This is a genomic window from Mycoplasmopsis glycophila, assembly GCF_900660605.1.
Taxonomy (GTDB): domain Bacteria; phylum Bacillota_I; class Bacilli_A; order Mycoplasmatales; family Metamycoplasmataceae; genus Mycoplasmopsis; species Mycoplasmopsis glycophila.
This window is the reverse complement of record NZ_LR215024.1, coordinates 115,344-230,686: the sequence shown is the minus strand read 5'-3', so window position 1 is coordinate 230,686 and position 115,343 is coordinate 115,344. Positions and strand designations below refer to the sequence as shown.

The 115,343-nt window shown below is 30.1% G+C and carries 69 protein-coding genes, 15 tRNA genes and 4 rRNA genes (2 of these 88 cut by a window edge); 20 read left to right on the top strand and 68 right to left on the bottom strand.

Going from position 1 to position 115,343, the window contains the following annotated elements; genetic code table 4:
- The 9 genes from metG to EXC46_RS00785 form a co-directional block, all read right to left on the bottom strand.
- Window positions 1-473, bottom strand: partial view of a methionine--tRNA ligase gene (metG, locus tag EXC46_RS00825; RefSeq protein WP_027333572.1) — the 5' portion only. It extends 1,075 nt beyond the left edge of the window; 473 of the gene's 1,548 nt are visible here — the first part of the coding sequence; the start codon lies at window positions 471-473; the stop codon falls past the left edge of the window.
- Window positions 474-483: 10 nt separating this feature from the next.
- Window positions 484-1,284 (bottom strand): tRNA1(Val) (adenine(37)-N6)-methyltransferase, encoded by an 801-nt coding sequence (locus tag EXC46_RS00820; protein WP_027333573.1) that lies wholly within the window; start codon window positions 1,282-1,284, stop codon window positions 484-486.
- Window positions 1,259-3,478: a ribonuclease R gene (rnr, locus tag EXC46_RS00815; protein ID WP_027333574.1), complete on the bottom strand. Its 2,220-nt coding sequence runs from the start codon at window positions 3,476-3,478 to the stop codon at window positions 1,259-1,261. Before rnr ends, EXC46_RS00820 begins: the two co-directional genes overlap by 26 nt.
- Window positions 3,479-3,638: 160 nt before the next feature.
- Window positions 3,639-3,722 (bottom strand) — tRNA-Leu (locus tag EXC46_RS00810).
- 37 nt (window positions 3,723-3,759) lie between these two features.
- A tRNA-Thr gene (locus EXC46_RS00805) sits at window positions 3,760-3,835 on the bottom strand.
- Window positions 3,836-3,838: 3 nt separating this feature from the next.
- A tRNA-Val gene (locus EXC46_RS00800) sits at window positions 3,839-3,914 on the bottom strand.
- Between the two features lie 4 nt (window positions 3,915-3,918).
- Window positions 3,919-3,994: transfer RNA gene (locus tag EXC46_RS00795), tRNA-Glu, on the bottom strand.
- 5 nt (window positions 3,995-3,999) lie between these two features.
- A tRNA-Asn gene (locus EXC46_RS00790) sits at window positions 4,000-4,074 on the bottom strand.
- Window positions 4,075-4,257: 183 nt separating this feature from the next.
- Window positions 4,258-4,812 (bottom strand): inorganic diphosphatase, encoded by a 555-nt coding sequence (locus tag EXC46_RS00785; RefSeq protein WP_027333575.1) that lies wholly within the window; start codon window positions 4,810-4,812, stop codon window positions 4,258-4,260.
- Window positions 4,813-4,975: 163 nt separating this feature from the next.
- Here EXC46_RS00785 and EXC46_RS00780 point away from each other — a divergent pair.
- Window positions 4,976-5,061 (top strand) — tRNA-Leu (locus tag EXC46_RS00780).
- A gap of 6 nt (window positions 5,062-5,067) precedes the next feature.
- Window positions 5,068-5,143, top strand: a tRNA-Lys gene (locus EXC46_RS00775).
- 388 nt (window positions 5,144-5,531) lie between these two features.
- On the opposite strand, the gene EXC46_RS00770 is transcribed toward EXC46_RS00775, so the two are convergent.
- The 22 genes from EXC46_RS00770 to EXC46_RS00660 all read right to left on the bottom strand — a co-directional run bounded on the left by EXC46_RS00770 (window position 5,532) and on the right by EXC46_RS00660 (window position 35,840).
- A 23S ribosomal RNA gene (locus tag EXC46_RS00770) occupies window positions 5,532-8,419 on the bottom strand.
- Window positions 8,420-8,718: 299 nt separating this feature from the next.
- Window positions 8,719-10,225 (bottom strand): 16S ribosomal RNA (locus EXC46_RS00765).
- The 16S and 23S rRNA genes sit together here, the layout of an rRNA operon.
- Window positions 10,226-10,434: 209 nt before the next feature.
- Window positions 10,435-10,671 (bottom strand): hypothetical protein, encoded by a 237-nt coding sequence (locus tag EXC46_RS00760; RefSeq protein ID WP_027333643.1) that lies wholly within the window; start codon window positions 10,669-10,671, stop codon window positions 10,435-10,437.
- Between the two features lie 312 nt (window positions 10,672-10,983).
- A complete protein-coding gene (locus EXC46_RS00755; protein WP_223211550.1) occupies window positions 10,984-11,943 on the bottom strand; it encodes a carbohydrate ABC transporter permease in 960 nt (319 codons plus the stop codon).
- Entirely contained in the window at window positions 11,915-12,991 is a 1,077-nt protein-coding gene (locus tag EXC46_RS00750; RefSeq protein WP_044888899.1) for a carbohydrate ABC transporter permease, read from the bottom strand. Before EXC46_RS00750 ends, EXC46_RS00755 begins: the two co-directional genes overlap by 29 nt.
- Window positions 12,984-15,212, bottom strand: coding sequence for an ATP-binding cassette domain-containing protein (locus EXC46_RS03720; RefSeq protein WP_044888898.1), 2,229 nt, complete (start codon window positions 15,210-15,212; stop codon window positions 12,984-12,986). Before EXC46_RS03720 ends, EXC46_RS00750 begins: the two co-directional genes overlap by 8 nt.
- Before the next feature lie 31 nt (window positions 15,213-15,243).
- Window positions 15,244-16,440: a hypothetical protein gene (locus EXC46_RS00735; RefSeq protein WP_027333641.1), complete on the bottom strand. Its 1,197-nt coding sequence runs from the start codon at window positions 16,438-16,440 to the stop codon at window positions 15,244-15,246.
- 2 nt (window positions 16,441-16,442) lie between these two features.
- On the bottom strand, window positions 16,443-18,590 hold the full coding sequence (locus tag EXC46_RS00730) for a P68 family surface lipoprotein (RefSeq protein ID WP_129622109.1): 2,148 nt from the start codon (window positions 18,588-18,590) through the stop codon (window positions 16,443-16,445).
- Window positions 18,591-18,741: 151 nt separating this feature from the next.
- Complete coding sequence (locus tag EXC46_RS00725; RefSeq protein WP_027333639.1) at window positions 18,742-19,551, bottom strand: TIGR00282 family metallophosphoesterase; 810 nt, start codon at window positions 19,549-19,551, stop codon at window positions 18,742-18,744.
- 54 nt (window positions 19,552-19,605) lie between these two features.
- Entirely contained in the window at window positions 19,606-20,268 is a 663-nt protein-coding gene (gene deoC / locus EXC46_RS00720) for a deoxyribose-phosphate aldolase (protein ID WP_027333638.1), read from the bottom strand.
- 34 nt (window positions 20,269-20,302) lie between these two features.
- A complete protein-coding gene (locus EXC46_RS00715; RefSeq protein ID WP_027333637.1) occupies window positions 20,303-21,598 on the bottom strand; it encodes a pyrimidine-nucleoside phosphorylase in 1,296 nt (431 codons plus the stop codon).
- A gap of 1 nt (window position 21,599) precedes the next feature.
- Window positions 21,600-22,304, bottom strand: a complete 705-nt coding sequence (gene deoD / locus EXC46_RS00710; RefSeq protein WP_027333636.1) for a purine-nucleoside phosphorylase — start codon at window positions 22,302-22,304, stop codon at window positions 21,600-21,602.
- A 206-nt stretch (window positions 22,305-22,510) separates the two neighbouring features.
- Window positions 22,511-24,214, bottom strand: coding sequence for a phosphoenolpyruvate--protein phosphotransferase (gene ptsP, locus EXC46_RS00705; RefSeq protein ID WP_027333635.1), 1,704 nt, complete (start codon window positions 24,212-24,214; stop codon window positions 22,511-22,513).
- Window positions 24,215-24,358: 144 nt separating this feature from the next.
- Window positions 24,359-25,300: an ABC transporter permease gene (locus EXC46_RS00700; protein WP_129622108.1), complete on the bottom strand. Its 942-nt coding sequence runs from the start codon at window positions 25,298-25,300 to the stop codon at window positions 24,359-24,361.
- 2 nt (window positions 25,301-25,302) lie between these two features.
- On the bottom strand, window positions 25,303-26,916 hold the full coding sequence (locus EXC46_RS00695; RefSeq protein WP_044888897.1) for an ABC transporter permease: 1,614 nt from the start codon (window positions 26,914-26,916) through the stop codon (window positions 25,303-25,305).
- The gene (locus tag EXC46_RS00690; RefSeq protein ID WP_044888896.1) at window positions 26,909-28,774 is read right to left on the bottom strand and encodes an ABC transporter ATP-binding protein; all 1,866 of its coding nucleotides are present in this window, start codon (window positions 28,772-28,774) and stop codon (window positions 26,909-26,911) included. Before EXC46_RS00690 ends, EXC46_RS00695 begins: the two co-directional genes overlap by 8 nt.
- A 71-nt stretch (window positions 28,775-28,845) precedes the next feature.
- Window positions 28,846-30,138, bottom strand: a complete 1,293-nt coding sequence (locus tag EXC46_RS00685) for a BMP family ABC transporter substrate-binding protein (RefSeq protein ID WP_052353015.1) — start codon at window positions 30,136-30,138, stop codon at window positions 28,846-28,848.
- 211 nt (window positions 30,139-30,349) lie between these two features.
- The gene (gene secG / locus EXC46_RS00680) at window positions 30,350-30,589 is read right to left on the bottom strand and encodes a preprotein translocase subunit SecG (RefSeq protein ID WP_027333632.1); all 240 of its coding nucleotides are present in this window, start codon (window positions 30,587-30,589) and stop codon (window positions 30,350-30,352) included.
- Between the two features lie 46 nt (window positions 30,590-30,635).
- Window positions 30,636-31,463, bottom strand: a complete 828-nt coding sequence (locus EXC46_RS00675; RefSeq protein WP_044888895.1) for an HAD-IIB family hydrolase — start codon at window positions 31,461-31,463, stop codon at window positions 30,636-30,638.
- Window positions 31,464-31,524: 61 nt separating this feature from the next.
- The gene (pfkA, locus tag EXC46_RS00670; RefSeq protein ID WP_027333631.1) at window positions 31,525-32,502 is read right to left on the bottom strand and encodes a 6-phosphofructokinase; all 978 of its coding nucleotides are present in this window, start codon (window positions 32,500-32,502) and stop codon (window positions 31,525-31,527) included.
- Window positions 32,503-32,538: 36 nt separating this feature from the next.
- Window positions 32,539-33,369, bottom strand: coding sequence for a bifunctional 5,10-methylenetetrahydrofolate dehydrogenase/5,10-methenyltetrahydrofolate cyclohydrolase (locus tag EXC46_RS00665; protein ID WP_027333630.1), 831 nt, complete (start codon window positions 33,367-33,369; stop codon window positions 32,539-32,541).
- Entirely contained in the window at window positions 33,357-35,840 is a 2,484-nt protein-coding gene (locus EXC46_RS00660; RefSeq protein ID WP_027333629.1) for a valine--tRNA ligase, read from the bottom strand. The genes EXC46_RS00665 and EXC46_RS00660 overlap by 13 nt, the downstream gene beginning before the upstream one ends.
- A 177-nt stretch (window positions 35,841-36,017) precedes the next feature.
- Here EXC46_RS00660 and EXC46_RS00655 point away from each other — a divergent pair, with 177 nt between their 5' ends.
- Complete coding sequence (locus tag EXC46_RS00655; protein ID WP_027333628.1) at window positions 36,018-37,016, top strand: NAD(P)H-dependent glycerol-3-phosphate dehydrogenase; 999 nt, start codon at window positions 36,018-36,020, stop codon at window positions 37,014-37,016.
- Window positions 37,017-37,178: 162 nt separating this feature from the next.
- The gene (locus EXC46_RS00650; protein WP_027333627.1) at window positions 37,179-37,652 is read left to right on the top strand and encodes a hypothetical protein; all 474 of its coding nucleotides are present in this window, start codon (window positions 37,179-37,181) and stop codon (window positions 37,650-37,652) included.
- 144 nt (window positions 37,653-37,796) lie between these two features.
- On the opposite strand, the gene EXC46_RS00645 is transcribed toward EXC46_RS00650, so the two are convergent.
- The gene (locus tag EXC46_RS00645) at window positions 37,797-38,021 is read right to left on the bottom strand and encodes a hypothetical protein (RefSeq protein WP_027333626.1); all 225 of its coding nucleotides are present in this window, start codon (window positions 38,019-38,021) and stop codon (window positions 37,797-37,799) included.
- Between the two features lie 300 nt (window positions 38,022-38,321).
- Here EXC46_RS00645 and tig point away from each other — a divergent pair, with 300 nt between their 5' ends.
- A complete protein-coding gene (tig, locus tag EXC46_RS00640) occupies window positions 38,322-39,626 on the top strand; it encodes a trigger factor (protein WP_027333625.1) in 1,305 nt (434 codons plus the stop codon).
- A gap of 94 nt (window positions 39,627-39,720) precedes the next feature.
- On the opposite strand, the gene EXC46_RS00635 is transcribed toward tig, so the two are convergent.
- Window positions 39,721-42,450 carry a cation-translocating P-type ATPase gene (locus EXC46_RS00635; RefSeq protein ID WP_027333624.1) on the bottom strand — a complete coding sequence of 910 codons (2,730 nt, stop codon included), beginning with the start codon at window positions 42,448-42,450 and terminating at the stop codon, window positions 39,721-39,723.
- A gap of 134 nt (window positions 42,451-42,584) precedes the next feature.
- Between EXC46_RS00635 and EXC46_RS00630 the strand changes: the two genes are divergently transcribed.
- A complete protein-coding gene (locus EXC46_RS00630; RefSeq protein WP_027333623.1) occupies window positions 42,585-45,374 on the top strand; it encodes a hypothetical protein in 2,790 nt (929 codons plus the stop codon).
- Between the two features lie 45 nt (window positions 45,375-45,419).
- Here EXC46_RS00630 and EXC46_RS00625 read toward each other — a convergent pair whose 3' ends face one another.
- From EXC46_RS00625 to EXC46_RS00595, 7 genes are all read right to left on the bottom strand, one after another.
- Window positions 45,420-47,714 carry an alpha-amylase family glycosyl hydrolase gene (locus EXC46_RS00625; RefSeq protein WP_052353014.1) on the bottom strand — a complete coding sequence of 765 codons (2,295 nt, stop codon included), beginning with the start codon at window positions 47,712-47,714 and terminating at the stop codon, window positions 45,420-45,422.
- Between the two features lie 124 nt (window positions 47,715-47,838).
- Window positions 47,839-49,272 (bottom strand): pyruvate kinase, encoded by a 1,434-nt coding sequence (gene pyk, locus EXC46_RS00620; protein WP_027333622.1) that lies wholly within the window; start codon window positions 49,270-49,272, stop codon window positions 47,839-47,841.
- Between the two features lie 159 nt (window positions 49,273-49,431).
- Window positions 49,432-50,367 (bottom strand): MAG1430 family protein, encoded by a 936-nt coding sequence (locus EXC46_RS00615; protein WP_027333621.1) that lies wholly within the window; start codon window positions 50,365-50,367, stop codon window positions 49,432-49,434.
- Window positions 50,360-50,947 (bottom strand): ribosome biogenesis GTP-binding protein YihA/YsxC, encoded by a 588-nt coding sequence (gene yihA, locus EXC46_RS00610; protein WP_027333620.1) that lies wholly within the window; start codon window positions 50,945-50,947, stop codon window positions 50,360-50,362. Before yihA ends, EXC46_RS00615 begins: the two co-directional genes overlap by 8 nt.
- Window positions 50,948-51,016: 69 nt before the next feature.
- Window positions 51,017-52,216 (bottom strand): acetate/propionate family kinase, encoded by a 1,200-nt coding sequence (locus tag EXC46_RS00605; RefSeq protein ID WP_027333619.1) that lies wholly within the window; start codon window positions 52,214-52,216, stop codon window positions 51,017-51,019.
- A gap of 111 nt (window positions 52,217-52,327) precedes the next feature.
- Window positions 52,328-53,392, bottom strand: a complete 1,065-nt coding sequence (locus tag EXC46_RS00600) for an aquaporin (protein ID WP_027333618.1) — start codon at window positions 53,390-53,392, stop codon at window positions 52,328-52,330.
- Window positions 53,385-54,422: a 2-hydroxyacid dehydrogenase gene (locus tag EXC46_RS00595; RefSeq protein ID WP_027333617.1), complete on the bottom strand. Its 1,038-nt coding sequence runs from the start codon at window positions 54,420-54,422 to the stop codon at window positions 53,385-53,387. Before EXC46_RS00595 ends, EXC46_RS00600 begins: the two co-directional genes overlap by 8 nt.
- 188 nt (window positions 54,423-54,610) lie before the next feature.
- Between EXC46_RS00595 and EXC46_RS00590 the strand changes: the two genes are divergently transcribed.
- The gene (locus EXC46_RS00590; RefSeq protein WP_044888894.1) at window positions 54,611-55,348 is read left to right on the top strand and encodes a DNA-processing protein DprA; all 738 of its coding nucleotides are present in this window, start codon (window positions 54,611-54,613) and stop codon (window positions 55,346-55,348) included.
- Between the two features lie 18 nt (window positions 55,349-55,366).
- On the opposite strand, the gene rpmA is transcribed toward EXC46_RS00590, so the two are convergent.
- The 4 genes from rpmA to EXC46_RS03715 all read right to left on the bottom strand — a co-directional run bounded on the left by rpmA (window position 55,367) and on the right by EXC46_RS03715 (window position 57,845).
- The gene (gene rpmA / locus EXC46_RS00585) at window positions 55,367-55,627 is read right to left on the bottom strand and encodes a 50S ribosomal protein L27 (RefSeq protein ID WP_027333615.1); all 261 of its coding nucleotides are present in this window, start codon (window positions 55,625-55,627) and stop codon (window positions 55,367-55,369) included.
- Between the two features lie 6 nt (window positions 55,628-55,633).
- Entirely contained in the window at window positions 55,634-55,933 is a 300-nt protein-coding gene (gene rplU, locus EXC46_RS00580) for a 50S ribosomal protein L21 (RefSeq protein WP_027333614.1), read from the bottom strand.
- A 161-nt stretch (window positions 55,934-56,094) separates the two neighbouring features.
- Window positions 56,095-56,343 (bottom strand): hypothetical protein, encoded by a 249-nt coding sequence (locus EXC46_RS00575; protein WP_027333613.1) that lies wholly within the window; start codon window positions 56,341-56,343, stop codon window positions 56,095-56,097.
- A 68-nt stretch (window positions 56,344-56,411) separates the two neighbouring features.
- Window positions 56,412-57,845, bottom strand: a complete 1,434-nt coding sequence (locus EXC46_RS03715; protein ID WP_052353013.1) for a YitT family protein — start codon at window positions 57,843-57,845, stop codon at window positions 56,412-56,414.
- Window positions 57,846-58,048: 203 nt separating this feature from the next.
- Between EXC46_RS03715 and EXC46_RS00565 the strand changes: the two genes are divergently transcribed.
- Window positions 58,049-59,737 carry an IS1634 family transposase gene (locus EXC46_RS00565; RefSeq protein ID WP_129622107.1) on the top strand — a complete coding sequence of 563 codons (1,689 nt, stop codon included), beginning with the start codon at window positions 58,049-58,051 and terminating at the stop codon, window positions 59,735-59,737.
- 114 nt (window positions 59,738-59,851) lie between these two features.
- On the opposite strand, the gene EXC46_RS00560 is transcribed toward EXC46_RS00565, so the two are convergent.
- From EXC46_RS00560 to EXC46_RS00485, 16 genes are all read right to left on the bottom strand, one after another.
- Complete coding sequence (locus tag EXC46_RS00560) at window positions 59,852-60,541, bottom strand: signal peptidase II (RefSeq protein WP_044888968.1); 690 nt, start codon at window positions 60,539-60,541, stop codon at window positions 59,852-59,854.
- The gene (gene ileS / locus EXC46_RS00555; RefSeq protein WP_027333911.1) at window positions 60,534-63,197 is read right to left on the bottom strand and encodes an isoleucine--tRNA ligase; all 2,664 of its coding nucleotides are present in this window, start codon (window positions 63,195-63,197) and stop codon (window positions 60,534-60,536) included. The genes EXC46_RS00560 and ileS overlap by 8 nt, the downstream gene beginning before the upstream one ends.
- Window positions 63,198-63,213: 16 nt before the next feature.
- A complete protein-coding gene (locus tag EXC46_RS00550; protein WP_027333912.1) occupies window positions 63,214-63,720 on the bottom strand; it encodes a hypothetical protein in 507 nt (168 codons plus the stop codon).
- A 71-nt stretch (window positions 63,721-63,791) separates the two neighbouring features.
- Window positions 63,792-63,867: transfer RNA gene (locus tag EXC46_RS00545), tRNA-Phe, on the bottom strand.
- 5 nt (window positions 63,868-63,872) lie between these two features.
- Window positions 63,873-63,949: transfer RNA gene (locus tag EXC46_RS00540), tRNA-Asp, on the bottom strand.
- Window positions 63,950-63,952: 3 nt separating this feature from the next.
- A tRNA-Met gene (locus EXC46_RS00535) sits at window positions 63,953-64,028 on the bottom strand.
- A gap of 40 nt (window positions 64,029-64,068) precedes the next feature.
- Window positions 64,069-64,159: transfer RNA gene (locus tag EXC46_RS00530), tRNA-Ser, on the bottom strand.
- Between the two features lies 1 nt (window position 64,160).
- Window positions 64,161-64,236 (bottom strand) — tRNA-Ile (locus EXC46_RS00525).
- Window positions 64,237-64,279: 43 nt separating this feature from the next.
- A tRNA-Met gene (locus EXC46_RS00520) sits at window positions 64,280-64,356 on the bottom strand.
- Window positions 64,357-64,360: 4 nt separating this feature from the next.
- Window positions 64,361-64,437 (bottom strand) — tRNA-Ala (locus EXC46_RS00515).
- A 6-nt stretch (window positions 64,438-64,443) separates the two neighbouring features.
- A tRNA-Pro gene (locus tag EXC46_RS00510) sits at window positions 64,444-64,520 on the bottom strand.
- A gap of 1,435 nt (window positions 64,521-65,955) precedes the next feature.
- A 23S ribosomal RNA gene (locus EXC46_RS00505) occupies window positions 65,956-68,844 on the bottom strand.
- 299 nt (window positions 68,845-69,143) lie between these two features.
- A 16S ribosomal RNA gene (locus EXC46_RS00500) occupies window positions 69,144-70,650 on the bottom strand.
- A 256-nt stretch (window positions 70,651-70,906) separates the two neighbouring features.
- Window positions 70,907-72,136: an IS3 family transposase gene (locus EXC46_RS00495; RefSeq protein WP_165005584.1), complete on the bottom strand. Its 1,230-nt coding sequence runs from the start codon at window positions 72,134-72,136 to the stop codon at window positions 70,907-70,909.
- Window positions 72,137-72,242: 106 nt separating this feature from the next.
- Entirely contained in the window at window positions 72,243-72,434 is a 192-nt protein-coding gene (gene rpmB, locus EXC46_RS00490; RefSeq protein ID WP_027333774.1) for a 50S ribosomal protein L28, read from the bottom strand.
- 136 nt (window positions 72,435-72,570) lie between these two features.
- The gene (locus EXC46_RS00485) at window positions 72,571-73,764 is read right to left on the bottom strand and encodes a hypothetical protein (RefSeq protein ID WP_129622106.1); all 1,194 of its coding nucleotides are present in this window, start codon (window positions 73,762-73,764) and stop codon (window positions 72,571-72,573) included.
- Window positions 73,765-74,079: 315 nt separating this feature from the next.
- On the opposite strand from EXC46_RS00485, the gene ftsY reads away from it, so the two are divergent.
- The 4 genes from ftsY to EXC46_RS00465 all read left to right on the top strand — a co-directional run bounded on the left by ftsY (window position 74,080) and on the right by EXC46_RS00465 (window position 78,604).
- Window positions 74,080-75,126 (top strand): signal recognition particle-docking protein FtsY, encoded by a 1,047-nt coding sequence (gene ftsY / locus EXC46_RS00480; RefSeq protein ID WP_027333772.1) that lies wholly within the window; start codon window positions 74,080-74,082, stop codon window positions 75,124-75,126.
- Window positions 75,119-75,349 (top strand): sigma factor-like helix-turn-helix DNA-binding protein, encoded by a 231-nt coding sequence (locus EXC46_RS00475; protein ID WP_027333771.1) that lies wholly within the window; start codon window positions 75,119-75,121, stop codon window positions 75,347-75,349. The genes ftsY and EXC46_RS00475 overlap by 8 nt, the downstream gene beginning before the upstream one ends.
- Before the next feature lie 85 nt (window positions 75,350-75,434).
- Entirely contained in the window at window positions 75,435-76,547 is a 1,113-nt protein-coding gene (gene dnaJ / locus EXC46_RS00470) for a molecular chaperone DnaJ (protein WP_027333770.1), read from the top strand.
- Window positions 76,548-76,687: 140 nt separating this feature from the next.
- On the top strand, window positions 76,688-78,604 hold the full coding sequence (locus EXC46_RS00465; protein ID WP_027333769.1) for a DNA gyrase/topoisomerase IV subunit B: 1,917 nt from the start codon (window positions 76,688-76,690) through the stop codon (window positions 78,602-78,604).
- A gap of 1,147 nt (window positions 78,605-79,751) precedes the next feature.
- On the opposite strand, the gene EXC46_RS00460 is transcribed toward EXC46_RS00465, so the two are convergent.
- The 4 genes from EXC46_RS00460 to EXC46_RS00445 all read right to left on the bottom strand — a co-directional run bounded on the left by EXC46_RS00460 (window position 79,752) and on the right by EXC46_RS00445 (window position 101,790).
- Entirely contained in the window at window positions 79,752-81,581 is a 1,830-nt protein-coding gene (locus EXC46_RS00460; RefSeq protein WP_027333768.1) for a hypothetical protein, read from the bottom strand.
- A 49-nt stretch (window positions 81,582-81,630) separates the two neighbouring features.
- The gene (locus EXC46_RS00455) at window positions 81,631-81,951 is read right to left on the bottom strand and encodes a hypothetical protein (protein ID WP_027333767.1); all 321 of its coding nucleotides are present in this window, start codon (window positions 81,949-81,951) and stop codon (window positions 81,631-81,633) included.
- Window positions 81,929-82,243 (bottom strand): hypothetical protein, encoded by a 315-nt coding sequence (locus EXC46_RS00450; protein ID WP_027333766.1) that lies wholly within the window; start codon window positions 82,241-82,243, stop codon window positions 81,929-81,931. Before EXC46_RS00450 ends, EXC46_RS00455 begins: the two co-directional genes overlap by 23 nt.
- A 344-nt stretch (window positions 82,244-82,587) precedes the next feature.
- Window positions 82,588-101,790 carry a GA module-containing protein gene (locus EXC46_RS00445; RefSeq protein ID WP_027333765.1) on the bottom strand — a complete coding sequence of 6,401 codons (19,203 nt, stop codon included), beginning with the start codon at window positions 101,788-101,790 and terminating at the stop codon, window positions 82,588-82,590.
- A gap of 367 nt (window positions 101,791-102,157) precedes the next feature.
- Between EXC46_RS00445 and EXC46_RS00440 the strand changes: the two genes are divergently transcribed.
- The 6 genes from EXC46_RS00440 to EXC46_RS00415 all read left to right on the top strand — a co-directional run bounded on the left by EXC46_RS00440 (window position 102,158) and on the right by EXC46_RS00415 (window position 111,061).
- A complete protein-coding gene (locus tag EXC46_RS00440; protein ID WP_027333698.1) occupies window positions 102,158-103,132 on the top strand; it encodes a ribose-phosphate pyrophosphokinase in 975 nt (324 codons plus the stop codon).
- Window positions 103,133-103,204: 72 nt separating this feature from the next.
- Entirely contained in the window at window positions 103,205-103,912 is a 708-nt protein-coding gene (rsmG, locus tag EXC46_RS00435; RefSeq protein ID WP_027333697.1) for a 16S rRNA (guanine(527)-N(7))-methyltransferase RsmG, read from the top strand.
- Window positions 103,913-103,921: 9 nt separating this feature from the next.
- Window positions 103,922-105,751, top strand: a complete 1,830-nt coding sequence (gene pepF, locus EXC46_RS00430; RefSeq protein WP_044888907.1) for an oligoendopeptidase F — start codon at window positions 103,922-103,924, stop codon at window positions 105,749-105,751.
- Between the two features lie 8 nt (window positions 105,752-105,759).
- Window positions 105,760-106,584: a SprT family zinc-dependent metalloprotease gene (locus tag EXC46_RS00425; protein ID WP_027333695.1), complete on the top strand. Its 825-nt coding sequence runs from the start codon at window positions 105,760-105,762 to the stop codon at window positions 106,582-106,584.
- Between the two features lie 300 nt (window positions 106,585-106,884).
- On the top strand, window positions 106,885-108,135 hold the full coding sequence (gene dcm, locus EXC46_RS00420; RefSeq protein ID WP_027333694.1) for a DNA (cytosine-5-)-methyltransferase: 1,251 nt from the start codon (window positions 106,885-106,887) through the stop codon (window positions 108,133-108,135).
- Window positions 108,128-111,061 carry a DUF262 domain-containing protein gene (locus EXC46_RS00415; protein WP_027333693.1) on the top strand — a complete coding sequence of 978 codons (2,934 nt, stop codon included), beginning with the start codon at window positions 108,128-108,130 and terminating at the stop codon, window positions 111,059-111,061. Before dcm ends, EXC46_RS00415 begins: the two co-directional genes overlap by 8 nt.
- 247 nt (window positions 111,062-111,308) lie before the next feature.
- On the opposite strand, the gene tsaD is transcribed toward EXC46_RS00415, so the two are convergent.
- Genes tsaD through EXC46_RS00395 form a run of 4 tightly spaced genes read right to left on the bottom strand, consistent with a single transcriptional unit; the run spans window position 111,309 to window position 114,070 of the window.
- The gene (gene tsaD / locus EXC46_RS00410) at window positions 111,309-112,244 is read right to left on the bottom strand and encodes a tRNA (adenosine(37)-N6)-threonylcarbamoyltransferase complex transferase subunit TsaD (RefSeq protein WP_027333692.1); all 936 of its coding nucleotides are present in this window, start codon (window positions 112,242-112,244) and stop codon (window positions 111,309-111,311) included.
- Entirely contained in the window at window positions 112,244-112,792 is a 549-nt protein-coding gene (locus EXC46_RS00405) for a hypothetical protein (protein WP_027333691.1), read from the bottom strand. The genes tsaD and EXC46_RS00405 overlap by 1 nt, the downstream gene beginning before the upstream one ends.
- Window positions 112,792-113,187 (bottom strand): tRNA (adenosine(37)-N6)-threonylcarbamoyltransferase complex ATPase subunit type 1 TsaE, encoded by a 396-nt coding sequence (tsaE, locus tag EXC46_RS00400; protein WP_027333690.1) that lies wholly within the window; start codon window positions 113,185-113,187, stop codon window positions 112,792-112,794. The genes EXC46_RS00405 and tsaE overlap by 1 nt, the downstream gene beginning before the upstream one ends.
- Window positions 113,188-113,209: 22 nt before the next feature.
- A complete protein-coding gene (locus tag EXC46_RS00395) occupies window positions 113,210-114,070 on the bottom strand; it encodes a DegV family protein (protein ID WP_027333689.1) in 861 nt (286 codons plus the stop codon).
- Window positions 114,071-114,117: 47 nt separating this feature from the next.
- Between EXC46_RS00395 and tapR the strand changes: the two genes are divergently transcribed.
- Together tapR and tyrS are read left to right on the top strand one after the other, a co-directional pair.
- On the top strand, window positions 114,118-114,702 hold the full coding sequence (gene tapR / locus EXC46_RS00390; protein WP_027333688.1) for a TyrS-associated PheT N-terminal domain-related protein TapR: 585 nt from the start codon (window positions 114,118-114,120) through the stop codon (window positions 114,700-114,702).
- Window positions 114,699-115,343, top strand: partial view of a tyrosine--tRNA ligase gene (tyrS, locus tag EXC46_RS00385; protein ID WP_187468990.1) — the 5' portion only. Its footprint extends 591 nt past the window's final position; only the first 645 of its 1,236 coding nucleotides appear in the window; its start codon is at window positions 114,699-114,701; its stop codon lies beyond the right edge, outside the window. The genes tapR and tyrS overlap by 4 nt, the downstream gene beginning before the upstream one ends.

The following is a 115,343-nucleotide window of genomic DNA, read 5'->3' as shown; positions in this document are numbered from 1 at the left end:
GAAACTAAAACTAATTCATGGTCACTTGTTGGATGATAAAATTTTCCATCCCTTTTAACTGCTTGTGATTCAGTTAAAAATTCTTCATCACTAACTGAATAAAGACCTTGATATTTGTCCTTATAAATAAAATCGTTTTTTAAGAAGTAAGAAAAAATATGTTTTACAGATTCTTTGTGGTGTTCATTGGTTGTACGCGAATAAATATCATATTCAATTCCAAAATCTACTCACATTTTTTTATATTTAAGGCAAAGAGCGTCTACAAATTCTTGTGGTGTCTGATTGCTTGCTTCTGCTTTTTGTTGAATTTTTTGACCATGCTCATCGCTTCCTGTTAGAAAAAGAACTTTATAACCAGACATTTTTTTGTAATTAGCAAGTGTTCATGCTAATGTTGTTGTGTATAAATGCCCTATGTGTAAGTTTCCGCTTGCATAATAAATCGGCGTTGTGATATAAAATTTTTTCATTTTTGCTCCTTTATTTTTTAGATTCAATTTTTAAAGGTTTATAGAGTTGTTTAATTTCTGGTAAGTAATCATGATTTTCAATATCATTATTGTCATGAAGATATAAGTTAGGTAAAAAATGAGTCCCTCACCCTGAACGGTAACGAGCTTCAATTAAAACAAATTTAGGCTTTTCTTTGGCTCGAGTTAAAATTTGTTGAATTCTTTTTGGCTCAAAATGGTATTTACGTAAAAGTTCAAAAGCATCAACCATTCTTTCAACCGGAAGAACAAGTGATAAAAATCCTTTTTGTTCGATAATTTTTGATGCCCCGAAAATTAATTGTTCCAAATTAAGATGTATTTCATGAGTAGCAATTAACTTTTCTTTGGAAATATCTTTTTTGACTTTAGTTTTATCAAAAGGATAAAATGGAGGATTAGCAAAAATTATTTCGTATTTGGGTAAAGCTTTTTTGGTATGTGCTTTTCAAAAATTATTAAAATCATCGCAAATCACATTAATTTGAGAGTCTAAATTATTCATTTTAATATTTTCAATTGCTAATTTAGCGGCTTTTTCTTGAATTTCCAATGCATCAATTGAAAGCGTTTGCAATCTAGATGCCACAAAGATACTTAAAGCACCATTATTTGCACCTATTTCTAATGCTCGTTTCATTTTAGAATTTAAATAGATAAAATTACCAAGTAAAATTGTATCAACAGAATAATTAAACATTGTTTTATCTTGATAAACATATAAATCTGAATCAAAACCAAGAGAATTTTTAACTAAAAATGAATTATTTTTTGAATTGTTTTCTGTCATTTGATTTTTCAAAAGTTTTCTTTTGGTTATTGATTTTTTCTAAATTAGCTAAATAGCTTTCGTATTGATCAAGTAAAACACAATCAACTTTTCCTTCAACTAAATCCACACCAATAACAACAACTTCAACAAAGTCTCCTAAAGTAAAAGTTCTTTTTTCAGAAATAAATTTAGTTAAATTCTCATTTGGCTGATATTCACCATCAAAAAGATTAGCACGATGAACTAAACCGCTTGCTTTAAAGTCAAACTCGATAAAGAAACCAAAGTTTAAAATACTAAGAATTTGTGCTTTAAAGGTTTTTCCTACTTGATTTTTAAGATATTCGGCAAATTTGAGATCATTCACATTTCGTTCAATTTGAACTGCTTTTTGTTCGCTTTTAGTGTTTAAATCACCAAAAATTGGTAATTTATTACTGAATTCTTCTAATTTGTCTAAATTTTTATTAAGAATAAAGTTTCTAATAATACGGTGAATGATAAGATCCGGGTATCTACGGATAGGACTAGTAAAATGGCAATAAAAATCACTTGCTAACCCAAAATGCTTAATATTATCTGGAGAATAAATTGCTTTTTGCATTGTTCTTAAAAAAAGTAATTTCACAAAGTCATCATTACGGTTTGCTTTGACATATTCAACTAATTCACTAAATTTTTGTGGGGTAATATTTTTATAATTTAAATCACCCATTGATAATCCAATTACACTTAATGAGTTTTTTAAATTTTCTAATTTATCGGCATCAGGTTTCTCATGAACTCTATAAAGAACTGGTAGTTTATTATCATATAAATATTTAGCTACAGTTTCATTAGCACGAACCATAAAATCTTCAATTAAAACTTCTGAAAAACCACGTTTATTAATAATAATTTCTTTAACTGAACCATCATCATTAAGTTTAATTTTAGGTTCATCGATTTCAAAATCTACATAACCCTCTTTAATTTTGTAATTATGTAAAATTAAACTTAATTCTCTTGCCTCATTAAGCATATTTTTAAGTTTCGAAAGTTCTTGTTTGTCACTATGTGTTTCGTTGATTTGTCCTGTTTCAAAATATTTATCAACTTGTTTATATGTGAGTCTGAATTTTGAATTAATAATACCTTCAAAAACTTCAGTTTTAACTGTATTACCATTTAAATCGATTTCCATTTCACAACCTAAAACAAAACGATCTTCATTTGGATTCAATGAACAAATACCATTTGAAAGTTCCACTGGAAGCATCGGAATTACACGATCAACTAAATAAATACTAGTTCCTCTATTTAAAGCTTCCTGATCAATTTCTGTACCTTCTTGAACATAATATGAAACATCTGCAATATAGACACCTAAAAAATAGTTTCCGTTTGGTAATTTTGATACTGTGATAGCATCATCAAAATCTTTAGTATCATCCCCGTCGATTGTTACAATCATCTCGTTACGAAGATCTTTTCTGTTTTGAATATTTTCATTTTGAATCGTTGAAGGAATTACATTAATTTCATTATTTAAAATCTCTGGAAAATCTGTTGGAGCTTTAATTTGCTCTAAATAAGACTTAACAAAAACCATTGGGTCTGCTTCGTTTGTAATTACACGATCGATACTAATTAAAATAATTTTATCTTCATATTTTAGTATTTTAGCGACAACTAAATCATTTAATTTGGTTGGAACTACTGATTGAAAAATTTTATATTGAATAGTTTTATAACGTTCATCAACAGGAACAAAATATGTATTTTGATTTTTTTGTTTGATAAAACCAACTATTTCGTCATTTCCTCTTTCAATAATTTGAGTTACAACTCCATGTGTTAAATCTTGTTGTTTGCTTTTTGGATTCACATAAACATTAACATAAACAGTATCTCCATTAATTGCTCCATTAAAATTAAAGTTCTTAACAAAGACGCTTTTCTTTGTTTTGTTTTCTTCATCAATGTCATAATCAACAAAACCAAAAGCTCCTTTTGCTGACACGTTTAAAACACCTGTAATGCTTTCTTTGAGAATTGGAGCATAGTATTGATCCTTGTTGTTTTTGAAAATCTTGTATTCTTTTAAAAGTTGAGATAACACATTAGTTAAATCTTTATTATTACGTACAGAAATTCTAAAATGTTTTGCTATATCTAAGAATGAGCACGATTCAAATTTTTGAATATACTCATAAATTTTTTCTTTATTCATTGATATTTTCTTCCTTTCAGTGTGGACATTTATATAAAGTGATAAATATTTTTGTATATAAATTTTAATGTATTTTAAAATAAATTTGTAGATTATACTTATTTCTTAATTTTACAAAATAAAAACTACCTTCGCGGTAGTTTCGGTCTTAAAAAAGATATGGTGCGCGAGAAGGGACTCGAACCCTTATGCCGAAGGCACTAGAGCCTAAATCTAGCGTGTCTGCCAATTTCACCACCCGCGCAAACATTTCAAAAATAAAAAAAAAGCTTAATGCTTAATGGTGCCGTCTATAGGACTCGAACCTACGACCTACTGATTACAAGTCAGTTGCTCTACCAACTGAGCTAAGACGGCTAATGGTGGAAGATGAGGGGCTCGAACCCACGACCTCCGCCTTGTAAGGGCGATGCTCTCCCAACTGAGCTAATCTTCCAAAATGGCAGTCTGTACGGGGATCGAACCCGTGCATGCATGGATGAAAACCATGTGTGTTAACCGCTTCACCAACAGACCATAAATGGCGCCGATTATTGGGATTGAACCAACGACCAACTGGTTAACAGCCAGCTGCTCTACCGCTGAGCTAAATCGGCAAATTTACTTGTGATATTATTATATACTTTTTTAAAAAAAGTCAATAATAATTTTTTATTTTTTTATCTCAGCTTTAATTGCTTCAACTTGCTTAATTATTATAACAAAGAAAAAATAAAACAAAGCAAAAAAATATTTTTTTATTAAAAAAGCCGCTTTGAATTAAAGCGACTATAAAGAAATTAAGCAACGTACTTTTCTGGGTGTAATTCTTGCATTTTTTTGATAAAGTCTTTTTTATCCATTTCACCATATTTATTCATAAGTTCAACACACTCTTCATATTCAGCTAATGCTCATTCAGTGTTTTCAAACCCACCAACTGATGTAATGCCTGGTCTTTTTCAATTTTTATATGTACTAAAGAATGTTTCAACTGTTCTTAAGAATGGTTCAGGTAAATCATTGATGCTATTAATGTGATCAAGTCTATAATCATCTGCATGGACAGCAATAAGTTTTGTGTCTGTTTCACCATCATCAATCATTTTCATTGCACCAATTATTCTAGCATTTAAAACAACGCCAGGAATAAAAGTTTCTTCAGAATAAAGTAAAACATCAAGTTCATCTCCATCTCAATCTAATGCATTTGGAATAAACCCGTAATTACATGGATATTTAAAGTCTCCTCTTAAAATTCTATCAACTTCAATTTCTTTAGTTTTTCTATTATATTCATATTTAATTTTTGAATCTTTTTGAATTTCAATTTTTACTGTAACAATATTTTTCATAAATTAATGATATCAAAAAACAAAGAAAATAAGATGCATATTTAATAATATGTGTTAAAATAATTAAGCACTAAAAAAATAGTGTAATTAATGCATATAAAAAAATAAAAAATATTTTTGTTTTTTTGATAAATTGTATTATAATTATTAAGCAAACAAAAAAGCCCAGGTGGCGGAATGGTAGACGCAAGGGACTTAAAATCCCTCGGTAGCAATACCGTGCTGGTTCAAGTCCAGTCCTGGGCACCATAATGTGCGTCCTTAGCTCAGCAGGTAGAGCAAATGGCTTTTAACCATTGGGTCAGAGGTTCGAATCCTCTAGGACGTACCATTTCAGAAATGGCCAGAATAACTCGCAAGAGTTATTTTTTTTATACTTTTACTATTTAATTTGTTTGATGTAATCTAATTTGAAAAACAACTAGGAAATTGTATCTTTGTTTCATCTATTTCAATTGATTTAATAAGTTGTTTAAATGAATATTATAGTATTGTAGTGAGTTAAGTAATAATATTTTAAAGTATCATTTTTTAGTTATTTAATTCAATAATAAGAGCGAAATTTATTAGCTATTTTAATTTTAATGCTGCATTGATGTAGTTATAACTAAAATAATTCTTATTAAAAAAGAAAATAAAAAAAAGCCCGTTTGGGCATTGCTTTTTCAAAACTGAATAGTAAATAATAATTCATTAAAATGTCTTGAATAAACATCTTAACTTTTAAACCTATCAATTTATTAGTAATGGTCAGCTGAATGTATTACTACACTTACACTTCCATCCTATCAACCTTGTCGTCTACAAGGAATTTCAAGGGAATACTTATCTCTGAGGAGGCTTCCCACTTAGATGCTTTCAGCGGTTATCCTTTCCGTACTTAGCTACCCAGCTATGCTCCTGGCGGAACAACTGGAACACCAGCGGTACGTCCACTCCGGTCCTCTCGTACTAAGAGCAGCTCTCATCAATATTCCAACGCCCACATCAGATAGGGACCGAACTGTCTCACGACGTTCTGAACCCAGCTCGCGTACCGCTTTAATTGGCGAACAGCCAAACCCTTGGAACCGACTCCAGCTCCAGGATGCGATGAGCCGACATCGAGGTGCCAAACCTTGCCGTCGATGTGATCTCTTGGGCAAGATAAGCCTGTTATCCCCAGGGTAACTTTTATCCGTTGAGCGACTGCCGTTCCATGACGTACAGCCGGATCACTAAGTCCTGCTTTCGCACCTGCTCGACTTGTAGGTCTCGCAGTCAAGCACACTTCTACCTTTGCGCTCTACATACGGTTTCTGACCGTATTGAGTGTACCTTTGAACGCCTCCGTTACCTTTTAGGAGGCGACCGCCCCAGTCAAACTACCCACCACGCACTGTCCCCCCACCGGATAACGGCGGCAGGTTAGAAACTCAACATACCAAGGGTGGTATTTCAAGGACGACTCCATTAAGGCTAGCGCCTTAACTTCAAAGTCTCCCACCTATCCTACACATGTTAGGCCAAGTTCCAATACGAAGTTGTAGTAAAGCTCCATGGGGTCTTTTCGTCTTGATGCGGGTACCCAGCGTTTTCACTGGGACCATAATTTCACCGAGTCCATCGTTGAGACAGTTGAGAGATCATTGCGCCTTTCGTGCAGGTCAGTATTTAGCCGACAAGGAATTTCGCTACCTTAGGACCGTTATAGTTACGGCCGCCGTTCACCCGGGCTTCACTTCAACGCTTCGCATAAAGCTAACGCATCCGCTTAACCTTCGGGCACTGGGCAGGCTTCACCCCCTATACATCACCTTGCGGTTTAGCAGAGAGCTGTGTTTTTGATAAACAGTTGCCCCTCACAATTTACTGTGGCCAACTAGAAGTTGGCTCCCCTTCTCGCGAACTTACGGGGTCATTTTGCAGAGTTCCTTAACGATGGTTTTCTCGCGCGCCTTAGAATACTCATCTTGGGGACGTGTGTCCGTTCTCGGTACAGGTACCAGTTACTTTAACGTTTAGAAGCTTTTCTTGGAAGCATGAAATCACATAATTCGGAACCGAAGTTCCTATGCATCGTAGATTCCGGTTATAGAGTACGCATTTAACTATACTCACCAGTCGCTACTTACCCCCAAATCCATTAATGGGTAATGCTATCCTTCTCCGTCACTCCATCACTAGTAATAGGTAGTACAGGAATATTAACCTGTTGTCCATCGGATACGCTTTTCAGCCTCTCCTTAGGTCCTGACTAACCCTGGGTGGACGAACCTTGCCCAGGAAACCTTCCCCAATAGGCGTTGTGGATTCTCACCACAAATCGTTACTCATACCGGCATTCTCACTTCTAAGCGCTCCACCAGTCCTCACGGTCTGGCTTCGCCGCACTTAGAACGCTCCTCTAACGTGTTTTCACACCCGTAGCTTCGGTATCATGTTTTACTCCCGTTACATTATTGGCGCATGATCTCTTGACTAGTGAGCTATTACGCACTCTTTAAAGGGTGGCTGCTTCTAAGCCAACCTCCTAGTTGTTTATGAAATCACACAACCTTTCTGACTTAACATGATTTTGGGACCTTAGCTGACGATCTGGGTTGTTGCCCTCGCGAGCCGGGACGTTAGCACCCCGGTTCCGACTGCCTGATAATACACAATGGTATTCGGAGTTTGATTATAGTCAGTACCGCTAGGCGCGGCCATTCCATATTCAGTGCTCTACCACCAAAGTTTAACATCAGACGCTAGCCCTAAAGCTATTTCGAGGAGAACCAGCTATCTCCAAGTTCGATTGGAATTTCTCCACTATCCACAAGTCATCCGGGCACTTTTCAGCGTACTACGGTTCGGCCCTCCACTTGGGGTTAACCAAGCTTCAGCCTGCTCATGGATAGATCACATGGTTTCGGGTATATATCAACATACTAAACGCCCTATTAAGACTCGATTTCTCTACGGCTCCGTTTTTCTCCACTTAACCTCGCATGTTAACATAACTCGCCGGTCCATACTGCAAGATGTACGCCATCACTCATTAACGAGCTCTGACTAATTGTAAGTAAGCGGTTTCAGATTCTATTTCACTCCCCTCCCGGGGTTCTTTTCACCTTTCCCTCACGGTACTAGTTCGCTATCGGTGTCTGGTTAGTATTTAGCCTTACCGGATGGTCCCGGCAGATTCAGACAGGGTTTCACGTGCCCCGCCCTACTCAGGATACTATCAGAAGTCTTTGCTATTTCGCGTACGGGAGTTTCACCCTCTATGCTTTAGTTTCCCAACTAATTCTGCTATAACAAAGATTTGTAACTTCGTGTAGATAGTCCTACAACCCCGACTTATGTCGGTTTGGGCTCTTCCACGTTCGCTCGCCGCTACTAATGGAATCATTATTTATTTTCTCTTCCTGTTGCTACTAAGATGTTTCAGTTCACAACGTGTCTCGCAAATGCAACTATTTTATTCATTACATAGCAACTAGAAATTACTCTAGTTAGGTTTCCCCATTCGGAAATCCCCGCTTCGTAGCTTATATCCAGCTCCACGAGGCTTATCGCAGGTAATCACGTCCTTCATCGACTTCCAGACCCAAGGCATCCACCACAAACTCTTACTTATTTAAAAGTTGTAACAATATATGACCTATTGTTGATGTATATTCAAAGACATTTCAATAAATTATTATATTTAATAATAATTACTCGGTATCAATCAAAACAAATTAACCAATTTAATTTATTTATTTTATTTGATGTCGTTGTAATATCTTTACTATTCAGTTTTCAAAGAACAATTAGAGAGAAAGTTCTCTCAAAACTAGATATATCTATGGACTATTAACATAGTACATGTGTCATTGTAACAAATAATTTTAATAAAAATAGTCTTAAGTATCCTATTAATATAGGTAATGTACTCCGTAGAAAGGAGGTAATCCATCCCCACGTTCTCGTAGGGATACCTTGTTACGACTTAACCCCAGTCACCAGTCCTGCCTTAGGCGGTTGTTTCCGTAGTTAACAAAACCGACTTCGGGCATTACCAGCTCCCATGGTTTGACGGGCGGTGTGTACAAGACCCGAGAACGTATTCACCGTAGCGTAGCTGATCTACGATTACTAGCGATTCCGACTTCATGTAGTCGAGTTGCAGACTACAATCCGAACTGAGAACGGTTTTTTGAGATTTGCTCCACGTCGCCGTCTTGCTTCTCTTTGTACCGTCCATTGTAGCACGTGTGTTGCCCCACTCGTAAGAGGCATGATGATTTGACGTCGTCCCCACCTTCCTCCCAATTACTCGGGCAGTCTCCTTAGATCATCTAACTAAGGACAAGGGTTGCGCTCGTTGCAGGACTTAACCGAACATCTCACGACACGAGCTGACGACAACCATGCACCATCTGTCATTCCGTTAACCTCGACTATATCTCTATAGCTTTGCGGAAGATGTCAAGAGTGGGTAAGGTTCTACGCGTATCTTCAAATTAAACCACATGCTCCACCGCTTGTGCGGATCCCCGTCAATTCCTTTAAGTTTCACACTTGCGTGCATACTACTCAGGCGGATGATTTAATGCGTTAGCTGCGCCGATGGTTCCCATCAGCTAATCATCATCGTTTACGGCGTGGACTACCAGGGTATCTAATCCTGTTTGCTCCCCACGCTTTCGTCTCTCAGTGTCAATATGTGCCCAGTTAGCTGCCTTCGCCATGTTGGTGTTCTTCCTAATATCTACGCATTTCACCGCTTCACTAGGAATTCCGCTAACCTCTACACAATTCTAGTATGCCAGTATCCAACGCGATTTGGGGTTGAGCCCCAAGTTTTGACGTCAGACTTAACACACAACCTACAGACGCTTTACGCCCAATAATTCCGGATAACGCTTGCAACCTATGTATTACCGCGGCTGCTGGCACATAGTTAGCCGTTGCTTTCTGACAAGGTACCGTCAAGATCATGGCATTTCCTCCACGATTTTTTCTTCCCTTATAACAGCAGTTTACAACCCGAAGGCCTTCATCCTGCACGCTGTGTCGCTCCATCAGGCTTTCGCCCATTGTGGAAAATTCCCTACTGCTGCCTCCCGTAGGAGTCTGGGCCGTATCTCAGTCCCAGTGTGGCGGATCAGTCTCTCAACCCCGCTAAACATCATCGCCTTGGTAAGCCATTACCTTACCAACTAGCTAATGTTACGCACCCCGATCTTCTAGTGAAGCTTTAAAGCTCCTTTTATATATAGTTCATGCGAACCATATAAGTATCCGGCATTAGCGCTAATTTCTCAGCGTTATTCCAATCTAGAAGGCACGTTAAGTACGTGTTACTCACCCATTCGCCGCTAAGTTCCGAAGAACTCCGCTCGACATGCATGTATTAGGCACACAGCCAGCGTTCATCCTGAGCCAGGATCAAACTCTCGAAAAAATTGACTGTCATGTATTGTATATATCTAGTTTTCAAAGAACTTTTGTTTTAAAATGTTTGCTTAATTATTATACGTCACTTTTTTGAAAAACCAAAATAATTTTTTTATTTTTTTAACTTAAAAATATATAAACAGCAACATTTAGTTTTCAGTAATAAAGAAGAAAAAAATATCCCCATCAAAAGAAGATATTTATCATATAAATTATTTATTTTATAAGTTCACCAAAAAGACCGTTTTGTCTTTGCGCAACCGTTCATAAAAGTCCATCTTGTCCTGAATCTTTAAATCTATAAAAGTCAGCGATGTAAGCAATTTCTACACATATTAAAACAAGTAAAACGATGATCAATACTACAAGTAAAGCGATTCAAATTTTTCTTTTTTTGTTTGAAGATTGTTCAATATCTTTTTCTTGTTCTAATTCTTGCACTTCTGCTGTCATAATTATTCTCTCCTTAAAATTTGTAATTTTATTAAATAATAATAACAAATTTTTTATTTTTTTATTTAATTTTTAAAGTTTTATTTTATTTATCTCTAATAAATATATTATATAAAAAAAGTCCACATTTCAAAATGTGAACTATTTTGTAATTTAAAAATTAAGATAGAACAAATGGAAGTTTTCCTAAACCCATTAATACCATTATGATAAACACAATAAAAACAAGTAAAGCAACAGTAATTAAAATAATTTTTGAAAATTTAATGAAATTAGTTAGAAAGTATTTTTTAAAATAAAATCAAAACATAACTATCCTTTTGTTGCAACACCTTGTCTTGAAATTGCGTTCATAATTCTTTTTCTAATTACTGCATACACAACAATAAGAGGAAGGAGAACTAATATTGCCCCGGCCATTCTGATGTTTGTGAAAACTCTAGATGCTTCACTTCCTGTTTCGTTATCTTTTCCTGTTGAGAAAAGTCAAATCGATAAAAGTGGCGCATCAGCTTTACCATCATAAACTGTTGAAGGTCATAAGTAACTGTTTCATGATGCAAAGGCAGTTAAGATGGCAACAGTTCAAATTGTGGGTTTAATCATTGGGATAGCAATTTTAACAAAGAATTTTAATTCACTTGCTCCATCAATTTTAGCCGATTCTTTAACACTATCATTAATTGCCTCAAAAGCATTACGGAACATAAATCCTGAAAAAACAGAAGCAACAAATGGAATAGTTAATGTAATTAACATTCTAAACATGTCAGCTTTATCTTTTCACTCTAATTTTGAAACGATAATATATTGTTGTCAAAGCAATGCTAATTCAGGTAAAACAAGTAACGATAAAAAGAAGAATCACATTGCATTTTTAAGTTTTCATTGTTTTAAACTGAAAGCATAACCAAAAGTCATTGAAAAGAAAATTTTACCTGCAATACTAATTGCTGTAATTAAAGAAGTATATAGTAAAGCTTTACCATATCCTTCTTGAAATGCTTTAGCATAGTTTTCTCAGTGGAAAGAAATTTTGTTTGTATCAATTTCTCTTGGTATTAAGTGAATTTCACTTTTATCTAATGAAAGATCATTACTAAAAAGTGAGTTTGTAATCATGAAATAGAAAGGGAAAAGAACGATTGCTCCAAAAAACAAAATAACAACTAATTTAAAGAATAAAAGTAAAAGTTTGCTAACAATTTTTGTTGTTTCAACTGGGTTTGATACTTTTTCTTGTTTAGATTTTAAATTTTGTTTCAGAAACATTTGCTTTATTAGCAATTTTGTTGTAAACATATCTTTCTCCTTTCTTGTTTGCGATTGTGAAAATTGAAGCAATAAGTTTACGTAATGTAAATGAGACTACAATACCGATAACAACTAAATAAACCGAAAGAGCTCCAGCCATATAGAAGTTACCTTGGTCTGTAATGTAGTAGTAAATAAGTAACATTAAGGAACCACCACCATTATTAATAGCGTCTTTTGCTTGGTTATTGAAAATAGCAAGTGGGAATACCTTAATACCACCAATAAGACCAACTGTGATTAAAAATGAAATAGTTTTTTGAATTGAAGGCAACGTTACAAAGAAGAATTGTTTTGATTTGTAAGCTCCATCAATCGCAGCAGATTTGTATAATTGTTTATTAACACCTAACATAGCAGATGTTAAGATTAAGATTTGGAAAGCTAAGTTTCCTCAAACTCCACGAACAAGAATAACAACAAATGGTAATCACGATCCCATTTCACCAGATTTTAATCAAGGAATTTTACTTCCAAAAATCATATTGATCAATCCTCTGTCTTGAGTTTCTGTTCCACCAAAAAGGTAGTAGAAAGTAAGACCAACAGCAATAGCATTAGTTACATAAGGAAGGAAGAAAATTGTTTGTGCAGCTCCTCTTAAATATTTATTTACAATATGGAAAATGGACGAAGCAATTAATATTGAAATACATAACGAAATAGGTAAAGCTGCAATTGAGTAAACAAATGAGTTTCTAACAGCTATATAAAATTGTTGACCAGCTCTTTCGCTTGGATCTAAAATTTTTCTAAAGTTGTCGCTTGTTCAAACTGTTTCGTTGTGGAATCCTACTTTAGATTCAAAAGCAGTAATAATAGTTAAAATGAAAGGGATAATTGTGAAAAGTAAAATAATTAAAATAGAAGGAGTTAAAAGTAAAAAAGGTTTTCAAAAAGGTGCTTTAGCATCAATAATTCTTAAACTTGATTGTTTTTTTGCTACAGAGAATTTAGATCTAAAATATTGTCTAAATTTAAAACAAAATGTAGATAAATTAAACATAAATTCTTTCTGTTGTTTCTTTATCGAATAAGTGAAGTCTTGATACTTTAGCAATACTCATGTAGATTTCATCTCCTACAGAGTATTCGTCTTTTTTATTTAAGAAAACGTTAGCAATGATGTTAGGTTCTTCAAAAACAATTTGTGCTTGAATTTCTTTTCCTAAATACTCAACGTTTTTAATTTTACCTTTGAAAAGCGCTTCTTTTGCACTTGTTTCAACAAGGTTTTCTCCACGGATACCAACTCTAATTGGTTTGTTTGTCATTTTTGGAAGTGGCATAACTTCTTTCCCGTTAATAACAAGTTGTTCATTTGCAACAACAGCATCAAAAACAGACATTTCTGGCATACCTAAGAATTTAGCCACGAATTCGTTAGCAGGTTCTCTATAAAGTTCCATTGGTGTTCCCATTTGTTGAACTTGTGCCATTGACATACAAATAACTTTGTCACTAATTGACATAGCTTCTTCTTGGTCGTGAGTAACGAACACTGTAGTGATTTTGCTTTCTTGTTGTAACTCTCTAATTCATTTTCTTGTTGAAATTCTAAGTTTTGCATCAAGGTTTGAAAGCGGTTCGTCTAATAATAAGATTTTTGGTTTTTTAACAAGAGCACGAGCAATAGCAACACGTTGTTGTTGTCCACCACTAAGTTGTGTAGGTTTTTTAGCTAAATTTTTAGTAATATCAACACGTTCTGCAACTTCTAAAACATCTCTTGCAATAGCTTCTTTCATTGAAATCATATCTTTTGATAAATCTTTAATTTCTTTTTGTAATTCAATTGGTAATGTAAGAATGATCTCGTTAAGTTTTTTGCTTACGTTCATTTTGTTGTAAGAAACTTGAGCGCTAGCAAAAATTAAATCAGCAAGTTCTTTTTGAGCTTTTCTAAAATTATTTTCATTTAACTTATTCTCTGACTTCATTTGTTTTTCTGAAGTAGAGATAATTTCATTGATTTTATGATTTTTAGCAAGTTTTTTCATAAAACTTAATTGAATATCTAAGTTTTTAAGAATTTTATTGTGTTTGCTTTTTACATAACTAAAGAAGTTTTTGTATAGAGCTTCGTTGATTTTGTTTAATAAGCTAATTTCGTAACCATAAACAATTTCTTTTGGAGAAAAACCAACGTTTTTTTCATAAACTTTAGATTTATATTCTTCAAGCTTAACAAAAAGGTCATCTCTAATTTTGTAAGCTTTTTTAATGTATTCATCTAAATTATTTAAATATTCTTTTTGAATAAAGTCTAAGTGAACAACAGTTTTGAAAAATTTTGCAACTGGTAATTTTGCAACATTTTCACAAAATTCAACTTCGTGTTTGTATTGTTGAACGATATCGTCATTTTCAATTTTTGGTAATGATTCTAATGTAAGAATTGGTGTCTCTTTAAGAGCAAATAAAAGATTTTTTTCTCTTTGTAAAATATCGTTAAGTGTGTAATTAAATTCAACTAAAAGAGATGAAATTTCTTCTTGTTTATTTTTATAAATATTTGTAATTTCTTCTTTAATTACTAAAGGTTCAATTTCAGATTTAATGTGTTTTTGTGCAAGAGTTTTTTCATTAAACATCTTTGCTTTTTTGTAAGACTCTAATGAATCTTTAACAATAAAGTTTTTATCTGCAGCAGCTTTTGATTCTGCAATTTCAACTAAATTAGCTTGGTTTTGATAAATATCTTCTCTTCTAGTTTTTAAATTTAAAAGAGCAACACGGTTTTGTTCTTTAAGTGTATTTCTAATTTCAAAACTTTTTTCTACATTGTTAATAATTTCTGGATCAATATTAAAATGTTTAGCAATTAAAACTAAAATAGTTTTGTTTGCTTTGTCATAATTTAATTTATAAGTGTCTTGTCAGTGTTGGTCATTATAAAGTGGGAATGCAATGTTATCAAAAACATTCATGTGTGGATATAATGCATAGTTTTGAAACACTAATCCAAGTTCTCTTTGTTGAGGAGAATATTTTGTAACATCAATTCCACTAAAGTAGATTTTACCGCTACTTGGTTTTAAAAGTCCTGAAATAGCATTAAGAGTAGTAGTTTTACCACTACCACTAGGTCCTAAAAGTGTAACAAGTTCACCTTGATTAATTTTAAATGAAACATTATCAACAGCAACAGATGTACCAAAATCAATTACTAGGTTTTTGATTTCAATAGCTGGGGTTGATAAATGTTTTTTATTTTTATTTTCCATATTTTCCTTTCATTAGGATAAAAATTCAAAATTAAGAGAATTTAATTTGACTAATTTTAAATATACCGTTTATCTTGTAAAAATTACTATTTGTTTTTAAAGATCTAAATTCAGATTCGTCAGGAAGCATTAAGAAATCTTTTGAATCTGAATAGATGTTACCATGTTCTCCGTAAAATTTCGATAATTCAAGAGGGGTAGAAATTCTAGAAGAAATAGAATTTGGATATTTAGATTTAATTGATTCAAAAACTTCTTGTGAATAAAATCCTTTTTGTTGTTTGATTCCATAATTAAATGCATTGACAATATAAGGCATTACAAGTGCACCAAAAGAGTCGCTATTTTCTTGTTCAGAATCAAGTTCTGTTTGTTTTTTATAGTTTGAAACTTCTGTATTTGTTAATCTTGGTAAGGTATAACCATTTTTAAGCATCTCTAATGAGAATAATTTTCATTGATTTGTTGTTTCATCTTGGAAAAGAATGTGGGCAACACTTCTTTCATATGATTTATCTGCTCAGTTATCTGAAATTAATTTAACTTTCTTTCCAACAGGTAAAAGTTTTCTAGCGTATTCTGTATCAAAATGCGATAAAGAACGTTCAACTCTATTAATTTCAAGTTTATTTCTTAAATCATTTAATTTTGCTGTTTTTTGTTGAGCCGTATTGTTATCTCCACTACTTTTTGCTTGTGCAATTTCGTTTTCTAAATTTTTGAAAATTTGATCAATTTCTGCTTGAGGTTTCTCTTCTTGTTTTCTATTTTCTGCTAAAACAAATTCTGTTATAACATATGCTTCCGGAGTGTCAATAAAAGGAATACGAATATTAAGTTCTTGAGTGCTAAAAGCATTAGATTTACCAGCTTGCTCGTTAGCTTTTTCAATACTTTCAAATGTAACTTTTACTGTATCACCATCAATAACATGCGAAATAGTTGCATCAACAGCTTTATAAAATTCTCAAAAAGTTTTTGTAACTTCTGTTTCTTTTGATGTTCAAGGATCGAAAACACTATATGTAATATTTTTGGAAAAAAATGCATCTATACTTTCAAAATATTGATCATTTAATAACATTGATTTTGATTCTTTATCTTGATTTTTATCACTATTATTTTCAGATGTACATTTTGTAGCAATAACTAAAGATGTTGCAGGTATAAGAAAAACACTTGCTGATAGAGCAAGGATTTTTCTGTATTTTTTAATTAATTTATTCATTATTAATCAACTTTAATAGCTTTAACAAAAGTTTTTAATTCATCTTCGAATTTTTGTCCACCTTTGTTATCGACTCTGTTTACAATAGCTTTAGCTGCAGCTGTTATGTTTTTTCTTACAATGTCAGCGTTTGGTGTTCCAGGATCTTCAACTAAAAAGTTGTGTGTAGGATCTGATGTAATCGATTTGAAAGCTTCAAACATTTCATGTTCAATTGTTCCTGCTTTAGCATAATTTCCATATGGTTGAGCAAAGAATGTCTTTGTAGTAGATAAGTAATTTCCGTGTTTATTGAAAATATCAAAAGGTGACATATTTTGATAAGTTTCATTTTTTGTATCTGAAACAGCAATTTGAATAGAAGGAATTGTGCCTGTTAAGAATCATTCAAGGAATCTTTTTGTTGATTTATCTTCTTCATCATTTGCGTGAATTCCAATAATAGATGGCCCTTGACCTACATAGTAGTTATTTGATTCTGTAGCTGAAGATTTTGGAGGCGCCATTAATGAATATGTATCTTCTGGGTTTACAAGTGTATTGTTACTTTGAAGTGATACACGAATGTCTTCTGAATCAATGATGTATAAATCTTTATCTTTTCCTCTGAAATCTACAGTTCCAACATATTTACTTTTATCACTTAATTGAATGTTTTTAAGAGTAACAGTTCCATTAGCATGTGTTATAACGTTATTGTCAGCGTCAGCAAAGAAAATTACAAAGTTAGTTTTATCTCCAACAGATTTAATAACTTCGTCTTGTGTGGCACCTTTAGATTTTGCATTGTGGTTTCCAGCATTTTTATTAATTCCTGATAAGTATACGTGATTTGTGTAAGTTCCATCAATGAAACCTAATGATTCAATGTCTTGTGAATTTTTAACTTTGAGAAGACCTTTAGAAACAAAGAATTGAACAACTTTTTTATCTTCGCCAGTTAAAAGTTTATCAAGCTGAGTTTGTTCTTGTGTTTTTAAAACAGTAATTTCAGATGGTGTTTCACCTTTACTACTAATTGTATTGTATGAAAGTCCAGCACTTGAACCTATTGTAAATAAGTATTCGTGTTTTTGGAATCTTGTAGATCCATAAGAACCATCACCACCAACTTGAAGTGCATGTAGATTAATTACTTGGAAGAATTTACTAAATACACTTTGGAGTTCATTGTATTCTTCTGTACCTGCAGTTACATATGATTTAAAGTCAAATCCACCATAGACTTCTGTACCAGCAGCATTTGTTTTAGGGAATAAATTTTTACCATCTTGAGCAACTCTTGTGTAAAAATCGTTTGGAAGAGCATCTGTTGATGCAATATAATCTACTCCTCCATTTCCATGTTTAAAGAAACTTCTAACAATTACAATAAATTTAAGATAATCATCTGTTGTTTTAAACACATTATCAGTAATTGTGTATCCATTTCTTAAAGTTGCACTTGAATTTCAAGTAGTTTCGTTAAAAGCTTCTACTGGTCATTTTTGAAGAATAACAGCTTTTTCGCCTTCAGAAGCAGCTTCTCAAGCTTTTAATGCCTTTTGAATAATTGGACTAGCTTCTGTATTATCAACAGTAGCACCTTTTTCAATCATTCTTGTTAAAACACTTCCTAATAATGGTAAGTTTATTGTTAAAACAGATGTTGATTTAGAAATTGGAAGAACAACAGTTTCTCCATTTTCAATACCTGCAATGTTTTTGTTAATTTCTAAAAATTGTGGAGCAATAGTATTTAAACCATTAATTCCTGTAAAGTCTAATTGCATTCTGAAAGATGCAATTTGTGAAGCAGCAGCTGGATAGTTAAAAATTAAGTTTCCAACAGCTCCTGTTTTATCTGCAGCTTTAAGTCCTTGAACCAATGCAGATGTTGAATAACCTGAAGTTTTTTCTCATTTAACAGGATATTCACCTTTATACCCTGAATTTTCGTCTTTAAGAACAGTGTTGTTATAGTAATCGATAAGAGCTTGTAAAGCACGACCTTGTCTGTTTGTACTTGAAAATCCTGCTGAAACGTTAATAGTCCCATCGTTTCTTTGCTCATAACGTTGAGCTCCGCCAGCACAAGCACCTGATAAAATTGGTGCAAATCCTAGTGCAGCAGAAGCTGTTGCTAGTAAAATTTTGAATTTTGCTTTCATATTTTCCTCTCGAATTTAATTACATTATTTAAATACATAGTATATTATATATTATCCGTAATGAATCGAACGTATTTTGTGCTCTCTAAATGAAAATATGAAAATTTTTAACAATTTGTGAAAATAAAAAGAAACTCATTTTCATGAGCTTCTATATGTAAATGTTTTCAAAGTTTAAAGGAGCGATTGAATTTTGACTTTTTTCATCGTTAAATTCAATGATAACCGAGTTGAATTGAGTGGAATTTTGGCTAACTGTGAATGGTTTTTTGCTATCAAAACGCATTTTTTCATAAACTTCTTCGAAATTCGCACCAATAGCTGAATTTTCTGGACCAGTCATACCAGCATCTGTTATAAAACAAGTTCCATTTGGTAAAATCTTGTAATCATTAGTTTGAACATGAGTGTGCGTTCCACACACGGCATCTATTTTTCCATCAACATAAAGTCCAAAAACGTATTTTTCGCTTGTTGTTTCTCCATGAAAATCAACAAAATGATAATCAGCTTCGTTTTTTTCAATTAATTCGTCGATTGCATCAAAGAAATTATTCGCTACTTCTTGTTCTCAAGGTTTCATTAATTGATTAAAGGTTAACCCTAAAAGAGAAGTTACTCTTAATTTTTTGTTATTTTTAAGTAAGAAAACTAAACTTCCTACGCCTGGATAATTATTTTGAATGTTATATGGCCTAATTACATTTGAACTATCAATGAAATTATAAATATCTTGATTTGCCCAAACATGATTTCCCATTGTTAAACAATTCACACCAGCTTGCATTAATCTTTGATAATCCTCAAAGTTAAGTCCTTTGCGTCCTGTGACATTTTCTCCTTGAGCAATTACAAAATCAATCTTATGTTTTTCAATTATTTCAGGTAATAGTTTCTCTACTGTTTTGACACCAGGGAGACCAAAGATATCTCCAATAAATAAAATTCTTGTTTTAGACATATTTTAATTATATAAAAATAAAAAACCCAAGCGGGTTTTTTATCTAAAAACTTCTTAATATCCTTCTTTTGAAGTTTTTCCTTCGATTATTGCGATTGAACGGCTTGTTCCAAATCTTGTTGCGCCAGCTTCGTGCATTTTAATTAAATCATCTAAAGTCGAAATACCACCTGCTGCTTTAATTAAAAGTGAATCCCCACAAACGCTTTTCATAATTTGAACATCTTCGAGTGTCGCACCACGGTAGCTAAATCCTGTTGAAGTTTTAATAAATTCAGCTCCTGATTTCATAACAATTTCAGTTGCTTTTTTAATTTCTTCATTTGTAAGTAAAGCTGTTTCGATAATAACTTTTAAAACATGTGAACCACAAGCTTCTTTAACTTTTTTGATGTCGTTTAAAACATATTCGTAGTCACCTTGTTTAAAACGACCAATGTTAATTACCATGTCAATTTCGTCTGCACCATGGTCAATAGCTAATTTAGCTTCGTGTGCTTTAGCTTGCGTAATCATTGATCCAAGCGGAAAGCCTACAACACTAGTAATTCCTACATCTGCTCCTTTTAATTTATCTGACACATATTTTACTCATGAAGAGTTAACACAAACAGTTTTGAAGTCATACTTAATTGCTTCATCAATTAATTTATCAATTTCTTTTTGTGTTCCTTCTGGTTTTAAATATGTATGATCAATCATTTTATTGTAATTCATAATTTATTTCCTTTGGTTGTAATAGTTTTAAGTTTTATTTTAATTTATCGAGAATAATTTTGTTTTCAATTTGATTTTCGTTAATTTGATAAGCTGTTGCTAGTTCATCAACTAAATTGGAATCAATAGGATTTGAAGAGCAAAGTGTAAAAATAACATCACCTTTTTTTACTGGATCATTAGTTTTTTTGTTAAGTGTAATTCCAGCCTCAAAATCAATTGAATCCTCTTTAGTTCTTCTTCCGGCACCTAGTTTCATTGAAACTAATCCAAAAGTAAGAGCATCAAAAATTTCTAAATAACCATCTTCTAAAGCAGTAATTTCCAATTTGTGTTTTGGATTTCAGAATAAAGGATCTTGAAGAGCTTTAACATCACCGCCTTGAATTTCAACAAACTCGTAAAATTTAGCAAGTGCGCTTCCATTTGTAATCACTTCTTGTACTTTTTTAATACCTTCTTCATGTGTCTTTACAATTTGCGCTTGTTCTAAAATAGTTGCACAAGAAGAATAAACAAGTTCATTAAAATCTTGTGGACCTTTTCCTTCAAGTGTTCTAATTGCTTCTAAAACTTCATTTTTATTACCAATTTCCTTACCAATTGGTCTAGACATATTTGTAATTTCAGCTCTGACATCAACTTTTAATTCTTTTCCAATATTAATCATTGTTTGTGCTAGAGCACGAGCACTTGCAAGATCTTTCATGAAAGCACCATTACCGCATTTAACATCTAGTAAGATAGCATTTGAACCTGTTGCTAATTTTTTCGACATGATACTTGAAGCAATTAAAGGGATAGATTCAACTGTAGATGTAACATCTCTTAAAGCATAAAGTTTTTTATCAGCTGGAACAAGTTGTGCACTTTGTCCGATTACAGCAATTTTGTGTTTTTTAACTTGTTCAATAAATTCCTGTTCTGTAAGTTCAACATTAAATCCAGGGATAGATTCTAACTTATCAATTGTTCCACCAGTTTGAGCTAAACCACGACCACTCATTTTAGCAACTGGAGCACCACAAGCAGCAACGATTGGTGCAACTGCTAAAGTAGTTTTGTCTCCAATTCCTCCAGTTGAGTGTTTGTCAACTTTAATGCCCGGAATTGCACTAAGATCCATCACATCCCCAGAATGCATCATGTATTTAGTCATTGTTGCAATTTCTTTCGAGCTCATTCCGTTAAACATAACAGCCATTAAAAATGCACTCATTTGGTAATCTGGCGTTTCATTTTGAACATAAGAATTAATTAAAAACTTAATTTCTTCTTGTGAAAGTTCATGATTCAAACGTTTTTTTTCAATTAAATCTACTACACGCATATTATTTTGCTAAATTTAAAGCAATCTCCATCATTTTTGTAAAAGCTAATTGACGTTCTTCAGCAGAAGTCTCTTCATGTGTGATTAAGTTATCGCTAACAGTTAAAAGACAAGCAGCTTTTTTACCTGTCACTTCAGCGTTTGTGAATAAAGCATAAGATTCCATCTCAACTCCAATACTTTCAGAAAGTCTAATTCTTTCTTCAAGTGGAACTACTGAGTAAAATACATCTGAAGAGTGAATTCTACCTTCATTGATTTTAATATCGAGTTTTTTAGCTATTTGTCTAATTTCATCATTTAATTCAGGATTTGGTTTAGCTACTTGCTCATCTTTACCAAGTGCTAATCTTCTAAATGCACTTGAGTCAGCATATGCATCTTTAACTAAAACAACTTCGTAAAGCCCAAGATCTTTTTGGTAAGAACCCATTGAACCAATTCTTACAATACGATCTACATCATAAAATTTAAAAAGTTCGTATGAATAAATTCCAATTGAAGGACATCCCATACCACTTCCTGCAATTGTAATAGGTTTTCCTTTGTAAGTACCTGTATACATAAACATATTTCTAACTGTATTTACTAATTTAAAACCAGGATCTAAATATGTTTCAGCAATAAATTTCGCTCTAAGCGGGTCTCCTGGCATAATAACTGTTTTGGCAATTTCGCCTTTTTTTGCATGTATGTGTGGTGTCATTTTTTCCTCCTCAAATTTTAAATAAAATGTAACACTAATAATTTTGGACTAATTGTATCTTACGTTTAATATAGTCAAATAAATTTTAACATTTTCGCCTTCTTTTTTGTCTATTTCTATCTTTTTCATATATATTTTCATAGTTTCAAATGGTGCAAAAAAACAAAAAAACATAGAAATTTCTCTCTATGTTTTAGTAAATAAAATTAAGCTAATTTTGAGTTTAATAAAGCTAAAACTTCTGATTCATTATCTAATTCGATTGCTTTATTTGCTAACTCTTTCATTTCTTTATATGAAAGTGAGTGAACAAGTTCTCTTGAAGATAAAATGCTGCTTGCAGACATTGAGAATTCATCAAGACCAAGTCCTAAAAGTAATGGAAGCGCTCTACTATCTCCAGCCATTTCTCCACACATTCCTGCTCATTTTCCGTGTTTGTGTGCTCCATCGATTACCATTTTAATCAATCTTAAAATCGAAGGGTTAAGTGGCTGATAAAGATATGAAATATTTTCATTCATACGGTCAGCTGCCATTGAGTATTGAATTAAGTCATTTGTTCCAATTGAAACGAAATCTGCATATTTACAGAATTGATCTGAAAGAACAGCTGCTGCAGGGGTTTCCATCATAAGTCCAACTTCAATTTCATTTGCAGGAGCTACATTTGGGTAATCACGCACAACTTCTTCGTGTGCTTCTAAATACATCTTTTTAGCTTCTAAAAATTCTGGGACATTAGTAATCATTGGGAACATGATAGCAACTTTACCAAATTCACTTGCACGAATTAAAGCTCTTAATTGAGTTTTGAAAATTTCTGGATTTTGTAAACAAAATCTAATAGCTCTATATCCTAAAAATGGGTTTAATTCTTCTGGGAATTTAAAGTATTTTAAAGTTTTGTCTCCACCAATGTCTAGTGTACGAATAACAACTCTTTTACCTTGCATTCCTTCAACAACTTTTTTGTAAGCTTCAAATTGTTCTTCTTCTGTTGGTCAGTGATCATTATCCATGTAAAGAAATTCTGATCTAAATAACCCAACTGCTTCACCGTCATTTTCAAGCACAGAGTCAAGATCTTTTGGTGTTCCAATATTTGCAGCAAGTTCAACATGGTGACCATCTGTTGTTTTAGATGCTGCACCTTTTAGTGTTTGAAGTTTTGTTAAGTAGTCTCTATATTCTTGTTCTGCTTTTTCGTATTTAGCAATTTCTTGTTCTGTAGGGTTTGTAATAACTTCACCTAAACTTCCGTTTAATGCAATTAATTCGTCATTTTTTACATGCTCAGTAATATTATTTGTACCAACTACTGATGGAATTCCTAGACTACGTGCCATAATAGCTGTATGAGATGTTGGTCCACCGATGTTTGTTACAAATCCTTTTACATATTTTTTATTAAGTTGGACAGTTTGACTAGGACTAAGATCTTCAGCAACAATAACAACTTCATGATCGATATTAGCTAAATCTGGTTCTTCAATTCCATTAATAGCAAAAAGTAACTTTTTAAGGACATCTTTAATATCGGCCGCTCTTTCTTTGAAGTATTCATCTTCCATTGCTAAAAACATATTAGCAAATTGTTCATAACAACTTTTAGCAGCATATTCTGCTGTGTGTTTATTATTTTGAATATCTGCTGTAATTTGTGAAATAGCTGCAGGGTCATTTACAATTAACATATGTGCATCAAAAATAGCTGCATGCTCTTCTGAATCAGCTAATTTTTTAGTATCTTCAAGTTTTTGTAAAACTTTAGCTCTTGCTGACTCATATGTTTTTAATTCTTGTTCTATATCTTGTGCATCTTTTGTGATTTCTACTGGTAGTTCTTCAATTTTGAAAACTTTAGCAATAGCTACACCCTTTGATGCTCCTATACCTTTTATAAGCATAATAATTCTCCTTAATATTCTGAGTATAATTAAATTAATTTTAATTCTTTATATAAGTTTTTTACAAATCAAAACTAACCCGAAAAATAAAATATGAAAATATTTCCCTTTTTATTTTAGAAAAATAAAATCGCAAACGCGATTTTATCTTTTAGATTTGTTATACGGAATTCCCGCTGCTGCTGGTCCTGATGAATTTTTACTTGTAAATAACATAATAATCAATGTAATCAAGTAAGGTAGAATTGAAAGTAAATCTTTGTATGGTCTAAATCCAGAACCAAAAAGACTAATACCACAGAACGAGAATGAAAGTAAAACAGAGAAGAATAAAGCAACAACAACCGATAAACTAACTCTTCATTTTGCAGTAATCATAATTGCTAAAGCAATATATCCTAAACCTTGAACATCCTTATTTACACTAAAGGCTCCAATATTAAATTGAGAATATAAAGCACCTGCAAAACCTGCAATAAATCCAGCTAATAAAACAGCTTCTCATTTAATTTTATTAACATTAATACCAGCTACATCAGCAGCTTGGGGGTTTTCGCCAATTGATCTAAAACGAAGTCCTCATCTGGTTTTTCGAAGTGCAAATCATGAAGCAAAGATGATAATAACTGTTGCAAAAAACTTAAATGAAATGATGTTTTTTCATGATGTTTCAGTTCCAAGAGCAAGTTCCTTAATATTAAATGAAAGAGCAATTCCTGATTCTTGAACTTTTAATAAGATAAGTACAAGAACAGAGACAATACCAATACTTAAAACATTAATCGCAAAACCTGAAATTGTTTGTTCAGATTTTAATTTAATGGTTGCAAAACCAAATAGAAGCGCAAATAAACTTGTTAACCCTCCTGCTAGAATGGTTAATCAAATTTGATGTCATGAACTTGAAAAATCAGGAAATAGTTTTTGGACAAAAACGTTAATAGCAGCATACATAATTGCCCCAAAAACCATGAAACCATTGATCGCGATGTTAACAATTCCTGCTCTTTCTGAAAAGATACCTGAAATGGTTCCTAAAATCAAAATGCAAAAGAAGAAAAATGAGAATGCTAAAATTGTTTCCATGATTAATTTTCTCCTTTCACTTTTAATTTGTCTTTTTTAAATAAACGAGATGTAAATTGTGTAAAAAGTTCTTCTTTAAAAGTCTTGAATTGAGTTTTTCTTAAATAAAGAGTGTTTGAAAATTTATTTTTCTCATCTGAATAATCATTAAGTCCAAAATCAGATTTTTTCTTGAGAAACTCAAATTTACGTTTTGACATTTCATCATAAAGATCAAGAAGCTCATTTTGTGATAAAAGTTCTGATCTTTTCTTTTGTGACTTAATTAAGGCTAATTTTTCTGCCACATAAGTTTCATATTTTTTAGCTTCATGTCTAAATTTCATTTTAAGTTTCAAATTATTAAAGAACATCTTTTTAATTTTAAATTTTTCTTTTAATAAAATGGTTCAGTATTCTTTAATCATTTTTGTTCTATATTTTCAATATTCTTTTCGTGTCAATAAGTAAAGATATTTACATGAACCACGAAGAGGTTTGAAATTATATAAAATGAGCGAAAGTGCAGACATGAACACAACAATACCAGTAATAATCGAGAAAAAGTCTGGCGAAATTTTTTGCGATCCTTGTAAAAGTTGGAACGAAGCTTGACCATTATAAATTACAGCATAAAGAAGTGAAGAAATTAATACACCAATCGGATTATTGAGTGCAATTAAAGCAATAGCAATTGCTTCAAAACCAATTAAAGTCGGTGTTGGTGTTGCAGGATAATTTTTTTGCGAAAGAATAAAGAAAAAGAATCCAGCAAGTCCTGCAAGTCCACCCGAAATAGCCATAACGATAATTGTTAAAAGTTTTTCATTAATTCCAACATATTTAGAGTTAGTTTTATTTAAACCAACCATTTTCATTTTATATCCAATTGTTGTATTTGAATATAAGAATCAAAATCCAATTGCTAAAATAGCTAAAACAACCATACCCATTGCAATGAATAATGTCTTTTGACCAGTTGTAAGTAAAATTCTAGATGTTCCTTGTACTGTACCTAAAAAAGCATCAAGGTCTGGAAAATCAGAAGGTAGAAGTGTAAAGTTTGAACGTGTAAATAATCAAACTCCAACATATGTAACTATTCAGTTTAAGAAAATAGTAGTAATAACTTCATGTACATTAAAATAAGCTTTTAAAAATCCTGCAAATCCCCCAAGTAACATTGATACTAGGAAAAAGACGAAGAACATTCCGAAAAGATAACTTGTCGAAACCTCATCGAAGTTCGTACGACCAATGATAAGAAATAGGAAGAATAAGATAGCAGGTAATTGCATTTGTCCTGAGATACCAATATTAAATAAACCAGATTTAAACGCAATTGCTACTGCCATACCAGCAAAACCAAAAACAAGGAAGTATGTGTATAAGCTTTCTCTTAAGTTTCCATCTGGTTGCAATGCAAATTTAAACAAATTGATAATGAACGAAAAAGGATTAGCCGGGTTGTCTCCTGTTAAGGTAATAATTCAGTAAATAATCGATGCAGTTAGAAAACCAATAGCAACCGCTCAAACTGAAGAATACACTTTTCTTCTTGTGTTAACGCGATCATCAAACATTAAGAATTTTTTAAGTCTTGTTAAAAAAGATGTTTGTGTTTCTTTTTTAGTCATTATTACCCTCCTCTTTTGTAATTTGAACAGATTCGGAATTTGTTTTATCACGAGCCATGTAAACACCTATTTCTGTTCTAGTTAAGTTTTTAGCTTCTTTCACCATTAAGATTTCACCTGAATTAATTACTGCGATTTTATCAGCTAAAGCTAAAACTTCATCCAGTTCATATGAAATTAGTAAAATTGCTTTCCCAGCTTCTTTTTCAGCCAAAATTCTTTGGTGAATATTATTAATTGCCCCAACATCTAAGCCACGTGTTGGTTGCACAATTAAAATAAAGTCGTGAGGCGAATTCATTTCTCTACCAACTATAAATTTTTGTTGGTTACCACCAGATAGTGATCTAGAAATTGAAAGTCCTCTTCTTGCGCCACGAACATCATATTTTTCAATAATTTCATTTGTTTCTTGCTGGATGTTATTGTTTTTAAGAAATGTAAATTTCTGATATTTTTTGTCTCAAAGACGTCTTAAAATTGAATTTAATTTAATGTTATAATCAAGTACTAATCCATGTTTATGTCTATCAGATGGAATGAATGAAAATCCTAATTTTGATACATCATAAACTCCATAATCTGAAAGACGAATGAAACTCGAATCAGTTTCCTCTTGATTTTTATTACCTTCTTTCGCTTTCTTTGCGTTAATTTTTTGTTTAATCTTTCTAATTAAATGAAATTTTCCATCTAAGCCTAAAAAGAGGAATAATAAAGCAAGAAAACAAGAAATTCCACCATAAATTTTTAAAATAGCTCCTGTGTCGCTCCGTTCTGATGGAATAGCAAAGAAGATAATTGTAAGCACTAAAAGTAAAGCAAATAAACCAAAGAATAAAATGATTTTATTTTGTTTTTCTTTGCTTAATTTTTTGTATCTTTCATCAATTAAAGTTGTTTTTTTGTATTCAATGCTTCCTGAAACAATTGGTTTCATTCCGCTAATTGCATACTCTAAATCTCTTTGACCATTACCTTCAATACCAGCAATTGCCATAATTTCGCCAGATTTAATTTCGAGCGAAATGTTTTTAATTGATTTCTCTCCTTTTGTAGAGACATTTGATAATTTTAAAATAACTTTATTTTGTGATGTATCAGTATATTTATTTCTGATATTTTCAACTTCACCACCAACCATACGAGATGCCATCTCTTCAATTGATACTTCAGATACTTTAAAATTACCTACAACTTTACCGTGTCTTAAGATTGTTGCGTTATCTGCAACTTCTTTAATTTCTCCAAGTTTATGCGAAATAAAAACAATTGTTTTACCTTGTTCTCTAAAAAGTTTAAAAGTATGAAGTAAACCTTGAATTTCTTCATCTGTTAAAACAGCTGTTGGTTCATCGAAAATTAAGATTTCCGAATCACGGTAAAGCATTTTCATAATTTCCACTTTTTGTTGCACACCAACAGTTTCTTTACCTGTAATTTGGTTTAAATCAAAATGTAAGTTGAAAGCGTTTTGAATTGTTTGGATTTTTTGAATAGCATGGCTATAGTCAATCATTCTGGTTGCTTTATTGTAATTTTCTTCACCTAAAACAATGTTTTCTAAATTAGTATAAACATCTACTAATTTAAAGTGTTGGTGAACCATTCCAATTCCTAAAGCATTAGCATCATTAGGTCCTTTAATAAGAACTTCTTTATTGTTAATTTTAATAATACCTTTATCTGGTTGATAAAGACCAAATAAAATTGACATTAAAGTACTTTTACCTGCACCATTTTCACCAATAAGCGCATGAATTTTACCTTTTTCAACTTCAAAACTAATATCTCGGTTAGCTTTTATTTCTCCAAAATACTTGGAAATATCTATAAATTCAATTGCGTTTTTTATCATAATATTTCCTTTCTTTTTGTCTTTATAAAAATAAAAATAATAGTTTTAACTATTATTTTTAGTAATGAATATTATTCATTAATTTTTGTTGCATATGCATTAAGTAAATCTTGTGGGGTTCCTGCTGTTCCATCAGGAAGTGTATCAGTATTTACCTTAGTTTTTTCTTCAGCTGATAATGCTTGGAATTTTGATAAAGCTTCAGCTAAGTGTGTATCATATTTTGTTCTAAGTTCATCATTAGCAATGTGAGATTTTGTGTAACCTGCTCATTTTTCGGCAAGTCCGTTTGTTCAACCTTTTGTAGTTTTTGTTGGCGTATCAGCGAATAAGTTTTTAGAATCGATGTTAAATTCAGAAGCTAAAATTACATCATAAACAGCTTGTGCAATATTTTTTGTAATACTTGTTAAAAATCTCTTGAATTGTTTTGAACCTTCTTGGTATGAGTAAGCTTGGTCGACATCTACTCCAATAACTGTTGCATCACTATATGTTTTATCTTTAATAAACATTTCAACTGTTGTATTGGTTGCAGGTCCAGCTACTGGTAAAACAACATTTGGTTTTTCACTTAAAACGTTAATAATTACGTTTTTCATTGCGTCGTTAGGTATAAATCCTGAATCTAAAGGAACTCCAGTTTTATTTGTTTTTACTTTTTTGTCAGGATTTGCTACATTTCAAGCTAAAAGTCCTTTTACAAATCCTCTGTTAAAGTCAGTAACACCATTGAATGGTCCTCCACCAAATGATGAAGCAATTCTTTTTTCTGGGTTGTTAGGGAAAAGATCGTTTAAATATGCACCTGTTGCATAACCAACAATTCATCCTGGTTCTGAAACTTTGAATTGAAGTGAGTAAGCATAGTTGTATACTGTCTTATCGATAGCAAAGTCAACACAAATGATTTTAACTTTAGCATCTTCTAATGCTTTTCTATTTGTTGCGTTTGCTAAATATTTTTTAATAGGGTTTTCGTGTTTAAATCCTGAAAGAATCCAAATATTTCATCCTTGAGTTCTAGCTGCATTGTATGCTCCATCATATCCTTCTTGTGATGGTTCAATGTAGTTAGTTTCACCTTTGTCACCTATTTGTTGTTTAATTACTTGTAAAGCTTCTCATGATGATTGGTTAAATGATTTATCTGTTACATGTCCTTCGTCTGTAATAAGAATCATTTTTGGTTTTCTAGTTACCTGAACATCAGATGTTAAACTATCATTTTTTTCTAATGAAGATAAAATTTTTAATTCTTTTTGTTGTTTTTTATCTTCACTACATTTCATAGCAATAGCTAACGGAGCAACACCTACAACAACAGTGCTAAGTCCTAAAATAATATTTCTTATTTTTTTCATACTAATTAATAAACTCCCAATTATTTAAAAAACTCATTTATTTGTAAATTACCTTCAATGAGCAATTTTATTATACTTTTTTTAGGATTGAGAAGTGATAAAAGAAAATAAAGTGCTTTATTTTGGAGCTTTTTCCATATTTTATTTCATTTTTATTTTTGTAAAAAATAAAAAAGAAAAGCACCTAGTTAGTGCTTTAAAAGATATTAAACTAAGTCAAGAGAAAAATTCTTAAAATAATAGCTAAAAACATAAGAGCCAGCCCTAATGTCATCATGCTATATTTTAAAAATTTCTTAAAACCTCTTTCTTTTGTTTGTTTAAAAAGTTCAAGGTCACTTGAACCAACTAATGCCCCTGAAAAACCATTTGAATCCGGAGACATAAAAAGAGAAATAATTATCGAAAGAAAGCCAATAATTATTAATAAAGAGAGAACAAATAGTTTCATATAACCTTCTTTCTTTTTTATTATTTTATAACATAAAACAAAAATCTTATTTATTTGGCAAAAATTGTTCAAGATATTTGGCAACTGCACTTTCGTCACAAGTTCAGTCTAAAATTAAATCAGCCTGTTTTTTAAGATCTTCTTGTGCATCTTTAACAGCAACTAATTTACCAATTTTACCTTTGGTAGAGGCATCATTTAATGAATCCCCAATGTGAATTGCATTTTTTGGATCAAGCCCTAAATAATTGCAAAGTCAAACTTCAGAAGTTCCTTTCGAAATACCTTTTGCCGTAATTTCCATTATATTATTGTTTTCGCCAGCTAAAGTAATTTCTAATTCATCACCAAAAAGTTTTTGTAATTCAAGATTTAATTTAGCTAACTTCTTATGCGAAAAAGGATTAATGTTTCAAACTAAAACTTTTTGCATTAAAACATCATTTTGGTACTCGCTATAGTGTTTTGCGTTTTCATTATATTTAGTCATTAATTTGCGTGTGAATCAATTATGAGTATATGAATGTTTTTGTGGCATTGAATTTAAAACTATATTCATTTTCGAATCAGCTAACTTTTTAAATAATCTAGCTCCAAGTTTAGGTTCAATAACGTATTTTTGGAGTAACTCACCATTTCTTGTAATTTCTGAACCATTTCAGGTAATGAATGTATCTAATCCTAATTTTTTTACAATTCTTTGAGTATTAGCGTTCGCACTTCTTCCAGTCGATACTACAACAGGAATAGTTTTATTGAGCTCACCAAGCACTTTACAAGTATATTCTGTTGGATCTTTGTGATATCACTTTTTAGCAGGTCCATCTAAAGTTGTTCCATCTAAGTCAATAAAAACAATTGAGGGTTTATTCATATTTTCTCCTTTAGTAGATTAGATAAAAAAATAGTAACTATTTAAGTTACTATAAATTTTACTATTTTGCTTGATTTAATTTATTAAATTTAATAGCTTTTTCAACGGCTTTTGCTTTTGCTTTGTTTTCCATATCTAAAGCTTCTAAAATTGGGACTCCAACAATATCATTATTAATAATTCCGATAGCAAGCCCACTTTTACCAGCAAGTAAATATTCAACAGCTTTCATTCCCATTAAAGTTGCTAAAATACGTTCTTGTGCAGATGGTGTTCCACCTCTTTGAATGTGGTTTAATGGATTGCAACGTGTATCTCATCCTGTGGCAGCTTGCACCATTTTTTCAAGTTCATTAATTTTGTAGCATTTTTCTGAAACAGCAATAATGATACTTCTACGTCCTTCTTGTTTTGTAAGTTCAACAGCTTTAGCAACAATTTCTTCTTCTGATAAACGATATTGACTTGTAGCAATAATTTCAGCACCTGTAGCAAGACCTGAATATAATGCAAGATCACCACACATATTACCCATAATTTCAACAATCATGATTCTTTGGTGACTCTTTGCTGTATCTCTAATTTTATCAATAGCATCTACAATTGTATTTAAGGCTGTGTCATATCCAATTGTATAATCACTTGAAGCAATGTCGTTATCAATTGTTCCAGGAAGTCCAATTGTTTTTACACCTAATTCATGTAACAATTGAGCTCCTTTATAACTTCCATCTCCTCCAATAACAACTAAAGCTTCAATTCCTCTGTTTCTAAGGTTAGCTGCAGCTACTTCTCTAATTTCTGGATTTTTGAATTCAGGAAATCTTGCAGAATAAATGAATGTTCCACCTTGGTTTAAATAACTATCCACGTCAATGTTTTTTGCACTAACAATATTGTCGTTGTATAAACCTTTATACCCTTCATAAACAAGAAAAGCTTCCAATCCATTTGCATGCGCTTGTTTTACAACAGCACGTACAGCATTATTCATTCCAGGTGCATCTCCACCTGAAGTTAAAATCGCGATTTTTCTCATATATTTTGCTCCTTTTTATAATTTTGTTTTGTTTTATTATCTAAAAATATCAATTAAATTCTTTAAAAGACAAACGACCGTCATAGGACCAACACCACCAGGAACAGGGGTCATTGCTGATGCTTTTTCTTTTGCGGTTTCGTAATCTACATCGCCGTAAAGCTCTTTTGTAAGTTCTCCATCTAAATTTGTTCCAACATCAATAACAACTGCACCGTCTTTGATATTTTCGCCTTTAATATATCTAGCAACCCCAATTGCAACAATTAAAATATCAGCATTTTCAATTCCTTTAATACCTGTATTTTCATCATATGTTGCAACATTTGCGCCCATTCTTTTGATGATGTGTGCAAGCGGCTTACCAACAAGGTGACTTCTACCTACAACACACACTTTTTTGTCTTGAACATCAATTTTGTAATGTTCCATTAATTCTAAAACAGCTCTTGCTGTTGCAGGCACAAAGTGTTTTTGTCCTGTGTCATTATATAATTTAAATTCATTTTTAGTACTAAGACCATCAACATCTTTGTCATATGGCACGGCATCTAAAATAACTTGTTTTGGAATATGAGTAGGTAGTGGAAGTTGAATAATAATTCCATCTGCATATTCATTGATTACATCCATCTTTTTTAAAAGACGATCTTGTGAAATATTTTCATTAAATTTGTGAATTAAAACTTCAATTCCGACTTCTTCACATTTTTTTCTTTTTTGTTCTACATATTTGTTTGATGCAGGATTATCTCCTACTTGCACAATAGCAAGTCTTGGTTTTCTTGGTAATTGAAGATCGATTAAGTCTTGTTTAAGTTTCTGAAGCTCTTCACGAGCTAGTTCTTTACCACTTAATATTTGCATTTTAATTCCTCCTGGTATTTCGCGAGGTCTTCTTTATATTTTTCTAACTTTGTTTTTTCTAAATTAATTTTTGCTTCTGGCGCTTTAGCTAAAAAGTTTTCGTTTGAGAGAATATTTTCTGCTCTTTTGATTTCAGCTTCAACAAAAGCAATTTTCTCAAGTAATAGTTTTTTATTTTGCTCTTTTAATTCAGCGTTTTGTAAAATGTATAAATTTTGTTCACCAAGCGAAATTAAATAATCTTTATTTTCTTTATACTCCGCAAAAGCTAAATTATTAATTGTATCAATTACATTTTGTTCTAAATTGTCATCTAAAAAGTAAAATACTTTATCTTTTTTCGATAATTTATTATCTTCACGATATTTTCGAATTTCAGTCACAATTTGAATAACTTGATCAATGAAATCTGTATCAACTTTATTTGTAAATTCTGGTCATTCATAATCTAAAAGCTCTTCATTAAAGATAGAACTAAAGATTTTATCTGTAATAAACGGCATAAAAGGATGTAAAACAATAAGAGTTTTTTTAAGAACTTCTAAAGCTCCCTTTTTAGATGGATTCGTTTTTAGAAGCTCAACATATCATCCACTAAGATCATTAAAAATGTAACGATAAATTTCTGTTCCCATAATTGCAAATTCATAATTTGACATTGTACTTTGAATTTTTTCTGAAAGATCTGATAGTTTATTTAAAATTCAATGATCAATAACAGTTATATTATTTTCATCTTCGTTCATATCTGAAATATATTTAGCAATATTTCAAAGTTTATTATTAACTCTTCAAGCACTTTCAACTTTTTCTGTTGAAAATTTAATATCAAGACCCGGTGATGTATTTGTAATTAAAAATCAACGAAGCGCATCAGATCCATACATTTCAATCATATCCATAGGATCTACACCATTATTTAATGATTTTGACATTTTCCGCCCTTGACTATCACGAATAAGTCCGTGTAGAAGTAAATCATTAAATGGTTTTTTCTTCATAAACTCTAGTCCAAAAAGGTACATTCGAGCAATTCAAAAGAAAATTAAATCATATCCAGTTACTAATAAACTATATGGATAATATCTTTCTAGATCAGGATTTTTTGTAGGTCAATTTAAGAATGTAAAAGGGGCGATCCCTGAACTAAATCAGGTATCTAAAACATCAGTGTCTTGCTCTCAACCTTCTCCTGGTGAATCGATTTGAACTTTCATTTCTCCATCTTTATATCAAGCAGGGATTCTGTGTCCTCATCATAATTGTCTCGAAATCGTTCAATCATAAACGTTTTCCATTCACTGTTCAAGTGTTGTTCTAAATCTTTTTGGATAAAATTCAACACCATGTCCAGAATTTAAATCCTCTAAAATTAAATTTTTAAAATGATCCATTTTCACAAATCATTGTGGTAAGACTAAAGTTTCAACAACGGTTTTACTACGCTCACTATAACCAACATTTGAAGTTGTGAGTTCTTCTTTTTCAAGAAGATCATTTTCTTTTAAATATTGAGCGATTTTCTCACGTGCTTTAAATCTTTCAAGCTTATCAAAAAGACTTCCAGGAGCATTGATGTATCCTTCTTTGTCAATTGTCTCTATAATTTCTAAATTTCTTTTTTGAATAATATCAATGTCAACTTCTGCGTGTGCACTTAACTTCATTACACCTGTTCCAAAAGCAGGATCTACATAATCATCTTCGATAATCGGTAAAACTTTTTTTGTTAAAGGGTGAATAATATTTTGTCCCACATATTTTTTATATCTATCATCTTGTGGAGAAACAACAACAGCAACATCACTTAATAAAGTTTCTGTTCTAACAGTAGCTACAACTAGATAATCATTTGAATTTTCTAAAAAATATTTAATGTAGTACATTTTTTGTTCAGTTGGCTCATTATTTACTTCAATGTTTGAAAGCGCTGTTTGCAATTTAACATCTCAATTAATTGCTCTTACACCTTTATAAATAAATCCTTTGTTGTATAAATCAACAAAAACTTTAAGCACAGCTTCATTAGCTGCTGAATCTAAAGTAAATCTTTCATATTGATAATCTAAAGCAAGTCCTAATGTAGCTCATTGTTTTCTAAAAAAACCAGCATAAATATCTTTTCATTCTCAAATTTTATCCAAGAATTTTTCTCTACCTAGATCATGACGTGTAAGGCCTTCTTTTTTATAAAGTTCATCTTCAACCTTGCTTTGTGTCGCTATACCAGCATGATCCATTCCTGGAAGTCAAAGCACATCATAACCATTTAGTTTTTTGAAACGAATGATTGTGTCTTGAATGTAAGCATCAAGAGCATGCCCTAGATGCAATTTACCTGTAACATTTGGAGGTGGGAGTAATATTGAAAAAGGTTTCTTTCTAACATCATGTGTCATAAAAAACTTTTTCGCAACCCATTTTTGTTCAATACCTTGTTCAACCTCTTTATGGTTGTAAGTTTTATTCATAAAAACTCCTTTAAAATTCGACCAGTTATAAGTTATATTTAAATTATATTATTTATTTTCGTTTTTAAAAATGACGCTTAATGCTTTCATATAGTGCTCATTACAAAAATTTACAAGAGAATCTTTTTTATATCTATTTGTTGGCACAAATAAATTTTTTATTTTATAATTTATTTTATGTGTAAAAAAACAAAATTTGGCTTCATCGGGACAGGAGCATGAAGTAGCGCTCTTGCAAATGTTTTAAGTCACAATGATTATCAATCGATGCTTTATGGAATTGACCAAAACGAGATCCAAGACATTGCTAAAGGTTTTAATACCAAATACTTTAGTTCACGAGAATTTTTTAACCATGAAAATATTTTTGTTACAAACAAACTTTCTGAACTTATTAAATTTTCAGATGTTATTGTTTTAGGTATACCATCACAATTTGTTCAAAGTGTTCTCAAAGAATTGCAAAATGAGCTAAAATACAAAAAAATTGACCTAATTAATCTTTCAAAAGGGTTTGAGCCAAATTCAGAAAAACCTTTTTCTGAATTTATCAAGAAAAAGTTCAAACGTAACCTAAAGAATTTAGCAACATTTATCGGACCTTCTTTTGCTGTTGAAGTGTTTAATGAGCAATTTACAACAATTAACGTTGTTGGCGAAAACGTTGAATACATAAATTCACTCACCAAAGCATTTAATAACAACTTCTTCAATTTAGTACCAGAACAAAATGAAGTTGGTGCAGAAATCTTTGCAGCAATTAAAAATGTTCTTGCAATTGGTATGGGTATCATTTCAATTATTTATGAATCAATTAATACAAATGCCGCTTTATTAACAATGGGAATTCAAGAAATTTCCAAAATTGTTAAAGAACTAAATCCTAATGTTAATAATTCCGAAGTTGCTATGTCGTTTGCAGGAATTGGAGATGTTTTTTTAACTTGCTCATCAACTAAAAGTCGTAATTATCGTTTTGGTCAGCAAATTGCTGAAATTGGTCTTGAAAAAACACTTGAAGAAAATTCAAGGACAGTCGAAGGGATCGAAACAGCGAAAACGCTTGCTAAAATTTTGAAAAAACATGATATCGATGTTCCTTTTCTAAAAAATATTTTAAGTATAATTTCTGGACAAAAAAATCCTTTAAAAATTTTAGATTTTATCAAAAATTAATTTTCAAAAAGTCGCAAAATTAACTAAAAATTTCGGTTAATTTCGTGACTTTTTTTTACAATTATTATGATCAAACTATAAGGAGAAAATACATATCAAAAAATTTAAAAAACTTTTACCAATTTATTTTAGGAGCTGCTACTATACAATTAATGATGCTTAGTGCATCTTGTTCTTCAAAGCAAGGACACACAAGAACCTAATAATGTAAGTGGAAGTGGTATTGTAAATATTAATAGTACTTCTCCATCTACACCAATAACAAGAGTATATGTAAGACATGGACTTTGAAGAGAGGGTGACTTTTATGTTGCAAATAATGGTGCACGGTTCTCTATTAAAACGCATCAAATTAATATTTTTGAACTTGATGAAAAACAATTAGAATGATACTTAGAAGATAGAAAAGATACATTTAAAAATTGACTAAAAGAAACATATACTGAATTATTACAAGTTATAGAACTAGCAAAAGAAGCGTACCTTGAACATTTAGAAGATAATAATTTAGAAATTGACGAAGAAAGCTACCATTTTAAAGCTATTTCTATGTTCCGCAGAGCACTTCTTACAAATGAAGAATGTCCATATAACCCTATGTTAAAATATAGAGACTACTTTTTAGATGATAAGTAGATGCTTATTTAACACTTGATATGATAAGAGAATATAATAGTTTTATTCAATTTCTCTAAAGACGTACAAAAGAAATTATCGATGGTGGACGTAACGTTTCTTATTATGACGAAATAAAAGTTCGTGAGTTAAGACATATTATATCTATTCAAGGTGAATTAAATTATCAAGCGTTGTATTGATAACTATGATAAAAACCAAATAACATTCGTTATAAGTAAAAATAGAAGTTATTTTAAGTCCTATTCTTGGGAAGATGATACTTTTAAATAAAAGTGTTACTCCAAGTAAAGGGGCGGTTAAAGAACCAAAAGGAATTGTTATAGAGCCAATTAGACTCATTTTGAAAAGAATGCTTTTAATTTTCATAACTTCTCCTTCAAATTCCTAATTTAATTACATTTATGTAATTATTTCCTTACACTTGCATTTTACTTTTTTTAGATTGTAAAAATGCATTTCTTGTAATTTTTGATATGTAAAAATAACTTTTTTAGATTTATTAAGCTTTTTTGGAGCTCAAAAACTGGAGTGATATTAAAAAAACCGTTAATTAATTCAATAAAGCTAAACGGCTTGATTACTTTTTTTAATTTGCTTTTAAAAATTAAAAATAAAGTAAAATATAAATATATTTATCAAATTACACATTAAAGGAGAATCGAAGTAATGATTAAACATGAATTAAATAATGATAAAAAAGAATTGTTAGTGTCAGTAGAAGTTCCATCAGCTGAAATTCAACCTCTTTTAGAAGCTAAAATCGAAGCTCAACTTAAAAAAGTTAAAGTTCCTGGATACCGTCCTGGTAAAGCTCCAAGAGACAAAGCGCTTGCTAGAGTTGATTATGACGCTGTAAATAGAGCACTTGTTGATGAATTATTTAACCTTCACAGACAAGAAGTTCTTAAATATTTAGAAGAAAATAAACTTACAGGAGCTCAATTAGTTTACGATTTTGAAACCAAAGAAAATGGCGATGTAGTTTTAAAATACATTTTATTACAAACACCTGACTTTTCAGGAGTTAAATTAGATCAATTAAAAGCTAAAATTGGTAACTTTGAATTAACAAAAGAAGGGTTCGATGAAAAATATAACGAATTTCTTGCTTCACTTTCATTACCAGTTGCTTTAAAAGAAGAACAAGAACTTCAAAATGGTGATACAGTTAACATTAACTTCAAAGGATTTATTAATGATCAACCATTTGACGGCGGAGAAGCTGAAGGATATGATTTAGTTTTAGGATCGAAAAGCTTTATTCCTGGATTCGAAGAACAACTTGAAGGTAAAAAAATTGGATGAGAAGGTTCAATTAAAGTTACATTCCCAGAAAACTACTTCTCTAAAGAATTTCAAGGAAAAGATGCTGTATTTGAAATTAAAATTAATTCAGCCACAAGAAAAGAGGCAGCTGATTTAGATGATGAAAAAGTTAAGTTATTCCAAATTCCAAACGTTGAAAATATCGCACAACTTAAAGAAATGTTTGAAAATAGATGAAAAGTTGAAAAACTTGTTGAAGCTTCAAACGCTTACATGGAAGATGTTGTTTCTGAAATTGCAAACGATGTTAAAGCTCAAGTACACAGTTCGTTTTTAGATCAAGCACTTGAACAACTTAGAAATAACTTTAATAGTCAATTAAAACAATACAAAATTAAAAAAACTGAATACTTATCATTAATTAAATCTTCTGAGGAAGAATTAGAAGCACAATTTAAAGAAGAAGCTTTAAACAATGTTGCTAGAGAATTTTCAAGAAATTGAGTTCTTTCAGAAGTTTTAGCTAAAAACGAAGAAGTGGATTCATTTGTACAAGATTTAAAAGAAGCAAACCAATACAAAGCTCTTTTTGGACTTCTTTTAACAACTAAAAACCTTTTAGAAAAAACAAAATCATATAAAGTTGCAGACTTTTCAAAAGCTGTAGATGCTTTAAAAGCAAACATTGCACAAGAACAAAAATAGTTCAAAGTAAAAAAACCTCTAAACAAAACTGTTTAGAGGTTTTTTGCATCCTTAAAGAAAAAATGTAAAGCTTATTGCTCTACATTTATGTTTATTAACTTGCTTTTTTAAATTTTAAAAGTCTTATTTTTGAAAGTAAATTGTAGTTAACAAAAGCCTTTCTAATTTCTTCGGCAATAAGTAATCCAAAACCAAAGACAATCGGTAAAATTCAGTAAGTAACACTATATTTTTCACCGATAAAAATATTCATTTTGAATAAGTTATTTAATCCTGGTACAAAAACAACAATTAAAATTAAAACAAGAGATGATAATGTTGCTAAATAAACTAATCTATATTTAATAGGGTTGCATCTGAATAAATTGTATTTACTCATTAAGTTTAAAGCATTTAAGCTTGCTCCAAGACCTAAAGTTAAGAAGCAAGCGGTTGAAGTGATTTGAACAAATTGTTGTCCAGAAACACCTTTTGCTTGTGCTATAAATCCTACAACTAAATAAGATAAAAGAGCAAAGAAAGAAAGAATAAGACTTTGAATAATTAATTTTTTACCCATACCACGAGCAAAAATGCTTTCTTTTTTGCTAAATGGTAAACGGTTCATTACATTATCATCAAGCGGAGTCATTCCAAGCGCTATAGCTGGAAGTCCATGTGTTAATAAGTTAATTCATAATAATTGTGAAGCTGAAAGAACGATAAATTCAGTTTCACCAATTGCATTTTTAAAAATAAATCTAAAGGCTAAAAGCCCACAAAGCATAACAATAATTTCAACTAACGAAGAAACTAATAAATTTAAAATAACAGATTTAATTCTGTCAAAAGTTTCTCTACCTTTTTTGATTCCTTTAACGATTGTGTTGAAGTTATCGTCAGTTAAAACAATATCAGCAGCTTGTTTAGAAACGTCTGTTCCTGTGATTCCCATTGCACAACCTAAATCAGCAGCTTTAAGTGCTGGTGCATCATTAACACCATCACCAGTCATGGCCACAACTTTATCATGCGATTGTCATGCTTTTACAATTCTTAATTTATCAGAAGGACTAACACGAGCATAAATTGAAATTCTTGATACATTATCTTTTAAGAATTCATCTGACATAGTGTTAAGCTCGGCACCTGTCACAGCAAGATCTCCTTCTTGATAAATTCCTAACTGAGTACCAATTGCTTTCGCTGTTACAAGGTGATCACCTGTAATCATAACTGTTTTAATACCTGCTTGTTTTGCAGCTAAAACACTTTCTTTAACTTCTTCTCTTGGCGGATCAATCATTCCAACAAGACCAATAAATGTTAAGTTATTTTCATCTTCAATTGATAATTCTTGTTTATTTTCAGGAAGATTTTTAAACGCAATCGCAATAACTCTTAATGCTTGTTTAGATCATTTCTCAACTCTCTCAAAATCTTCTTGAGTAGCGTTTTTTGAATGTTTTAAAATAACGTCTGGAGCACCTTTGGTAATCATGAATTTTTGATTTTTACCATTATCTACTAAAATAGACATCATTTTACGGTCGCTATCAAATGGTAGTGAGTAAATTTTCTTGTTAGTTTTGAAAAACTTTTCTGCACTATTATTATTTTTATATCCAAATCTTAAAATACCAGTTTCTGTTGGATCTCCAATTTCATCAAAATCATTTTGATTGTTAGGTGTAATAGTAGCATCACAACAAGCCACAAAAGCACTTAAAGCTTTTGAGTTCGATAATTCTTCATCTGTATTTAACGCGTCATAAAATTTGACAACAGTCATTTTATTTTGAGTTAAGGTTCCAGTTTTATCTGAACAAATAACATTTGTAGAACCTAATGTTTCAATTGCAGGAAACGCTTTAACAACAACATTTTCCTTGGTCATATGTGAAACACCAATTGCTAAAAGAACCGTTGTAAAAGTCACAAGTCCTTCAGGGATAGCTGCAACAGCTAAAGAAATACTAATAATTAATGTTTGAGAATAAACTTCAACATTCTCTCAATTTCCTGTGAAAAGGTTTGTAAAAATAATTTGTAAGATTAAAGAAATAAAAAGTAAAGCAATTCCACCTATACCAAAAATCTTGCTTAATTTATTAAGTTTATACTGTAAAGGTGTAACGTTTGCTGTTTGTTCTTGAATTGAAGAATTAATTTTCCCTAATTCAGTATTTTTTCCGGTCGCTACTACTTCAGCATATGCTTTACCATTGACAACATATGTACCTGAAAAAATACGATTCACTCTTTCTGCTAAAGGAATAATTTCTTCATTCACTAATTGTTTAACTTCCTTATCAACCGGAAGAGATTCACCTGTTAAAGCTGATTCCACAACTTTAAGTGAAAAACTTTCAACTAAAACAGCATCAGCTGAAATAGCATCACCGGCTTCAACTAAAATTAAATCACCCACAACAAGTTCGTGACTTGGCACAAGTATAATTCTACCATCACGTACAACTTTGGCATTAAGTTCATTTGTTTTAGCTAAAGCTCTAACAGCTTGATCACTCTTAATTTCTTGGTAAGTTCCTAAAGCACTATTTAAAGCTACTACCACAAAAATAATGAGCGGTTCCACAAATTTAATAACAATTTCTTGAGTTGTTAAAGTTGTTGTAGAAGTTTCATAAATTGCTACACCTAAACTAATTAATGCAGCAATCAAAAGAAGAATAATCATAAAATCTTTGAATTGAGCAAAATAAATTTGAAAGATATTACGTTTTTTTTCTTCATGTAATACATTTGGACCATATTGTTGCAGTCTTCTTGCGGCTTCTCCGCTTGTAAGTCCGACAACCATTGGTTTCGAATTATTTTCCATATTTTCTCCTTATATAATTCTTTTAAACAAGAATGATTTAATTATATATTAAAAACACTTCAAAAAAGGTAAATAAAAAGATTTTCAAGTATCTAAAACGTAAATAAATAACAAAGTTTTATATAATAGTATTTATGAAAAAACAATGAAAAAAAATATTTTTAACAACTGGTCCTATTTTGCCTTTAGTTCCTTTATTAGCTTCTAAATGTGCACCAGAAAAAACAGAAAATGCTTCTGTGAAATTATCAGAAGAAAAAAAATCAGAATTAATTTTTGATCTCTTTTTTAAAGATAACCAAAAGATGCTTAATGAAAAAATTGAAGAAGTAGCAAAATATGACTACTCACCATTATTTTCGTCACAAATTTGAAATGATTTTATTCAAAAAATCACAGAAATCAAAAATGATGCACCTAATTTAAAAGAAAAATTATTAAACAATCAAGATTGACAATTACAAGCTGCTATTGAGCAAAATTTAGTTCTTAAAATTAGCAGTTTTCTACAAATATCAGAGAGAATCAAAGATACACAAGTGACAGTTGAAATGCTTAAACAAAGTGTAAAAGAGCAATTTAAAAAAATTCAAAACCCAACATCAGAAATAGAAACTAGCTTTAATAGTTTGTATGAAACTTTTGAAAACATAGGAGAGAGTTCTTCTTCTACTAGTTTTTCAAAAGAACAAACTAATGAATTTAAAAATAAATATCTTCAAATTTGATTTTATGATACTTTCTTAATTGAAGCTTCAAGCGATAATAACATGAAAGAACTTCAATTTTTTGAAGGAAAAACATACTCTAGTTTAAATGAACTTTTAGGAAACTTTTTATCAAATACACAAAATAATAACTATTTATTTACTTCTGACTTAAAGAAAAAATGAAAAGAGATTCAAGACCAAAGAGAAAACGAAGCTAATTTAAATAATTTTGAATACTTAAAATCTAATATTACTAAAATGTACGAAATGCAGCTTGCTTTCATACAAATGAATAAATCTTTTGTTGAGATGCTTTCGTTCAATAGTCTTGTTAGTGCTTTTCCAGACGAACAAGTTTTTAAAGATTATAAAAACAAAAGTGATCAAATTGACGCCGAATTTAAGTCTATTGAAATTTTCAACTTAAATAACATGTATTCTTTTGAAAATAAAGTTGATAATCTCGCAATAGAACTTATGAATAAAATTCAAAATAATTTAGATATGAATAGCCAAATAAACCCAATAAGACTTGATTTAAGGTTTAAAGAGAAAGAAGATTTTCAGCCCGTTTATGTAGAGCTTGAAAAACTTCTTGAAAAAGGTCTAGATAGTTATCTAAATATTTGAACTCAAGATTTTGTCAAAATTATGAAAGAAATAATCCAAAATCAACTAGATAATGGTTTAAAAATTTCTTATGATCAAGTCTTTCTTTTCTTTAAAAATAACTTCATAAATACAATAAACTCAAAATTAGATGAAATGATTTTGCCAAATGAATATGACATTGACAATATGCAATTTTTCCAAGAAAAAGTTGGTAATTTTTTAGAAGAAATAGCAGGTAAATTTTTTGGTGTTTTACAACAAAACCAAGCTAAAACACAAGAATTCCAAGCTATCGCACAACAAAAACGTATCAAATTAATTCAAGCCATGGAAGCGATTGGTTTCTTTAAAGAAATTTTAAAAAGTTATGAGCAAAAAGTTACAGAAAACAATTTAGAGAACTATAGAACAAAAATAAACGAACAAGTTGCAAATAGTTCAAAAGAAGTTTTAACAAATGCAATTGATAAAGACACTTACGAAATTGATCTTTTCTACAAAAAAATTCAAGAAGTAATGTCAAATCTTATTGAAAACAATGTAATTACATTACCTGTATCAAATCTTTTTTCAAACACTTTTATTGAAACAGAAGATTTATCTACTTTTGATCCTAATGAAGAACCTTCAGAAAGTTTCACATACATTGATTTTAATAATTTAAGAGAAAGACTTAATGCGTTAGCACAAAACAATAGTGCGAGCCAGGAATTTGCTGCAAAACAAATCCAAGAGTTTTCAAAATATAATTATCAAAAGAGTGAATATAACCTTTTAGAAGATGATGTTAAATGAAATAATTCTTTAGTATTTAATTACAAAGTTGGAGATACAAAATACCAAGATAAAATTTATTTAAAAATTGCGGAAGTTGGAGCAGGACGTCTAATTAGTTCAAGCGATGTTTCAAAGCCAGGCACAATGTCTTACTTTTTAAATCAAAAATATCCTTCTGCAAGTGATAAAAAATATATCTTAAGTATTAAATTCGATCCATCTCTTGTTAAAAATTTAAAATATGAACCATTCATTGATTTATTTTCTAACCAAAGCTTATTAGGAGAAGTGCACGCTTTAGGCTTTAACCCGTTAATTGCAAAAAGCTTATCAAATAGTACAATTAATAATCAAAATATTTTTAAAATTGATTTAGCATATGGTTTTGGTCATGAAGGGAAATACCTAAATTTAAAACAACTAGGTTCAACGTTACCTGAAGAAACTGTCTTTTCAACAACAACAAACTATTCATCTATTAATTTTGTAGTAGAAATCTCTGAAATACAGTACAAGATACTTAAATCAATGTCAGTTGCTCCAATTAGTCCACGTATTAATAATTTAGTATTAAATCCAAACGTGACAGAATTAGAAAGCTGAAATAGTAGAGTAATTGAATTAATTGAGTTTATTCATGAAAATGACTATTCTGTTTCAACAGCAAAATTAGAAGAAATTTTAAATTCTTCGGAAGAAGGAACAGTTAAATTACCAAAACTTAAAGCTGCATTTGATGAGGTGTTCCAATTAACACAACAAGAATATATAACAAAAGAACAACAAGCTTTAGCTTTAAACGTAATTGAGTTTACCTTATCATAAAACAAAAACACACTAGCTTAAAATTAGCCAGTGTGTTTTTTCTTTCTACTTGGTAGATATTACAAAAACTCCTATAAAACCACTTGTTTTGTTATTGAAGACATTGCTGTTTGTGACAATATTTTTGTTGATTAGTTCCTTTTGGATTTGATAATTATTTTTTAAAGTTAAATTATCAAGATTTCCTGTTGGTTTATAACCATAAAAGTACACTAAATATGTACCGTCTTGATTATCTCTCACAGTTATCATTTTTTCTTTATCTGGAGTTAAATTATCAAAAAGAAGGCTAGGTTCTGTGATGTATTCGACTTTTTGTTCTCTAGCTGCAGGATAATTTTGTCTAATTTGAGCTAACTTGGATACTAAATTAAATCCACTGTTAGGGTCTGCAATCATTTTTTCGATGCTTGGATTTCCAAAACTTGCACGTTTACTGATTAAATCACCACTTTTCTTTTCAAAGAAGTAAACTACTTTTGATGGATCTTCTCAATTGAATGATTCACGAATATTGTAATCTCCGTTGCCTTCTCCACTTTTTGGTCCACCTTGCATATAAAGTTCGTTTCCGTCATATAAAATTGGTAGTCCACCTCTTGAAAGAAGACTTGTTAAAGCATAATTATAAGCGTCAATTTCATCTTGAGTTAAAACCGAAGGTTTGTTGGTTACATTACTGTGTGTAATTTTTCATTTCACTTCGTTAATTCAACGCTCAATGTCATGATTATCTAAAAACGGCATTCATTCAGCGTGATAAGAATTGAGATTATTAATTACACTTTTTTCTTCGTTTGGTGTTAAATAAACTGATTTGACAAGCTCTCCAGTTGATGTGTTATATTCTTTTGTTTTGTAATTGTGTCCATCAATAACGCTACCTAAACTTTTAATGTTTAAAAATTTAAAATATTTATTAGCATCATAAACGCTGCCTCATCATTCTCCAAACATAAAGAAATCATCGGTAGAACTGGTAATGTTGCTATTTGTGCGTGCTTCTAAACCTTTATTAGCAGCTTTTCTTCATGAGACAAAAGCGCTAGTTGTTTTGTTTGTTGAAGAACCATTTTCGCCATGTTTATTAGGGTTATAATTATCAAAAATATGATAAAAAGCATCGTAACGAAAGCCATCAATTCCTTTTTTAGCTCAAAATTCATGTACCGCATTGATTTCATCTTTAACAAGATCATTATTAAGATTTAAATCTGGCATTCCTGCTCAAAAATACCCAGTTCATGCTTTTGAAGCTAAAGGTACTTTTTGATCAATGTGTGTGTACATGCTTTTAAGTCATGGTTCATCACGTTGTTCTGCATTTAATTTAGTATCACTATAAACATTGTAAAAATTATAATAAGATTGGTATTTTTCATTTCCTTTTAGCGCTTCTTGGAATCATGGGTGCTCATATGAAGTATGATTAAAAGGAACGTCTAAAATCACACGAATTCCTTTTTGATGAGCCAAAATTAGAAACTGATCAAAAGCTTCCATTCCACCAAGTTCGGGCGCAATATCTGTATAATCAATAACATCATAACCATGATAGCTACTTGCAGGAAAAACGGGCGATAAATAAAGAGCATCTACTCCTAATTTTTCAAAATAATCAAGATTTTCTTTTAGCCCAATAAAATCACCAATTCCATCATTATTACCATCTGCAAAAGAATAAACTGTTAATTGATACATTAAACTTGTTTTAGGATGGTTATTATTAAAAGGAGCAATCATTTGAACTTTATTAGGCATATCTAAATATGATAATTTGTTCATATCAATAAATTTTGTAAACGAAGGATCTGCTCAAAATTTGAAATCTTTGTCACTAGGTTTAACTTCTAAATTATCAATATAAGTTCTTTTTTCTGGCATATTAGCGTATCTAACCTCTTTTGATTTATTTAAATATTCTGCTTTTGCAATTGCTTTATCAATAGCGCTGTAAGAGTAAGCTTCAACAATTTCTTTTTGAAACTCATCTATTTCGCTTTGATTTAAGTTATTTAAACTTTGAAGTTGTGCAATTTGTTCTTGTTTATAATTTTGCATTTCATGTCTTTTAATTTCTGATTTTAATTCTTTTTCAATTTGCACATACTTTTCTTCATTATCCACAGCTTGAATTTTAGGTATATAAACATTAAATTTTTCGCTTGGTAATTGGAACATAAGTTTCCCTAATTTAAATTGGTATGGATTTGAAGCGTCAAGTCCTCATTGTGAATATTTTTTATTAGTATTATCACAACTTGTTGAAATAACTGCAGTTAATGAGACCGCAGGAATAAGAAATCCATATCAAAAATGTTTTTTTAAATATCTTTTCATAGTTTAATTATAAAAAAATTAGTGCATAGAAAACGGAATTAGACTTTTCCTTGTTGGTTCGCTTTGATAGATCAAGAAAAAAACATCCCACTTATAAGATAGGATGTTTTTATTTGAAATTATATTATTTAACTTCGTGTTCTGTCATTTTTTCGTTTTCAACAACTAAGAATCTATCACCTTTTTGAATTCCGTAAGGTGCAAGTGATTCAATTGCTTTAGCGTGGTCAGCTTTAACAATTGGGAATAAAGCTTCAGAATCTAATGAAGTAAATACTGATGAATAAATTCCAAATCCTTTAACCATTTTTGGATCATTTACAACACCAATAATTGTTGTGTTTGGACGGAATTTAGCAACTTGTTTAAGAAGTTCACCTGTTCTTGAAAGAACAACAACATATTTGTATTCACCATCGATTGCTTTTCTTGCAATTTCGTAAGCGATTTTTGTTCTTTTATCTGATTGATTTGAGTTTTCTCAAACTTTTTCTAATTGGATTGGGTAGTAGTTTCTGCTGTAGAATTCTTTTTCTGCACGTTTTGAAATAGCTGTCATTGTTTTTACAGATTCTAATGGGAAGTTACCATTTGCACTTTCACCTGAAAGCATTGTTGAGTCAGCTCCAAGTTCTACTGCGTAGTAAACGTCTGTTACTTCAGCACGTGTTGGGTGTGGTGAGTTTTCCATTGAGTCAAGCATTTGTGTAGCAACAATAACTGGTTTTCCAGCTTCACGACATTTTCTAATCATTTTCTTTTGGTAGTATGGAACATCGTAGTAAGGAATTTCTAATCCTAAATCTCCACGAGCAACCATAATTCCATCTGATGCTTCAATAATTTCTTCAATGTTTAAGCATCCAAGGTGTGATTCGATTTTTGAAATAATTTGAACGTGTTTTCCACCGTTATCATCAAGAAGTTTTCTTAATTCTTTAACATTTCTTGCTGAGTTAACAAATGAAGCAGCAACATAGTTAATTCCTTCTTTAATACCGAATTTAACGTCTTCAATATCTTTTTCTGCTAAGAAAGGTAATGTAAAGTCAACACCTGGTAAATTAATACGTTTGTTTGTTTTTAATTTGTGTGTGTTTTCTGCTCTAACTTTAACATATCCTTTTCCAACTTCTGTAACTACTGTTGAAAGTTTACCATCATCAAGTAAAACTTGGTTTCCAACAACTAAATCTTGAGCCATATCATATGCTACTGAAATTTCTGTTGAAGTTCCTTCTAAATTTTGGAATGCTTCAGCTGTTGTGTGAATTAAAACTTCACTTCCTGCGTTAACAACTTGAGCACCATCTTTCATTTTTCCTACACGGATTTCTGGGCCTTTTGTATCTAAAAGTAATGAAACTGGAATTTTAAGTTCTTGTGAAACTCTTTTTCCAAGGTTAAATTTGTTTCCTTGTTCTTCGTGTGAACCGTGTGAAAAGTTTGCTCTAATACATGTAACTCCGTTTTCAACTAAAGCTTTTAACATATCATAATTGTCACTTGAAGGACCGATAGTAGCAACTAATTTAGTTCTTTTATCTGTAATTTTCATTTAAGACTCCTAATTTGTTTTTTTGAAATATTAGATTTATAAAAATATTAATTTTAATATCATTCAAATTGTAACACTAAGGGTAGAAAATAATAATTGATTTTCTCTTTTTTGGAGTGTAAAAAAGGAAATGATAACATATTATTATTGTTGTTTATTTTATTCAAATGTATAAATTGGGAAAGTCACTTCCAAAGTGTTCAGTTGCATTGTTTCTGTTGCATTTAAATTTTCTTCTGTTGCAGCATGTATTTGGGTTTTATAAGGCATAGAAACTTTAATTTCCAATTTATTTTCTTCAACTTTTTTATAAGAAAAATTAGCTTGATCATAATTAATGTAAGAAGACATATTGGTTGGATAAACATTAATAAGTTGTTTAATAAATTCAACTTTTTTTTCTAAATTACCTTCAACTTCTTTGTATTTAGCATCAAATGCATCAAAATTTGAATAAGATAACATTTGAGTTTTGTTTAAAGAAAGATTAATATTATTATTGCTTTGTTCTTCATAAATAGCTAAAGTACCAGGATCTTCTTGCGATACTTTTTGAAAACCATCGATTTTATAGACTTTTTTACCTAAAACAGTATCACCATCAAGGACAACTAATTCCAGGAACAATTCTCCTTTAAGATCATTTGCATATGATTTTGCTTTAATACTAAAATTAGATTTTTTAGTTAATGAATTATCTTTTTGTACAACAAATCCAAACTGAATTAAAGAATTAGCAATTTCACCGCTTGGCGAAGCTAAATAAAAACTTTTTTCCTTAAGCTGGCTTTCTGTTTTGAGATTATCAAGTAAAAGAAGTTCAATTCAATTAATTTTATCACTAAATCCTGGCGCACTAGTTTCATATAAACGATCTTGAGGAGCAACATATTTCGATGCGATTGTGTTTTGTTTTTTGGCTTCGATATCACTTCCTGCCATAAAAAATAAACTATCTAAAGTTTTCGCAAGTTTAGCGCTCTCGTTTTGAGTGTTTTGTTTTTGAATAGTAACTACACCTACAGCTACCATTGTTGCTGTGATTGCTGCTCCACCTAAAACGAGTGAAAGTTTTTTTAAGATGTTCTTATTCATGTTCTTCTCCATTCAATATGTCTTGTATGTCTAAAAGCAAGGAATTAATTCCTAGTTTTGTTTCACTTGAAACAATATGATACTTATTAAATTTGAAAATTTGGCGATCTTGTTTAATTTTTTTAAGTAGCTGCGACTTATCTTTTTGTTTTAATTTATCAGCTTTAGTAAAAACTAAAGTAAAAGGCATGCCCATTTCTTCAAGGTAAGTTAAAATTTCTTCATCTGTTTTAGTGATTCCATGTCTTGAATCAATTAAAACAATAAGGTGCTTTAAGTTTTGACGATGCACAAGGTAATCATGAATCATATCAAGCATTTTTTGTTTTTGAGTATTTGAAATTTTAGCATAACCATAACCTGGTAAATCCACAAAAACAACTCCATGTTCATTTTCGAAAAAGTTTAAAAGTTGGGTTCTTCCTGGTGTTTTTGACACTCTTGCTAGTTTTTCATTACCCATTAGTGCATTTAGTAAAGAACTTTTACCAACATTTGAACGACCTCAAAATGCAATTTCATAATTTGGATGTTCATAATAATTATTTTGATCTGTAGACGATTTGACAAATTTAAACATATAGCCTCTTTTTTATTATTTAATTATATAAAAAATACTTGAATAGAGATAAGAAAAATCTAGCCAAAGCTAGACTTCTTTAAATAATCTTAATGCGTTTTTCGCAATGACTAATTCTTCGTTTGTTCTAATTACATAAACTGACACTTCACTATTTGGAGTACTAATTAATTTGTATTCTCCAAATTTTTCAAAATTAATTTTTGGATCAATTTCAAATTTTTTAAAAAAGAGTTTATTGCAAATAATTTGACGTAAATCAGGGTCATTTTCACCAACACCAGCAGTGAAAACTAATGCATCAATTTCTCCTCCAATTTTGTTAGCGTATGCAGCAACATAATCCACTATTTTTTGAGCATAAAGTTCTAATGCAAAAGTCGCTCTTTCATGTCCTTCATCAATTGCGTCCCGAATATCTCTCATATCGCTAGATAATCCCGAAACACCTAGAACACCACTTTTTTTGTTTAATAAATCAGTAAATTCATCAATATTCATATTTAATTCTTTCATTAAGAATTGGTGGATAGAAGGATCGATATCACCACTTCTTGTTCCCATCATTACACCAGCAAGCGGTGTAAGTCCCATTGAAGTATCAAATGATTTTGAATCTTTTACAGCACATAAACTAGCACCATTTCCTAAATGAAGATTGATAAATGTAACTTTATCTTTTCCTAAAATTTGAGCAAGTTTTTGTGTAATGAATTGATGGCTAATACCATGAGCTCCATAACGTTTAATGTTATATTTTTCAGTAATTTCATATGGCAATCCATAAGTTGAATTAACTTTATTGATTGTAGCATGAAATGCAGTGTCAAAATCTACAGTTAATTTTGCTTGTGGAAAAACTTTTTGGAACCCTCTAATTGCCATTAATGCACCAGGATTGTGTAAAGGAGCATAAATTGCACATTCTTCAATTTTTGAGATTACATCTTCATTGATAATTGTACTATCACTAAAATAGTTTCCACCTTGCACAACTCTAAATCCAATATATTCAATTTCTTTTTTATCTTCAATTAAACTAATTTCTTGCATTAATTTATAAATTTCTTCCACAGCAACTTCATGGGTAGGAAGAGGCAATGTTTTAGAATGTTTTTCGCCATTATATTTAATTGATAAAGCTCCTTCAGGTAAAGTTATTCTTTCAGCAATACCGCTTGCAATTAATGATAAATCTGATTTATTAAATAAACTGATCTTAATTGAACTACTACCAGCATTAATAACTAAAACTTTGTTTTTAGACATAAAAACTCCTTCTCTTGAATTTAATAATTTAATTTTATTATTTTTACCTAAATAATTGCTTTTTTGGAAAGATTTTCACAAAAAAACCAGCTTTTGCTGGCCTTTTTTATCTTATTGCTTTTTGTTTTTTGCTGGAGATTCCATGTTTAATGCTTTGTAATTTTTGTATCCAATAATTTTAACGATCATAGGGTTAACTACCTTTTCTGTAACTCCTTGAACGAAAATATAGAAAACAGGAGCTAATAAATCACCTAAAATCATTGCAGCAGTTGCACAAACAACGCTTGTTCATGATGTTGAAGAAAGAGTAATTAAATCAGATTGTCCTGTATTAGCGTCACCAAATCCTTTAAGAACTGCATGAGCACCTAATGATTCAGAATTTTGATGGAAGAAAAGAGTAGGTAATTGTTGAGCAAAACCTCTAGCTGGGTTAATTGCTGCTGTTCCACCTAATAATCCCATTCAAACTGACATAGAAATAATAAACATGATAAATAAATCACGGTATTTTGAATTAATGTTAGGTGAGAAGATTGGGAATAAAAGAACAGCTGTCATAACTAATTCAACAAAGAAAACTCATAATGTTCCTGATGTTAAAGATACGTTTTTAACTGGTTCAAAAGCTTTTTTTGCTGCTGAAAGGGCATCAATTGGTGCATTAGATATAGTTTTAACAGTTTCTCCACTCTTAAGTATAATCGTTGGAGCTGTTAGAGAACCAACACCATAAATGATTAGTCCTGCACAAATTGCACCTAAAACTTGAATAGAGATTTTGTAAATTGTGTAATATCCATTGTTAGTTCCATTAAGATATCTAAAAAATGAAACTGAAGGGTTTAAATCACAACTTCAACGTAAGAAAATAAATAAACAAAGTCCTACGATGATAAAACCTGCAAAAAATCCAACAATAATTGGGTGAATTAAATATTCTTCAATCACAAGCGGAGTTTGTCCTGCTTTTGATACATAAATACTAAGCCCTGCAAGGCCTAATGAAATAAAAATTGTTCCGATAAATTCTGAAATTCCATGTACGATTCATGTTCTTAAATCTTTAGGTTTTTCAGCATTTTCTCTTCTTTCTTTAGTTAATTTAAAAAATGAGAAAAAACCTTTTGTGAAAGTTCAAAAATCTTTTGCTGTTGTTTTACTATTATCCATTTTTAATTTTTCCGTTCTCCATAAGTCTTAATGCATTGTCAAAGTTACCTTGCTCTGCTGCATCTGCATTATCTAATGTTGTTTTAGCAATTTGTGTAAGAGCTAAATCTGTTAAGTAAGCTTGGTGTGATGTTACTAAAACATTGTCCATTTCAATTAATTCTTTTCAGTCTGGATCCATTGCTTTAAGTTCTTCAATTCTTGATGAAACATCTTCGTAGAATCTTCCTTCTTCTCTTTCTAAAACGTCAGTTGCAAGTCCACGAATTTTACCTGATTTAAGTCCTCTTAAAACTGCTTTTAAGTCCATAATTTCACCACGTGCTGTATTAACTAAAATAACACCTGGTTTCATAACTTCAATCGCAGCATCATCAATTAAGTATCTTGTTGATGATAATAAAGGACAGTGAATTGAAATGAAATCACTTTGTTTAAGTAATTCTGTTAATGAAACTCATTCAAAACCAAATTTATCTGCTGTTTCTGGAAAGTTTTCTTGAGCGAAAGCGTCAAAAACAATAACTCTTGCCCCTGTTGCTTTTGCAATTTTAATAAATGTTTGTCCAATTTTTCCAGAACCAATAACCCCAATTGTTGAGTTACCAACACAAAGTCCATCAAGTCCATTTAATGAGAAATTGTATTTTGACACTCTGTCATGTGCTTTAATTAAATTTCTGTTTAAGCATAATAAACCTGCCATAGCAAATTCACCAATACTTTCTGCTGAATAGTTAAAAATTCTAAAAACTTCAATTCCTAATTCATTAGCTTTAGCTACATCAATTTTGTTGTATCCCATTGATCTTTGGAATCAGAATTTAACTCCTAGTTTTTTAAGTACTTCTAAAATCACTTTATCACCATATGTGTTAACAAAACCACAAACAGCATCGTAACCTTTTGCTAATTTAGCTGTATTTAAGTTTAAATTTTCTTTGAAGAATGTAATTTCGTGTCTTCCGTTATTGAATTTTTCAAAGTATTTTACATCATAGTCTTTTGAATCGAAAAAAGCTATTTTCATAATAAAAGTTCTCCTAATTTAGTTGCTTATTATATGTTTTTACATTATTATATTATTTTTATTTTTTTTATAAATAATGATTTTGTATATTGAGAAAAAAAATGGAATTAATTACATTTTTAAATAAATTTAGTTTTTTACCGGTTTCTTTTTCGTTCTTTTTTTATCTATTTTATGGGGGTAAAAAGATGAATTTATTATTACTTTATTTAACTCACATTTACAAAGGTAATTATTCAAGCGTAATTGAATCATTAAGAAAGCAAAATCAAATTGATCAAAACAAATTAATTGAAATAAAGCAAATCTATCAACAAAAAGAAATTAAATATCTAACACCTTTAGATCCTTATTATCCATTTGCAAAAGAAAAAGATAGAGAATATCCAGCACTCATTTTTTATATTGGTAACATTGAACTTTTAAACAAACAATATAAAGTGGCAATGATTAATGAAATTGATAGTCCACTTACCAAATTCTTTGTTTCACGTGTAAGTAAAATTTTTTCAGATGATTTTGCATGAATAACAAGTGACATTAAAAAAGGCCAAAATTTACTAAAAGAAAAAATAACAAGCAAACATTCAAATACTATTTACATCTTAAGTTCTGGTCTTGATAAAATTGATCAAAGCAAAATAAATCTTGAAAATGAGCTTTATATTTCGGTTTGACCAATAAATACTCATCCTAAAAAATTTCATTATTTGATGAACTGTGATTTAATTGCATATTTAGCAGATTTTATTATTATGATTTCTTCTAACAAAAATAGTAAGTCACACGGTCTTGTTAACTACTTTTTGAATTACGGGAAAGAAGTTTATTGCTTTCCAGGCGTTAATATTGATGATGGAAATACGCAATTAATAAAAGATGGAGCTAGCTTAATTACCGACATAAAAGAAATAAAAAGCACTTAAATAAGTGCTTTTTATCATTTATTTTACTCTTTCTGGGTATACAGAAACAAACTTTCTGTTTCTTTTGCATTCGTATTTTACGTAACCAGTAATTTTTGAATATAATGTATCGTCTCCACCACGTCCAACATTTTCACCTGGGAAGATTTTTGTTCCTCTTTGACGATAAATGATTGAACCTGCTGTACAGTATTGTCCGTCACCTAATTTAGCACCTAAACGTTTTGAATGTGAATCACGACCGTTACGGGTAGATCCACCAGCTTTGGTTTTTGCCATTTTCTATTAGCCTTGAATTCCTGTAATTTTTACACGTGTGTATGGTTGACGGTGTCCAAGTTTTCTCTTGTGAGTAGACTTAGCGTTGTGACGATAAACAACGATTTTTTTTGCTTTTCCTTGTTTTTCAATAATTCCTGTTACTAATGCATTTTCTAAGTAAGGTTGTCCAATTTTTTGGTCAACTAATAAAACTTTATCAAATTTTACTTCTTGACCTTCTTCGCCTTCGATTTTTTCAACGAAGATTGTTTGACCTTCTTTAACTAAAAGTTGTTTCCCACCTGTTTCGATAATTGCTAACATGCAATACCTCCATTAAGTGGCTCGTCCTTAAGGTGATCTTTATGATGCTTTTTGAACCTTTTTGGTACGGTTACTAAGAAAGTAACACATCTATTATAATTCTTTTTAATAAAAAAGAAAACGAAAAAATAGAATTCTAAAAAAGATGTTTGCAAGCTAAATTAATCAAAAGTAGTAAAAGTATCTGTTGGACTTTTTGATGCTCCATCTTTGCCTAGCTGTCATTTGTAATGGACAAATTTATCCTTAATTTCTCCATGCGAGGCAAGCGAAGTTTTAATAAGACCAACAAGTGGAGCAATAGCACTAATTAATGCTACTAAATTCGCTGTAAAAGTAGTGATTGCAAAGCCAACGCTAAGATCTTTGTAGTTTTCTTTTTTGACTTTTTCTAATTCTTGTAGTTTCATTTTTTCTTCCTCCATTAAATAAATAAAAAAAAGAGCTCCTGTGAACTAAAAAAGAACTCTTTTTTTGATTATTCAACATAGTCAATATTGAATTTTCCGTAAATTTTATCAATTTTGGTTTGTGAAATTCAAATATTAGGGTCAATTAATTTAAGATCATCAACAAGGTTTTTTGCTTCCATTAATAAAATAGAAGTTTCAATACCAAAGCCATATTTGCCTGTGTAACCTGATTTATAACGAATAATTCTATAACTATGTCAGTAGTTGATAAGTTTGAAGTAAGCAATAATTTTTTCAGGTTCAGATGAAATTATTGTTAAGTTAATTTTTTTGTATTTTGGATAAAGTTTATTAACAACTAAATTTGAAATTACGATGTAACTAAATGTTGATAACTCTCTTGTTCCTATAATTATTGATCTTGGATTAGGTTTTACAATAGCATAGATCACAAGGAAAATAATTGCTGTAAAAATAGCTACAACACTAAGTATATTCCCAATGCTTTTCTTGGTTTTATAAGAAAAGTAGTAAGCAATAATATCTGTTCCACCAGTTGAACCACCAGCTTTTCAAGAAAGAGCTACACCAATTCCGATGAAAATAGCACCTAAAGCACCATAAATTAAAATTGGTCAGGTTTTACCAGTATCATATCAATAAGATAATTTTTCTAAATGTGTTAAATGATAGATTACATTTCCATTTGCATCAACATAATTATTTAATAATTCATTTTTGATTCATTCAAAGCTTTGATCATTTCAATTATTAAGATCTTTTCATTCATTTAAAAGACTTTCCATCCCTGAAGTTGTAAGGTGGTTAATTGCTTCGTCACCATATAAATATTGTCTTACAACAGCAATGTTCATTGGAACAAATTCGATTTTGTTAGTGATAAATTCTCTAACAAAATCAATATTAACTAACAGAAGGTTAATTAAAATTTGGAAAATCATAAAAAGAAGTGTGATTAAGAAAAAAGATTTTTTTAATTTTCATCCAAAACAAAGAAAGAGTGGAATATTACATGCAAGATAAATAAGCGCAAAATAAGGTTTAAGTTTTGGAAAAATTTGTTGCAAAAGTGTTGGTACCCCTGTAATTCCAGATGGGATTGTGTCTGCTTTACTTAAAAAAGCTTGAACTCCAAAGTTAAAAATTACAGCAGATAAAAAAACAATTAGAATGTTTTTTCAATACTTGGTTAAAAACATTTTAAATGTTAGTGGTTTTTTCATGTTGTTAGCTAAATATTTCCCCATCTTATATTTAAGTCATTCTGTGTTGACTTCAATATCTTTTTGAGAAATTTCAGGAACTGTTTTATTTGAAGCATAATTTTGGGCTATTTCAATTTTATCAGTTGGAAAAATTTTTTTGTATTTGGCATACTGTCAAAATTTGTATTTATCGAGAACAGTTTTTGATGCAAAACATGTCTTATTGCATTTTTCGTGTTCATTTTTTTTATTTTCATTCGAAATATTTTTCATAAAAATAATTTTATATTATTTTTAAATGAGTAAAAAATACTTTTAAGAAATCTTTATTCTATTTTTGTTTGAATTTCATAAAAAAAGCGGCCTAGGCCACTTCACCTGAGTTTCCAAGTTGGAAGCTCTTTTTTATACCTTTTACCTTATTACTTATATACATTGTATATAAGTACCATTTTCAATTATTTTAACTTTTTACAATGATTACAATGATAATAATGTATAATATAAATATGAGCAACTACATTTTGTATAAAAGAAAAAACCCAAAAGGGATTTACATTGCATTAGGAATATCAAAAGGATACGGTAAAGGGATTGGGAATTTAGTTGGATTAGGTTATTGAGAAGAAATTAAAGAAAAATATTCTCTACAAAACATCGATGATTTAAAACCAATTGCTAGATTGGTTCCTGTTGGAGAAGATAAAATTGAAGTTAAAACCAAATTTTTCCAATTGCTTAACCCAACATCTGTCGAAACAAATGTGAAAAACGTTGGTATTGAACTTATTTATAAAGTAATTAAAGAACTAGATTTATTTAAAGGATTACCTAAAACTAAACACAAATCTTTAGAAGAAGTATTGGAATTTATTGTTGCAACAAGAATAATTCAACCAAGAAGTTATATTTGTCAATACAAAAACAAAAATGATTTTTTACATGAGATAGATGTAAAAAAATCTTCAATTTATAACTATTTTGATACTTTTTTAGAATATAAAAATACAATTTTAGTCAATATTTATAACAAAATGCAAGAATTGACAACTAGAAACACAAAATTAATGCATTTTGATAATACAACTGTTTATTTTCAAAGTTTTTCAAGAGATGGTTTGAGACAAAGAGGTTTTTCTAAAGACGGAAAGCATGATGAAGATCAAATTGTTGTGGCTATGGCAGTTGATAATAATGGTATTCCTTTTCACTATAAAGTCTTCGAAGGAAATACTGGAGATTCTAAAACTCTTGTGAAATTTTTAATTGAAATGCAAAGAATTTACAAAACAAAAGACACAGTAATAGTTGCTGATAAAGGTATTAGTCAAAATGCAAATTTAAGATATTTAGAACAAAAAGGATATAAATATATAGTTCAGAAACGTATTGATATTCTTGGAAAAGAAGATAAAGCATTTATAGTAAATGATCAAGGGTTTGTTCAGGAAAATGATTATTTTACTAAATCTAGACTCGTCCAATCTGTTTGAGCTAAAAATAAAAATAAAAAAAGATATAGCGATACCTTTAGAAAACAATTTGTCTATTTTAGCCCTTCAAAACAAACTTTAGACAAAATAAAAAGACAAAATCTTATTAATAAATTGGAGAAAAAATCTATTAACGGTGAATTTCCATTAAGTGCTTTGGTTCCTGAATATAAGAAAAAGTATATGGATGTAGATGGTAAAACAGTTGGAAGATTAAATATCGAAAAAATTAAAAAAGTCGCTAATGAAGATGGTTTTTATATGATTGAAACCAACATAACAAATATAGATTCAAAAGAAGCGAATGAAATATATAAGGGACAATGAAAAGTGGAAGAAGGTTTTAGAACTTTAAAATCAGCAATCGAAGTTAGACCGATGTACGTCTATAAAGATGAACATATTCAATCTCATGTGTTTTTATGCTTTTTGTCTCTAATTGTTTTGAAATATTGCATTTATAAATTAAAGAAATTTTATAAAGATAATGGAGAGATCCAAAAACTCACAATGAATATGTTTATAGATGCATTGAAACTTATAACAATCACAACAAAGACTGTGAATGGTAAAGTTGTAAGTGAAATCAAGAATAATTTAGACCCAGAACATAAGGAATTAAACAAAATATATAGTGATTTTCAATATGTAGTGGATGGTCTATCATTGTAATTTAAAAGTACAAAAAACGAATACGCCTTATTTGTAGGTGTATTCGTTTTTTTCTTCATTACAACTTGGAAACGCAGGATTCTATTTTTGTTTGAATTTCATAAAAAAAGCGGCCTAGGCCACTTCATTATTCATTTCTTGATCATTTTGGTCTTTTTTCTTATTTGCTTTGTATTTTTTATAAGCATTCACAATTAAAGAAACAATAGTTGCTATTAAGATCGATAAAATACCCACAAAAATACTAAAATCAGCAAAGTTAAATGTTCCAACAGTTTTACCTAATCAGTTTTCGTAAAAAGGTACATAGAACAGATCTTTCACAAAGTTATTAAACATAAAACGATCGAGAGCGTTTCCAAAATCACCTGCTGCTAACATTCCAAGCGCAATTGCTATTGCATATCAATTTTGATGCTCGTATGTGAAAAGCGGGAAAAGTAAAATTAAAACAAGTAAAGCAATGCTTAAAAATTGAATAAAAGCAAGGTTTGAATTTTCGAAAATTGTCACTCCATGGTGTCATACACTACGAATTCCTAAAAGTCCACTTCCATGGTCTTCGCCACCGTATTTTTTAGCTATTGGGTAAATACTTTCTGCTTGTGGTTCATTCGATTGATTTGGAGAGATAATTTCATGATTGAATAAGTAAGTTTTGGTAAGTTGATCAATCAGTAATAAAATTGCAAAAACCGAAAGTAAAATTAAATAGAAAAATAAAATTCTTTTGTAATTTGCTTTTAAACTTTTCAGTCACTTAAATAAAACTGTTTTCTTTGTGCTTCAAAATGAATTATTCATTATCTAACTCCGCAATAACTTGGTAACAAGTTGAGCAAAGATTATCTTTGATTTGTTCTTCTTTAAAATGATTTCAGCAACGTTCACATTTAATTGATTCAAATTTCGAAATACCATAATCATCACCAAGCTCAATTTGACCTACCATTAATAAAGTTCTTAAATCCAAGTTTTCAGGTAAGTCTAAAATTCTAGGTAAGATAATACTTGCTTCATTAGAACGTTTAATTGTTCCTTTTTTAATTTCATTTTCGATCAAAATGTTCACTTGGTCACGAGCTGCAAAAAATGAATTAAACTTGTCGATAAAATCTAGATCAACTTCTTTTTGAGATGCAAATTTATCAAGCATAACAGATTCTTTTTTATTGTCTTTATTAAAGAATTTGTAAGCTTCTTCAGCTGTAGTAGGAATAATAGGAGCTAAAGCAACAATTAAAAATTCTGCAATTTCATAAAAGTTTGCTAAAACCATTAATCTTTCTGGATCATTTTTTGGACGAATATATAAAATGTCTTTTGTTACTGATAAGTAAAAACTTGATAATTCAACAACAAAGTTATTAATTAACTTAACTACATTAATAAATTTATATTCATCATATGCTTTAATTACATTATTAATAAGTTGATATAAAACGTTTTGAATATATTTGTGAATTCCATTTCTTTGAACAGAATCAGCTTGATTATAACCATCTAAGTTACCTAAAATGAATCTTAATGTATTTCTAAGTTTACGGTAAAGTTCAGTGTTTTGGTCAAGAATTTCATCCGAAATACTTACGTCATTAGTATATTCGCTATTAGCTACTCATAAACGTAAAATGTCTGCTCCTCTTTTAGAAATTACTTCTTGTGGAAGAATTGTGTTTCCTTTTGATTTTGACATTTTTTCACCTTTTCCATCAAGAGTAAATCCATGTGAAATAAGGTTTTTATATGGTGTTACACCTTTGTAAGCAACCGAATTAATAATTGATGAGTTAAATCATCCACGATATTGATCAACACCTTCTAAATATAAATCATATGGAGACTCAACATCATTAGCTATATCAACAGCAATTGATGAAACACCAGAGTCAAATCAAACATCCATAATGTCCATTTCTCTTGTGTATCCTAAATTACGGTACTTCTCTGGTAACAATTCATCTGTTTCTTTTTCTCATCAAATATCTGCACCGTGTTCTTTAACTAAAGAAATTACGTGGTCAAAAATATCAGCTGCAATTACAGGTTCTTTTTGCTCGTTGTAGAAAATAATGATTGGAACACCTCATGTTCTTTGTCTAGAAATTGTTCAATCGTGTCTATTTTCAATCATTTGGAATAAACGGCTTTTTGCTCACTCTGGATAAGTAGAAACACTAGTTTCAATTTGATCAAGAATTTGTTTACGAATTTTATCAATTGAAACAAATCATTGTGGTGTACCTCTAAAAATAATTGGTTTATGTGTTCTTCAGTCATGAGGGTATGAGTGCTTAAATCTTTCAAAGTATAATAATTCGTTACCTAAAAACTCTGAAATTAATTTATTAGCATCATCATAGAAAATACCATCAAATTTTGTATTTGAATTTTCAATAATTCCTGTGTCGCTAACATGCATAATCATATTAAGTTTATGTTTAAGCCCGATTTGGAAATCGTCTTCACCAAATAATGGAGCAATATGAACTAAACCTGTTCCACTATCTGCTGTAACGTGGTGCCCAATCACAACAGGAGCTTCTTGTTTTAAAATTGGAGTTGTATAAGTAATTTTTGAAATATCTTTTCCAGTAAATTTGTCAACTATTTGAAAGTTTTCTCATTTCAATTTAGCAGCTACATTATCAACTAAAGCTTCAGCAACAATGTATCTTTGATTGTTGTGTTTCACAACTAAATAAACTAAATTTTCTCCTAAAGCTACCCCTGCATTAGCGATTAAAGTTCATGGTGTAGTAGTTCAAATAATTAATTTATCATCTTTTAGGATACTTGCAAAATCAGAATCAATAACATTGAAAGCAACATAAATTGAAGGGCTGACAACATCTTGATATTCGACTTCCGCTTCAGCTAGCGCACTTTGACTACTTGGCGATCAATAAACAGGTTTAAGACCTTTATAAACAAGACCATCAAGAACCATTTTTTTGAAAACTTCTAATTGTTTAGCTACATAGTTTTTGTCTAAAGTAATATAAATTTTTTCTAAATCACTAAGAAGTTGTAAAGTTGCAAACTCTTTTTTCTGATTTTCTACTTGTTTTAAAGCATATTTAGCAGCTTTTTTACGTAAAATCAAAGGAGTGAGTTCATCTTTATTGAGTTTTGATTCTAAAAGCATTTTGTGCTCGATTGGTAATCCGTGTGTATCTCACCCAGGTACAAAAGGTGAATAGAATCCTTGTAATGATTTATAACGAACAATAATATCTTTTAAAATCTTGTTCATAGCATGTCCAACATGTATACTTCCATTTGCGTATGGTGGCCCATCATGTAAGATAAAATGAGGATTATTTTTGTTTTGTTCTAAAACTTTTTTGTAGATTTGGTTGTCTAATCATTCTTTACGATATAAAGGTTCTTTTTGAGTTAAATTGGCTCTCATTTCAAAGCCTGTAACAGGCATATTTAGAGTTTTTTTATAGTCCATAAATTTCTCCATTAAATTAATTTGGTGTATTAATAATAATTACTTGTGCTCCTTCAGCACGTGGATGACAATGTCCAAAGTGGCAATATGGTTCACTTCGATATTCGACAGGTTTTAAACCATTTAAAATGGTATATTTACTTGCTCTTGCAATCTGACTATTTTTGAGCTTTCAAATATAAGTAAATTTAGCAGTAGTTGAACCACCAGGTGAATATTCAATTTGTGATAATTTTCCAATAACAGTTACTTTTGAATTGTTAAATTCAACAGTTTGTTCAAATTCTTCTCAATCTATTTTGCCTTGGTCATATAAATTTTCAATAGTATATGTGGCTAAATTTTCATTGCTATCTAACTTAATTCGAGGTTTAAAAGATGAAGCTGAAAATCGTTCTCTTAATAGTTTTAAAAACTCCTCATTCGTTAAATTTTGATTGCTTTGATAATTACAAGCACTTGATCAAAAAATCGTAGGTAAGGACAAAAAAGAAAGAAAAAATAATAATTTCTTTTTAAACATTTTTATATTATAGCAAAAAAATACTCTATTTTATTAACAAGGAAAAGCTAACAAAATAGAGTATTTTTTTATGGTGGCCCCGGCAGGAATCGAACCAGCGACACACAGAGCTTCAATCTGTTGCTCTACCAACTGAGCTACAGGGCCATAAATGGCGGTCCAGACGGGGATCGAACCCGCGATCTCCTCCGTGACAGGGAGGCGTATTAAACCACTTTACCACTGAACCGTTTGGTTGCGGAGGCAGGACTTGAACCTACGACCTTCGGGTTATGAGCCCGACGAGCTGCCGACTGCTCCACTCCGCGATGTGATCTATTATGTTCAAGTTCCTGTTAAATTTTGTAATGGCGGGTGATGAGGGATTTGAACCCCCGCGGGCCGTGAAGCCCCTGCTAGTTTTCAAGACTAGTCCCTTCAGCCTCTTGGGTAATCACCCATGGTGGACCCAACAGGATTCGAACCTGTAACCGACCGGTTATGAGCCGGTTGCTCTAACCGTTGAGCTATAGGTCCTCACTTCAAAATAATAGATATAATTCTTAAAATATTGTTATGTTGGTAGCACCGAAGAGAGTCGAACTCTTGACCTTCCGGGTATGAACCGGATGCTCTAACCAACTGAGCTACAGTGCCATAATGGTGGAGAGTATGGGATTCGAACCCACCACCTCCTGCGTGCAAGGCAGGCGCTCTAGCCAAATGAGCTAACCCCCCATTAAATGGTGAAGAAGACAGGATTTGAACCTGCGACCACTACAGCCCAAATGTAGTGCTCTACCAAGCTGAGCTACTTCTCCACAAGCCTATTTTCTAGGCTATACTATTATACACTATTTTAAAAATTCACGAACATAAATCTTAGTAATCTAAGATTACTTGCTTCGTGTTAATATTATAACACGAAAAAGAAATATTCAAGAATTTTTTCAATTTTTTAATATGTTTTTTTAGGATACAAAAACGACATTCCTTGTGGAATTTTTGTAAAGTATAAATTCTATTTTTTAATTATGTTTACTAAACTGCTTATTGATCAAAAAATAATTTCTAGAACTAAAAGAAAAGTACTAAAAAATGTGTCACTTAAATCTAGTAAGAAACCTAAAAGAGCAAATAGTATTGATAAAAATATTGAAAAAAAAGAAAATAATATGTAATATTTTACATTTTCTTTGTAAAAAGAGAATTAGACTCTAAAAAGAATTTTTCTTTTTCCCAAAAAAAGAAGTTAAAAATCGTTTTAATTGCTTTTTATTTTTCAAATAAAATAATTTTATAACAAACAAAATAGCTATGTTAGAAAACGAAATAAGACAAATTAATAAAAGAAAAATGTTGATTAAATTGACTGCTTTTTGTATGAAAACAAAATAAATTCCAGAAAAACAGCAAAGAAAAGTGAATAATAGAATAGATAAATCTATAAAAAATAATTTTCTAAAGAGTTTCATTATTGCTTCCTTTCACTTGTTTTTTTATGCTCTTTTTTAGATAAAATTCTAGAATTAATATAAAAAGAGAATTAAGAATTGAAGAAATACAAATAGAAAATGGGAAATGTAATAATATTTTTTCATTATATTTTTGAATTAAATTATTAGTAACATGATTAGATACATTGTTCTGCATATTATCATATGATTTCTTTATAACAAAAAAATAAAACTAAACCTATTAAGAAAAATAATAATAAACAGATAAGTCATGATACTATTCTGAAATAGTTACCTTGATGTTGTTATTTTGTCAATTTATCACTTTCCAAAAATAAAGATCTAAATGTAATCCTTTTGTTTTCTCTTATTAGAGAATAAATTTCTATATTTAGAAAATAAACAAAAAGAATAGAAAACGATAATAAACTTGTTAAGTAAATTGAGTTAATAATAAATTGTTTATTAATAAGGCTTCATATAAGATAAAGACAAAAAATTAATTGAAATCAAAAAAATAAAAATTACTTTATTAGGAATTTTTTTACACATTTTATGCGTCTCGTTTGTATGAGAAAAAACCAATTCTATAGGGTCATGGTTATTTTCCATGTATTGTTTTAGGACTCATTTATGTTTTCCTTATTTTTTGATAATTAGTTCCTTTCTAATATTATGGAAACAATAACTTACCTATACTATAATTATAGTCTTTATAAAAAAAGCCCATTTGGGCATTGCTTTTTCAAAACTGAATAGTAAATAATAATTCATTAAAATGTCTTGAATAAACATCTTAACTTTTAAACCTATCAATTTATTAGTAATGGTCAGCTGAATGTATTACTACACTTACACTTCCATCCTATCAACCTCGTCGTCTACAAGGAATTTCAAGGGAATACTTATCTCTGAGGAGGCTTCCCACTTAGATGCTTTCAGCGGTTATCCTTTCCGTACTTAGCTACCCAGCTATGCTCCTGGCGGAACAACTGGAACACCAGCGGTACGTCCACTCCGGTCCTCTCGTACTAAGAGCAGCTCTCATCAATATTCCAACGCCCACATCAGATAGGGACCGAACTGTCTCACGACGTTCTGAACCCAGCTCGCGTACCGCTTTAATTGGCGAACAGCCAAACCCTTGGAACCGACTCCAGCTCCAGGATGCGATGAGCCGACATCGAGGTGCCAAACCTTGCCGTCGATGTGATCTCTTGGGCAAGATAAGCCTGTTATCCCCAGGGTAACTTTTATCCGTTGAGCGACTGCCGTTCCATGACGTACAGCCGGATCACTAAGTCCTGCTTTCGCACCTGCTCGACTTGTAGGTCTCGCAGTCAAGCACACTTCTACCTTTGCGCTCTACATACGGTTTCTGACCGTATTGAGTGTACCTTATGAACGCCTCCGTTACCTTTTAGGAGGCGACCGCCCCAGTCAAACTACCCACCACGCACTGTCCCCCCACCGGATAACGGCGGCAGGTTAGAAACTCAACATACCAAGGGTGGTATTTCAAGGACGACTCCATTAAGGCTAGCGCCTTAACTTCAAAGTCTCCCACCTATCCTACACATGTTAGGCCAAGTTCCAATACGAAGTTGTAGTAAAGCTCCATGGGGTCTTTTCGTCTTGATGCGGGTACCCAGCGTTTTCACTGGGACCATAATTTCACCGAGTCCATCGTTGAGACAGTTGAGAGATCATTGCGCCTTTCGTGCAGGTCAGTATTTAGCCGACAAGGAATTTCGCTACCTTAGGACCGTTATAGTTACGGCCGCCGTTCACCCGGGCTTCACTTCAACGCTTCGCATAAAGCTAACGCATCCGCTTAACCTTCGGGCACTGGGCAGGCTTCACCCCCTATACATCACCTTGCGGTTTAGCAGAGAGCTGTGTTTTTGATAAACAGTTGCCCCTCACAATTTACTGTGGCCAACTAGAAGTTGGCTCCCCTTCTCGCGAACTTACGGGGTCATTTTGCAGAGTTCCTTAACGATGGTTTTCTCGCGCGCCTTAGAATACTCATCTTGGGGACGTGTGTCCGTTCTCGGTACAGGTACCAGTTACTTTAACGTTTAGAAGCTTTTCTTGGAAGCATGAAATCACATAATTCGGAACCGAAGTTCCTATGCATCGTAGATTCCGGTTATAGAGTACGCATTTAACTATACTCACCAGTCGCTACTTACCCCCAAATCCATTAATGGGTAATGCTATCCTTCTCCGTCACTCCATCACTAGTAATAGGTAGTACAGGAATATTAACCTGTTGTCCATCGGATACGCTTTTCAGCCTCTCCTTAGGTCCTGACTAACCCTGGGTGGACGAACCTTGCCCAGGAAACCTTCCCCAATAGGCGTTGTGGATTCTCACCACAAATCGTTACTCATACCGGCATTCTCACTTCTAAGCGCTCCACCAGTCCTCACGGTCTAGCTTCGCCGCACTTAGAACGCTCCTCTAACGTGTTTTCACACCCGTAGCTTCGGTATCATGTTTTACTCCCGTTACATTATTGGCGCATGATCTCTTGACTAGTGAGCTATTACGCACTCTTTAAAGGGTGGCTGCTTCTAAGCCAACCTCCTAGTTGTTTATGAAATCACACAACCTTTCTGACTTAACATGATTTTGGGACCTTAGCTGACGATCTGGGTTGTTGCCCTCGCGAGCCGGGACGTTAGCACCCCGGTTCCGACTGCCTGATAATACACAATGGTATTCGGAGTTTGATTATAGTCAGTACCGCTAGGCGCGGCCATTCCATATTCAGTGCTCTACCACCAAAGTTTAACATCAGACGCTAGCCCTAAAGCTATTTCGAGGAGAACCAGCTATCTCCAAGTTCGATTGGAATTTCTCCACTATCCACAAGTCATCCGGGCACTTTTCAGCGTACTACGGTTCGGCCCTCCACTTGGGGTTAACCAAGCTTCAGCCTGCTCATGGATAGATCACATGGTTTCGGGTATATATCAACATACTAAACGCCCTATTAAGACTCGATTTCTCTACGGCTCCGTTTTTCTCCACTTAACCTCGCATGTTAACATAACTCGCCGGTCCATACTGCAAGATGTACGCCATCACTCATTAACGAGCTCTGACTAATTGTAAGTAAGCGGTTTCAGATTCTATTTCACTCCCCTCCCGGGGTTCTTTTCACCTTTCCCTCACGGTACTAGTTCGCTATCGGTGTCTGGTTAGTATTTAGCCTTACCGGATGGTCCCGGCAGATTCAGACAGGGTTTCACGTGCCCCGCCCTACTCAGGATACTATCAGAAGTCTTTGCCATTTCGCGTACGGGAGTTTCACCCTCTATGCTTTAGTTTCCCAACTAATTCTGCTATAACAAAGATTTGTAACTTCGTGTAGATAGTCCTACAACCCCGACTTATGTCGGTTTGGGCTCTTCCACGTTCGCTCGCCGCTACTAATGGAATCATTATTTATTTTCTCTTCCTGTTGCTACTAAGATGTTTCAGTTCACAACGTGTCTCGCAAATGTAACTATTTTATTCATTACATAGCAACTAGAAATTACTCTAGTTAGGTTTCCCCATTCGGAAATCCCCGCTTCGTAGCTTATATCCAGCTCCACGAGGCTTATCGCAGGTAATCACGTCCTTCATCGACTTCCAGACCCAAGGCATCCACCACAAACTCTTACTTATTTAAAAGTTGTAACAATATATGACCTATTGTTGATGTATATTCAAAGACATTTCAATAAATTATTATATTTAATAATAATTACTCGGTATCAATCAAAACAAATTAACCAATTTAATTTATTTATTTTATTTGATGTCGTTGTAATATCTTTACTATTCAGTTTTCAAAGAACAATTAGAGAGAAAGTTCTCTCAAAACTAGATATATCTATGGACTATTAACATAGTACATGTGTCATTGTAACAAATAATTTTAATAAAAATAGTCTTAAGTATCCTATTAATATAGGTAATGTACTCCGTAGAAAGGAGGTAATCCATCCCCACGTTCTCGTAGGGATACCTTGTTACGACTTAACCCCAGTCACCAGTCCTGCCTTAGGCGGTTGTTTCCGTAGTTAACAAAACCGACTTCGGGCATTACCAGCTCCCATGGTTTGACGGGCGGTGTGTACAAGACCCGAGAACGTATTCACCGTAGCGTAGCTGATCTACGATTACTAGCGATTCCGACTTCATGTAGTCGAGTTGCAGACTACAATCCGAACTGAGAACGGTTTTTTGAGATTTGCTCCACGTCGCCGTCTTGCTTCTCTTTGTACCGTCCATTGTAGCACGTGTGTTGCCCCACTCGTAAGAGGCATGATGATTTGACGTCGTCCCCACCTTCCTCCCAATTACTCGGGCAGTCTCCTTAGATCATCTAACTAAGGACAAGGGTTGCGCTCGTTGCAGGACTTAACCGAACATCTCACGACACGAGCTGACGACAACCATGCACCATCTGTCATTCCGTTAACCTCCACTATATCTCTATAGCTTTGCGGAAGATGTCAAGAGTGGGTAAGGTTCTACGCGTATCTTCAAATTAAACCACATGCTCCACCGCTTGTGCGGATCCCCGTCAATTCCTTTAAGTTTCACACTTGCGTGCATACTACTCAGGCGGATGATTTAATGCGTTAGCTGCGCCGATGGTTCCCATCAGCTAATCATCATCGTTTACGGCGTGGACTACCAGGGTATCTAATCCTGTTTGCTCCCCACGCTTTCGTCTCTCAGTGTCAATATGTGCCCAGTTAGCTGCCTTCGCCATGTTGGTGTTCTTCCTAATATCTACGCATTTCACCGCTTCACTAGGAATTCCGCTAACCTCTACACAATTCTAGTATGCCAGTATCCAACGCGATTTGGGGTTGAGCCCCAAGTTTTGACGTCAGACTTAACACACAACCTACAGACGCTTTACGCCCAATAATTCCGGATAACGCTTGCAACCTATGTATTACCGCGGCTGCTGGCACATAGTTAGCCGTTGCTTTCTGACAAGGTACCGTCAAGATCATGGCATTTCCTCCACGATTTTTTCTTCCCTTATAACAGCAGTTTACAACCCGAAGGCCTTCATCCTGCACGCTGTGTCGCTCCATCAGGCTTTCGCCCATTGTGGAAAATTCCCTACTGCTGCCTCCCGTAGGAGTCTGGGCCGTATCTCAGTCCCAGTGTGGCGGATCAGTCTCTCAACCCCGCTAAACATCATCGCCTTGGTAAGCCATTACCTTACCAACTAGCTAATGTTACGCACCCCGATCTTCTAGTGAAGCTTGAAAGCTTCTTTTATATATAGTTCATGCGAACCATATAAGTATCCGGCATTAGCGCTAATTTCTCAGCGTTATTCCAATCTAGAAGGCACGTTAAGTACGTGTTACTCACCCATTCGCCGCTAAGTTCCGAAGAACTCCGCTCGACATGCATGTATTAGGCACACAGCCAGCGTTCATCCTGAGCCAGGATCAAACTCTCGAAAAAATTGACTGTCATGTATTGTATATATCTAGTTTTCAAAGAACTTTTGTTTTAAAATGTTTGCTTAAGTATTATACAAAGAATTTCAAAGTAGCAAAGAAAATTTTTCATTTTTTTAAAATTTATTTTGTAACTTTGATTTTGAACTTAAGAACAACATTTGCAATAACTATTATACATCACCTATTTTAAAAAAGAAATAAAAAAACAAAAACATTTGATCAGAACTAAACTGGGACACGAAAAGTGGACAAAAAGTTTAATTTGCTAAAACACCTCAACACTCTTGAGGTGTTTTTCAATTTAATACTGATTGAATTCTTTCGTTGTTGTATCAAAACACAAAATCATCAATCAATGATTTTAATTCATTAAAAGTTATTTTTGTAATGTCGATTAATTTTAAACATTCTGATTTTAAAATCGAAAAGAAATATTCTGCTTCTCTATTATCTAAAGAATTTCCAACTCTACCCATTGATACAACACCATTGTTTTTCTGAATTAAATCTACATAAGTTTTTGAAGAATATTGGAAACCATGATCAGAATGAGCTATTCATTTTTTGTCCATTTTGATTTTAGACATATGTTCCATTACTAGTTCTAAATCATTTCTTTTTGAAAGATTATAATTAACAACAAATTTGCTTTTGTGATCAATCGCAACAGATAAAAATACAAAATTGTTTAAGCAATCTTTTGGTGCAGAAATATAAGTAACATCAGTGGCAATTATTTGGTTTGTCTCTCCGTGATAATCACGATTAACAAGATCTATAAATTTTACGTTTGTGTTCTTTTGTTCTCTGTCTATTTTCTTTCTTCTGATTAAACAAAATAAGTTTAATCTTCTCATCGCTCTACCAATAGTCCTATAATTTAGATCTATTTGGAATTTTGTTCTAATATAACTTTCCAATCTTTTTCTACCAAACAAACCCTTATTTTTCTTAAATGACTTAATTATTAATTCATCATATTTAGTATTTACAGATTTTTTTCTTGTTTGCTGATCTTTAGTTTTTAGATTGTGAATTGTTGACTTAGATTTATTAAAGCATAGGCCCAATTTTCTTGTAGAAAGTGAAGATTTCTTAATTTTAGAAATATCAACTTCAATATTATTTCTATCAAAAGAGTCTTTATAAATTTCTAAAATTTCAATCAATTGTTCCTTAGGCATTTTTTCTCATTCCTTTTTTACAATTTCAATAGGAGTAATTTTTTGCCTTTTTGGTCTACCTGACCCTTTACCTTTTTTAGATGATTTACCTGTTTGCGATTCTATATTTATCATTCCTAAATTATATCTGTTATACTTGAAGACAAAATATTTTTTAGCCTCATTGAATTTTCTATCAAAAAAACTAAAACCTCTGATTGAATAATATTTAAGTTCAAAATCATTTTTTGATATCAAATTATTTTTGTAATCTTCGTAACTAGCGAATAGTTCTAATCATTGATGTGCCTTTAATTGTCTCATAATACCTCCTAAATATATAAAAACACGAAATATGGTTGTGTCCATATTTCGTGTCCTAGTTTAAACGCTTTTGTTTTTTTAATTATTTATAAATAAACTCTAAAGATTAAATTAATCCTTTTGTTTTAAGAGTTTTAAGAGTTTTAGCACTAACTCTAATTTTTTGTGAACGACCATTTAAATTCACTTTAACTTTTTGTAAGTTAACATTGAATTTTCTTTTTGAGGCATTCATAGCGTGTGAACGCTTGTTTCCTGTTAATGGCCCTTTTCCTGTTAAGACGTCTCTTCTTGCCATCTTTTTTACTTCCTTTCTATATATTAAATTAGCTAATTAAATACTTTATAAGTTTGTAAAAGCAAAATTATTATACTAAAAAAATAAATTTTCTAAAGTTTATTTATTAATAAAATAACATTTGCTTGCAACCTATTTATTTTCACTTTATTTTAAATTCAGTAAGTTTATTGAGATATTCGAAAATTTCTGCTACCTTAAGTTCTTTATTTGACTTAAGGAACTCAAAAACTTTCATAACATCCTTTTCATTTCAATTTTTATAAGGTAGGGTTTTTGCTCCAATCTTTCTAATAAAATAAGATAATTTTTGAATTATCTGTGCAAATTCTTTTTCTCCTTCATCTATCTTGGCTTTTGTATTTCAGTAATTTTGTAAGGTATCGTGTTTGTTCATAATATATAAAAAGACTAAAACTAAAATCTTATTATAAGATTCATTAAAAATTGATCACTCTGTTGTTCTTAAAGAAATTTCATAAAGCTTTTCTTTTTCGTAACTCGTAAAATCTGTATCAAAAAGTAAAAACTGAATGTTCTCTTTTCAAAATCAAAAATCAGGCAATCCATCTCTAAAATATTTGTTGTGTAAGAAGCACCATATAATAATAAAGAAATTCTCTTGTTTATCTTTATTCTTTAGTGTTTCAAAATAATCCAAGTTTTCTTCTTCTAATTGATCTTCAATTTGAATTTTCGTGTAAATTTGTAGAGCTAAATTTAAAAATTCTTTATCTTTTTTAACATCTTTAATAAACTTTTCTTTTGTGCTAGTTGGTTTTTCTAACTTTGGTTTGAGCTCCAATTCAGATTCTAAATAAGGCTGGTTAAAGATCGATTTTTGAAAAACTTCTTTTCAGTAAGAATTAAGTGGATTAGCACTATTAAGTAAAGTCTTGAAAAGCGGACTAATTTGAAGGTTGCTTGTTTTTGGCATTAGAAAGTTTGTTAAGATGCAAGATTCAATAAAACTATTTTCCATTTTTCTTGTTTTTAAAGCACTTAATTGTTTATTGAGATTAAAATTCTCTACCATATTGATTTTGATCATTTCAACAAATGTATTATTAGTGCTGGATACAATCATTTTTGAAATATTATCGATTTTAATTTCTCAAAAAATAAACTTGCGGCGATTGATTGCTTTAATGAATTTGCGACTTATTAAGTTTAATGAACTTAAAAAGATTAAAAACAGTCTTAAGTTTTGTGTTTTGCAAGGAAGATCGGCTTTAGGTAATTCAAACTCGAAAAGAAATTTTGCATTATCATATACTTTCACAACTGGCTCCGCTTCATCTGTTGGTGGACAAACTAAGTTCTTTGCCATTTTGAAATCATAAAAAAGCGATTCACATAAATCGCAATTTATTTTTTCGATCTTTTGGTATGGAAAGTTAATTAAAAGTCTAATGTTTCGTTTTCGATTATTGAAACTTTCTAGTTTTTGCTTTTCATATAAATGAAACAAAAGTGGCTTAAAAAATTGATAACCGAAATAGAAAAAATCAATTTTCTCAAAGCCTTTAAAGATAAATGAAGTCTGTTGTTTTGAGTAAGTCATCTATATAATGTTAAACGGAAACTGCTAAAAAGCTAAATAAGATTAAATAAATTATTAAATAAAAAAGTTAAAATATTAAATATGAAATTCTTTAAAAAATTAATTAATAAAGTTTTTAACAAAAACGAAGCCCCTAATGCCCAAAGCGTTGAACAAGAACTTCAAAAACAAAAAGAGAAAGAAATTATTAATAGTGAGAAGTTCCAAAAATATGAAACAGGTTTAAGTAATAGCTCTTTCTTTGGAAAAAAACTTCTAGAAATCCAAAATGCACACAAAGAAATCAACGAAGAATTTTTCGAAGATCTTGAAGAGTTATTAATTATGTCAGATATTAATATTTCACTTGTAGATTTAATTATTCAAAAAATCAAAACTGAAGTTAGAACAAATAATATTGATGATCCTAAATTAATTGGTGAAATAGTAGCAGATCAAATGTTTGTTGTTTACGCAAATAATTCGATCGTAAACACTAACTTAAACATTGAAAAAGATCGGCTTAATGTTCTTATTTTTGTTGGTGTAAACGGAAGCGGTAAAACAACTTCGATTGCCAAAATAGCTAATAAATACAAAAATGAAGGGTTAAAAATATTAATAGCTGCTGGTGATACTTTTAGAGCTGGAGCAGTTGATCAATTATCTATTTGAGCAGATCGTATTGGTGTTGATATTATCAAACCCGATAAAGAAGGCCAAGATCCTTCTTCAGTAGTTTATAAAGCTATGGAAAAAGCAAAAAAAGAAAATTATGATTTAGTAATTATTGACACAGCTGGTAGATTGCAAAATAAAGTTAACTTAATGAAAGAGCTTGAAAAAATGGTGGGAATTATTCAAAAATTTGAACCTTCAGCGCCACATGAATCACTTTTAGTTTTAGATGCAACAACAGGTCAAAATGGACTTAGTCAAGCTCGTGCTTTTAAAGAAATAGCAAATTTAACCGGAATTATTTTAACTAAAATGGATGGGACTTCAAAAGGTGGAATTGTCTTATCAATTAAAGATGAATATGATATTGATGTTAAATATATTGGCTTAGGTGAAAAATTAGATGATTTACAAGAATTCGATTTAGATTTATTTATTTACCAAATGACAAAGGATTTAATTAATGAATAAAGATTCAATTGAGAAAGTAGAAAAATATATTGAACTTTTTGAAAAATACAAAAATTTTCTCACTCAAAATCAATCACAAGTCTTTCAGCTTTATTTTTATGAAGATCTTTCTTATGCAGAAATAGCCGAAATTCTAGCAACAACTCGTTCCAATGCTTTTGATACATTAAAAAAAGCAATTACAAAATTAGAAAAAATTGAAAATAAGCTAAATAATTCTTAATTTTTTGACCGATTCAAAAGCGTAGTTTTAAAACTACGTTTTTTATTTAGCAATTAAAGTAAAAATGTGCTAAAATTAAATAACTATGAGTAATAAAAGAGATTATTATGATGTTTTAGGTATTTCAAAAACAGCAACCGCACAAGAAATTAAATCTGCATATCGTAAGTTAGCTAAAAAATACCACCCAGATGTTCTTAAAGATGGTACAAGCGATGAAAAAATGAAAGAAATCAACGAAGCATATGATGTTCTTTCAGATGAAAACAAAAGAAGAAGTTACGATCAATTTGGTCACGCCGGAGCAAATGGAGCAGGTGCTGGTGGATTCAACGCTGGTGGATTTGAAGGTTTTGGTGGATTCCAAGATATTTTCGAAAATATCTTTCATGGTTTTGGTTCAAGAAAAAACGCACAAAGAAATAGCGGACCAATTCCTGGTGATGATTATGAAACAGCTATTAAAATATCGTTTATGGAATCAATAACCGGAGTCACTTTAAATAAAGAATTCACAAAATACGAAACATGTCCACATTGTCATGGTTCTGGTGCAGAAACACCTAGCGATGTACAAGTTTGTGGTAAATGTCAAGGAAAAGGATTCGAACAAAAAGTAGTTAACAGTATTTTCGGACAAACTTACTCACAAGTTGAATGTAGCGAATGTCATGGATTAGGTAAAATTATTTCTAAAAAATGTCACGAATGTCATGGAAATACATATATTAAAGTTAAAAAAGAAACCAAAATTAATATTCCTGCAGGAGCTTCTAACTCAACTCGTTTAAGATTACAAGGTTTTGGAGGGCCTGGTAAAAATGGTGGGCCAAGCGGTGATTTATACATCTACATTAGAGTGGAAAAACACGATTATTATGAACGTGAAGGAAACGATTTATATATAGTTGTTCCGGTCTCTTTTGTTGATTTAATGCTTGAAAATGATATTGAAATACCAACTCCATATGGACCACAAAAAGTAAAACTTAAAAAGTCATATCAAAAAGGTCAATGAGTTTCACTTAAAAATAAAGGAGTTACAACTTCAAGAGGAACTGGAAACCTTTACTTTAGAATTCAAGTGATTGTTCCTGAATATAGTAGAAAAGAAAATAAAGAACTTAAAAATATTTTCGAGAAGATCGAAGATAACACAAACAAAGAATTCGTGGAAACAGTACAAAAAGCTAAATAATATGCTTAAAATTTTAGAAAGCACGCTCAATAGTTGTGCTTTTTTTATTGCTATTTTTTTAAACGTTAGACATTTTTAAATCTTAATTAAAGTAATATTGCTTTAAATTTTGAGTATTTTTAATTTATAATTAAAGAACTATGAGTCAAAAATATACAGCAGAAGATATTAAACAACTAAAAGGTTTAGAAGCAGTTAGAAAAAGGCCAGGGATGTACATCGGAGGGACTGATGTCAATGGTCTTCACCACCTTGTTTGAGAGATTGTAGATAATGCTATCGATGAAGCATTAGCTGGATTTGCTACACAAATTGAAGTTATTCTTAAAGAAGACGAATCTGTTGTAGTAACAGATAATGGACGTGGTATTCCTGTTGAAAAAGCCAAAGGAGAAAAAAGAACAGCAGTAGAGATTGTTTTTACTGAATTGCACGCTGGTGGTAAATTCAATGGAAGTGTCTATAAATCAGCTGGTGGTTTACATGGAGTTGGTTCAAGTGTTGTAAATGCCTTATCGACAAAGCTAGAAGTTGAAGTTGCTCGTGATGGTAAATTATACAAAACGGCTTTTCAACAAGATAAAATTATCGAAAATACTCATGAAATAGGAACTTCTAAAAAAACCGGAACTTCTGTTCGTTTTTGACCTGATTATGTAATTTTCAAAAAAGCTCGTTTAAGTCATCAAAAGATTGCAGAGAGACTGAAAGAAAGTTCATTTTTAGTTACAAATTTAAAAATTATTTTTCGTGATGAAAAACAGGATATAACTGAAATTTATCAACATAACGATGGTTTAGTTGCTTATTTAAACGATTTAAATCAAAACAAAACGCAAATTACCTTACCTGTTTCATTTTCTGATGTTAACCGTGATATGGAAGTTAACGTAGCATTCCAATGAACCGATTCATATAATGATTTAATAATTAGTTTTGTTAACAACGTTAAAACACGTGATGGTGGAACTCATGAAACTGGTTTAAAAACAGCTATAACTAAAACTTTCAATGAATTCGCAGTCAAAGAAGCAATTTTAAAAGGTAAAAATTTATTTGACGGAGCAGATATTCGTGAAGGATTAACATGTATTATTTCACTTAAAATACCTGAAAATCTGTTAGAGTTTGTTGGTCAAACTAAAGATAAACTCGGTACACCTGATGCAAAAATCGCAGTTGAAGAAGTAGCAAATAAATTTTTTGAAACTTGAATAGCTGAAAATAAACAAGTTGCTAAAAAAGTTTTAGAAAAAATCAAGCGTGCTTATGAAATTCGTTTAGAAGAAAGAAAAAGAAGAGAAGAAAGTCGCCAATCTAAAAAGGTTCTAAAAAACAAAATTATTTTAAGCGATAAATTAACGCCAGCAACATCAAAAAAACCTGAAGAAAAAGAGCTCTTCCTTGTTGAGGGTGATTCTGCTGGTGGTAGTGCTAAAAGTGGTAGAGATCGTAAAACACAAGCAATCTTGCCGCTTCGTGGTAAGGTTATTAACTCTGAAAAATCCAAACTTGCTGATGTTGTCAAAAACATGGAGATTATTACTATAATAAATTCAATTGGAGCCGGTTTTGGTAAAGACTTTGATATCAAAAAAAGTCAGTACAAAAAAATAATTATAATGACTGACGCCGACACTGATGGAGCTCATATTCAAATCTTATTACTTACATTTTTCTATCGCTTCATGCGTCCTTTAATTGAAAATGGAATGGTATTTATCGCTCTTCCGCCACTTTATAAAATCACAAATAAAACAACAAAAGAAATCAAATACGCTTGAGAAGATGATGAACTCAAAGAAATTTTAAGTGCAACAAAAAATCCTACAGAAATTCAAAGATACAAAGGATTAGGTGAAATGAATGCCGATCAACTTTGAGAAACAACGATGAACCCAAAAACTAGAACCTTGATCCAAGCAACAATCGAAGATGCTTATTTAGCTGAACGTCGCGTAAGTGTTCTAATGGGTGATGATGTTGCTTCAAGACGTGAATGGATTGATTCTAATGTTGATTTCACAAATGAAGATGATTTTGAAATAGCAAACTAAAAATGAGTTTTAAATCGCCGCGATAACTTGGCAAAACATTTTTAAAATTGCTTTTTATAAATAAAATCATTCAAAAAGTTATATAATAAATACGAATAATGTTAAATTATTCCAATTTCTTTCTAACCAAAAAACACCTTCTGTGAAAAGGTGTTTTTTTGTGTGAGAAAGAGGGAAATGGACTTTTTATTTAAATGTTCTTAAAATTACCAATAAAATTAGAAAAATTAAAAACAATGTTAAATTGTCCATTTTTCTTTCTCGCGTTTTTTTCATATTCCCCCTTTCTAGTTAGTAGTCTTTTTTGATTACTAACTATTAAATAGATAAAGAAAATAGCAAAAAATACTAAAAAAGAAGAAAAAAAGTATAAAAAACTGTTTTGCTCACAATATTAATCAATGGTTAGCCATAAAAAGAGTATTTTTTAAATTGTAGTAGAAACAGATAAACAAATCCTTGCACAATCAACAAGAATTTTTTTGTTTTAATGAAAATATAATTGCAAAGTTGTATAATATTAAAGAACAACTTAATGTTGTTTTCACTCTTTATCCCAAACACAAAAAAACACCTTCTCGGAAAAGGTGTTTTTTTGTGTTTGGGATAAAAAAGGGGGTGAAAAAATTTTATTTAATTATTTTTCAAATAACTAAAAGTATTAGAAAAAATAAAATTAAACGAATTATTTTCATCTCTCGGCCCAAACAATTTTTCCATTTTACTCCCCCTTTCTGATTAGTAGTCTTTTTTGATTACTAACCATTAAATAGATAAAGAAAATGACAAAAAGAGGACAAATAAGTATGAAAGTTTATCTTCTTATGTTTGTTCTCACTTTTTTTAGTATGTTGCATCTTAAGATTTTATGTATATTGTATTCAAGTTTTAACCAAAAAGAAAATGTGATATTTTATTATTTGTTTCACATTTAGATTTAAGAAATATTCTTTTTCTAAAAAAGACATTCTAAAGGTTATATAATCATTAAGAAAAATTAAGAACAATGTTAAATTATCCATTTTTCTTTCTCGCTATTTTTATCATTGTTCCCCTTTCTGGTTAGACTTTCTTTAGAGTAAACTGATAGCAAGATAACCAGAAATATTTCAAACAAAAAAAGACAGTTAAGCTGTCTTTTTTTCTTTTAATTTTGGCGCTTTAAGAACGTTCGCATATCAATTCATTCTTTAGGTCCTGGAAAATCTCCAGAAGTAATAAAGTACCGATAAACTTCTTTCATTTTAGCAACATTCTCTTGATATCCTTGATCAGGATTTTCATATTCTATATCTCTTTTGATAATGTTAAATTTATTTGAAAGCGGGAAGTTTGCTAGATTTACAAAACTTTTAATTTCCTTGTTATTTCATCCGAAACTTTCTTTTAAGAATGTCATTGTTGCTAATAAAGTTGTTGTTGTACCTTGAAGTCCATATAATTGTGTTTTTGATTTACCATCTGGTGTAAAGAGTACAGAACTACCGTTTGCAATATTTTCGTAGTCAACAACAAGCATGTTTTCTCATGCAATTCCTGAATCTAATAAGATTGCCTTGTTAGCTTGCTCTCCTAATAAATAATTAAGATAAATTTTCGATTCTTCTAGGTTGTAAACAGGGTGCAGTTTGAAGAAATAATTATACTCATCTTGTGGATAAAGTTCATTGATTTTAGCAAAGAACTCATGAATTTCATCAAGTGCATATTTTTGAGTCTGAAACCTTCATTCATCATCATTTGTTTTTCTAAATAATGATGATCCCATAAAAACTAAATTCTTTTTGTTTGGATTGTAATTATTTTTTCCATCTACAACTAGGTCTAAAAAACTTTTGTTTTTGAGTTTATTAACAGTTAAATAATCATTTCTAACGTTATTTTCGTCATTAAGTTCTAGATATTCATAGAAAGTTTCAGGATTTAATGGATAAGCGTAAACATTTAATTTTGCTCATCCAAAACCTCTCTTTTCTAAATCATCGTTAAGTGGTTGCATATAACCATTATTTAAGTTAAAAATTCTAATTTTGTCACTTAAAGTATAAAAGAAGTGGTAATCAATCGGCATTTCTAAACCTTCTGATTGTTTATATTCATTTCAGAATTTTAATAATTCTGCTTCTGAATAACTTTCTTTTTGATTTTTAACTCACTTAATATAATTATCTCTAATAAATGTGTATGGTTGTGCGTTCCCATCACTTAATAAAGTAATTTTATTAGCATGTTTAATGATTCAATGTCTTTGCTGACGGTTCATTTTAATAAATGAAATATCCGGGATAAAGAAATCAAAAAGTTCAATTCCCTTATCAAGGTAAGGTTTTAAGTAATCTAAAAGTTCCTCAAGTGATTGTGGAAAAATATTATATGGACGATCAATGCCTGAAATATATTTAGTATTTCCTAAAATTCAAAGTTTTCCACTATCGGTGTTAATTTCTTTATCACTGATAATATCTTGATATTTTTTAAGTAAGAAATTAAGGTCAAAACGATTTGTACTTGCATCTTTTTGATAATAATCTCAAACTAATTGATCTAACATATATAAAACGTCATTATATTTAGCTGGATCATTTTTTGAAAGCTCTAATTGAGCGATCATTGACATAAAACTCGAGATAAAAACTTGCGCTGCATTACGATTTAATAAAACGGAAGGTATATCATTTTTAGCAGATTCAACAATATCTTCGAAGAATCTGTAGTATAAACTATCACTGCTTTTCTTTCATCTAGTTATATAGTCTCTTAAATTAACAGTTAAATTCGAAATCGGAACATTAAAATCATATGATTTTCCAATTTCGCCATTTTGCTCTTTTGGATCTACTGTACCTGGATTTTCAGGTGTTGTAGGGTTTTCTGGTTTCTCATCTTCTTTAGGTTCAATCTTTTGAGTTTGAAAACAAGACGCAGAAACAGCAACAGGTAAAAAAGATAATGTTAAATAAAATCATTTTCTTTTCATTTTATTGCTCCTTTCAAATTAACAGTTTGGCTTTTAACTTTAATAAAATCTATTTCAATTTAGAAGCTTTGTAAAAACCAATTCCAAATGAAGTTGCTCCAAAAACAATTGTGCTAGCTCCACTTGTTAAAGTTGCTACCATTAATGCTCACATTCTTGAGCTCACTAGTTTAATTTGATCTTGAATTGGCTTTAAATCATGGTTAAATGCGTAATCATCTTCTAAAAGCACATTCAATGTTGAGTTTAAATCATAATAATTATTTTGCAAAATGATTCAAACAGTTACAAAAACAATAAAAGATAATAATGACAATGCTCCTAAAATGATTGTTATTTTTAAAAATTTATTTATATAAGTTTTTTGCATTTTGGACTCCATGTGAATGTCTTTTACTTAAAACACGAATTAAAACAGTAAAGAAAACAATTGCAAACGCAACAGTGAATGAACAAGAAACAATAATTCAAATAATTATTGCTTGATTAAAGTTTTGAATTGTATTTCATGCTTTTAAGTACTTATTGATATCTGTGTATGATGTTTTGAAGTGAGTGTTTGTGTTGTTGTAAACATAAATGCTTACAGAAATTAAAAATATAGCTAAAAATATAGCAAATAATGTTAATAATCATTTTAAAAGTGTGTTATTAATTTTCATTATTTTTCCTTTTCTGAGGTAAAAAATAATTTATTCAAAATTACTTTTTTTACTTAATTACATATTTTAAAGGTATTAAACCCTATATATATTATATTTAATAACAAAAAAAAAAAAAAAAAGAGCTGTGACTAAAACTCCTTATTTATAGGGCTAAAAGTTTTATTTAGCTCTTTTTTAAAATTTTTATTCATATTCTTAAACAACTAAATATCAAAATTTTTAAATTTATATACTTTAGACTCTTTTCTGCTAATTTTTTTCAGGGTATGTGATTTAAAAAAACAGATAAAAAACACAAAAAAGACAGAAAGTTTTATTTCTGTCTTCTTTAAGATTGCGTATTATTTATCTTCTTCGTCTTTTTTTCTTCTCTTTGCAAGAATAAAGAATCATCATCAGAAGAATGGAAATAAACCAAGTGGAACAAGAAGTCATAATCAATTCTTGTTTCATCCTCTAAGTGGTTGCATTTCAAGAAGTTCTTTATTGATATTGGTTTGTCCTGTTATATCACCTAAGTTGTATGAAGTAATATCATTTAAAATCTTATCGCTGTCTGCAATAGCTTTTTGAATTGCTTCTTGTTGTTCTTTGGTGTATTTTGGGTATTTTTTACTATTAGTTAAATCAACTAATTGGTTTCTTGTATTAGTTAATTCTTGTACATCAACAAATTTGTTTTTTAACACATCATGTTTGTCTTTGAAGTTCGGTTCTTCTACTGAATTATCAATAACTTCTTTTCTTAAATCTTCTTTTGTTTTTTGAGGAAGATTTTCATTTTGATGAATGTCTTTAACAAGTTCTTCTTTAATCTTGATTTCCTCAAGATTATCATTTGTTTGATCATTGTTTGGAAGTTTAATTACTTCATCTACAAGTTTATTTTTATCTTGTTCTGTTAGTTTATCTTCTTTAGAATCTTGGTTTAATTTTGCAATTAAATCAGCTTTCGCTAATTCGTTTTCTAAATCTTTGTCAAAAGTTTCACTAGTTTCATCAAGTTCTCTAATATTTTTAGCAATCGAATCTTTTTGATCGTTAGTTAAATTATTGTTTTCTCTAACTTTCATGATTGCTTGTTCTTTTTTATCTATCTTGTTAGCAATATCATCGTAATTTGAGCTAGTTGGATCGTTTGATAAAACATCTTCTTTAAGTTGTTTTTTATCTTCATCTGTTAGAACGATATTAGACTCAATTTCTTTCATTTTAGTGATTTGATCTTTGATATTATCAATTTGTTTTTGATGTTGTTCTTGCGGTTGTTTGTTATCTAAATTAAGAACTTCATCAATAAAATGATTTTTGATTTTATCATTTAGTAAAGTATCATTTTGAATTTCTCCAATAACATCTTTCTTAACAATGATGTTACATACTTCATCATTGATTATTTCTGAATCATTTTCAATTTGAAGCGCTTTGTCCACAAGAATATCTTTAATATCATCACTAATTTTTGGATCTTTACGAATTTCTGTTACAAGATCGATTTTTTTCTCGATGTTATTTAGTTTTGTACTAAATTGATCATCATTAGGATTAAGCTCAATAATTTCTTTAATTAATTTAGCTTTATCTTCATCAGTAAGATCTTCACTAGTTTGACCTTTCACAATAAGATCAACTTTTTTCTTAATATTGTCTAATTTAGAATCAAAGTCAGGATCAGAGCTGTCTAATTCTGCTATTTCTTTAGCAAGAGCATCTTTTTGAGCATCAGTTAAATTATCATTTTGTCTAATTTCACTAATAGCTTCGTGTTTTTTGTCAATGTTTTTTGCAATATCTTGATAGTTCGTTTCGCGTGGATTATTATTAATTGCTTCATTAGCAAGTCTTGTTTTATCATCATCACTTAATGTTTCATCAGCATGAATTCTTTTAAGTTGATCAAGAATATTCTTAATATTATCAAGTTGCTGCGATGCAGATGGATCAGTGATTTTTGTGTTATCAACAAGTTCGATTAATTTAGCTTTTTCTTCATCTGAAAGATTTGAATTATTGATTGCTTCATATAAATCAGCTTTTTTATTAGCATTATCAATTTCAGTTTGAAGATTTTCTTTAGGTTGTTTATTATCAAGATTTACAAGTTCATCAATCAACTTATCTTTTTGTTCTTTAGTAATGTTCTTATCAACAATTTGATCAATTGCATCTTTTTTAGCTTTGATATTTTCAAGTTCTTTATCAGTTTCTTCTGTTCCGTTTTCAATTTCAATTACTTGATTAATTAGTTTATCTTTAAGTTCTTCATCAAGTTTGTCATCCTTACGGATTTCATCAATTAAAGTTAATTTCGAATCGATATCTTCAAGCTTATCTTTAAATTTAGGATCATCACTTGGAGTCTTAATTAATTGATTAATAAGTTTTTCTTTATCTTTATATGTAAGATTTTCATTGCTATCAATTTTCTCAAATTCTTTCATCTTATCTCTGATGTTGTTAAAAATTGTATCAGCACTTGTATCATTACTATCAACAGGATCTAGTTCTTCAAGAAGATGATCTTTTTGATATTCTTCAAGGTCCGAATTATTAATTTCTTTATATAAATCTGCCTTTTTATCAATATTTTCAAGTTGTTTCTTAAATTCTTCTGGATCTTGTTTGTTGTCAAGATTTAAGATTTCATTGATAAGATTTTCTTTTTGTTTGTCAGTTAACTCTGGATCATTTTTGATTTTTTCAATTGCATCTTCTTTAGCTTTAATATTAGCTAATTCATCATCAATTGTTTCAGAGTCGTTTTTAGTTTCATGAACTTGATCTACTAATTTTTCTTTTGTTTCTTCATCAATTTGATCATTTTGACGAATTTCTTCAATTAAATCAATTTTATCTTTGATTTTATCAAGTTTGTCATCTAACGTAGAACTATCTTTTTCAATATTAAGGATTTCATCACTTAATTTTTTCTTATCTTCTTTAGTTAAATTATCTTTATTTTGAATCTCGTTAATTAAATCTGCTTTATCTTTAATTTTTTGAATTTTTTCATCAATTTGATCATCTTTATTATCTAAATTAAGAGCTTCTTCTGCAAGAGCATCTTTTTGATCTTCAGTTAAATGATCTTTGTTTCTAATTTCTTCAACTAGATCTTTTTTAGCTTTTTCATTATCAAGAAGAGTTTCAAAGTTTTTATTTCTTGGATCAAGATCTGAAACATTTTCTGTTAACTTATCTTTATCTTTTTGTGTAAGAGTTGGATTGTCGTTAATTTCTTCATAGAAATCTTTTTTCTTGTTAATGTTTTCAAGAGTATCAGCATATGAATTTTTATTTTCTAATTCATTAGCTTTATCATCAACATTAGCATTAAGAACATCTTCAATTAGATCTTCTTTTTGCTTATCTGTTAATTTATCATTTGCTTTAATGTCTTTAATTAAATCTGCTTTATCAACTATTTTATTAAGCTCATCTTGGAATCTCTTAATATCTTCTTCATCAGTTGTATCTTCAGGATCTTTAACTTTCATAATTTGATCAATTAAAGCTTGTTTTTCCTCAGGAGAAAGGTCAGTGCCTTTAACTTTTTCAATTGCTAAATCTTTAGCATTTTTGAAGTTAGTGTTTCCATCAAGTTTGTTTGCAGCATCAATTAAATCTTCTTTTGCTTTATTAACAGCAGCAATATCAACATTAATTCCATCTGGATGTTCATTATTTCCAACTAAATCTTCAACTGCTTGACGTGCATTATCAAAGTTTCCTTTTGAAGGTTCACCAGCAGCTTTATATTTAAGATTATTTTCTTTATCGAGTTCATCTTGAATTGCTTTAGCTGTATCTTTTAAATCTTTCATTGCATCATCTAATGTTTTAGAATCGGCAACTACTTGATTTACATTAGCAATTAAGTCAGTATCTGGATCATTTACTTTGTCTTTTAATGCATCTTTTTGAGCTTTATTTAGATTTTCTAATTTGTCAATTTCACTAACTACATTTTCTTTAGCTTTAGCTAATTTTTCTTCACCTTTAAGCGCATCTTTAGCTGAGTTTAATTCATTGATTTTACCTTGAATTACTTCTTCATCTAAAATTGCACTTCCAGTTTCTTTAGTAACTAAATTGTTTGCATCATTATATGCGTTATCAAAACGAGTTCTTTCTGCTTCATCTTCATTTCTGTAATTTGAAGTATTTTTAACATCGCTCGCATTATTAACAGCATCTTTAAGTTCGCCCATTTTTGTATCAAGACTATTTGCAACTGCCGTTTCATTTCTAATAGCTTCCGGAGTTGTAGCTTTATCCATTTTTTCTTTAATAGCTGCTTTTTGAGCATCATTAAGATTTTCTAAAGCGTCAACTTTAGCTTCTTCTTCATTTCTAACTCTTGTAATGTTTTCTTCACCATTAAGTGCTTTAATTGCATCATTAATTGCTTTATTTACAGTTTCAAGAGCAGAAGCATCTAGTTTATTAGTTTGATTTGGAAGATCATTTAAGAATGTTTCACCAGCTTTAATTGCATTATTGTAATTTTCTCTTAAGTTTGCTTCTGAACCTGTATAGTTAATTTCTTTCTTAAGTTCAGGTGCATTAGCGATGTATTTATTAAGAGTATCCATTAAGCTATCAACTTTACCATTATTTGCATCAACTTCATTTACACCAGCAAGTGATGTTTGTTTATTGATTTGCTCTTTTGCAGTTTCTTTTTGTTCAGCTGTTAAGTGAGTATACTCTGGAGTAGTTCCTTCAATTTTAGCAATAGCATCTGCTTTAGCTTTAGCAAGTCTTTCCTCACCGTCTAAATCGTCTTTAGCATTGTTAAATGCTTCAATTCTCTTTTCAACAGCATCAAGGCTTAAGTTTGAACCATTTTCATCACTAAAATCTTTGTCTCTTGTAGTAAGAGCATTTTGGTAAGCTTGTTGTTTATTTTCGCTCGCTTCTTTATAATCAATATCTTCTTCATTAACTTTTGAAAGATTTTTGTATTCTCCCATTTTGTTATTTAATGTTTTAGAAGCTTCTAATTTACTATTTGCTTCTGAAGCTTCAGCATTAGTAATTTGATTTGCATAAGCATCTTTTTGAGCTTTATTTAGGTGTTCTAATTTATTAACTGCGCTAATAGCATCTAATTTAGCTTTTTGAGCTTCTTTAGCTGCATCGATTGCTTTTTTAACATTGATTGCATAGTCTGCATCACTTAGGTCAATTGCGGCTTCATCAATTTTAGCTTCATAAGTATTTCTTTCATCTTGAGTTAATAGACCAAGAGTTTTAAGTTCTTCTTTAGCATTAGTTTTAGCATATTCTAATCCGTTATTGTAAATTAGATCAATTGCTGTATCATCAGTTTCTTTAGGTAAATTATTAATTTTCCCAACTAAAGCAGCTTTTTGTTCTTCTGTTAATGTAGGGAAGTGGTCTTTAACATTGTTTCTTGCGACTTCTCTAATTCCATCAAGAGCATCTGTAGCTGTTTTTAATGAATCTTTAGCGGTATCTGCTTGACCAGCTAGGCTATTTAATAATTCTTCGTTTAAATTATCTAATGGATTTGCTTTTAGATTTTTAAGTACAGTTTCAGCATTAGTTAACTGTTCATCAACCGATTCTTTTCTATCTTGAGCATCGTTTGCGTAAATAGTAAGAGCTTGTTTTGCTTTTGTTGCAGCAATTTGTTTTTCAAGTTCATCAAGTGAAAGATTGAATTTTTTAGCAGCTTCAATAATTTTGTCTGCTTCTTCTTTATTTGCAGCATTATTTATAACTTCTTTGAGTTTATCTTTTTGATCTTGATCTAACTTATCAAGCTCATTAAGTACATCATCATATGCTTTTTTGTTTTCTTCACTGCTTTTTACAAGTTTTTCGTATGCTTCTTTTAACTCTTTTGTTTTTGTATCAATTGTTGATTTATCACTGTTTTGAGTAAGAACAGTTTTTAAAGTATCTAATTTTGCATCATAATCTGTACGAAGTTCTTCGTTAGCAAATTTGTATTTATCGGCTACTTTGTCTTTATTATAAGCATCATCATTTAAAGTTTCAACTGTAAGAGCAGTATTATTTGTTAATTCTTTAAGTTCAGTAACAATAGTGTTTTTAGCAGTTAACATTGAAGCATTTAAAGCATCTGCTTTATTAGATACTTCAGTTGTTCCTGAAGATAAAGTATCAATAATTTCTGTTTTTAAATCAGCTTTTTGAAGATCATTTAAATGTGGAAGGCCATCTATTTTTGTAATAGCTGTTTGTTTGTCATTATTTGAATCTTGCGCTTCTTTTAAAACAGTAAGTAAGTTTTTGTCTGGAGAAAGCGGATCAGAATTAGTGTCTTTTGTTGCATTATTAACTTTAACATCTAATAATCTAATATCTTCATCATTTAAGTATTTTGAAGAAGTAGTGCTTTTATTATCAGTGTGTTTATATCCGCTAATTATTTCTTTTGCTTTATTTTGCGCTTCTTGGAATGCTCTATTTAAGATGTCTTCCAATTTAGCTTGATCAGGGTTTTCTCTATCAAGAACTTCAACTTCTTTTAAGTATTCTTGTTTTCTATCTTGAGGTAAAAGCTGATCTGTGTAAGCATTAATTTCAGTTCTAATTGCTTCACGTTTTCCATCAAGTTTTGCAATAGCTTCATCTAATTTTGTAATTTCCTCATTTACTTTTGTTGTTTTTGCATCAAGCGAAGTAGCGTTTTCAGAATTTAAAGCTTCTTGTTTTAATGCTTCTCTTGCAGCTTTTGCTTGAACGATTACACTATCAAATGCTTGTTGTTTTGCACTTGTATCATTTGAGTAAATAGGATCTGCTTTTTTACCTTCGGCTTCAGCAATTTTTGCATCTAAATTAGATATCTTATTATTTAATTGTTCTGCTTTTGTTACAAATTCTTCTGCTGCTTCGTAAGAATCAAGAGTAGGTAAAGTAGTCTTAAGACTTTCTCTTTGAGCTTCTTCTAATTTATTTAAAGCACCAATTCTCTCTTTTAAAGCATTTAATTTAGTTTCACCATTTAAGGCATTGTAAGCTTCTTCTAAAGTTGTTTTAGCAGTTTCAATTGCTTCAATAGTTACATCACTTGTTTCAATTAAATCTGTAAGTTCTTGAATTTTGGTATCGAATGCACCTTGATTATCAGCTCATTTATATTTAAGCTCTTCTTTATTTACTTCTTTTGCTGGTAAGTAAGTTTCTTTAGTATCTTGAATCTTAAAATCTAAAGTTTCAGCTTTTGTTTGAATTTTTGAAGCTTCACTAGTTGATTCAGATTTAACTTCTTTTTCAAAATGTTGTATTTGAACTTCGTTTAAATGAGTTAATTTTTTGATTGCATCAATTGCATCTTGTTTAGTTTTATTATCTTCTTTAGCTTTAGTAATAATTTGATTTAAATTAGAATCAGGGCTAGTTGAATTACCTTTTTGTGCTTGATCTAATGACTGAATAAAACTATCTTTTTCATCTTGATTTAAGTTTGGTAAATCATTAATTATTGTTTTAGCTTTGTTTTGAGCCGCTTCAAAAGCGTCACTTAAGATCTTGTTAGCATCTTCAGTAGCAGGATCTTTTTGATTTAAAGCATTGATTCTATCGATGTATGATTTTTTGTCAGCTTCTGAAATTAAATCATTACTGTATGCGTTGATTTCATCTCTTAATGCTTGTCTTTTTCCATCAAGTTTGTCAATTTCATCATTTAATGCGGAAATGCTCTGATCAATTGGAGTTTCTTTTGCATCTAACTGAGTAGCATCTAAATTACTTAAATCTTCTGCTAAATAATTTCCTAAAGCTGTTTCAGCATTAGTGATTGCGGTATCAAATGCTTGTTGTTTTTCAGTTGTATCTTTTGAATAGATAGGATCTACTTTTTTGTCTTTAGCATCTTGAATTTTTGCTTTTAATGCACCTACTTTATTATCTAGTGATTTTGCAGATTCTACAAATATTTCACCATTTTCATAATTATCAATAGTTCCAAGTGTTTCTTTAAGTTTACCTTTTTGAGAATCACTTAAGTGGTTAAGTTCACCAATTTTAGTTTTTAACTCATCTAATCTATTTTCACCATTAAGTGTGTTGTATGCATTTTCTAAATCTGTTTTAGCAGCTTCTATTTGTTCTTTTGTAGCTGTATTTGAATTAATTAAATCATTTAATGCTTGAAGTTTGTTATCAAATTGTTCTTGATTATCAGCTCATTTGTATTTAAGATCATTTTTCTTATTAGCCATATCAGTAGCATATTGTTTAGCTACTGGAATTTCAGTGTTTAAAGCATTAGCTTTAGCTTCAATGTCAGTAACATTAGCTACTGGCTGTGCTTTAATTTGTCTTTCAAATTCTTCTTTTTGACCTATAGTTAAGTTAGGTAACGCTTTAATTCTATCAATTGCATCTTCTTTAGTTGTATTATCATTTGAAGCGTTTGTAATAATTGAACTTAAATTACTATCAGGAGCATTTGAAGCACCTTTTACTGCTGAAGTCATTTGTTGCTTGTAAGCATCTGTTTCAGATTTAGTTAAATTACTTAAAGCGTCAATTTTTTCTTTCGCTTTTTCTTTAGCTGCATCAAATGCTTCATTTAAGATCGCTTCACCTTCACTTGCTTGGAAATCTTTTTGATTTAACTTATTAATTTTTTCTAAATAAGTGTTTTTATCAACTAATAAATCATCTTGGTAAGCATTAATTTCATCTCTTAATGCTTGTCTATTTCCATCGAGTGCATTAATTGCACTATCTAAAGTCTCGACACTTGTGTTAACATCATCTGTTGTGCTCGAAATTGTTTCGGCAGTTGCATTAGTAAAGTCTACTTTAGAATAATTCTCTAAATCTTTTTTAGCACTTTCAATTGCTTTATTAAAAGCGGATTTTTTATCAGTAGTATCGTTTGAGTAAATTGGATCATTTATCTTAGATTCAGCATCTATGATTTTGTCTTTTAACTTACCAAGATTTACATTCAAGTCATTAGATTTTTTAAGAATATCTTTAGCAGTTTCTAAATTATCAGCATTTTCAATTAGATCTTTAATTTGATTTTTTTGCTCTGGAGTTAAGTTATTTAAACCATTAACTTGGCTTTTAAGATCGTTAATTTGATCACCACCATTAAGAGCGTTAAAGGCTGCTTCTAAAGCTGTTTTTGCACTCTCAATTTCATCTTTAGTTACATTTGCTTTACTTAATAATTCTTTAGCTTTATCTAGCGCTTCATCATATTTGGTTTTAAGCTCTGATTCAGCTGATTTATATTTATTAGCCGTTTTGCCTGCATCAAACATATTTTCGGGAGTTAAGTTATCATTTTTGCTTAATTCTTTAAGTTCACGTAATGCTTCATCTTTTAAAGCTTTAACTGAAGCATCAAGTGCAACAGCTTTATCTTTAATAGCTGTAGCTTGATCGTGTGAGCTAGATTTAACTTCATTAACTAAAGTTTGTTTTTGATCATCGGTTAAATTATCTAAATCATTAATTTCTGTAATTGCTGTATTTTTAGCATCATTTCATTCTTGAGCTTTATCTAAAATATCTTTAACACTATTATCGTGTTTTTCGTATTTATTTACATTTACAGCAGCAGAATCAACATTTTCTTTTAACTCATTTAATTCATTTTTAGTTAAGTTTGGATATTGATTTTGAGTTAATTTAGATTTACCTTCTGTTTGAGTTTTACCAAAGTATTTATCTAAAAGAGTTTTACGTTCATCATTTGTAGGTTTTTTGTTTTGTAACTTATCGATTTCTTTTTTGAGCTCTTCTATTTCATTATTAGGTAAAACATCTCAATTACTTAAATCGTTCTTAAGATCTTCTTTATAACCATTTAAGTTATTTTGAGCTCCCTTTAAAGTAGATGTAGCATTTGTTGCTTCTCTAGCTATACCTTCTAAATCTTCTTTTGATGAACTTGTTAAATCTTTACCTTTAAGTTCATTTAATTTATTTTCAGCAACAGTAATTGCGTCATCGTAAGCTTGTTTGCTTGTTTCTGTATCTTTAGTATAAAGATCATCAGTTGCTTTAAAAGTATTCGCAGCATCAATTGCATCTTTTAAATTACCGATTTCAGTGTTAAGTTTTTTAGCAGCTTCAACGATTTCTTTAGCTTTTTCTAAAGTATCTGCTTTATCAGCATTTATTTTAAGATTTTTAATTTGAGTAGGGTTTAAATTAGTTAATTTACCTAACTCTTCTTTTAATTTATTAAGTTCAGCATCACCATTAAGGGCATTAAATGCATCTTGTAAGTTTGATTTAGCTTGATCAATTTGACTTGTTATAGCATCAACATTTGAATTTGCAATTAAGTCTTTTAAAGCAGTTAATTTTGAATCATAAGCAGCTTTTTTACTTGCTTCTTCAAATCTATATTTGCCGGCTGTGAAATCAGTGTTTGCTTTATCTTTAGATTGATCATATGTTAAAGAATTTGTGTTAGATAAAGTTTTAATTTCTGAAACAATTTCAGCTTTAGCAGTAGCAATTTTTCCATCAAGTCCAGTTGCACTATTTTGAATATTGACAGCTTCAGAAGTACTGTTTGTTTGAATTTTCTCAATGAATTTAGCTTTTTGGTCTACGGTTAAATTAGTTAGCTTATTAACTTCTGCAATCGCATTTGCTTTAGTTGTGTTTCATTGCGCAGCTTTATCCAAAATAGCTTTAACACTATCATCATGTGTTGCATCTTTAGTAGCATTTACTTGAGCTTTAGTAACTTCGCCTTTTAATTGATCTAATTCATCTGTACTTAAGTTTGGATATTCAGTATCAATTAATTTAGCTTTTCCAGCCTCTTGAGCTTTAGCAAAGTACCCATTTAAAAGATTAGTGCGTTGTTCATCTGTAGGTTTTTTGTCCGTTAAGTCTTCAATAGCTTGTTTAAGCTCTTTAATTTGTTCTTCACTTAAAAGTTCTCAATTACTTAAATCGTTTTTAAGATCTTCTTTATAACCATTTAAGATCTCTTTAGCATTTTCTAACTCTGTTTTAGCGTTTGAAGCTTCATTTTCAAATGATTTTATGTTCTCTTTAGTTGAAGTTGTTAAATCTTTAGCTTTAAGTGCATCTAATTTATCTTGAGCAGCTTTGATTGCATTATCATAAGTTTCTTTGTTTGATTCTGTATCTTTAGTGTAAAGCTCATCGCTAGCTTTGAGGTTATTTGCTTTTTTGATTTCTTGATTTAAAGCACCAATTTCGGTATTTAAAGTTTCAGCAGCAGTAACAATTTTTGCAGCATCTTCTAAAGTATTAGCTGTATTAATATTATTTTTAAGTTGCTCAATTTGATTATTTGGAACAGAATTGCTTAAATTGTTTAATGCATCGATTTTTTCTTTTAATTTCTTAAGTTCCTCATCACCATTAAGATCATCATATGCTTGTTTTAAGTTTGTTTGTGCTTCTTCGATTTGAGTTGCCAAAGTATCAACTTCTTTGTTTTCAAGTAAAGCTTTTAAAGTAGCTAATTTTGTATCGTAATCTGATTTGGTTGCAGCATCTTCGAATTTATATTTACTTAAGATAAAGTCGCTATTTGTTTTTGTTTTTGCTTGATCGTAATCTAATGAACTTGAATTCGTGAGTGTTTGAACTTCCTTGACAATCTTTGCTTTTACCACAATAATCTTGTCATTAAGAGTTTGAGCATTAGCCTGAATGTTTGCAGCTTCAGAACTATTGCTTAATTTAATTTTCTCAATAAATTTATCTTTTTGAGCACGAGTTAAATCACTCATTCCTTCAATTGCTTGGATAGCATCTTGTTTAAGTTTTCTTGCCACTTCAGCTTTTTGAATTTCTTCTTTAAGTTTTGTATCTGGATTAGTAGAGCTTCTTCCTGATTTAGTTTCAGGTTTGTTTATTTCATCAGTAAATGTCTTTTTCTCTTCGTTTGTTAAAAGATCTAAACCATTAACTTTGTTTTCTGTAACTGTTTTAGCAGCATCAAATGCACTATCTAAAATTATTTTTGCTCTAGTAGCATCTGGACTCACTCTATTTAAACCATTTATTTCGTTTAAATAAGTTGTTTTATCTGTAAGTAAATCATCACTGTATGCATTTATTTCATCTCTTAATCCTTGTCTATCACCATCAAGTTTGTCAATTTCATCATTTAGTGTAGAAATATCATCTGTAATAGTTGTATTTAATGAATCTAATTTACCATCGGCATCGAATGTTTGTGCTTTGTAATCTTCAATTGCATCTTTTGCTTCTTGAATAGCGTCGTCAAAATCTTCACGTTTTGTTTGTGTATCGCTTGTGTAAATTGTTTTAGCTTTTTCAGCTTCTGCATCAGCAATTTTATCTTTTAATGATTGAATAGAATTATGAACATTTTCAGCTTTAGTTGCAATTTGTTTTGCAGCTTCTAAATTATCAGAATTATCTAATAAAGTATTGATTTCTGTTTTTTGTGTTGGAGTTAAGTTATCTAATCTACTTACTTTTGTTTTAAGCTTATTTAGCTCAACATCTCCATCAAGTGCATTATAAGCATCTGTAAAGTTAGTTTTTGCTGCATTAATAGAACTTGTTGTAGCTAATGGGGTTGATTTTTGAATTTCACTTAATAAGTCAGTTAATTTTGAATCATATTCATTTTGGTTAGTTGCAAATTTATATTTTGGTTTGCTTTTTGCATTACTTGGTATGTTTTCAAAAGCTAAATTAGTATCTTGTGCTAAATCTTTTTCTTTTTCTAAAGCTAATCCTTTTGCTTCAGCGATTGCTTGATCAAGTTGTTTTGCAGTAGTAAGAAGTTCTTGTGTTTTAGCAAGTGGCTCAGATTTAATCAATTTGACGAATTCAGCTCTTTGATTATCTGTTAAATGATGATATTCTGTTTGATCCGTTTTATCATTTATCTTATCAATTGCTTGTTGTTTTTGTTTATTTATTGTTGTAGCTTCATTTAAGGTTTTAACAACAGAATCATCATATTTATCTGCATTAATGTTAAATGGAGTGTCAGTTTCTGAATCAATTTTTGTAGCAATTGCATTTAATTCGTTTGCATTAAGGTTTGGAAATTCAGTGTTAGGGAAAGGAGTGGTTGATAATCTACTTTTTGCTTTTGATTTAGCGGTTCCGAACCCTTCTTTAACAATTTCTTCTTTTTTAGTGTCGTTAAATTCATCTTTCGCAATAGTATCAACTTTAGAAATTAATGTATTCTTTTCACCTTCTTCTAATAAATTTCATTTTGCTGCAAGATCTTTTTTGAATTGTTTTCTAACACCATCTAAATTATCAATCGCAGTTTGAAGTTCTGATTCTTTTGCATTTAATCCACTTGCTTTTGATTGTAAATCGCTTGCACTAGAACTTTCTAAATTATTTGATTTAAGAGCTGATAATGTTGTTTCAGCTTCGCTAAGAGCATCATCAAAAGGTTTTTTATTATCTTCGCCTTGATAAATAGGTTGCACTTTAACTTCTTTTGCTTTTGTAATTTTCGCTTCTAATGTGGCAATTGCATCATTTAAAGTTGTTGCATTTGTGACAATAGCTCTTGCATCAGCTAATGAGTTAGCATCAGAAACTAATTTTTTAAGATTATTTCTTTGATCTGTGTTTAAATTAGTTAAAGATTCAATTTTAGCATGTAATGCTCTTTCATTCTCTTCACCATTTAATGCATCAAATGCATCCAAGAACGGTTGTTTTAATTTTTCTATTTCAGATTTTTGAACATTATCTTTTTCAATTGCAGTTTTAATTTCTGTTAATTTAGCATCATATGCAGTTTGTTTATCGGTATCTGCGAGTCTATATTTTTTATCATTTTTAGAAGCATTAAACATATTTTCGTATGTTAATGTTTGATCATCTGCTAAATCTTTTTGTTTTTCTAACACAACTTTTTTAAGATCTTTAATTGCACCATTTAATTCAGTTGCAGCAGTTTGATTTTGTGCAGCACTAGCAGCAACTTGATTTTTAATACTATTAACAAAAATAGCTTTTTGACCTGCTGTTAATGTATCAAGACCGTTAATTGCATTAATTGCATTTTGTTTAGTTGTATTATCTTGAGCAGCTTGATCTACATAATCTTTAAGTTTTTTGTCGTATTTTTCACCTGTTGTTTTTATTACTGTACCTGAATCAACAAGCCCTTTATAACTATTTATTTCTGAAGGGTTTAAATTTGGATAAATATCTTGAGTAATTTTTGTTTTAGCAGTAGTTTTTGCTAAATTAAGACCTTCATTTAAGATTGCATTAACTTCATCATCAGTAGGTATTTTACTTGCGTTATTTACTTTATTTTGTAGCAATTCAACTTGTTTAGCAGTTAAGTATTCTCAGTTATTCAATGATTTTTTAACTTTGTTTCTGTATCCATCTAAAGCATTGATTGCATTATTTAAAGTTGTTGTTTTTGTTGCAACTTCACCAGCTTTATTTTCGATTTGAGTTGCATTTAAATTACTTAAACTTTGGTTTTGTAAAGCTGTTAATTCTGAATTTGCATTACCTAAAGCTGTGTCAAAAGTTCCTTGGTTTGTAGTTGTATCTTCTGTGTATGCTTCAGTAGTTTTAGCAAGGTCTGCTTCTCTTATTTTGCCTTTAAATTGGCCAATGTTATCGTTAAATAATTTACCTTTTTCGTAAATCTTTTGAGCATCTTCTTTTGAACTTGACGCATCAACTAAGTTTTTAAGATCTTGTTTTTGTGTAGTAGATAAATGAGTTAATTGATCTATTTTTGAATGTAAATCATTTTTATTTACAGTTCCATTTAATGCTGCGTATGTACTTTCTAAATTACTTAAAATTGTGTTTACTTCAGTTTGGTTTTTATTTTCACCACTTGTTTTGTTTAAAAGATCTTGAGCAGCTTTTAAAGCTTGATCATAAGCAGTTTGTTTATCTGAATCAGATAGTTTGTAATTAATTGCTGTTTTTGCAGTTTTATCTTGATCATTACTTAATGAATTATTAGGTATAAGAGCTTTTAATTGTTCAATAACTTTATCATGTAAATTGCTCATTGCTTGATTTAATTGTTGAACATCATTAAAGACAACATTTGCTTCTGCAAGTGTTGATTTAGCACGAATATTTTTAACAACTTCTTTTACTTGATTATTGTTTAATGAAGTATATTGAGTTTGAACACCATTTGATAATTCTCAAATTTTAGCTTTTTCTTCAATAGCTTCTAAAGCAGAAATTGAGTTAGCAGTATTTGCTTCACCTTTTAAAGTTGTTTTTTCAGAGTCAGCTAAAATTTTACTATCACTAATGTATTTAATAACTTGGGCTCTTTTTTGTTCAAGAAGTGTTAAAAATCCAGTTTCTGTTAAATTTTTAGAAGTTGAAGATTGAATATCTTCTAAAGTTGATCTAGTTGATTGGATTTTGTATTCAATAGTCAAGGTTCCGTCATTATCATTTGCTGTTTTTGTTACAAAAACAACTTTTGCATTAGAACCATTTGCTAAATCATTAAATTGAGTTACTTCAGATTCTGCAACATGACTTGGAAGGCGTTTTGCTTTGTTATTAATTGCTGTTTTTAATGTTGCTTTGAAAGAAGCGAAAATTGCATTAAGGCGATCTTGCTCGGTTTTGAATTTGTTAGTAGTTGTATTAACAGTTGCACCTCTTTGTGCTATTTTAACTTCTGGTAATTGTTTTGATTTAATTACATAATTTACTACTAAACTACCATCTCTATCATTTGGTTCAAATAAAAGTGAAACTAATTCTTCTGTAGTAGGGTTAAATTGAACATTTTGAACATTATTAACAACTTGAATTTCAGTAGCGAAATTAGAAGTATTAATTTCGCTCGCAAGGTGTGTTTTGTTATGTAAATTATTGAATTGTAAGTTTAAAGCATTTAAACGAGCTTTTTCTCTTTCTGCATCTGGTTTAAATCCCGTAATTCAATCAGATGTAGATCAGCTTGATTCAGTTGATTCGCTATTATTTGCAGGAACACTACTTGCATTTGAATAGCTATATAAATCATTATAAGTTTTTGATTGAACAATATAGCTAACTTTAGCTTTACCACCAGTAATTATCGGATCAGTTTCAGCTATTTTCTTAATAATAATATTTACGTTTTGATATTGAGATTTATCAACTGCACTAAATCCACTTAATTGTGCATTATTAACTAAAACTTGATCTTTTCCAGCATAATCAAATTTATTTGCTTGTGTTAATGTAGTAGCAATATCATTAATTCTTTTTTGCTCTGCGTCTTTTAATTTAGCTTCATTTAATATACTTGTAAAGTCAGTGTCATTTTTGTATAAAACATTAGCTTTAGTTGTCACTAAGCTACTAATTTGATTTTTGTAGTTATCTTTTAAATCTGTTGGTAAGTATTGTAAAGCTTGAATTGTAGTTTTAACAGCTTCAGCAGCTTTACTGTAAACACGATCAGATATGTTTTTTAAGAACTTATTAACTTTTTCTTGATCATTTGATTCTTGCATTACTAATGAATCAGAAGGAGAAACTACAAAATTATTTAAATTATGTGATTGGCTATTTTCATAAAAGGCATTTAAATCACCAAAATAATCAGTTCTTTGGTTGCTTGTACCAATTCAATATTTTCTAAGTTCTTTTTTAGTTAAATATGAATATTTTTCAAATTCTTCTACTAATTTAGCTCCGTTACCAAATGATTTATTTAATGACTCTACTAATGATGCTAATTTTGTTTCATAATTAGTTTTGATTGTAGAAATGTTTTTTAAATTCTCAGGAACGTATTTAGTATTATCATCTTTTTTATATTTATTTGTAGCATCAGAAAAAATGTTATTTGAATCTGTAGTAGATGTTCCTATAAGCTCTTTAAATAATTCATTTCAAGCACTTTCGTGTTGATTGAAAGATTCTCTAAAAGAATACCCTTTTCATAAAGAGCTTATATCATTGCCATTTAAATTTTTAAACTTTTGTAAATAATCATATAAATAATATTTTTTAGGTTGGTTTGCATCAATATTTGCATCTGTTAAATTATCTTTTAATCTTTTTAATTGACCATTAATAACTTTTGATTTATCATAAATTAATTCAGCTGTGTCAATTGAGTTTTTTAAGTCATTAAGTTGAGCTCAATAATTTGTATCATTAATTCATTTGTTTGTTCATTGTGCTTTAACAGCATCTAAGCTAGCTGCCCCATTAGCTCCAAAAACAGTAGGAGTTAATTTACCAAGTTCTGTTTCTGCAGTATTTTTAATTTCATTTAAAAACTTAGTAAATCTTTGTTTATTGTATGGAGATTCTTTAATTACATCATATTGCTCTATCGAAGTTTTGTATGCATTAATTCTAGAATCACCATCTAATTTTTCAAGAATTTTGATTGTGTTTATATAATTATTAATTGCATTTAATGAACTAGTTAAAAAAGTTAAAGGTTTAAAAGTTGTGTATTCATTTCTTTTTAAAAATCCATCATTATTGTTGTTAAATGAACTTTTGAAAGAACCAACTTCTCAATAAGTATTTAAAACATTAATAACTTGTTGTTTTTTATCATCAGAAGCAAATATGAATTTGCTTTTATTATCTGTAACGTAATTAACGATTTTATTATAAGCTTGTTCCACATCTTTTTGAGCTTTATCATGCTTATCAATTTCAGCTTTAAGATTGTCATAATTTGATATTGAATAATAATTATTTTTATCAGCTCTATTTAAAATCAAATTTTTATAATAATCTTTTTGACCTTTTGTAAGTCACTGTTTTGACTCAATGTGTCTTCTAAGTTTTTCATAATCGGTGTAATCTCAAGTTAAAGTTTGATCCACATAATCTCTGTATCTAAGTTCATTGCTAGCTTGGAATTGCCCATTATTAGCTAAAGTAGGTTTTCATTTCTTTTGATCTTCTTCAGTACCTAAAGTGGCTTTTAAAAATAATCAATCGTTTGTTCACTTGTTTAATTCATTATTGTAACTATAAAGTTTTTCCGGTTTAATTGTGCTAGGTTCTAAAATAAGACTATTTCTTGTTTTAAATGATTTTTTGTTTGTCGAATTTTGTAAATATGTTCTATTTACTGTTAGATAATTTCTATCTGCTTCTAAAATATTATTTGCAGAAGAATTTCCTGCTCTATAAATTTGTAAACTTGCAGAAGAAGGGATTTCTTCACTTTCATCTACACCTGAACTTAATTCTTCTCTGGTTATAAATTTAATATTTGTTGTTTCTGTTCTATCACTATGACGAATAATACCATTTGATCAAAAATATCTATTATCATAATCTTTACCAGTAACATCATTTTTGTTTTGTGGAGTCATGCTTGATACACCAAAAAATGACTCACCACTAGAGTTAAAGTCTATCGGAACTGTACCATCATCAAAAATATTAGGTTTTACTTCAAATTCAATATCCATAACATACTGTTTTGAAGGGTCTAATTGGTTAGAATACACAAGAAGTAAGGCTCCACCATTTTTGTTTAAAACATTATATGGTTTTCCTGAACTAGCATTTCTTAAATTTCTTAAAGAATCTACATTAAGATATCAAGTATCATAAGGTTGTCTGTCTAAATATTTGTTAAAAAGACCTTTACTTCAGTTTCAAGGTTCTTTGCCATCTCTTCATTTGCTTCATGTAGAAGATCAAAGCGCTTTTTTATTTTCATATCTGTTATGAATTAAATAATTACTAATATTTGTATTTCTAAACCTATCAATAGCCAATTTTCTACTTTCTAAAGTATCTCTCGAATCACCTCCATATTGACTATTAAGAAACTTATATCCGTTATTTATTTCAATATCGTCCCTAACATTGCTTTTCATACTTGGAGCTTCTGAATAAACAGGATGATAAACTAAACTTCAAATTTTTGGATTATTTATAGGAGTACTTATGCTTGTATTAATACTTCTGAATCTATTAATAATGTTTTGTGTACCATCTGTGTTTTCAGTTTCGCTAATTGTGAATGATTTTTGTTCATAAAATTCACTTAAATTGTTCTTATTTCTAAGGTTTATGTTTAATTTACCAGTTAAGGCCATATCTTTTGATAAGTAGATTGCTCCAACAAGATAACCTTCTTTTCTGGCAGCTACATCACCATTAAATCTTACTAAGTATTTTTTGGATATATTAGGATTTTGAACATCAGAATCTGATCATCAAGTTGTGCTTGTAGAATTTATGTCTCAACCATTTGATAATTTTGTAGAATCAGTTAAATTAACAGGATCAAAATTGTCACCTGAAGCATTGTGTAATTGAATGAAATTATCTAAATCACTTGATTGATTTTGATTTGTAAAGCTTTTCGATCAATCATCCTCAATATCTGTATGAATCTTGTATCTAGAAGTTCAAAACAAACTTGTAGTATATTTTCCATCATAAATAAAATCATTCACTTGATCCATTCCACCATTAGGTTGATTAGGTGAATTTACTATTGTATTACCAGATAAAGGTAAAATAGTTAACGAAGCAGTTAATGGCATCGCTAGCGCTAATGTAAATTTCTTCATTGTCTTCTTTTTCATAAATTCCTCCAACTTTAAACTAGTATTTTAACTAAAGTTAAAATATACAACCAAATTTCAATTTGTTTTATAAAAAAAATTATACAAAAGTAAAAGAAACAATTAAACACCAAGAAGACTACCACATAGCGCTAAACGTTTTTTTTTTTTTTTTTAGAAGACTAAAATCCTATTTTTATCAAAAAAGTGAAAACATTTTTGTTTTTTCAAATTGTCTTTTGTTGCGTTCATTTTAAAACATAAAAGTTTCTAAAAGTACTGAATTTTTGTCGTTTTCTTGTTTATTTCGAAAATAAATAAAAAACATTTATTATAATATAAAAGTAATCAAATAAAAGGATGATTTTATGTATTTTTAGAGGAAAAAATGGACAAAAAAAATTCAGTATTATTCGGTATGGAAAACTCACTTAAATTGGCTGAACAAGTTTCGAATTTAGTTGGTTTACCATTATCAAAAGTAAACAAAACAGTTTATGCCGACGGAGAAATAATGATGGTTTCGGAACCTACCGTTAGAGATAAAGATGTTTTTATTATAGCTTCAACATCTAGACCTGTTAATAATAACATCATGGAACTTTTACTCTTTTTAGATTCACTTAAAAGAGCAAGTGCTAAAAGTATTACTGTGTGTTTAAGTTACTATGGTTATGCAAGACAAGACCGTAAAGCTAGCGGAAGACAACCTATTGGAGCAAAATTAGTTGCAGACTTATTACAAGTAGCAGGAGCAACAAAAGTTGTTTGCGTTGACTTACACAACCCTTCAATCCAAGGTTTTTTCAACATTCCAGTGGACGATTTAAAAGGTCAATATCCGCTTGCTAAAGCTCTTAAAAAGATGAAAGAAAAATTCACAGTTGTATCGCCTGATCATGGTGGAACTGTGCGTGCTAGAAAATTAGCAGAATTAATCGCTGATACAGTTAAAATTTGTATTATTGACAAAAGAAGAATTGGTGTAAATCAAACCGAAGTTATGGGGTTAATTGGTGATATTGAAGGCCAAAATGCAGTTATAGTAGATGATATTATTGATACAGGTGGAACTATTTTAAAAGCTGTTGATACACTCAAAAACAACGGAGCTAAAAAAGTTATCGTTGCGGCTACTCACGGTATTTTCACTAAAGGTTTTGAGATTTTTGAAAACAATCCTAATGTTGAAAAAGTTATTGTTACAGATAGTATTGATAATTATGAATTATCTAAACAATTTACAAAATTAGAAATTGTATCATTAGGTGAATTTTTAGGTAAAGTTGTAAATGCTTCTTTAACAAGAGGAAGCATTTCAAATGTATACAACGAATTAAAAGAAGAAATTAAAAATTTATAAATCATGTATTGCTTTTCTAATTTGCTAGATTTGAAAAGCAATATTTTTATATAAAATGATAAGCGAGTTATTATGTTAAAAAAAGAAATAGTTAAACAAATGTGTGTAGAACATTCTTGAGATTTTGCTCTTTTTGAAAAATATGCTGATTTAATTGAAGAAAAAAATAAAGTAATGAATTTAACAGGTTTTTCTGGTGAAAGATTGTGAGAAGAAGGTATTTTAGAATCTTTACTATTTATGTTAGAAATTACTAAAGATTATTCAAATAGTGAAGGCTTTTCAATTTTAGATATCGGAGCTGGAGCTGGTTTTCCATCAATTCCTTTTGCTCTTACAAAACCAAATGTAAAATTTACAATTTATGAACCTATTCAAAAAAGGGTTAATTTTCTCAATGAAACAGTTGAAAAATTAGGACTACAAAATCAGGTGAAAGTTTTTGCAAAAAGAGTCGAAGAAGAAAAAGAAAAAAATCTCTTTGATATAGTAACAGCACGTGCTGTTAGTGATATTCGAAGCTTATTAATGGCAGGTTTTCACACTGTTAAGCTCAATGGAAAAATGTCATTATTAAAAAGTATTAACTACCAAAACGAACTAAAAGAAGCACAAGATATTCTTGATAAATTAAAAACTAAAATAGAAATTATGCCCTTCGATCATGATTTCTTTGAAAGACACAACGTGATTGTTGAAATCCAAAAATTAAGAAGCACACCTAAAGAATTCCCATATTTATGAAAAGATATCAAAAAGAAAACACAAAAAGGAAAATAATTAGTTAATATGAAAAGTTATAAACAATATAAAAATTACAAAGATATTCCTTCTAAATACAAATGAAATTTAGAAGATATTTTAGAAGGCAAATCTTTTGATAAATGACTTTCGATTTATGAAGATATATTTAAACAAAGAATCGAAAACAAAGATTCTAAATATTCAAACATTGACTCATTTTTACAAGATTTAAAGCTCGAAGATAAGCAAACTCAAGTTTATTTTAAACTATCAAATTACATTTCCAATAATATTAATACAGACTTAACTAATCACAAATGACTCAATTTAAAAGCAAAGTTTGACAGCAAAAGAAATGAGCTTAACTTACTTTTTGGTTCTGAAATCAATCGTTTTTTTGAACATATTGAAAAAATCAAGGTATGAAAAGAAGATGAAAGATTAAAGGACTATAAACACAATATCGAAACCTTAATTGAGTTTAATAAACACAAACTCAGTAATGAAGTAGAAGAATATGTATTAAAGAAATCGCCCTCGCAAGGCGGAGCTCAAAAAGCATTTAGTATCTTAACTAATAGCGAATTAGTATTCGAAGATGTTGTTGCTGATAAAAATCGTAAATTATCATTAAGTCCTGTAACATATAAAAAACTCTTAAAACACAAAGACAAAAAAGTAAGAAAACAGGCATATCAAAATTTTGCAAAAGCATATTTAAAACATAAAGGTCTTTTATCTGAACTTTTATATCAAAACTTTAAGGAATATCAATTAGAAGCAAAAGCCAGAAATTATTCAAGCACAACTGAATATCTTACTTTTGAAGATAAATTCAATGATAATTTATTATTAAATCTTTATGATAAAGTTTCACAAAATAGCAATAAACTCAACAAATATTATTTTTATAAAAACAAATTTTATAAAAAGAGATTTGGATCAAAAATGGAAAAATGAGATGTTGCTAGAGATTTACTTAATGTCAAAAGTTCTTATACAATCGAAGAAGCAAAAGCAATTGTTTCAGAGTGTTTAAAACCGCTTGGCCAAGAATATAACGAACAAATTAAAAAAGCAATGGAAGAAAACTGAATCGACTTTTTAAGTGCTAAAGGTAAAAGAGGTGGAGCATATTCTATTGGAAGCAGTTATGGAATTGCTAAAAAATATATTTTAATGAACTTCGCTGGTGATTTAAGAAGTGTTGGCACACTTGCACACGAACTTGGTCACTCTTTACATTCATACTTTTCAGATACAAGACAAAAAATCAATAATAGTCAATATCCAATTTTTCTTGCAGAGATTGCATCTGTTTTTAATGAACTCATGCTTTATGACTATCTTTTAACAACTACAAAAAGCAAAAAAGCAAGATTTGTGTTAATTGATAATTTAATTAATAATTTTATTAATACAGTAATTAAACAAACAGAATGATCAAATTATGAATATTCATTTTTAAAATCGTTTGAAAATAATGTTCCAATGAATAATTGAAATTCAATTAGTCATTTATATTATGAAAATCATCAAAAATATGCTTACAACAAGAAGCAAAAATACAATGAAGAAGATTTAATAGCAAGTATTTATGTGCCACATTTTTATTATTCATTTTATGTTTACAAATATGCAATTGGACATCTTTGTGCTTCCTATTTCTTTAATCAATACAAAAAAGAAGGTAGCGCAGGTGTTGAAAAATATATCAACAACTTTTTATCATTAGGAAATAGCGACTGACCTCTAAATATCCTAGCAAAAGCGGGTATTGACTTTACACAAGATTCGTTCTATACAGATTCTTTTAACTATGTCGAAGAACTTATTAAAGAATGAATCGAGTTAGGTAAGGAATTATTTAAATAAAACACAAGATGGTAGAAACATATTTTTATAATGACACAATTTTTGAATTAGAATTTAAAACTTTATGATCAAAAAGAAAGAATGATTTTAAATTCTATATCAACGATAAACACGTTAGCAATGATAATGACCCTAAACATCACATATTAATTTATACAACTCAAGATCTTTTAGAACTTTTTATATTGAACGGATGAAAAAATATCAATTTTTTTGTTTTGGAACTTAATAAATTTTTAGATTACTACATAAAGTATCTCAGAGATATTTATTTTGTACAAAATGAATGAATATTAAACCCAGGAAAAATAGTTTATCTAGGTAGGGTTTATAAACTAATTTGAACACAAACAGAGATACTCGAAAACGCAAAATATGATTGAAAAATAAGCGATGATACAATTGAATTTTTTCTCTTGCCGCAAGATTTTAAAAGAGTTATGACAAGAAAAAGTTATTTAATCGATTTCATGACAAAGAGATTAAGAGAGATTGTTTTAATTTGACAAAACGCTTACGGTGATTTATTTAATTTACCACCAATTGAGTTTGAAATTAAGGAAAAAATACCAAAAAAAGACACAATTGCTGTTTCACAAATAAGAAAAACACAAGATCTAGAGATTCGCAAAATAGTTTACACAACATCTTTAGTTGCTTCTTCTTCAGATTTAATCAAAAAAACAATTTTACATGAGATTATTCATCAGCATTTAAATAATGAAGGTGGACATTCTCCAAAATTTTACAAAATAGGCGAGCAACATTTTAAAGACTTTAAATTATTACATTCATTTAATGTTGCACCAAATTCTAAGTTTAAAAAAATATAAAAACTGAGCAATAGCAAGATAATCTGCTTTGCTCTTTTTTGATATAAATTTGAAACTATTGTTAAAAAGTTATTAGTACTTCAAGATACTTTTATGACTGTTTTTCTGTGCTTAAAAGAGAAAATTATAATATAATTTAGCTATGAAAAATGTTATAAATTATATGCATATATATATATATATATATTAGACGCTTTATTTTGTTAAATTCATTTCCACTTTTTCAATTTATTAATTCATTAAGAAATCCGGAAGAGCTGAGTGCTTTGCATTCAGCTTTTTTGCGTGCCGCTTTAAGCTATGAAAATTAGAGTTTTTGAAGCTTTTGCTGGTATAGGTGCACAACACAAAAGTATTTCATGAGTTAATAAATATAAAAAAAGTGAGTTCGAGGTGGTTGCGACATCAGATTGAGATATTCGAGCAATTATTTCTTATGCTTCAATTCACAACGGTCTAAATGAATCAAAAATAAAAAAAATCATCAATCAACAGTTTTCACAAGAAGAAAAAATCGATGAGTATTTGTCTAAACGCATTTTTAGTAGTAATTCTAAAACTCCTATCAAAAATATTAAAAGAATGCCACTTGAAACTAAAAAGGTTTTATCAGTAGCTAATTATTTAAATAATAATTTTCCTGATGTTAACGCTGTTTCAGGAGAGATTTTAGACCAGCATCAAATTGATTTGTTAACATATTCGTTTCCTTGTCAAGGTTTATCCATTGCTAATATGGGTCGCTCAAAAGGAATTATCGATGATTCAAGTACAAGTCATTTGATCTGACAAATTGGAAAAATTCTGAAGCAATCTAAAAATAAACCTAAATACTTACTTTTGGAAAATGTAAAAAATTTAGTCAGGCAATATCATGAAGAATATGAGCAATGAAAGGAATTTTTAAAATCACTAGGTTATAAAACTTTCACCGCTGTATTTAATGCTGATGATTTTGGTTCATTACAAAAAAGAGAAAGAGTTTTTGCTATTAGTGTATTAAAACACATCAAAACTCCATTTAAAAATGATGATGAATATAAAGAATATTTATTAAGTTTAGGTAAAGAGTATAAGTTAACTGATCTAGAACAAAGAAGAAAGAAATATCACAAGATTTTCGATTTAAACAATCAAGATCTTCAAGAACTTAGTAAATACACAGTTAATAACACACCTTCAAGACAAAGAATGATTTTGGAGTGTAGAAATCTTAATGATTTAGATTTAGCACACAAAAATAACTACAAAATTAATACTTTAACAACAAAACAAGACAGAATCCCGAATATAGGATACCTAAACTTTAAATCAAATAACTCCAAAAAACTTAATTATAGGTTCGTTTCACCAAGAGAAAGCTACAAAATTATGGGATTTGAAGACAAAGATTTTAACAAATTAAAACCTTTTATTGATAAAGGGATTTTAAACAAAGAGTCACTTTGAAGACAAGCAGGAAATTCAATTGATGTAAATGTTTTGAAAAGAATTTTCGAAGCAATTTGAAATATCCACTTATTAAATAACAAAGGAGATAAAAATGAGTAAAAAGAGCGAAAACTTCTTAAATGGAATGTGAACAATAGGAACAGGTGTTCAATCGTATATAAATGGCACGATCTTAAAATGAATTACTGACACGAATTTCTCAACAGAATATGTTAAAAGTGATTTAGGCAGCTATTTTACAGTAGATGAAATTGTCTACAAAGATGAATCGAGAGAAAAATTCACATTTTACAAGTCAGAAAGATCTGATTCTTTTTCTAAAACAACTATCCGTCAGGTTGTTACAATTTTACAAATTTGTGGTATTTTAAGAGTAGAAAGTGAGAAAAATAATAATTGAGTATTTACTCTAAATAAAGAATTTCAAAAAGAATTAAAAAACGAATATTTAAGTAGGTGAGAGTTCAGAATTCAAAAATACGCTTGCAACAAAGTTGTGAAATATTTAAATAATTACATAAACATAATAGATGAATACAATAGATACAAAGAAGATGATTTATCAGAAATAGATGATGAAAATAAAGAAATTGGTTTTTATGAATATCTAATGAAAAATTTGAGTGAGAGTTTCATAGAAATATTCACTTCAACTGATAGCAATTGAATGAATTCAATGATTGCAGCAATTGCAAGTAATCTTCAAAATGATTTTGGCTCAGAAGATTTTAATCTTATCAAAAACCACTTAAATGCCGACGTAATTAAAGCAGTTCCGTATTGAAAAGATTTTTGTAATTATATTTTTCAAGACCAAGATAAATTAGTCTTAAAAAGTATGATTGACCGCTTTATAACTGTTTTAGGTTTAAAACAAAAATTAAGAACACAAGAAGAACTTCACGCAGCATACACTGAAAAAGAAATTGATTCTTGATATACAACACATAATCATTATGAAAGCATTCCTTCATCATTAGAATCAATCAAAGAAAATAAAATCTTTTACTCGTCAGTATGTAATTTACATTATCTCCTTCGATTTTCAACAATTCAAAACAAAATTCACCTCCCTCTTTATCAGAGAAACTATTCATGAGATGAAAGATTACTTGATATTTTATTTGAAGATATTTTTGAACTTTCGCAAAATTTAAATAAAAAACACTTTTTAGGGTCAATTACTTTCTCGCAAAAAAATAACGATCTTAACATTGTGGACGGACAACAAAGAACAATTTCACTTATTTTAATTTCTTATGCACTTTACAAGCTTATCTTGCTTTATAACAAAAATAACCTAGATAAAATAGCAATCCCTGATATCTTTTTAGAAATGTTTTATAAACACATTTCATGATTTAAAAATAATCCAGATTATAAAGAATCTGAATCATATCAATATCTAGAAGATCTCTTTTCTAGCAATGTTCAAAAAATCACAGAAATTTTTCCTGCTAAAAATAAGAAGGAGTTTAAATATAAAATCAAAAATAATCTAGATTATATTTGAGGACTTTTAAACGGTAGATTAACTAACAAAAAATCAATCGAAGATTTTCTGCAAGCCTTTATAGAAAATCTATATTTTAACATTCTTTTTGTGTCTAACGAATATGAAGACAAAATTTTCGAAAAAATGAATCTTCTTAGTCAAAGACTCAGTAACATTGATTTAATTAATTCGCTAATTTATAAATTATGAGACACAAACAAACACAAAGAATCAGTTAAAACTTTTAGAAATCATGTGTCTAAACATTTTTATAAATCTACCAACGCAACACTTGAAGATAAGAAGAAGATTGATCTTTTTGCCGATTTTATAAGTTATAAATACAATATAGATGGATCAAATCAAAAAAATAGTGATTATAAATCATATTTTGTTATTAAACAATTTATTGAACAAGTTTTTGAGAAGCACAAAAACGATTATGACAAATTTTTAAAGGCTATTTCTAAAGAAGTGTGAATTTTTCACTTCATACTTTTAGAAAACAACAAAGAGTTAGATAAGTTATTAGATAAAAATAAACATAAATTTAATGAATTAATTAACAAAGATCACATCACTTTACTTAAAACTATTTTTCCATTTGTGCACCTCACAAAAGTTTCAGATACCACTGTTTTATTTTTAGTTGTTTATAGTATTTTAAAGAAATTTGAAATACTCAATTTTGAGGGCTTTGATCGTAGTCAGAACGCAAAGAAATTTAATGAAGCTATTAAGTGGCTTTTCGAAATCGAAAGGTTTCAATTAATTTGAAAAACTAGTCACTTCGAAGGTCAATCAATTAGAAATGTTGTTAAAGGATGAGCAATTAAAATCCTTAATAACGAAATCACAACCATAGATGAACTTAGAACAGAGCTTTACAACTGAATTGATCAAAATAAAACAATTGATGAGATTGTTTTTGATTTTTCAAACAACATTGAAAGCAAACTATCAGAAGACTCACGCAAGAAAGCAAACGTTAATAAAAACAACATCGTTTTAATGAGAAGAATTGAATTTTTCTTAATGAATGATTTTGAGAACTTCCCAGAAGCTCAATATCTTAAAAACACAAATGCTGAACACTTTATTTGGCTATTTAGTGATAAATCTAGTTGAGAACACTACTATCCAAGAAACATTCAAGAAAAAGATAAAGATCACGAAATTGAAGAAGCTGATAAAGAAACTGGAATTATTAATTCACTAGGCAACGGTTTTATTTTGAATATGACTGGAAATATTCAAACAAGCAATAATAAACCTGAAGATAAATATGATAAATATAGAGCCGAAAGCAATCAAAAATCTTTTGACGGAAAATATCTATCAATTGAAAAAGCCGATACAAAACAGTTAGATAATTTAAAAGAATTGTTAACACAAAGAACCAATGAAATTAAGAAAGAAATCAAACTTTTCGCTCTTGATAAAAAATGAACAAAAGAAAAAATAGAAAACAGAAACAAAGAATTAATTGCTACTATTAAAGATATTTACTCTGTTAAAAAAGATAAATAAAACAATTTTGCACACCTTTTGATGCTTATAAAAAGGTGTTCTTTTTTATCTAAAACAAAAAATTTATAACATTTTTATCACTTCTAAATTATTATAGTTGCATTCTCTTTTAGATTTTTATATTACTTTTTGAAAAATAAAAAACCAGCTATAAAAAACTGGTTTTAAATGCAATGAAGATCGCAATTAGTTTTATGATCCAAAATATGGTTTTATTTGTGCTTTGCGCCCTAATTTATCACTCGCATTATTTTTTGCCCGGAAAACTTAAAAAAGCTGCTTGTGCAATCATTGCTCCATTGTCTGTTGCATATTTTAGTGAAGGAATAATTGTGTTTGGAAACAAAGTTAAAAACTTTCTTCTTAATTCTTTGTTAGCAGAAACTCCGCCACCTAGCACTAAAGTTTTAATTTCAGGATATCTTTCAATAGCTACACTTGTTTTTTCAATAAGATATTCAACTGCAGTTTTTTGAAAACTTACTGCAAGTTGAATTCTATCCACAGCTTCACCTTTCATATTTGCTTTATTGACGAAATTTAAAACTTGTGTTTTAAGTCCGCTAAATGAAAAATCTAGTTCTTCTTCAGTTTTTGGTTTTGTAAATTGAATATAACTACCTGTGTATTCTTCTGCTAATTTATCAATAATTGGTCCGCCCGGGAAACCTAAATTTAGGCGCGAAGAAACTTTGTCAAAAGCTTCTCCTACAGCATCATCCAATGTTTCTCCTACTATTTCAATATCTTGTTCACTTTTAGCATAAATCAATTGTGTATGACCGCCACTTACAAGTAAACATAAAGCTGGAAATTCTATTTTTTCTGTAAGAGTCGAAGAGAGAAAATGACCATGTAAATGGTTAACTGGTATAACAGGTTTGTTAATTGCAAAAGATAGACCCATCGCAAAAAGATAACCTATTTGCAAGGTTCCGATTAATCCAGGCTCTTTGGTATAAGCTATATAATCAATGGTGTTAAGGTCGTATTTTTCTAATAATAATTTTTGGATGATCGCAATATTTTTCACGTGCTCTCTTGATGCTATCTCAGGAATTGTACCGCCAAATTCCTTAAATATATCAATTTGTGAAATAGTTCACATATCTAACACTTTACCGTCTTCTAACAAAGCAATTGAAGTGTCATCATGAGAAGTTTCAATACCTAAAATTCTCATTACTTGCCTCCTATTTGCGGTTTTTTGATGTATAAAGGTTCAATCTTTAATAATTCATCAGTTTGAAAAATATCTTTGTAAGAAGGAAAATTAGCTGCCATCTGCTCAAAATCTATTTTGTGCGATTGTTTTGCAGCATCTATTACTTTTATTGTTTTTTCGTTAGCTATAGAAGAGCTAGATCTTTTATAAAAATATTGTTTATTACCTTGAGCATCTAAAAAAAGGTCTTCATCATTTGTTTGCTTTTCTAAAATAGCAAAGGTATTGCAATAAAAGATTTTTTTATTAAGTACCATAGCTATAGCTCTAAAAAAAACTAGCGATGAACGAACACCTGTGAAAAAACCAGGCCCAATATTGGTGTAAAAAGCAGCTAGATCCACTGTTTGTAAATTATTACGAGTTAAAATATTGTAGTATTCATTAGTAATTAGTTCGACTTTTTTGCGATATCCTTTGAGAATTATTTTATCTATAATTTCGAATTTATCATTAAAAAGAAAAAGAACAAAATCCTCTGTAGCAGTGTCTAAATAAATGTTCATTATTTCTCCTCAATTATTTCAAACTCGTGAAAATCATTTTCTAAAAGTTTTGCATTAATTTTTAAATAACTTTCGAATGGCAAACTTTTTAGTAAGTTTGATCATTCAATTGCTACGATATTATCATCAAAATAATCCATAAATTCTTCTATATCACCGCGGTAGTTATACAAGTCAATATGTACTAGACCATCATAAGTTTTCATATAAGAAAAACTTGGAGAAGTTATTCTATCTTTAATCCCTATTTTGCGAGCTAAAAGTTTCACAAAAGTAGTTTTCCCAGCTCCTAAATCACCTTCTAATAAGATAATTTTTTTAGCTTTGATAAGTGGAAAAATATCATCAAGAAAAGAAGCTAAATCTTCTATTTTGTTTGTCTTAATTTGTTTCATAAGTAAAAAATAAAAATTGTTCTTAAAACAATTCTCTCTGTTTTTGTGATAGTTTAGGCACCTTAATTACAACTACTGCTTCAGGTCCTGTATGAATTGATACAACATTTGGGATGTTTTTGATTATTGGGTTAATTTTGTATTTTTCTTTAATATAATCTGCAAAAAAATCAATTTCAGGATTATTTGAATGAAGTAAAATACAATCAAATTTAGATAAGTTACGCTCACCTTTGAATTTTTCATCAATTGAGTTTAAAACAGTTTTTTGGAAAACTCTACCTTTTGACTCTTTTAAAAGTTGCCCTTTATAAAAAGAAATCATAGGTACGATTTTAAGTAGTTTAGCAATTGTTGCTGCAGCAGGATGTAAACGTCCGCCTTTGACTAAATAATCGTTGTATTTAGGCATTAAAGTTATTTTTCAATCTTCACTTCACTCTTCAACTTTTTTAATAGCTTGTTCGACAGTAAGTCCATTTTCAATATATTCTAAACATTCGATCACTTTTAAAGGAATTAAAGCTGCTATGTAAATTGATTTAACAATATGTATGTTTGGATATTTTTCAGCAACAGTTTTTAAGATACTAAATTGACTTGAAAGCTCCATTGAAATAGGGAATACAATAACATCATCATACTCTTTTGAAAGGCTCTTGAACTTTTCTTCAACTATCCCAATTGGAGTAGCTGATGTTTTAGCAGAATCTGAGTTAATTGTAAAATGATCAAATAAATTTTGCGCGTCTAAATCAACGCCATCTTGGAATTTTTTATCATCAATAAAAACTAATAAAGGTAAGAAAAATCAACCTTTTTGTTGAACTTCTTTTTCTGTTAATCCTGAGGAAGAATCTATTACAATAGCTATTTTTTTCATAGTTTTATTATATTACAAAATACCCAATTTAAGATATAATTAATATCATGTTAGTAGCTAGTAATTTGAACAAACATTTTAAGAATATTTCAATAGTTTTTTGCAACTCAATGATCGATGCAAAGAATGAAAAAGTAACTGATGAAGCAGTTATTTTTTATGATGACAAAAATCAAGTTGGCTCAATCAATATACTCAAACCAGAGCTTTTTCAATTAGAAGAAAACGAAGGTTTTTTCGTGCTTAATGATAAACAAGAAGCATTAATAATTGACTTTGTAAATAAACAAGGATTACAAATAAACGTGGTGCCTCAATTCAAATTTGTTAAAATCACAAAGAGAGAAAAACATCCAAAAAGTGATAAATTATTCATCTTAAATGTGATGGAAAACGAGCAAGCAAATGAAGTTAGACAAATTGTCACAAACACTTTAGATTCAACCGAAGGCAAAGTGTTAGTAATAGCCCTTCCTGGTGCTACTGTAGCTAGCGGAGAAAAAATTATTCCAGGTAAGGTTATGGATGAAAAAAGCGACGGAATGATTGTAAGTTATAAAACACTTGGTAAAAATCAAGAAGGCTTAATTTTTGGTAATGAAACCGATTTAGGGAAGGAATTTAAATTATAATGAACGTACTTAATGATTTAAAAGCAAGAGGAATACTTAAACAAATAAGTAACGAAGATAAGTTCAATTCACTTACTAAAGAAGAAGGTGTCTACATTGGTTTTGACCCAACAGCTACAAGTTTACACCTTGGTAACTACATTCAAATTGCTAACTTAATTCGTTTTAAAAATCACGGTTGAAAAGTCTACGCTATTTTAGGTGGTGCAACCGGTATGATTGGTGATCCATCTTTTAAAGCAGCTGAAAGAAAATTATTAGATAACGAAACACTTTTAAATAACAAGAACAAGATCAAAAAGCAACTTGAATCATTTGGTCTCGAAGTAATTGATAACTATGAATTTTATAAAGATATGAACATTTTAACCTTCTTACGTGATGTAGGAAAACTTGTCAATATTTCTTACTTACTTGCGAAAGATAGTATTGCAACTAGAATTGATAATGGTCTTAGTTTTACAGAATTTTCATATAATTTAATCCAAGGGTGAGACTTTTTAACACTTTATAAAGAAAAAAATGTATGTGTTCAATTAGGTGGATCAGATCAATGAGGAAACCTTACTACAGGTTTAGAAATGATTTCTACAATTTTTGGAGATAACCATAAAGCCGTTGCTTTAACAAGTAATTTACTT